General features: G+C 65.4%; 89 protein-coding genes and 2 pseudogenes (1 of these 91 only partly in view). 41 read left to right on the forward strand and 50 right to left on the reverse strand.

Features of this window, described 5'->3' with window-relative positions; translation table 11 throughout:
* Positions 1-19, forward strand: partial view of a hypothetical protein gene (locus tag EPK82_RS15630; RefSeq protein WP_134677146.1) — the 3' end only. Its footprint begins 308 nt before the window's first position; the window shows 19 of its 327 coding nt (coding positions 309-327); its start codon lies beyond the left edge, outside the window; its stop codon occupies positions 17-19.
* 4 nt (positions 20-23) lie between these two features.
* On the opposite strand, the gene EPK82_RS15635 is transcribed toward EPK82_RS15630, so the two are convergent.
* Positions 24-1,070 carry a GGDEF domain-containing protein gene (locus tag EPK82_RS15635; protein ID WP_134677148.1) on the reverse strand — a complete coding sequence of 349 codons (1,047 nt, stop codon included), beginning with the start codon at positions 1,068-1,070 and terminating at the stop codon, positions 24-26.
* Positions 1,071-1,178: 108 nt separating this feature from the next.
* Positions 1,179-1,589 (reverse strand): GNAT family N-acetyltransferase, encoded by a 411-nt coding sequence (locus tag EPK82_RS15640; RefSeq protein WP_037056131.1) that lies wholly within the window; start codon positions 1,587-1,589, stop codon positions 1,179-1,181.
* A gap of 143 nt (positions 1,590-1,732) precedes the next feature.
* Between EPK82_RS15640 and EPK82_RS15645 the strand changes: the two genes are divergently transcribed.
* Genes EPK82_RS15645 through EPK82_RS15655 form a run of 3 tightly spaced genes read left to right on the forward strand, consistent with a single transcriptional unit; the run spans position 1,733 to position 4,922 of the window.
* Positions 1,733-2,521 carry a PP2C family protein-serine/threonine phosphatase gene (locus EPK82_RS15645; protein WP_134677149.1) on the forward strand — a complete coding sequence of 263 codons (789 nt, stop codon included), beginning with the start codon at positions 1,733-1,735 and terminating at the stop codon, positions 2,519-2,521.
* Between the two features lie 16 nt (positions 2,522-2,537).
* The gene (locus EPK82_RS15650) at positions 2,538-4,019 is read left to right on the forward strand and encodes a serine/threonine-protein kinase (RefSeq protein ID WP_037056135.1); all 1,482 of its coding nucleotides are present in this window, start codon (positions 2,538-2,540) and stop codon (positions 4,017-4,019) included.
* A gap of 15 nt (positions 4,020-4,034) precedes the next feature.
* Entirely contained in the window at positions 4,035-4,922 is an 888-nt protein-coding gene (locus EPK82_RS15655) for an FHA domain-containing protein (protein ID WP_134677151.1), read from the forward strand.
* 18 nt (positions 4,923-4,940) lie between these two features.
* Here EPK82_RS15655 and EPK82_RS15660 read toward each other — a convergent pair whose 3' ends face one another.
* The 3 genes from EPK82_RS15660 to EPK82_RS15670 form a co-directional block, all read right to left on the reverse strand.
* On the reverse strand, positions 4,941-5,270 hold the full coding sequence (locus tag EPK82_RS15660; protein ID WP_037056138.1) for a DUF2025 family protein: 330 nt from the start codon (positions 5,268-5,270) through the stop codon (positions 4,941-4,943).
* A 127-nt stretch (positions 5,271-5,397) separates the two neighbouring features.
* On the reverse strand, positions 5,398-5,817 hold the full coding sequence (locus EPK82_RS15665; protein ID WP_134677153.1) for an NUDIX hydrolase: 420 nt from the start codon (positions 5,815-5,817) through the stop codon (positions 5,398-5,400).
* Between the two features lie 38 nt (positions 5,818-5,855).
* Entirely contained in the window at positions 5,856-6,557 is a 702-nt protein-coding gene (locus tag EPK82_RS15670) for a YebC/PmpR family DNA-binding transcriptional regulator (RefSeq protein WP_037056142.1), read from the reverse strand.
* A 217-nt stretch (positions 6,558-6,774) separates the two neighbouring features.
* Here EPK82_RS15670 and EPK82_RS15675 point away from each other — a divergent pair, with 217 nt between their 5' ends.
* Positions 6,775-7,815 (forward strand): DUF1176 domain-containing protein, encoded by a 1,041-nt coding sequence (locus tag EPK82_RS15675; protein WP_244229986.1) that lies wholly within the window; start codon positions 6,775-6,777, stop codon positions 7,813-7,815.
* On the opposite strand, the gene EPK82_RS15680 is transcribed toward EPK82_RS15675, so the two are convergent.
* On the reverse strand, positions 7,812-8,546 hold the full coding sequence (locus tag EPK82_RS15680) for a sulfite exporter TauE/SafE family protein (RefSeq protein ID WP_037056145.1): 735 nt from the start codon (positions 8,544-8,546) through the stop codon (positions 7,812-7,814). The two genes, EPK82_RS15675 and EPK82_RS15680, sit on opposite strands and share 4 nt — an antisense overlap.
* 185 nt (positions 8,547-8,731) lie before the next feature.
* Here EPK82_RS15680 and EPK82_RS15685 point away from each other — a divergent pair, with 185 nt between their 5' ends.
* Positions 8,732-9,625 carry an EamA family transporter gene (locus tag EPK82_RS15685; RefSeq protein ID WP_134677157.1) on the forward strand — a complete coding sequence of 298 codons (894 nt, stop codon included), beginning with the start codon at positions 8,732-8,734 and terminating at the stop codon, positions 9,623-9,625.
* Positions 9,626-9,644: 19 nt separating this feature from the next.
* Here the strand turns inward: EPK82_RS15685 and EPK82_RS15690 are convergent, their stop codons facing one another.
* The 4 genes from EPK82_RS15690 to EPK82_RS15705 form a co-directional block, all read right to left on the reverse strand.
* Positions 9,645-10,178, reverse strand: coding sequence for a DUF1003 domain-containing protein (locus EPK82_RS15690; RefSeq protein ID WP_134677158.1), 534 nt, complete (start codon positions 10,176-10,178; stop codon positions 9,645-9,647).
* A 119-nt stretch (positions 10,179-10,297) separates the two neighbouring features.
* Positions 10,298-10,579: a peptidylprolyl isomerase gene (locus tag EPK82_RS15695; protein WP_037056152.1), complete on the reverse strand. Its 282-nt coding sequence runs from the start codon at positions 10,577-10,579 to the stop codon at positions 10,298-10,300.
* Between the two features lie 90 nt (positions 10,580-10,669).
* Entirely contained in the window at positions 10,670-11,248 is a 579-nt protein-coding gene (locus EPK82_RS15700) for a hypothetical protein (protein WP_037056153.1), read from the reverse strand.
* A 13-nt stretch (positions 11,249-11,261) separates the two neighbouring features.
* Positions 11,262-11,864 carry a hypothetical protein gene (locus EPK82_RS15705; protein WP_134677160.1) on the reverse strand — a complete coding sequence of 201 codons (603 nt, stop codon included), beginning with the start codon at positions 11,862-11,864 and terminating at the stop codon, positions 11,262-11,264.
* Between the two features lie 289 nt (positions 11,865-12,153).
* Between EPK82_RS15705 and EPK82_RS15710 the strand changes: the two genes are divergently transcribed.
* Positions 12,154-12,603 carry a hypothetical protein gene (locus EPK82_RS15710; RefSeq protein ID WP_134677162.1) on the forward strand — a complete coding sequence of 150 codons (450 nt, stop codon included), beginning with the start codon at positions 12,154-12,156 and terminating at the stop codon, positions 12,601-12,603.
* 10 nt (positions 12,604-12,613) lie between these two features.
* On the opposite strand, the gene EPK82_RS15715 is transcribed toward EPK82_RS15710, so the two are convergent.
* Positions 12,614-13,666: a GGDEF domain-containing protein gene (locus EPK82_RS15715; protein ID WP_134677164.1), complete on the reverse strand. Its 1,053-nt coding sequence runs from the start codon at positions 13,664-13,666 to the stop codon at positions 12,614-12,616.
* Between the two features lie 241 nt (positions 13,667-13,907).
* Here EPK82_RS15715 and EPK82_RS15720 point away from each other — a divergent pair, with 241 nt between their 5' ends.
* The gene (locus tag EPK82_RS15720) at positions 13,908-14,714 is read left to right on the forward strand and encodes a CAP domain-containing protein (protein ID WP_037056161.1); all 807 of its coding nucleotides are present in this window, start codon (positions 13,908-13,910) and stop codon (positions 14,712-14,714) included.
* 9 nt (positions 14,715-14,723) lie between these two features.
* Here the strand turns inward: EPK82_RS15720 and EPK82_RS15725 are convergent, their stop codons facing one another.
* The gene (locus EPK82_RS15725; RefSeq protein WP_134677166.1) at positions 14,724-15,311 is read right to left on the reverse strand and encodes an NAD(P)H-dependent oxidoreductase; all 588 of its coding nucleotides are present in this window, start codon (positions 15,309-15,311) and stop codon (positions 14,724-14,726) included.
* 151 nt (positions 15,312-15,462) lie between these two features.
* Here EPK82_RS15725 and EPK82_RS15730 point away from each other — a divergent pair, with 151 nt between their 5' ends.
* Complete coding sequence (locus EPK82_RS15730; RefSeq protein ID WP_134677168.1) at positions 15,463-15,771, forward strand: putative quinol monooxygenase; 309 nt, start codon at positions 15,463-15,465, stop codon at positions 15,769-15,771.
* On the opposite strand, the gene EPK82_RS15735 is transcribed toward EPK82_RS15730, so the two are convergent.
* The gene (locus EPK82_RS15735; RefSeq protein WP_037056167.1) at positions 15,758-16,177 is read right to left on the reverse strand and encodes a helix-turn-helix domain-containing protein; all 420 of its coding nucleotides are present in this window, start codon (positions 16,175-16,177) and stop codon (positions 15,758-15,760) included. The genes EPK82_RS15730 and EPK82_RS15735 overlap by 14 nt on opposite strands.
* A gap of 73 nt (positions 16,178-16,250) precedes the next feature.
* On the opposite strand from EPK82_RS15735, the gene EPK82_RS15740 reads away from it, so the two are divergent.
* Positions 16,251-16,730 (forward strand): DUF2938 domain-containing protein, encoded by a 480-nt coding sequence (locus EPK82_RS15740; protein ID WP_244229988.1) that lies wholly within the window; start codon positions 16,251-16,253, stop codon positions 16,728-16,730.
* A gap of 8 nt (positions 16,731-16,738) precedes the next feature.
* Here the strand turns inward: EPK82_RS15740 and EPK82_RS15745 are convergent, their stop codons facing one another.
* The 3 genes from EPK82_RS15745 to EPK82_RS15755 all read right to left on the reverse strand — a co-directional run bounded on the left by EPK82_RS15745 (position 16,739) and on the right by EPK82_RS15755 (position 20,585).
* Positions 16,739-17,947 carry a hypothetical protein gene (locus EPK82_RS15745; RefSeq protein ID WP_197035125.1) on the reverse strand — a complete coding sequence of 403 codons (1,209 nt, stop codon included), beginning with the start codon at positions 17,945-17,947 and terminating at the stop codon, positions 16,739-16,741.
* 88 nt (positions 17,948-18,035) lie between these two features.
* Positions 18,036-20,045, reverse strand: a complete 2,010-nt coding sequence (locus EPK82_RS15750) for a peptidase U32 family protein (RefSeq protein WP_047585131.1) — start codon at positions 20,043-20,045, stop codon at positions 18,036-18,038.
* A gap of 81 nt (positions 20,046-20,126) precedes the next feature.
* Positions 20,127-20,585: a BRO-N domain-containing protein gene (locus tag EPK82_RS15755; RefSeq protein WP_134677171.1), complete on the reverse strand. Its 459-nt coding sequence runs from the start codon at positions 20,583-20,585 to the stop codon at positions 20,127-20,129.
* Between the two features lie 117 nt (positions 20,586-20,702).
* On the opposite strand from EPK82_RS15755, the gene EPK82_RS15760 reads away from it, so the two are divergent.
* Positions 20,703-21,113, forward strand: a complete 411-nt coding sequence (locus EPK82_RS15760; RefSeq protein WP_037056173.1) for a transcriptional regulator — start codon at positions 20,703-20,705, stop codon at positions 21,111-21,113.
* Positions 21,114-21,126: 13 nt separating this feature from the next.
* Here the strand turns inward: EPK82_RS15760 and EPK82_RS15765 are convergent, their stop codons facing one another.
* Positions 21,127-21,891 carry an AraC family transcriptional regulator gene (locus EPK82_RS15765; RefSeq protein ID WP_134677173.1) on the reverse strand — a complete coding sequence of 255 codons (765 nt, stop codon included), beginning with the start codon at positions 21,889-21,891 and terminating at the stop codon, positions 21,127-21,129.
* A gap of 306 nt (positions 21,892-22,197) precedes the next feature.
* Between EPK82_RS15765 and EPK82_RS15770 the strand changes: the two genes are divergently transcribed.
* Positions 22,198-23,883, forward strand: a complete 1,686-nt coding sequence (locus EPK82_RS15770) for a 2-isopropylmalate synthase (RefSeq protein WP_134677175.1) — start codon at positions 22,198-22,200, stop codon at positions 23,881-23,883.
* A gap of 52 nt (positions 23,884-23,935) precedes the next feature.
* On the opposite strand, the gene EPK82_RS15775 is transcribed toward EPK82_RS15770, so the two are convergent.
* The 6 genes from EPK82_RS15775 to EPK82_RS15800 form a co-directional block, all read right to left on the reverse strand.
* Positions 23,936-24,757, reverse strand: coding sequence for an HDOD domain-containing protein (locus EPK82_RS15775; RefSeq protein WP_037056180.1), 822 nt, complete (start codon positions 24,755-24,757; stop codon positions 23,936-23,938).
* A gap of 186 nt (positions 24,758-24,943) precedes the next feature.
* Positions 24,944-25,420, reverse strand: coding sequence for a serine protease inhibitor ecotin (gene eco, locus EPK82_RS15780; protein ID WP_037056183.1), 477 nt, complete (start codon positions 25,418-25,420; stop codon positions 24,944-24,946).
* Positions 25,421-25,584: 164 nt separating this feature from the next.
* Positions 25,585-25,932: a cupin domain-containing protein gene (locus tag EPK82_RS15785; RefSeq protein WP_037056186.1), complete on the reverse strand. Its 348-nt coding sequence runs from the start codon at positions 25,930-25,932 to the stop codon at positions 25,585-25,587.
* 210 nt (positions 25,933-26,142) lie between these two features.
* The gene (locus tag EPK82_RS15790) at positions 26,143-26,583 is read right to left on the reverse strand and encodes a phage infection protein (RefSeq protein WP_134677177.1); all 441 of its coding nucleotides are present in this window, start codon (positions 26,581-26,583) and stop codon (positions 26,143-26,145) included.
* 211 nt (positions 26,584-26,794) lie between these two features.
* Positions 26,795-27,886: an SMP-30/gluconolactonase/LRE family protein gene (locus EPK82_RS15795; protein WP_037057317.1), complete on the reverse strand. Its 1,092-nt coding sequence runs from the start codon at positions 27,884-27,886 to the stop codon at positions 26,795-26,797.
* A 224-nt stretch (positions 27,887-28,110) separates the two neighbouring features.
* The gene (locus tag EPK82_RS15800) at positions 28,111-29,421 is read right to left on the reverse strand and encodes a methyl-accepting chemotaxis protein (RefSeq protein ID WP_134677179.1); all 1,311 of its coding nucleotides are present in this window, start codon (positions 29,419-29,421) and stop codon (positions 28,111-28,113) included.
* Positions 29,422-29,673: 252 nt separating this feature from the next.
* On the opposite strand from EPK82_RS15800, the gene EPK82_RS15805 reads away from it, so the two are divergent.
* A complete protein-coding gene (locus EPK82_RS15805) occupies positions 29,674-30,417 on the forward strand; it encodes a class I SAM-dependent DNA methyltransferase (protein ID WP_134677180.1) in 744 nt (247 codons plus the stop codon).
* A 23-nt stretch (positions 30,418-30,440) separates the two neighbouring features.
* Here EPK82_RS15805 and EPK82_RS15810 read toward each other — a convergent pair whose 3' ends face one another.
* Positions 30,441-31,142, reverse strand: a complete 702-nt coding sequence (locus EPK82_RS15810; protein WP_134677182.1) for an FMN-dependent NADH-azoreductase — start codon at positions 31,140-31,142, stop codon at positions 30,441-30,443.
* A 119-nt stretch (positions 31,143-31,261) separates the two neighbouring features.
* On the opposite strand from EPK82_RS15810, the gene EPK82_RS15815 reads away from it, so the two are divergent.
* Positions 31,262-32,161, forward strand: a complete 900-nt coding sequence (locus tag EPK82_RS15815) for a LysR substrate-binding domain-containing protein (protein WP_037057331.1) — start codon at positions 31,262-31,264, stop codon at positions 32,159-32,161.
* 10 nt (positions 32,162-32,171) lie between these two features.
* Here the strand turns inward: EPK82_RS15815 and EPK82_RS15820 are convergent, their stop codons facing one another.
* Together EPK82_RS15820 and EPK82_RS15825 are read right to left on the reverse strand one after the other, a co-directional pair.
* Complete coding sequence (locus EPK82_RS15820) at positions 32,172-33,029, reverse strand: DMT family transporter (protein ID WP_134677184.1); 858 nt, start codon at positions 33,027-33,029, stop codon at positions 32,172-32,174.
* A 194-nt stretch (positions 33,030-33,223) separates the two neighbouring features.
* Positions 33,224-33,931: a helix-turn-helix transcriptional regulator gene (locus EPK82_RS15825; RefSeq protein ID WP_134677185.1), complete on the reverse strand. Its 708-nt coding sequence runs from the start codon at positions 33,929-33,931 to the stop codon at positions 33,224-33,226.
* 69 nt (positions 33,932-34,000) lie between these two features.
* On the opposite strand from EPK82_RS15825, the gene EPK82_RS15830 reads away from it, so the two are divergent.
* On the forward strand, positions 34,001-34,372 hold the full coding sequence (locus EPK82_RS15830) for a VOC family protein (protein ID WP_037057337.1): 372 nt from the start codon (positions 34,001-34,003) through the stop codon (positions 34,370-34,372).
* A 61-nt stretch (positions 34,373-34,433) separates the two neighbouring features.
* Here EPK82_RS15830 and EPK82_RS15835 read toward each other — a convergent pair whose 3' ends face one another.
* Both EPK82_RS15835 and EPK82_RS15840 read right to left on the reverse strand, forming a co-directional pair.
* Complete coding sequence (locus tag EPK82_RS15835) at positions 34,434-35,129, reverse strand: GNAT family N-acetyltransferase (protein WP_037057339.1); 696 nt, start codon at positions 35,127-35,129, stop codon at positions 34,434-34,436.
* 64 nt (positions 35,130-35,193) lie between these two features.
* Entirely contained in the window at positions 35,194-35,547 is a 354-nt protein-coding gene (locus EPK82_RS15840; RefSeq protein ID WP_134677187.1) for a MerR family transcriptional regulator, read from the reverse strand.
* Positions 35,548-35,630: 83 nt separating this feature from the next.
* Here EPK82_RS15840 and EPK82_RS15845 point away from each other — a divergent pair, with 83 nt between their 5' ends.
* Complete coding sequence (locus EPK82_RS15845) at positions 35,631-36,446, forward strand: aminotransferase class IV family protein (protein WP_134677189.1); 816 nt, start codon at positions 35,631-35,633, stop codon at positions 36,444-36,446.
* 87 nt (positions 36,447-36,533) lie between these two features.
* Here EPK82_RS15845 and EPK82_RS15850 read toward each other — a convergent pair whose 3' ends face one another.
* Positions 36,534-36,929, reverse strand: a complete 396-nt coding sequence (locus EPK82_RS15850) for an Ig domain-containing protein (RefSeq protein ID WP_134677191.1) — start codon at positions 36,927-36,929, stop codon at positions 36,534-36,536.
* Positions 36,930-37,209: 280 nt separating this feature from the next.
* Here EPK82_RS15850 and EPK82_RS15855 point away from each other — a divergent pair, with 280 nt between their 5' ends.
* Positions 37,210-37,545 carry a hypothetical protein gene (locus EPK82_RS15855; RefSeq protein ID WP_134677235.1) on the forward strand — a complete coding sequence of 112 codons (336 nt, stop codon included), beginning with the start codon at positions 37,210-37,212 and terminating at the stop codon, positions 37,543-37,545.
* Entirely contained in the window at positions 37,529-37,720 is a 192-nt protein-coding gene (locus EPK82_RS15860; RefSeq protein WP_134677192.1) for a DUF1289 domain-containing protein, read from the forward strand. Before EPK82_RS15855 ends, EPK82_RS15860 begins: the two co-directional genes overlap by 17 nt.
* 35 nt (positions 37,721-37,755) lie before the next feature.
* On the opposite strand, the gene EPK82_RS15865 is transcribed toward EPK82_RS15860, so the two are convergent.
* Positions 37,756-38,286, reverse strand: a complete 531-nt coding sequence (locus EPK82_RS15865) for an REP-associated tyrosine transposase (RefSeq protein WP_134677194.1) — start codon at positions 38,284-38,286, stop codon at positions 37,756-37,758.
* A 243-nt stretch (positions 38,287-38,529) separates the two neighbouring features.
* On the opposite strand from EPK82_RS15865, the gene EPK82_RS15870 reads away from it, so the two are divergent.
* Positions 38,530-38,910 carry a hypothetical protein gene (locus tag EPK82_RS15870; RefSeq protein WP_134677196.1) on the forward strand — a complete coding sequence of 127 codons (381 nt, stop codon included), beginning with the start codon at positions 38,530-38,532 and terminating at the stop codon, positions 38,908-38,910.
* Positions 38,911-39,009: 99 nt separating this feature from the next.
* Here the strand turns inward: EPK82_RS15870 and EPK82_RS15875 are convergent, their stop codons facing one another.
* Positions 39,010-39,342: a hypothetical protein gene (locus EPK82_RS15875; protein ID WP_134677198.1), complete on the reverse strand. Its 333-nt coding sequence runs from the start codon at positions 39,340-39,342 to the stop codon at positions 39,010-39,012.
* Positions 39,343-40,456: 1,114 nt separating this feature from the next.
* Positions 40,457-40,739: pseudogene (locus EPK82_RS25030) on the reverse strand (PAAR domain-containing protein); the annotation flags it as partial.
* A 432-nt stretch (positions 40,740-41,171) separates the two neighbouring features.
* Here EPK82_RS25030 and EPK82_RS15890 point away from each other — a divergent pair.
* Complete coding sequence (locus tag EPK82_RS15890) at positions 41,172-41,552, forward strand: hypothetical protein (protein ID WP_244229993.1); 381 nt, start codon at positions 41,172-41,174, stop codon at positions 41,550-41,552.
* Positions 41,553-41,655: 103 nt separating this feature from the next.
* A complete protein-coding gene (locus EPK82_RS25250) occupies positions 41,656-41,928 on the forward strand; it encodes a DUF7336 domain-containing protein (protein WP_134677200.1) in 273 nt (90 codons plus the stop codon).
* Between the two features lie 120 nt (positions 41,929-42,048).
* On the opposite strand, the gene EPK82_RS15900 is transcribed toward EPK82_RS25250, so the two are convergent.
* Both EPK82_RS15900 and EPK82_RS15905 read right to left on the reverse strand, forming a co-directional pair.
* Positions 42,049-42,579, reverse strand: coding sequence for an REP-associated tyrosine transposase (locus EPK82_RS15900; protein ID WP_134677201.1), 531 nt, complete (start codon positions 42,577-42,579; stop codon positions 42,049-42,051).
* A gap of 153 nt (positions 42,580-42,732) precedes the next feature.
* Positions 42,733-43,299, reverse strand: a complete 567-nt coding sequence (locus EPK82_RS15905) for an isochorismatase family protein (RefSeq protein WP_134677203.1) — start codon at positions 43,297-43,299, stop codon at positions 42,733-42,735.
* A gap of 589 nt (positions 43,300-43,888) precedes the next feature.
* Here EPK82_RS15905 and EPK82_RS15910 point away from each other — a divergent pair.
* Positions 43,889-44,173, forward strand: coding sequence for a hypothetical protein (locus tag EPK82_RS15910; RefSeq protein ID WP_134677205.1), 285 nt, complete (start codon positions 43,889-43,891; stop codon positions 44,171-44,173).
* A gap of 249 nt (positions 44,174-44,422) precedes the next feature.
* Here EPK82_RS15910 and EPK82_RS15915 read toward each other — a convergent pair whose 3' ends face one another.
* Positions 44,423-45,673 carry a ribonucleotide-diphosphate reductase subunit beta gene (locus EPK82_RS15915; RefSeq protein WP_037056419.1) on the reverse strand — a complete coding sequence of 417 codons (1,251 nt, stop codon included), beginning with the start codon at positions 45,671-45,673 and terminating at the stop codon, positions 44,423-44,425.
* Positions 45,674-46,129: 456 nt separating this feature from the next.
* A complete protein-coding gene (locus EPK82_RS15920) occupies positions 46,130-49,039 on the reverse strand; it encodes a ribonucleoside-diphosphate reductase subunit alpha (RefSeq protein WP_047590851.1) in 2,910 nt (969 codons plus the stop codon).
* A gap of 767 nt (positions 49,040-49,806) precedes the next feature.
* Here EPK82_RS15920 and EPK82_RS15925 point away from each other — a divergent pair.
* Entirely contained in the window at positions 49,807-50,562 is a 756-nt protein-coding gene (locus tag EPK82_RS15925) for a response regulator (RefSeq protein ID WP_047590854.1), read from the forward strand.
* 10 nt (positions 50,563-50,572) lie between these two features.
* The gene (locus EPK82_RS15930) at positions 50,573-52,180 is read left to right on the forward strand and encodes an ATP-binding protein (RefSeq protein ID WP_134677206.1); all 1,608 of its coding nucleotides are present in this window, start codon (positions 50,573-50,575) and stop codon (positions 52,178-52,180) included.
* A 5-nt stretch (positions 52,181-52,185) separates the two neighbouring features.
* Here EPK82_RS15930 and EPK82_RS15935 read toward each other — a convergent pair whose 3' ends face one another.
* Positions 52,186-52,890, reverse strand: a complete 705-nt coding sequence (locus EPK82_RS15935; RefSeq protein ID WP_134677208.1) for a 4'-phosphopantetheinyl transferase family protein — start codon at positions 52,888-52,890, stop codon at positions 52,186-52,188.
* A gap of 441 nt (positions 52,891-53,331) precedes the next feature.
* Between EPK82_RS15935 and EPK82_RS15940 the strand changes: the two genes are divergently transcribed.
* Positions 53,332-55,206, forward strand: coding sequence for an MFS transporter (locus EPK82_RS15940; protein WP_134677210.1), 1,875 nt, complete (start codon positions 53,332-53,334; stop codon positions 55,204-55,206).
* 85 nt (positions 55,207-55,291) lie between these two features.
* Here the strand turns inward: EPK82_RS15940 and sugE are convergent, their stop codons facing one another.
* The 3 genes from sugE to EPK82_RS15955 form a co-directional block, all read right to left on the reverse strand.
* Positions 55,292-55,606 carry a quaternary ammonium compound efflux SMR transporter SugE gene (sugE, locus tag EPK82_RS15945; RefSeq protein ID WP_037056406.1) on the reverse strand — a complete coding sequence of 105 codons (315 nt, stop codon included), beginning with the start codon at positions 55,604-55,606 and terminating at the stop codon, positions 55,292-55,294.
* A gap of 143 nt (positions 55,607-55,749) precedes the next feature.
* Positions 55,750-56,697, reverse strand: a complete 948-nt coding sequence (locus EPK82_RS15950) for a bile acid:sodium symporter family protein (RefSeq protein ID WP_037056404.1) — start codon at positions 56,695-56,697, stop codon at positions 55,750-55,752.
* Between the two features lie 179 nt (positions 56,698-56,876).
* A complete protein-coding gene (locus tag EPK82_RS15955; RefSeq protein WP_037056402.1) occupies positions 56,877-57,746 on the reverse strand; it encodes a MurR/RpiR family transcriptional regulator in 870 nt (289 codons plus the stop codon).
* Positions 57,747-57,949: 203 nt separating this feature from the next.
* Between EPK82_RS15955 and zwf the strand changes: the two genes are divergently transcribed.
* The 6 genes from zwf (at position 57,950) to EPK82_RS15985 (ending at position 64,081) form a co-directional block, all read left to right on the forward strand.
* Positions 57,950-59,419 (forward strand): glucose-6-phosphate dehydrogenase, encoded by a 1,470-nt coding sequence (gene zwf, locus EPK82_RS15960; RefSeq protein WP_134677211.1) that lies wholly within the window; start codon positions 57,950-57,952, stop codon positions 59,417-59,419.
* Complete coding sequence (pgl, locus tag EPK82_RS15965; protein ID WP_037056397.1) at positions 59,406-60,119, forward strand: 6-phosphogluconolactonase; 714 nt, start codon at positions 59,406-59,408, stop codon at positions 60,117-60,119. The genes zwf and pgl overlap by 14 nt, the downstream gene beginning before the upstream one ends.
* 1 nt (position 60,120) lies before the next feature.
* Complete coding sequence (locus EPK82_RS15970; RefSeq protein WP_037056395.1) at positions 60,121-60,792, forward strand: bifunctional 4-hydroxy-2-oxoglutarate aldolase/2-dehydro-3-deoxy-phosphogluconate aldolase; 672 nt, start codon at positions 60,121-60,123, stop codon at positions 60,790-60,792.
* Positions 60,793-60,978: 186 nt separating this feature from the next.
* Entirely contained in the window at positions 60,979-62,901 is a 1,923-nt protein-coding gene (locus EPK82_RS15975; protein WP_134677213.1) for a methyl-accepting chemotaxis protein, read from the forward strand.
* A gap of 323 nt (positions 62,902-63,224) precedes the next feature.
* On the forward strand, positions 63,225-63,650 hold the full coding sequence (locus tag EPK82_RS15980; RefSeq protein WP_037056390.1) for a YciI family protein: 426 nt from the start codon (positions 63,225-63,227) through the stop codon (positions 63,648-63,650).
* 11 nt (positions 63,651-63,661) lie between these two features.
* Positions 63,662-64,081, forward strand: coding sequence for a VOC family protein (locus EPK82_RS15985; protein ID WP_037056387.1), 420 nt, complete (start codon positions 63,662-63,664; stop codon positions 64,079-64,081).
* Between the two features lie 195 nt (positions 64,082-64,276).
* Here EPK82_RS15985 and ggpS read toward each other — a convergent pair whose 3' ends face one another.
* From ggpS to phhA, 6 genes are all read right to left on the reverse strand, one after another.
* The gene (ggpS, locus tag EPK82_RS15990) at positions 64,277-66,535 is read right to left on the reverse strand and encodes a glucosylglycerol-phosphate synthase (RefSeq protein ID WP_047588528.1); all 2,259 of its coding nucleotides are present in this window, start codon (positions 66,533-66,535) and stop codon (positions 64,277-64,279) included.
* 114 nt (positions 66,536-66,649) lie between these two features.
* Complete coding sequence (locus EPK82_RS15995; RefSeq protein WP_037056385.1) at positions 66,650-67,912, reverse strand: MFS transporter; 1,263 nt, start codon at positions 67,910-67,912, stop codon at positions 66,650-66,652.
* Positions 67,913-68,057: 145 nt separating this feature from the next.
* Positions 68,058-69,401: a DUF2254 domain-containing protein gene (locus EPK82_RS16000; RefSeq protein WP_134677215.1), complete on the reverse strand. Its 1,344-nt coding sequence runs from the start codon at positions 69,399-69,401 to the stop codon at positions 68,058-68,060.
* Positions 69,402-69,486: 85 nt separating this feature from the next.
* Complete coding sequence (locus EPK82_RS16005) at positions 69,487-70,686, reverse strand: amino acid aminotransferase (protein WP_134677217.1); 1,200 nt, start codon at positions 70,684-70,686, stop codon at positions 69,487-69,489.
* Complete coding sequence (locus EPK82_RS16010; protein WP_037056381.1) at positions 70,683-71,036, reverse strand: 4a-hydroxytetrahydrobiopterin dehydratase; 354 nt, start codon at positions 71,034-71,036, stop codon at positions 70,683-70,685. Before EPK82_RS16010 ends, EPK82_RS16005 begins: the two co-directional genes overlap by 4 nt.
* Positions 71,037-71,156: 120 nt before the next feature.
* Complete coding sequence (phhA, locus tag EPK82_RS16015) at positions 71,157-71,942, reverse strand: phenylalanine 4-monooxygenase (RefSeq protein ID WP_037056375.1); 786 nt, start codon at positions 71,940-71,942, stop codon at positions 71,157-71,159.
* Between the two features lie 259 nt (positions 71,943-72,201).
* On the opposite strand from phhA, the gene EPK82_RS16020 reads away from it, so the two are divergent.
* Positions 72,202-73,755 carry a sigma-54-dependent phenylalanine hydroxylase transcriptional regulator PhhR gene (locus EPK82_RS16020; protein ID WP_037056373.1) on the forward strand — a complete coding sequence of 518 codons (1,554 nt, stop codon included), beginning with the start codon at positions 72,202-72,204 and terminating at the stop codon, positions 73,753-73,755.
* Positions 73,756-73,762: 7 nt separating this feature from the next.
* Here EPK82_RS16020 and EPK82_RS16025 read toward each other — a convergent pair whose 3' ends face one another.
* Together EPK82_RS16025 and EPK82_RS16030 are read right to left on the reverse strand one after the other, a co-directional pair.
* On the reverse strand, positions 73,763-74,317 hold the full coding sequence (locus EPK82_RS16025) for a nucleoside deaminase (protein WP_037056371.1): 555 nt from the start codon (positions 74,315-74,317) through the stop codon (positions 73,763-73,765).
* Between the two features lie 244 nt (positions 74,318-74,561).
* A complete protein-coding gene (locus EPK82_RS16030) occupies positions 74,562-75,449 on the reverse strand; it encodes a LysR family transcriptional regulator (RefSeq protein WP_037056369.1) in 888 nt (295 codons plus the stop codon).
* A 186-nt stretch (positions 75,450-75,635) separates the two neighbouring features.
* On the opposite strand from EPK82_RS16030, the gene EPK82_RS16035 reads away from it, so the two are divergent.
* The 6 genes from EPK82_RS16035 (at position 75,636) to EPK82_RS16060 (ending at position 82,383) form a co-directional block, all read left to right on the forward strand.
* Positions 75,636-76,463, forward strand: coding sequence for an FAS1-like dehydratase domain-containing protein (locus EPK82_RS16035; RefSeq protein ID WP_037056367.1), 828 nt, complete (start codon positions 75,636-75,638; stop codon positions 76,461-76,463).
* 74 nt (positions 76,464-76,537) lie between these two features.
* On the forward strand, positions 76,538-77,701 hold the full coding sequence (locus EPK82_RS16040) for an acyl-CoA dehydrogenase family protein (protein ID WP_037056365.1): 1,164 nt from the start codon (positions 76,538-76,540) through the stop codon (positions 77,699-77,701).
* Positions 77,702-77,711: 10 nt separating this feature from the next.
* Complete coding sequence (locus tag EPK82_RS16045) at positions 77,712-79,064, forward strand: MmgE/PrpD family protein (protein ID WP_134677219.1); 1,353 nt, start codon at positions 77,712-77,714, stop codon at positions 79,062-79,064.
* Positions 79,065-79,130: 66 nt separating this feature from the next.
* Positions 79,131-80,333 (forward strand): CaiB/BaiF CoA transferase family protein, encoded by a 1,203-nt coding sequence (locus EPK82_RS16050; protein WP_134677221.1) that lies wholly within the window; start codon positions 79,131-79,133, stop codon positions 80,331-80,333.
* A 100-nt stretch (positions 80,334-80,433) separates the two neighbouring features.
* Entirely contained in the window at positions 80,434-81,261 is an 828-nt protein-coding gene (locus EPK82_RS16055; RefSeq protein WP_134677222.1) for an HpcH/HpaI aldolase/citrate lyase family protein, read from the forward strand.
* 126 nt (positions 81,262-81,387) lie between these two features.
* The gene (locus EPK82_RS16060; protein ID WP_134677224.1) at positions 81,388-82,383 is read left to right on the forward strand and encodes a TRAP transporter substrate-binding protein; all 996 of its coding nucleotides are present in this window, start codon (positions 81,388-81,390) and stop codon (positions 82,381-82,383) included.
* 90 nt (positions 82,384-82,473) lie between these two features.
* Here EPK82_RS16060 and EPK82_RS16065 read toward each other — a convergent pair whose 3' ends face one another.
* Complete coding sequence (locus EPK82_RS16065) at positions 82,474-83,409, reverse strand: hydroxymethylglutaryl-CoA lyase (RefSeq protein ID WP_134677227.1); 936 nt, start codon at positions 83,407-83,409, stop codon at positions 82,474-82,476.
* A gap of 260 nt (positions 83,410-83,669) precedes the next feature.
* Positions 83,670-84,872 carry a CaiB/BaiF CoA transferase family protein gene (locus tag EPK82_RS16070; protein WP_134677229.1) on the reverse strand — a complete coding sequence of 401 codons (1,203 nt, stop codon included), beginning with the start codon at positions 84,870-84,872 and terminating at the stop codon, positions 83,670-83,672.
* Positions 84,873-85,052: 180 nt separating this feature from the next.
* Here EPK82_RS16070 and EPK82_RS16075 point away from each other — a divergent pair, with 180 nt between their 5' ends.
* From EPK82_RS16075 to EPK82_RS16085, 3 genes and pseudogenes are all read left to right on the forward strand, one after another.
* Positions 85,053-85,973 carry a LysR family transcriptional regulator gene (locus tag EPK82_RS16075; protein ID WP_134677231.1) on the forward strand — a complete coding sequence of 307 codons (921 nt, stop codon included), beginning with the start codon at positions 85,053-85,055 and terminating at the stop codon, positions 85,971-85,973.
* Between the two features lie 118 nt (positions 85,974-86,091).
* Positions 86,092-87,093 carry a DctP family TRAP transporter solute-binding subunit gene (locus EPK82_RS16080; protein ID WP_037057453.1) on the forward strand — a complete coding sequence of 334 codons (1,002 nt, stop codon included), beginning with the start codon at positions 86,092-86,094 and terminating at the stop codon, positions 87,091-87,093.
* A gap of 156 nt (positions 87,094-87,249) precedes the next feature.
* A pseudogene (locus tag EPK82_RS16085) lies at positions 87,250-87,374 on the forward strand (C4-dicarboxylate ABC transporter); the annotation flags it as partial.

Below are 87,374 nucleotides of genomic sequence, written 5' to 3' on the forward strand. Positions count from 1 at the left end.
GCAGCAGCGCAGCCGCTGACGCATCAGCGGTTGGCGGCGAGCTTGTCGGGGTGGCCCGGCGCGTCGGCGATCACTGCGCGGTTGCGCCCCTCGCTCTTGGCCCGGTACAGGCATTCGTCGGCGCGCTGTAGCCAGCTTTCCCAATGCTCACCGCTGTGCAGGATGGCCCCGCCGATGGACACCGTCACGCCACCGCCGGGGGTTTCCAGCTCCTGCTGCACGCTGCGCAGCAGGTTCTGCGCGGCCGTATGCAGGCCTTCGAGGCCGGTGTTGGGTAGCAGCAGGAGGAATTCCTCGCCACCGAAGCGGAACAGGCGGTCCTCCTTGCGCGAGCAGCGCTTGATCAGCTCGACGAAGGCCACCAGTACCTGATCGCCCACGTGATGGCCGAAGCGGTCGTTGATCTGCTTGAAGTGGTCCAGGTCCATCACCAGCAGGCCGTAGCTGTCGCTGTGGCGGCGATGGCTGGCCATGGCGATCTTCAGCTCTTCGTTCATGGCGCGCCGGTTGCGCGCGCCGGTCAGCGGGTCGTGGATGGCCAGCAGCTGCAGGCGGTCGCGCTGATTGCGGGTGCGGAAGGCGAAGATGAAGCTGAGCACGCTGGCCATCATGCAGGTGACCAGGAACGAGATCATCTGGTAGTGACTCTCGAACACGCTGCCAGGCACCAGCAATGCGTAACTGACCAGGCTGACCAACACCACGCTGGTCGCCAGCAGCGCCTTGCCGGGCGTGACCATGAAGAAGTTGAAGAGAATCAGCGGGTAGATCCAGAACAGGCCGTTGACCCCCAGGTTGATGGCGATCAGCGTGGCGCCGAGGGAGAACACGCCCGCCAGGTAGATGCCGGGCTTGACCGTGTCCCGCGTGGCCCAGGCGTAGAGCACGGCGAAGAGGGTGGACAGGACGATGACCGTGTCCGCGATGCCGACCAGGTAGTTGCCGTGCAGCAGGCGATAGACGGCATACGGGGAGATGCCGATGATGCCGAACAGCCCCATCAGGGTGATGATCGAAAGCTGAAAATCATTGCGCAGGCGCTTCAGCAGGCGAGCGGTCTGGGTAGCCATAGCGTTTCTTTTCATTGTTGTGGACCAAGCATGCAGAGCTTCGACCGCTCATGGCAAGGGGCATTCCTGAGCAAAGTGCCAGTATTCCTGCCCTCGGCGAAAGGTGGCTCAGTGAGCGCGCAGCGATACTAACGGCTTGTTGCGTCGATAGCGGGCCAGCCGTTCGGCTAGTTCGGCCGGCAGCGGGTCGCAGTCGACGAATCCCTGGCGCTGATAGAAGCAGCGTAGCTGCGGATGGCAGAACAGCCAGATGGCTTCGGGATGCTGCGCCAGACAGGCGCGCAGCAGTTCGCCGGCCACGCCCTGACGCCGCAGCGCGGGCGCGACGAACAGGCCGGTCAGCCACTGTCCGGCGCTGACCGGGCGCAGGCTGAGGGCCGCGACGATGTCCCCGCTGCTCTGGGCGACCCACACCTCATCGCCTGCCTGGCCGCGCATGGGCGAGCGATGGCTGCGATAGAACTTGTTGAGCAGCGGCTGCAGCTCGGAGGGCAGGCAACGGTAGTGAGGGGTGGACATCGACCGGCACGGGTGAGGACAAGGCCTGCCATTTAACCGCAGATTTTGGTTAACGACTGCGCATTTGCGCCCTGTCGGTCCGTGACAGCTCACCGGCAGCACCGCATCATGAGCGCGCTCGTCCATCGCTCAAGGATTCCCGCGTGTCCCGACCGTCGCCCCCCACCATCGTGTTCGCCGCACAGAGTTCGGCCGGGCGGGTGCGTACGCACAACGAAGATGCGCTGGCCTGTCGGCCTGAACTCGGCCTCTGGGCCGTTGCCGACGGCATGGGCGGGCACGCCAGTGGCGAGGTGGCCAGTGCCAGGGCGCTCGATGGCCTGATCGCCGCCTTGGAGCAGGGGCAGACACTGGAGGCGGCGGTGCAGGCTGCCCACCAGGCCGTGCTGGCCGCCGCCGCGTCCAGCGATGGCGCGGCGGACATGGGCAGCACCCTGGTGGCGGTGCGCATGCAGGGCGATGCCTTCGAGCTGGCCTGGATCGGCGACAGCCGCGCCTATCGCATCGCCGCTGACCGCATCGAGCAGCTCAGCCACGATCACAGCTGGGTGCAGGTGATGATCGACGCCGGCCAGCTGAGCGTCGAGGAGGCGCGCGAGCATCCACGGCGCAACCTGATCCTGCAATGCCTCGGCCAGGGTGAGCCGGTGCTCGACGTCGGCCTGCTGCATGGTCACCTGGCGGCCGATGAACTGTTGCTGCTGTGCAGCGATGGCCTGACCTGCGAGCTGGATGACCCGGCCATCCAGCACTGCTGCGCCGAGTCGGCCACCCTGGAGGCGATGGTCGAACAGTTGCTGGGGCTGGCAAATGGCCATGGCGGTAGAGACAATATCAGCTGCATCGTCCTCGGCCTCGCTGCGCCTGCCTCGCCCTGCGAGGCGCCGGCGCGCAGCCTGCTGAGCAAACTGTTCAAATTCCGTCAATCCTGAGTGCCAGTCGAGCCGTATGAACCAGCCTTCGATCAACGTACCCGGTTACAGCATTCATGGTCGCCTGGGCAAGGGAGGCATGGCGGAGGTCTACCTGGCCACCGAGGAGGCCCTGCAGCGCCAGGTGGCGTTGAAGGTCCTGCTGCATCGCGAGGATGAGGAATTCACCCAGCGTTTCATCAAGGAAGGCCACATCGTCGCCTCCTTGCAGCATCCGTCGATCATCACCATCTACCGCATCGACCAGCTGGCCGATGGCCGCCACTTCCTCGCCATGGAGTACCTGGCCGGTGGCGACCTGGCTCAGTACAAGGGGCAGCGCCTGGAGCCCGCGCGGGCCTTGCGCATCGTCCGGCAGATCGCCAGCGCCCTGGTCGTGGTGCACGACAAGGGGCTGGTGCACCGCGACATCAAGCCCGGCAACATCCTGTTCCGCGACGACGGCACGGCGGTGCTCACCGATTTCGGCGTGGCCAAGGCGCTGCAACTCGACAGCGACCTGACCCAGTCGGGGATCGCCGTCGGCAGCCCGGCCTACAGCAGCCCGGAGCAGGCGCAGTGCCAGGCGCTGGATGCACGCAGCGACATCTACAGCCTGGGCGTGATCCTGCTGGAGATGCTCACCGGGCATAACCCCTTCCGTGGCGAGAACTACACCCAGACACTGATGAACCAGCTGCAGCTGGAGCCGCCGCAACTGCCCGAGCCGTTGCGCGAGCTGCAGTGGCTGCTCGAGCGCATGCTGGCCAAGGCGCCGGACGAACGCTTCGCCGACTGCCACGTGCTGCTGGCCAGCCTGGATGAGCTGCAGGATGCCGAGCAGGAGCTGACGCGCATGACGCCGGCAGTCAAGGCGCCGCCACGCCAGGCCCGCCGGCGCTGGTTGCCCTGGGCGCTACTGGGCGTGCTGCTGCTGGCGGGGGCGGGCGCCGCTGGCTACTACTGGCAACTGCAGCAGCGCATCGCCGGCTTGCTCGTGCTGGGCGAGGCGCGTCTGGCCGGCGGGCAGCTGCTGACCCCGGCGCAGGACAACGCCGACTACTACTTCCGCCAGGCGCTGCTGCTGGATGCCGACAACGCCCAGGCCAGCGATGGCTTGCAGCGCGTGCTGCAGGCGCGCATCCAGGGCTATCTGCAACTGGCCGAGCAGCGCCTGGCCGAGGGCCTGCTGATCCTGCCCGAGGACGACAGCGCGGTGCACTACTTCCGCCAGGTACTGGGCTGGGAACCGGACAACCTGCTGGCGCTGGCCGGGATCAACCGCGTGGCGCAGCGCTTCATCGATCAGACCGAGGCGGCCTATGCGCGGCGCGAGTACAACCTGGCGCTGGAGCAGATCAAGCAGGGGCTCGAGGCCGAACCCGACAACGAGCGCCTGCTGGCGCTGTACGACGGCCATCAGGAGCGCGTGCGCCAGGCCACGCAACCGGCTGCACGGCCGGCGCAGCGTTCCTCGCAGAACCCGATCAAGCGCCTGCTGAACAACCTTTTCGACTGAACCGAGGCATTGACGATGCTCAGACTGCAGTTCCTGGATAACCGCCAAGCGCCGGTCTGGTTGAGCGACGAGCGCCTGACCATCGGCCAGGACAGCCGCAACCAGCTGGTGCTGGGCGATGCGGGCATCACCAGTTTTCATGCCGAGATTCGCCAGCACCAGGGCTACTACTACCTGAGCGATGCCAGCCAGGGGGCCACCTGGGTCAACGAGCAGCGCATCGGCAGCCGTTTTCAGCTGCGTGACGGCGACCGCCTGCGCCTGGGCAGCGTGGAGCTGCAACTGGTCGACCCCGCCAAGGCGAACGTCAGGACGGATGCCCCGGCGCCGCGCTGGTTTCTCCAGGTCATCCAGGGCGAGCACCAGGGGCGCAAGTTCCACATCCACGGCTCGATGACCTTCGGCCGTTCGAGCAAGTGCGAGTTGTGCTTCAGCGACCTGGAGCTGTCACGCCGGCACTGCGAGTTCTTCCTCAAGGACGACGTGCTGGAGATCAAGGACCTGGCCTCGGCCAACGGTGTGCTGGTCAACCAGCAGAAGGTCAGGACCGCCATGCTGCAACCGGGGGACCAGCTGAAGATGGGCTCGGTGACGCTGCTGGTGATCGGCCCCAAGGTCGACGTCAGCGAGGAGCCCGACGAGGACGCCACCCAGTTCATGCGCGTCGCCGACCTGCCCAAGGCGCTGGCGGGCAAGGGCGCTGGCGCGGCCACGCAGGCCGCGCGCCGCCAGCCGGGCGCCGCACCCGCAGCGGCCAATCCCCTGCGCGCCGCCGCCCAGGCAAAGGCCGTTGCCGAGGCCACGCCTGCTGCGCCCGGCAGCGCTCGGCTGTGGCTGGGCGGCGCGCTGATCCTGGTGCTCGGCGTGGTCCTTGGCGCGCTGTCGATGCGTCTGCTCGGCTAGAGCTCCAGGCGCGACGATTCAGGCCGAGGCCAGGCGCCGGCGTTCGGCATGGATTTCCGGCAGGTCGCTGCGGCGCAGATAGACCCGCAGCGGCTCGCTGAGATTGACCCGGTCATCGATACGCTGCTCCTGCAGCCAGGCCAGGCGCTGGCGATCCAGGCGCATCAGCTCGCCCTCGGCTTCGTGCCAGACGTATTCGCAGGTGGGGGTGATGGTCTCGGCGGGGACATCGAGGCCGAAGCTGTCTTCGGAGAAACGCAGCAGGTACTGCTCGGTCTTGGCGTTGTAGCCGACGAAACCCTGCAACTGGTCGGCGGCCTGGCAGATCTGGGTGGACGTGATACTCATGGCAAACCTCGTTTCCTGTGGGGTTTGCAGGCAAGGCGAATGGTTCTGTTTATCGGCGCAGCCTAACCGCCGGGGCTGACGCCCGCGTTGCCGTGGATCAAGAAACCGCCGGGCGTCGAGGGTGGCCTTACCGGGTGCGCGGGTTGCCAGGCAGGCGTTGCAGGGCCGGCAGCACCTGTTCGCGCAGCAGCGGCGCGAGGTCGTCGGGCAGGGGCGCATCGAGGGCCAGCCAGCGCAGTTCTTCCAGCTCGGCAGCCGGTTGCACGGGGTGGGGCAGGCTGGCGCGGTAGATGTCCGCCTGCAGCCAGGTGTCGGCTTCGTTGGCAGCCGCCGCCTGGAACTGGCCAAGCGCGTGCAGCGCATCGGCGTCCAGGCGCAGTTCCAGCTCCTCGAACAGCTCGCGGCCGAGTGCCGCCAGCGCGTCCTCACCGGCTTCGCGCTTGCCGCCGGGCAGCATGAAGAAGCGCGTGTTGCGCTTGCGTACCAGCAGCAGGTGGCCGCGTTCGTCGAACAGGCAGGCGGCGGCGATGTGCAGGGTGGTGGTCATGAGTCAGGCAGCGGGCGTCCGGGGACGCCCGCCAGGCATCAGCCGGCGAGGCCGACGTAGACGTTCTGCACGTCGTCGTGAGCGTCGATGGCCTCGAGGAAGGCTTCGACTTCTTCCATCTGCTCCGGCGTCAGGCTGGTGACCGGGTTCTTCGGACGGTAGCCGAGCTTGGCCGAGTTGACGGTGAAACCTTGCTCCGGCAGCGCCTTGCACACCGCGTCGAGGTCGGTCGGGTCGGTGATGAACAGGGTCGCGCCCTCGTCATCGGGCACGAAGTCCTGGGCGCCGGCTTCGATGGCGGCCAGCTCCGGGTCCGCGCCGTCGTCGCTGCTGGCCTCGATCAGGCCGACATGCTCGAAATCCCAGCTCACCGAACCGGAAGCGCCGAGCTGGCCCTTGCGGAACAGCACGCGGATTTCGGCGACGGTGCGGTTGACGTTGTCGGTCAGGCACTCGACGATCAGCGGCACCTGGTGCGGCGCGAAGCCTTCGTAGAGGGTGCGCTCGTAGTTGACCACCTCACCGGACAGGCCGGCGCCTTTTTTGATGGCGCGGTCCAGGGTGTCCTTGGGCATCGAGGCCTTCTTGGCCTGGTGGATGGCAAGGCGCAGCTTGGGGTTCATGTCCGGGTCGGCGCCGTTGCGCGCAGCGATCATGATTTCCTTCACCAGCTTGCCGAAGATCTTGCCTCGGGCATTGGCGGCGGCTTCTTTGGGTTTGGCTTTCCACTGGGCGCCCATCTGGGGTCTCCTGGCCGATAGGTGAAAAGGCGTCGGCACGTAAGCGCGGCCTGACGATCGGATAGGCTGCGGATTCTAGTGCCTTGCGCGCCTCAGGGCACCTGCAATTTCGCCTGGCTGTCGTGCCGGCGTTCGCGTTGCGACGCCGTGGCGCTTGCCTGGGCCGGCATGGCGGCAGAACATGGCGGCCCCGCGCAATCGTCAGAAGGAGTTGCTCATGCCGCGTTGGAGTCCGTTCATGGCCTTGTGGGTCGCCGCCACGGCGCAGGCCGCGCCCGAACAGGTGCCGCTGTACCGCGAGATCAAGGATTGGGTGGTCGCCTGCGACAACCTGCGCGGCTGCGAGGCCATCAGCGCTGCCGACGGTTTCGACTACCGGCCCCTGAGCCTGAACCTGCAGCGCGCTGCGGGGCCCCGGGCACCGTTGCAACTGTCCTTGCACTATGCCGAAGCGGGCGGTTACGCACCGCTGCAACTCGATGGCCGGCCCCTGGCGAGTGCCGGGCGCCTGCGCCTGACGGAAGAGGACGACGGGGCCGCGTTGCTGGCCGAGGGCGCCGATGCCCAGGCCGTGCTGGCCGAGCTGCGCAACGCCAGTCAGTTGCGCATGGACGAGGAGCGCGAGTACGAGGCGGTGGTCTCGCTCAGCGGCCTTTCCGCCGTCCTGCTGCTGATGGATGCCGTGCAGGGGCGGGTGGATACCCAGGGTGCCCTGTACCGCCCGGGTTCGCGCCCGGACAGCGAGGTGCCGGCTGCGCCGCCGGCACCTGAGCTGCGCGCTCATCCCGGTGTCACGCCGCTGAGCGAACGCGAAAGCCAGGCCATCGCCGCTGCGGTGATGGCGCAAACCCGTGACCAGTGGGCCGAAGAGGACATGGGCGGCGAGCCCGAGGCCGAGGCTTACGCGCTCAACGAGCGCGAAGCCCTGGTGCTGATCCAGACCTGGTGCGCGGCCTACAACTGCGATTTCGCGGTGTACCGCGTCGACCGTCAGGCGCCGCATGCGCAGCGCGATCTGCAGCTCGACCCGCTGCCACTGGGGCATGACGGGCTGTCCGGGTGGGTCAGCTACGACAGCGACAGCGGCGAGCTGGCCTACCTGTACAAGGGTCGCGGCATTGCCGACTGCGGCGAGGCCGGCAGTTGGCGCTTCGATGGCGCGCGCTTTCAGCTGGCCTCGTTCAGCTATCTGGGGCGCTGCGCCGCGCGCAATCCCGGCGAATGGCCCGTGCTGTGGCGAGTGGCCGCGCCCGACTAGAGGTAACGCCAGATCAGCTGCACGCCCGCCAGCAGGATGCCCAGCCGGGCGATGCGGTAGAACCACAGGTGGTTGATCCGCGATTGCAGCCACAGGCCGCTCCAGACCCCCAGCGGCACGATGGGGGCGAGCATCAGGCTCAGCAGCAGGTTGTCCCGGCTGAATTGGCCCAGCGCGGCGTAGGGGAACAGCTTCGCCGCGTTGGTCAGCAGGAAGAACAGGTTGACGGTGGCGACGAAGCGCACCTTGTCCAGCTGCTGCGGCATCAGGTGCATCATCACCGGCGGGCCGCCGGCATGGGCGACGAAACTGGTGAAGCCGGCCAGCGTCGACAGCAGCGTGCCGCGACCCTTGTGCAGCGGTCGTGGGGCCGGGTGGCTGGCGATCAGGCCGAGGCCGACGAACAGGATGGCGATCACCCCGATCAGCAGGCCGATGGCGCGCTCGTCGAAGAAGCCGAAGGTCAGCGAACCGATGGCGATGCCCAGCGCCGCGCCGGGCAGCATGACCCTGAGGTTGGCCGTGTCCCACTTGCGCCAATAGGCCTTGAGGCCGACCACGTCGGCCAGGCAGAGGATCGGCAGCATGACGGCCACGGCCTGCTTCGGCGACGTCGCCAGGGCCAGCAGCGGCACGGCGAGACCGCCCAGCGCACCGCCGAAACCGCCCTTGGACAGCCCGGTGAGGAAGATCGCCGGCAGGGCGAACAGCAGGAAATCGTGCAGGGTCATGGCGGGCCACGGGCAGGAGACGAGGGCGCAGGTTAGCAGGCTGGCGAGCGACTGGCTGCGTGGCCGGCGCGAGGTCGAGGACGACGCGCCACGCACTGTGTGGTGTTTTTCGCTGCGTTCTGTGTCTGCCGGCCTGTCGCCTGCGCTGCTCTAATGGCCGCTCCCTTCATTCGAGGACTGTCTCCATGTCGCCCAAGGATCTGCTACTGGCGTTGCTGGTGATCGTCGTCTGGGGTCTGAATTTCGTGGTCATCAAGGTCGGCCTGCACGGCATGCCGCCGATGCTGATGGGGTCGCTGCGCTTCATGCTCGCCGCCTTTCCGGCGATCCTCTTCGTGCGGCGCCCGCAGGTGCCCCTGCGCTGGATGCTGGCCTATGGCATGACCATCTCGCTGGGCCAGTTCGCCTTTCTGTTCTACGCCATGTACGTCGGCATGCCGGCGGGCCTGGCGTCGCTGGTGCTGCAGTCGCAGGCCTTCTTCACCCTGTTCTTCGCCGCGCTGTTTCTCGGTGAGCGCCTGCGTGGCAGCAACCTGTTCGGTTTGCTGGTGGCGGCCAGCGGCCTGGCGCTGATCGGCCTGCAGGGCGGCCAGGCGATGACCCTGGCCGGCTTCGCCCTGACCATCGCGGCAGCGTCGATGTGGGCGCTGGGCAACGTCGTCACGCGCAGGCTGGGCAAGGTCAACCTGGTCGGCCTGGTGGTATGGGGCAGCCTGATACCGCCGCTGCCGTTCCTGGCCCTGTCGTTCTGGCTGGAAGGCCCCGAGTTGATCCTGCATTCGCTGCAGAGCATCAGCCTCGACTCGATCCTGGTGCTGGCCTACCTGGCCTTTGGCGCCACCATCCTCGGCTATGGCCTGTGGAGTCGCCTGCTGTCGCGTTACCCGGCCAGCCAGGTGGCACCGTTCTCGCTGCTGGTGCCGGTGGTGGGGATCAGCTCCTCGGCGCTGCTGCTGGGCGAGCGCCTGGGCAGCCTGCAGATGGTCGGCGCGTTGCTGGTCATGGCCGGGCTGCTGATCAACGTCTGGGGCGGGCGCCTGCTCGACAGCTGGCGCCAGCGCGCACCCGGCGCCGTCTGAACCGGCGCGCTGCCGTGGATCAGGCCTCCGGGTGCTTCTCCGGCAGGCGCTCGAGGATCTGATCCAGGCGTTGCTGGATGCGCTGGTCGATCTTCTCGTGCAGACGCATGATCTCCAGCTCGGCCCGCAGGTTCACCTCGAAATCCAGGCGCGCGGCCACGCGGTCCTTCGCCGCCTGGCGGTTCTGGCTCATCATGATGATCGGCGCCTGGATCGCGGCCAGGGTCGACAGCATCAGGTTGAGAAAGATGTAGGGGTAGGGATCGAACGCCAGGCCGAAGTGCGCCAGCACATCGCTGTTGAGCAGCATCCAGCCGAGCATGGTCAGCGAGAAGCAGACGATGAAGGTCCAGGAACCGCCCACCGAGGCGACCCGGTCCGACAGGCGTTCGCCGAAGGTCGATTCGGCATCCGAGGCATCGGCCACGTCGCGGCTGATCGGGCGGCGCTGGCGAATGGTTTCCAGGACGTGGGTTTCTTCCGGCTCGAGCTCGTGCATGGCTTTGCCGAGCAGGTGTTGGGCGAGTTGTTGCAGAGGGTGCGGGGTATTCATCGGGCGCAGCTCGCGTGAGGGGATGGCGAGATGCTGAACCGGATGCGCGCCGCTGTCACCGGGGACAGCGCGGAGAAGGGCGCGAAGGGCCGTGTCGACGGCCCTCCGCTGGCGGCGGGTCAGTCCTGGCGGCTGGTGACTTCCAGCAGGTGGTAGCCGAACTGGGTCTTCACCGGGCCCTGCACTACGCCGACCGGCGCGCTGAATACCACGGTGTCGAATTCCTTGACCATCTGGCCCGGGCCGAACGAGCCCAGGTCGCCGCCGTTGCGGCCGGACGGGCAGCTGGAGTTGTCTCTGGCCAGTTGGGCAAAGTCGGCGCCACCTTCGATGGCGGTTTTCAGTTCGTTGCACTTGTCTTCGCTGGCAACCAGGATGTGGCGGGCAGTGGCGCGGGCCATGGGATACCTCCTATGAATTGAGCGGCAGAGCCTAGCGCAATCGACCCGACAAGCAAACGGTCGGCTTCACGCTTGGCTGCGCCAGGGCGATTACAGCAGGTCCTTGTCGACGGCCTGTTGCAGGGTGCTCTGCGTCAACTGCCGGAGCAGGTTGTCGCTGCGGTCCTGGAAGGGCACGGCAAAGATCAGGAACAGGTGCATCCAGGTCGTCAGCGACTCCTGCTGCTGGGCGGTGCCGAGTTTCTCTCCATTGCCGTCGCGTACGGCCATGCTCATCGTCAGCGTGTTGTCGAAGGCGCCGGGAATCAGGAAGAAGGTCGCCCCGGTCAGTACGGCCAGTCCCATGTTGCCCGTCTCGTGGTTGTGCAGGGTGACGGTCAGGTACAGGTCGGACTCCTCCTGGGCGGTGGTCACGCGCGAAAAGCGACCGCTTTCGGAGAGCGTCTGCGAGATCACTTGTTCCAGTTTGGCGACGTCGGCCGTGCTGACGCGCGGGTTGTCATTGACCTGGTATTCGCCGAAGACCTTGAGGTAGACGCTCGGTTTCTCCTGTTCGGGCGAGGCGAGCGGCCATTGGTCGACCGTCTGCAGCGAGTGATGGGAGTAGGTCATGCAACCCTGCAGGCTGGCCGAGGCGATCAGCAGGATCAGTGCAAAGAGTTTCTTCATGGGGAAATCCTTTTCAGTGGGTCAGTTGTCGGGTGCCGTCCTGCAGCAACTGCTCGACCAGCTCGGTCAGCTGCTGTCCGCCAGACGGGAACATGTAGTCGTAGTCCCAGAGGCCGGTGTTCTTGTCCACCACCAGGTTCTTCTGCGACAGCGCCAGTTGCCGGCCCTGGTCGTCGAGGATCTGCAGCTCGGCTGCCAGGTCGTACTTGTCGACGTAGATCGGTCCGTTCACCCAGATCCAGATCGTCAGCGTCAGCAGTGCGCCAGGGAAGTAACCCGGGTGTGGCGTGCGTTTGCCTTTCAGCGAGGAAAAGTCGAACTGCAGCTGGACGTCCTGTTCATTCAGCTTGGCGGGGAAGCTGATGACGCGCTTGAAGTACTCGCCCTTCTCGATGTGCTGGCTGATCTGGGCGGTCAGCTGGTTGCCGATGTTGCGACGGGTGTTTTCATCGATACGCGTGTCCGTGACCTTGACGTCCTTGATCATCGCGCTGCCCGGCAGGGAGTGTTCGATGATCTGGCTGGGAGGGTAGATCGGACCTGCCGGGGTGAACGACATGCAGCCGGTCAGGGTCATGCCGGCAAGGCCGGCCGCGAGAAAGCGTGCTTTGAACATCGATGAAGCATCCTTGGCGTATTGCTGAAAGGGCAGGTATCCGTCGGTGGTATCTGGATTTCCGCCTGAGCGCTGTCCCTCTGCCATCCTTCGGCGCGGCGGGATATTAGCGTCAAAATGCCATCATTGGAATGGCGAGCTGCAGTGTCTTTCCGCTTCGCCTGGCAACGGATTGCCTCGCGTCGGCAACGTGCTGCCGACGCGGGCCTGGAAGCCCCGTGGATACTGGCTTTCAGAGCTGGCCCGTAATCTGCTTTATCAGAGGCTGAACGCTTTTCGCGGAGGCCCCATGACCAGTATCAACAACAGCACGCCTGCCATGCTCAGCTACTACGGCAGCCAGCTCAACAACCGTTCCAGCGCTGCCAGCGGCGACAGCGACACCTCGAGCAGCCAGGACCCGCTGGCCGATCTACGCCGTTTCGCCAAGCAGGTGGTGGCGCGCAGCGAGGGTGGCTTGCTGCGCGCGATGCAGGGTGGCACGGCGCAGGCGGCCACCGGCCTGCAGGGCCTTGGCGAGAGCAAGGCGGCATCGTCTTCGGCGATCCAGTTGCCGGATGTCGAGGACCTCGACCGCGACGATGCGGCCAAGCTGCTGGAACAGGTGCAGAAGATGGTGGATGGCGGCATGGACGGCAGTGTGCTGATCGCCGGCCGCAACGGCGAGCAGCAGACCGACTCGCTGGAAACCTACCGCCAGTGGCTGCAGGAGAAGGGCGGGCTGAGCGTCTACGCCTGATGCCGCTGGCTCAGCCGGGGACCGCGTCGATCGCGCTGGCCTCGTCTTCGTCCGCGACCACCTGATTGCGCCCGGCGCGCTTGGCGGCGTAGGTGCGCCTGTCGGCGGCCCGCATCAGTTCGTCCAGCGACTGGCCGTCGCTGCCCAGGCTGGCCACGCCCGCGCTGAGCGTCATGGGCACGGCGCTGCCGGCCACCTCGAGCGGTTTGTCCGCCAGGCGCTGGCGCAGGCTTTCCGCGATCTCCCGTGCGCGCCCCGGCGGGGTGCTGGGCAGCAGCACGGCGAATTCCTCGCCACCCATCCGGCAGAACAGGTCATTGATGCGCAACCGCTGCGTCAGCACCGTGGCGAAGTGGGCCAGGGCGCGGTCGCCGACCTCGTGACCGAAACGGTCGTTGATCTGCTTGAAGTGATCGATATCGACGAACACCAGTGACAGCGCGGTGTCGTTGCGCAGGGCGTGCGCGCGTTCGCGCTCGAACACTTCGCTCAGCTTCATGCGGTTCGCCAGGCCGGTCAGTGCGTCCGTGGTGGCCTGCTCGATCAGGCGCTTCTCGTTGAGCACCCGGCTGCGTTCGTAGATATGGGCGAAAATCATCACCGCGAGGCTGGCCAGGCCGAGGTTGGCGAGTATCACGGCGTTGACCAGCTGCTGCTCCGCCGGCAGGCGCTGGTTGAAGGTGAACAGGCCGATGCCGACGAACAGGATCGAGCCGTACAGGCCCAGGCGCAGCCCGAGTAGCATGTAGCAGATGATCGGAATGGTCTGAATCCAGGCGAACACGGCGAAGGTGGTATGTGGGCGCGACAGCGCCACGATCATGATGCTGAAGAACGGCAACAGGTAAATCGTGGTCAATAGCTGCAGATTGCGCGTTCGATCGATGATCATCAGCATGTACAGCGACACGCCGGCGTAGCCGATCTCGAGCGTGGCCAGCAGCCAGTTGTCGCGCAGCAGGTTGACCACGAAGAAGAACAGGCCGCCGACCAGGGTGATCCAGAGCAGGGCTTTGAGGACCAGGCGTCGATGTTGTTCGTTCTTGGCGAAGTGATCGGGCATTGGCTGTTCTCTGGCAGGATCGGGCAATCGTCTGGGTGGTTCGAGATGACACCTGGGGCTTATGCAGGAACCCTGCCGTCTGCGCGGCAAACCCACAATCACTGAGGGTTTCGCGCAGGTCGGCGCTGATCATGATGCTGTGCTGGAGATGGCGACAGAATCACGACGTTAGTGGAGAGAGGGCGGTATGACAACGGCAGGCAAGAGGTGGGGACGCGGATCAGGGCTGCTGGCACTGCTGATGGTGGCCGCCGTCACCTCGGTACAGGCGAGCGAAGATGTGGCATTGATCGACGCGATCAACGCCTATCGGGGCGAAATACAGCGCTGCGGCGTGCAGGCCTCGGAGCCATTGCCACCGCTGGCGGACGACCCGCGCCTGGTGCTGCCGGCCAATGGCACGGCGGACCTGCAGGACGCGCTCGGCGCCGCCGGCTATCCGCTGGTCAACGTCAAGGCCATCACGCTTTCCGGGCCGCGTGATGCGCGTTCGGCCATGCAGGCGCTGAGCGAGAGTTTCTGCCGGGTGCTGCTCGACCCGCAGTTCATCGACGTCGGGGTCAGCCAGCAGGGGCGTGACTGGCGCATCGTGCTGGCGCGGCCACTGCTCAGCGGTCGCCTGCAACCCTGGCAGGCCGAGGGCGAGAAGCTGCTGATGGCGATCAACCGGGCGCGGGCCCAGGCGCGCCATTGTGGTGCCCAGGCCTTCGGCGCAGCCGATCCGCTGGCCTGGAATGCGCCGCTGGGCAGCGCGGCCGAAAGCCACAGCCGGGCCATGGCCAACGACAACTTCTTCGCCCACCAGGGGCGCGACGGACGCACTCCGGGCGATCGCGCCGAGCTGGCCGGCTATGGCGGCGGACGCGTTGGCGAGAACATCGCTGCGGCGCTGGATACGCCGGCCAAGGTCGTTGAGGGCTGGCTGGCCAGCCCCGGACATTGCGCCAACATCATGAACCCCGAGTACAGCGAACTGGGCGCCGCCTACGCCAGCGACCCGCAGAGCGATGCCGGCATCTACTGGACGGCGCTGTTCGGCGGGCAGTGAGCCGCCGCCTCAGGCGCGGGCGAACAGCGTGGCCAGGTGCTGTTCATAGCGCGCCACGTCGCGCTCGATGTCCGGCACCTTCATCACGTCGTTGCAGATGAAGGTGGGCAGGGCGCTCATGCCAAGAAACTCGTTGGCCTTGTGGAACGGGAAGTACACCGCGTCCACGCCCTTGCCCTCGAAGAAGTCGCTGGGGTCTTCGAACGCCTGCACCGGCGCGTTCCAGGTCAGCGACAGCATGTACTGCTTGCCCTGAATCAGGCCGCCGCTGCCGTACTTCTGCGAGGCATCGGAGCGGGTGCGGCCGTCGTTGGCGTAGAGGCTGCCGTGGCCGGCGGTGAACACCTCGTCGAGGTAGCGCTTCACCGTCCAGGGCGCGCCCATCCACCAGCCGGGCATCTGGTAGATGACGACATCGGCCCAGAGGATCTTCGCGACTTCCTCGTCGACGTCGTAGCCGCCGTCGATGAAGGTGGTCTTCACGTCGCAGCCGGCGCGATCGAGGAAGGCCAGCGCCGCGTCGTGCAGGGTGCTGTTGTACTGGCCGTGGGAATGGGCGAAGGCCTTGCCGCCGTTGAGCAGGAGGATCTTTTTCATCGGGTGTCTCCAGAAAATGTGGCGGCAGGTTAACCAGCCCCGCGCGTGCGAAACACCCAGGCACGCTCAAATGATTGTTGACTGAAAGTCATGAAATTGAGCGTTTGGCATGCGCTAGCCTAGGGTTTTCCTCACCTGCCCAGGAGCCCTCATGCACGCATTCATCCTTCACGCCCACACCCGGCCCGAGCAGGCCTCAGCCTTCGAACACCTGTTCCGTGCCTACGTCGAGCCCAGCCGTGCCGAGCCGGGCTGCATCGAGTACCACATGCTGCGCGACGCGCAGGACCCGACGCTGTTCATCTTCTACGAGGTATGGGCGTCGCAGGCCGCCCTGGACGCGCACATGGCGCTGCCGCACATGCAGGCGTTCCATGCACGGCGCATGGACTACCTGCGCCGCGATCTCGAGGTTCGCCGGGTCGAGGTGCTCCTGCCCGCCGCGCTCATCGCGCAGTAGCCCGGCTTCTGCTGGCCTGCCGGCTGGCCAGGGTCATCAGGCGCTGGAAGGTGGGGCAGGCCAGGTGGTTCTCGGCCGGGCATGCCGCCGCATGGCGCAGGCCGTCGCGAATGGCGCTGAGGCGGCGGATGGTCTGGTCCAGCTGTTCGGCCTTGCGCTCCAGGCGCTCGCGGTCGATGGCCGGGCCCCCTTCGCTGGCGAGCATCCCGGCGATGTCTTCCAGCGAGAAGCCGGCGGTACGCCCCAGCGCGATCAGCGACAGGCGTTGCAGCACCGACTCGGCGAACACCCGCCTCAGGCCGTTGCGGCCGATCGAGCGGATCAGCCCCTTTTCTTCGTAGTAGCGCAGGGTCGAGGCCGGCAGCCCCGACCAGCGGGCGACGGTGCCGATATCCAGCTCTTTCATGCTTGACCTCAAGTCGACTTCAACTGGCAGCCTTCTATCACAGGCATTTCAGCAAGGTTGAATGGAGGTGGTCATGGTAGTCGAAATCATGGTGCTGGGCGTCGGCGCGACGCTGTCGATGGACCTGTGGGCGTTGCTGCGGCGGCGCTGGTTCGGCGTGGCGTCGCTGGACTATGGCTGGGTCGGGCGCTGGCTGGGGCACATGCGCCACGGCCAGTTCCGCCACGCGGCGATCGCCAAGGCGGCGCCGCTGCGGGGCGAGCGTCTGCTCGGCTGGGGCTTCCATTACCTGACCGGGCTGTTGTTCGCCGCCGCTTTCCTGGCCTGGGGCGGTCAGGCCTGGCTGCAGCGTCCGGCGCTGCTGCCCGCGCTGCTCTTCGGCGTGCTCACGGTGGCCGCGCCGCTGCTGGTGATGCAGCCGGCCTTCGGCATGGGGATGGCCGCGAGGCGCACGCCCAAACCCTGGCTGGTGCGGCAGCGCGCGTTGCTGACGCACCTGGTGTTCGGTCTGGGCCTGTACCTGAGCGGGGCGGCGCTGGCCTGGCTGGGCTGACGCCTGGCTCAGCCCTCGACCGGGATGCTGAACAGCACCGCCGCCAGGCCGACCAGGCCGAGCAGGGTGAAGCCGGCGATCTGCAGGTGACGCCGCAGGCTGGCCGGCTGCTGCGCGGCGCGTACGGCGGCCAGCAGCGACTGCACGCCGTAGTACAGGGCGAAGGCCCGCGAGGCGTGGCTGATGATCTCGAAGACATCGAACAGCCAGGTCAGCAGCAGGCCGGTGAGGGTCAGCAGTACGTAGCCGTGGCGCGCGCGCAGGCGCTGGCCGCTGAGTTCGTTGATCAGCCCGCCCGAGGCGCTGGTGTCGGCCACCGCGGCGCTGAACTGGGCGCTGAGGGCGGCGGCGATCAGCAAGGGCGGCAGCACCAGGGCGACCACGCCCATCAGGTCGATGATCGCGGTCTCGTCCAGGGTCATCGTCTGCTGGTGGAAACTCAGCGTCAGCAGGGCCGCATAGACCAGGTAGATGGCGCTGGCGAGCCACTGCGCATGGCGCATCGAGCGTACGCGCGTGGCGGCGTCGTAGTGCTGGCCGAGGTAACGCGAGGTCTCGAAGCCCTGCACGGTGACGATCAGCCCCAGCAGCAGCTGCAACGCCAGCGTGCCCTGCGTGCTGGCCGGGCTGTAGGCCAGCACGCTCGCCATGTCCTGCTGCGCGGTATGCACGGCGAGGCCGGCGAGCAGGCTGGCGATGATCGCCAGCTTCAGGCTCACGGAGAACTTCTCCAGGCGTTCCATCACGCTGAAGCCGCGCAGGTAGCCGGCGGCGAGGATGAGCAGGTAGATCAGCGTGGTGATGACCTTGGGCAGCGTGCCGCCCCGCACGTCGACGATGCGCCCGGCGAACGCACCGAAGAGGTTGAGGTAGTAGGCCACGGAGATGAAGTAGGCGAAGGCCAGCACCCAGGACGACAGCCGTTCGCCAAGGTCCTGCAGCGGCGTGCCCCGGCCCTGGGGCGAGTCGCCCAGGTAGCGGATGTTGAAGCGCATGGCGCTGCCGAAGGCATAGCCCAGGGCGCACAGGACGAGCATGGCCAGCGGCGCCCAGCTGCCGAAGTTGACCAGCATCACCGGGCCGAGGATGAGGAAGCCGCTGCCGATGATCGAGGCCAGCGGGGTCACGGTGGCGCGCCACATCGGTGCCTTGGCGACGCGCGGCCAGAACAGCAGGGCGGCCACCAGCAGCAGCGTCAGCACGATCATCGCGGTCACTCGCGGACCTCCGGCAGTCAGGGATTCGAGGGCGCCTATTCAAGCGCCATGCGCCCGGCGCTTCAAGCGCGCGGGCGCAGGCTGTGACTCAGTGCGAATAGCCCTCGGGCTTGCGGATGGTCTTGAGCAGGTCATCCGGGGTGATGTGGCCGACCACCTGGGTGGCGGCACTGCCGGGTTGTGGCAGGTCGAGGATGTGCCCCTTCATCTTGCCGATCACGTGCATCTCGCACGGCTTGCAGTCGAACTTCAGGGTCAGCACTTCGTCGCCGTGCACCAGCTGCATCGGCGCGACCTTGGTGCGCACGCCGGTCACGCCCTTGGCTTGCTTCGGGCACAGGTTGAAGGAGAAGCGCAGGCAGTGCTTGGTGATCATCACCGGCACTTCGCCTTCTTCTTCGTGGGCCTCGTAGGCCGCGTCGATCAGTTGCACGCCATGGCGGTGGTAGAAGTCGCGGGCCTTCTGGTTGTAGACGTTGTAGAGGAACGACAGGTGCGACTCGGGGTAGACCGGCGCCGGATCGCTCTCGGCCTTGCGCTGGCCGCGCGGGTGGGCGGCGACGCGGGCCTCGGTCAGCGCCTCGATGGCCTCGCGCCGCAGCGCCTTGAGCTGCGAGTTGGGCACGAAGAACGCCTGCGGCGCGTCGAGGCTGACGCCCTGGGCGTGGTAGATGGTGGTGCCGAGCTGGGTGAGCAGGTCGCGCAGGCCATCCAGCGCCTGCTCGGGCTTGTTGGCGGCGCCGAACGGGCCGGGCAGGGCGACCTCGACGCTGATGCCTTCTTCGCTGGTCGCGGTGAGCTTCAGCGCGTCTTCACGCAGCTCGACCTTCCAGTTCACGCCGATGCGGCGCTCGGCGCTGGTGCGCTGCAGCGCTTGCTGCCAGTTGTGGTCGAGGTTGCGCGAGAGCGGATGGTTGGGACGCAGGCGCAGCAGGCCATCGGGCATCTCGTTGGGTTCGACGCGGTAGCGGTAGCGCTTCTCGCCGTCCTCCTCGAACTCGCCCTTGAGCTCGGCGATGTTGGCGCGAAAGCCCACCACCTCGCGCTTGACCAGCACATTGAGACCGTCGCCGTTGGACAGCGGCGCGTGGGTGACGGCGATCAGGTCGCGCTTGTTCACCTTCTCGACATGGCCGACGGCGAGCCCGGTGAAGGTCGGCGAGTCGAAGGCGCCGATGTCCACCTTGCGTTCGGTGACGAAGTAATCGGTGCTGCCACGGTGGAAGGTCTTGTCCGGATCGGGCACGAAGAAGTGCGCGGTACGCCCGCTGGAGGCGCGGGCCAGGTCCGGGCGATCCTCGAGAATCGCGTCCAGCTCGCGGCGGTAGTGGGCGGTGATGTTCTTCACATAGGCCACGTCCTTGTAGCGGCCCTCGATCTTGAACGAGCGCACGCCAGCTTCCACCAGGGCGCGCAGGTTGGCGCTCTGGTTGTTGTCCTTCATCGACAGCAGGTGTTTCTCGTAGGCGATCACGCCGCCTTTCTCATCCTTGAGGGTGTAGGGCAGGCGGCAGGCCTGCGAGCAGTCGCCACGGTTGGCGCTGCGCCCGGTCTGCGCGTGGGAGATGTTGCACTGGCCGGAGAAGGCCACGCACAGCGCGCCATGGATGAAGAACTCGATGGCGGCATCGGTGGCATCGCTGATCGCGCGGATCTCCTGCAGGTTCAGCTCGCGCGCCAGCACCAGCTGGGAGAAACCGGCCTGGTCGAGGAACCTGGCCCGTTCCAGGGTGCGGATATCTGTCTGGGTGCTGGCGTGCAGTTCGATGGGGGGGATGTCCAGGTCCATGACGCCCATGTCCTGCACGATCAGCGCATCCACGCCCGCGTCGTAGAGCTGGTGGATCAGCGCACGGGCCGGCTCCAGTTCATCGTCATGCAGGATGGTGTTGAGGGTGGTGAACACCCGGGCGTGATAGCGGCGCGCGAACTCCACCAGCTTGGCGATCTCGCTCACCTCGTTGCAGGCGTTGTGCCGCGCGCCGAAGCTCGGGCCGCCGATGTAGATGGCATCGGCGCCATGCAGGATGGCCTCGCGGGCGATCTCGACATCACGCGCAGGGCTGAGCAGTTCCAGGTGGTTCTTGGGCAGGGACATGGTGATTTCTTTTATCAGGCTGGGCACACGGGCAAGGTGCGCATTGTAGCGGCCTGATGACCCTGCGGCACCTGGGCGTGATCAACGGCGCTCCGTGCTGCCGTCCAGGCCCAGCAACTCCGGGCGTGTGCCGAAGACCTGCATGACGTCGCCCAGCGACATCCACCAGTCGTCATGCCATTTCAGCACGCGCAGGCGTTTGTCGGCGGTGTTCAGCTGCCGGTAGCTGGGCAGCCCCACGCTGCTGAACAGGTGCGGCAGCAGGGTCTGGTACAGCCAGGTGCGCAGGCGGCGTGCGCGCGGGCTGGCGTCGTTCAGGCTGAGGCGCAGCAGGTTCTCCAGGTCGATCATGGCCTGGGGCGTTTCCTCGTTGCCGAACAGGATGCCTTCCGGGCGGCACAGGCGCAGCAGCGAGGCGTTCCAGTCATCCATCTCCAGTGCCTGGCAAACGGGGCCGGCGGCGAACCAGAAGTGTCCGTCGGGCGTGCGCTGGACCGTGAAGCGGATGTCTTCGAAGCTGGGGTGGAGTGGGCTGATCATGGCGCTCTCCTTGTGCACGAAACAGCGATCGGTGAAATGCGATGAAATCATGAATTTCATATAAAATACAACAGACTGTTCAATCTAGCGTGGGGGCGGAATTTAACGTCCGCGTCCATGACCGAGAAATCCGAATTCGCCCAGCGGCTGCGCAGCGCCATGCTCGCAGCTGGATATCCAGACCGCCCAGCCGTGCTCGAACGCGAGTTCAACTCGCGCTATTGGGGACGTTCGGTGACGTTTCAGGCTGTTTCGCGCTGGCTGCGTGGCGAGTCGATCCCCTCCCAGGACAAGCTGCAGGTCCTGGCCGAGTGGCTGCGCATCGAGCCGCAGGTGCTGCGCTTCGGTGAGCGGGCCGGGGTGACGGTGCGCGAGCAGCGCGGGCGCTGGGAGGACCCCAAGTTCTACCAGGAGCGCGAAGTCATCGAGACCTTTCTCGGCCTGCCTGCGCAGCAGCGCAAGGTGGTGCGTGAGGTGGTGATGGCCCTGGCCCTGGCGGCCAAGGCCAACGGCGAAGGCGAGCGCTGACGGGGCGGCGGCGTCACCGATAGAAGGCCGAGGGCGTCACGCCGAACTGACGGCGGAACGCGGCGGCGAAGGCGCTCTGGCTGTCGTAGCCGTGCTGCAGCGCCACCTGCAGCACGGGCAGGCCCTGCGCCAGGGCTTCCAGCGAGAGCAGCAGGCGCGCCTGCTGGCGCCAGCGGCCGAAGGTGACGCCGGTGCTGCGCTGGAAATGGCGGTGGAAGGTCTTGCTGCTCATCGCCAGTTGCGCCGCCCAGTGTTCGGCCGAGTCGTTCTGCGCCGGGTCATCCGCCAGGCTCTGGCACACCCGGGCGATGCGCGGGTCACTCGGCCAGGGCAGGTGCAGCGGCAGCACCGGCAGGCTGCTCAGTTCATCCAGCAGAAAGCGCATCAGGCGGCCATCACGGCTGTCGGCGGTGTATTGCGCCGGCACCAGGGTGGCGGCCTGGATCAGCTCGCGCAGCAGCGGGTTGACGTCGATCACGCGGTTGCCAGCCGGCAGCCCCGGGGCGGCATCGGGATTGACGAACAGGCTGCGCACGCGGGTGACGCCGCGCATGTGCAGGGCATGTTCGCAGCCGGCCTGCAGCCACACGCCCCGGTTCGGTGGCGTCACCCAGCGCCCGGCCGGGGTATCGACCACCAGCACGCCTTCGATGGCGTAGATCAGCTGTGCGCGCGGGTGGTTGTGCGACGGCACCCGGTGGCCGCTGGGGTAGTCGACGGCCACGCCGGTGACCGGCATGGCCAGCGATTCATAGGGCAGTTCGGTGTGATCGACCATGGCGGGCTTTGCGGTGGGAGGGCGAGCCAGCCTAGCGCTGTGCCGTCAGGTTGTCCATTTCGCGACAGTGATAGGCCATTTGGCGTGAGATGGTCGAGGCCGTGCGCTCTACGCTGGGCACTCATCCATGCAGGCGCCGCCATGACCTTCCTCATCCCGCTGCTACCCGCCCTGAGCCTCGGCCGGGGTCCGACTCGGTGCGTGACCGCCACGCGCCGCTGATCTCCCCCTGATCCCGGCCTCAGGCAGCCTGCAGCGCAGGCAGGGGAGATCACGCTGTTCTCCGTTCTCCATCGAGGCTTTGTCATGTTGCGTAATCCGCATAGCAAGTACCGCGCGTTCCCCCCTGTCGATCTGCCTGACCGGCGCTGGCCGCAGCAGCGCCTGCACCAGGCGCCGATCTGGCTGTCCACCGACCTGCGCGACGGTAACCAGGCGCTGTTCGAACCGATGAACCGCGAGCGCAAGCTGCGCCTGTTCGGCGAGCTGGTGCGCCTGGGATTCAAGGAAATCGAAGTGGGCTTTCCCGCTGCCTCGCGCACCGACTTCGACATCATCCGCCAGCTGATCGACGAGGGTGGCATCCCGGACGATGTCACGCCGATGGTGATGAGCCAGCTGCGCGACGACCTCATCGAGCGGACCGTGCAGGCCGTGGCCGGCGCGCGGCGGGTGATCGTGCACCTGTACAACGCCATCGCCCCGGTATGGCGCGAGGTGGTGTTCAAGCTCTCGGTGGATGAGGTGGAGGCGCTGGTGGTGCGCCATGTCCAGTCGTTCAAGGCGCTGACGCAGGCCCATCCCGAGACCGAGTGGGTGTTGCAGTATTCGCCGGAAACCTTCTGCATGGCCGAGCTGGAGGTGTCGCTGCGCATCTGCAACGCCGCCATTGCGGCCTGGGACGCCGGGCCTGGGCGCCCGATCATCATCAACCTGCCGACCACCGTCGAGGTCAGCACCGCCAATGTCTTCGCCGACCAGATCGAGTGGATGCACCGGCGCCTGGCGCGGCGCGAGCATGTGCTGCTCTCGGTCCACCCGCACAACGACCGCGGCACCGGCGTGGCCTGTGCCGAGCAGGCACTGCTGGCGGGCGCGCAGCGGGTCGAGGGCTGCCTGTTCGGCAATGGCGAGCGCAGCGGCAACCTCGATCTGGTGACCCTGGCGCTGAACCTCTACACCCAGGGCATCGACCCGGGCCTGGATTTTTCCGACATCGCCGGGGTGGCGCGGGTGGCCGAGGCCTGCACCGGGCTGCCGATCCACCCGCGCCATCCCTACGTCGGTGACCTGGTGTTCACCGCGTTCTCCGGCTCGCACCAGGACGCCATCGCCAAGGGCTTCGCCGCTCGGACGCCGGATGGGCCGTGGCAGGTGCCGTACCTGCCGATCGACCCGCAGGACCTGGGGCGAACCTATGACAGCATCGTGCGGGTCAACAGCCAGTCCGGCAAAGGTGGCATCGCCTACCTGCTGCAGCGCGACCAGGGCGTGCAGATGCCGCGCCGCCAGCAGGTGGAGTTCAGCGCCATCGTGCAGAAGCAGGCCGACAGCAGCGAGACCGAACTGTCCAGCGCCGAGCTGTGGCAGCTGTACCAGCGAACCTATCTGGCCCCCGCATGGCCGGGCGGTGCACTGGTCTATGTCGGCCATCGCCTGCAGGACGACGGCGAGCGCCAGCGGATCGAACTGGATGTCGAGGTGGCCGGTCGGCCCCTGCAGCTGCGTGGTGCAGGCAATGGCCCGCTGGCGGCGGCGGTGGCCGCCCTCGACCTGCCGCTGCGTGTCGACGATTACCAGGAGCACAGCCTGGGTGGCGGTAGCGAGGCCTGTGCGCTGGCGCTGGTGGAGGTCAGCTGGCCAGGGCAGCCCGGCTCGCGTTTCGGCGCCGGCCGCGATGGCAACCTGTTGCGTGCCTCGCTGCAGGCGTTGCTGGCCGCGGTGTCGCGCTTCGCCCCGAGCACGCAGCGGCTCGCCGAGCGCTGCCGCTGAGGAGGCCGGCAGGGCGGGCAAAGGCGGCGCAGGCGCGCCGCCGGGTCAGGCCTCAGCCCAGCAGTTCGGCAAAGGCCTTGTCCGCTTCGAGCACCTCCGGCAGCGCAGCGAACAGCGTGTCCAGCGCCACTTCCTCGAACAGCGGACCTTCCAGGCTCTGCTGCGCCTGCTCGCTGACGCCATCGAGCTCGATGGTTTCGGCGACGAGCACCGACTGCGCGACCAACCGTGCGTACTGGCTGTCGCCGGGGGCCTGGGTCGGGCGGGCCTGGTAGGCGATGGCGTGCTGGATCAGCTCCGGCAGTTGCCAGCGGCGCGCCAGCTCGGCGCCGACCTCCGGGTAGCCGAAGCCCAGTTGCAGGTTTTCCTCGGCGGCATGGGCGGCGGCTTCGCGCTTCGGGTGGCGGTTCATGCGCCGGGCGAAGTCCGGTGCGCCGGTCTGGATCAGCAGTTCGCCGATGTTGTGCATCATGCCGCAGGTGAAGGCGGCATCGGTGTCCAGCTTGCGCTGCTTGGCCAGGCAGCGGGCGATGCTGGCCACGCGGAAGCTGCGAATCCAGAAGCCCTTGAGGTCGAAGCCGGTATCGGCCTGGAACGCACCCGTCATGGCCGAAGCCAGCACCAGCGTGCGCAGGGTGTTGAAGCCCAGGCGCATGGCGGCGTCCTCGACGCTGACCGCCTCGCGCGCACCACGAAAGCGCGGGGAGTTGGCCAGGCGCAGTACCTTGGCTGCGATCACCGGGTCCCGCTCGATGTTGCGGGCCACGCTCTCCAGGCTGGAGGAGGGGTTGTCGAACTGTTGGATGAGTTCCTGCGCGACTTTCGGAATGCTGGGCAGGGTGTGCAGCTGGTCGAAGAGGCTTTCTATATCCATGGTGGCTCCGATAGATACGGGCGTGGCGCTGGCGCTCGGTGAGAAAGTGCTCTTTGAGCATAGCCGCGCCTGCGCTCGCGGCCAGTCGCGCAGCCGCTGGTTAGAGCCTTTTCGTCGTGCCGCTGGCGTCGAACAGGCACGCGGAAGCACCAGCCGGGAAGGGGGCTGGTGCTTCCGCCTACAGCCTTACTGGCGCGGCGCCGTGCTGGTCTGCGCAGCGGCGGACCACACCCGGTAACGCACCTCGACATCGGCTGGCGCGTAGATCACCAGCGGCAGCTTGCTGTTGTAGCGCACCAGTTGCGGCTCGCCGCCGACACGCACGAACGCCTGCTTGCGACTGCCGTCCGGGCAGGCCATCAGGGTGCTCATGGCCGGGCCGACCTTGCTCAGTTCGTAATAGCTGTAACCCCAGCCTTCGACGTTCTTCTCCTGCCACTGGCCGCCCAGGCGCTGCTGGTTGCAGTCCACTTCCAGGGTCTTGCCGGCGATGATCTCGACCTTGTGCTCGGCTTCGTTGGCCTGGGCCGGCAGTTCGATCACGTGGCGGTTGTAGCCGTCAGCGGCGGCAGGGTAGGGCTTGAGGGCTTCTGGCGTGGCGGCGCAGGCGCTCAGGGGCAGGGCGCAGGCGAGGGCCAGCAGGGGCAGTTTGCTTCGGGTCATGATGATTCCTTGCTGAAAGGCCTTGTGGGCCGTCCGTTATGAGGGGCCGCCAGGTCGGCGGAGCAACACTGACCATCTGAAATAGGCCAGGTTCCCCTGTTTTTCAAGCAAGGTGGGGCGAGTGGGCGGGTGCCACGCCGGGGCGCCCGCCGACAGAGGCGTGATCAGGCGAAGACGAAATATTTACGTACGGTTTCGACCACTTCCCAGGTGCCCTTCATGCCGGGCTCGACCACGAAGATGTCGCCGGCCTTGAGGTGGATCGGCTGCATGCCGTCCGGGGTGATGATGCAGTAGCCTTCCTGGAAGTGGCAGTACTCCCACTTCACGTACTCCACGCGCCACTTGCCGGGCGTGCAGATCCAGGTGCCCATGATCTTGCTGCCGTCTTCGGAGGTGTAGGCGTTGAGGTTGACGGTATGCGGGTCGCCTTCGATGCGCTCCCATTTGCAGGCGTCGACGACGGGCATCGGCTGGGTATCGCGCAGAACGGTGATCGGTTGGTTGGCCATGGAGCGCTCCGGTGAAGGATCAAAGGGGCGTTCACCATAGAGGGCGCGGGCGGCGGTCAGTTGCCTGGGGTCGACATGGGGCTGTTCATTCGCGCAGTGCAGATGCCGTTGCGGCCCGGAAAAAGCGAAGGCCGGCGTTTCGGGCCGGCCTTGCGGTGTGGCGCATAGCATCGAGTCATACGAGGTTCTCGATCCGTTCGTGGAAGGGGTTCAGACGACGCGGTTCTCGATCAGACGGTCGGAGCCACCTTCGGCGACGCGGTTCTCGATCAGACGGTCGGAGCCACCTTCGGCGACGCGGTTCTCGATCAGACGGTCGGAGCCACCTTCGGCGACGCGATTCTCGATCAGACGGTCGGAGCCACCTTCGGCGACGCGATTCTCGATCAGACGGTCGGAGCCACCTTCGGCGACGCGGTTCTCGATCAGACGGTCGGAGCCACCTTCGGCGACGCGGTTCTCGATCAGGCGGTCGGAGCCACCTTCGGCGACGCGGTTCTCGATCAGGCGGTCGGAGCCACCTTCAGCGATGCGGCTTTCGATCAGGCGGTCGGAACCCCCTTCAGCGACGGTGGGTTGCACGGAAGAGGCGGCGAATACGTTGGCGGCCAGTACGGAGAGAGCGAAGCTGAGGATGAGTTGGCGTTTCATGATGTGGTGCTCCAGGGGTGTTGTGGTTGGGTATGGAGCAGATGGTACGCATTGAAATTTTTCAGAGAACTTCATTGGCATGATGGTGAACATCGATGCCACTGATGCTTGCCGCAATGCCCGTCCCAGAGCGGTTGGAGGTGTTGCTGGCGCCGTCTGGCGAGCTCGGCTGGCGGGCCAGGCCACGGCTCTGGCGGCCGTGGCCCATGCCTCATTTGCTGAAGGTGGCACCGCGAGTGTTCACGTACAGCGAGTAGATGGAATGGCTGCTGGCCATGAACAGGCGGTTGCCCTGGGCGCCGCCGAAGCACAGGTTGGCGCAGCGTTCCGGCAGGTAGACGTGGCCGATGGCCTTGCCCTCGGTATTGAACACGCGCACGCCGTCCAGCTCTTCCGGCTTGCCCTTCGGTGAGCCGTTGCTGCCCCAGCCACACCAGAGGTTGCCGGCTTCGTCGCATTTGATGCCGTCCAGTGCGCCCGTGGCCCCGCCGTCGATGTGCTTGCGGCGCGCGCCCAGGCTGCCGTCGGCGTTCACCGCATAGGCCCAGACCAGGCGATTGGGCTTGGCGCGGCCCTCGACCACGTAGAGGGTCTTCTCGTCCGGGGAGAAGCACAGGCCGTTGGGGCCGGCGAGCTCGTCGATCACCCGGGTGACCTTCAGCGTCTGCCCGTCGATGCGGTACACGCCGTGCGGCAGCTCGATCTGCACCTTGTGCCCTTCGTATTCGTTGCCGGCCTGGAAGGGCGGGTCGCTGAACCAGACGGAGCCGTCGCGCTTGACCACGATGTCGTTGGGCGAGTTGAAGCGCTTGCCCTCGAAGTTGTCGGCCAGCACGGTGATGCTGCCGTCGTGCTCGGTCCGGGTGATGCGCCGGCCCAGGCCCTCGTTGGTCGAGCCTTCGCAGGCGATCAGGCGGCCCTGGTTGTCGCGGGTCAGGCCGTTGGAGTAGTTCGAGGATGCGCGATAGATGCCCAGGGACTGGCTGATCTCGTCCCAGCGCATGATGCGGTTGTTGGGAATGTCACTGACCAGCAGGTAGCGGCCATCGCCCACCCATACCGGGCCTTCGGCCCAGCGCAGGCCGGTGGCGATCTTTTCCACGCTGGCATTGAACAGGCGCAGGTCGAGGAAGCTGTCGTCGAGGATCTCGACTGCAGGATCTGGGTAGCGCGGGTTCAGCGGTTCCCCCGCATGGGCCAGTTGCGGCAGGAGCGTGCCCACGCCGGCGGCGGCGACCGAGTAGGCGAGGGACTGCTTGAGAAAGTGGCGGCGCGAGCCGTCCGGGCGTTGTTCGTCATTCATCGTCAGGGTCCTTGTTGTTCTTGTTGATCGCGGATGCGACTCGGCAAACTTATACGATGTATGACGACGTTGAAAATGCTGTCACTCGATTTGCGCGGTCATTCCGCGCAAATCAAGCGCTGAAAGGGGATTGTCCAGTCAGGGGAATGGGGCGGTCGAATGAGGTTATGTGATGACTGGGGCGAAATGCCGGTGCCGAGCCCGTTCACCGGCGTGCCCTTGCCTCACAACTGGGTGGCGAAGCTCTCCACCGCCTTGACCACACGTTGTGCGGCATCCTGGATTTCCTCGATCACCTGTCCGGCCTGGCTGGACAGTTCGAGGCCGCGTTCGGCCTGGGCCTTGCCGCGGTCGATGATCTCCACGGCGCGTTCGGCCAGTTGCTGGTTCTGCCCGACCACCGAGGTGATCTCCACGGTGGCGGCGCTGGTGCGCGAGGCCAGTTGCCGAACTTCGTCGGCCACCACGGCGAAACCACGCCCCTGGTCGCCCGCCCGCGCCGCCTCGATGGCCGCGTTCAGGGCCAGCAGGTTGGTCTGGTCGGCAATGCTGCTGATGTTCTTGACGATGGAGCCGATCAGCTGGGATTGCTTGTCCAGCGCCTCGATGCCCTGAACGGCCTCCTGCATGCGCTCGGCCAGGTCGTTCATCGCGTCGAGCATCTGCTGCACCACTTCGGCGCCATTGCGTGCGCTGCTGTCGGTGCCCTTGGAGGTCTCGAAGGCGATGCCGGCCGCCTGGGCCACGGCTTCCTCGCGCTGTACCTGGTCGGTGATCACCGTGGCGAACTTGACCACCTTGTACAGCCGGTCGTGGGCGTCGGTAATGGGGTTGTAGGAGGCCTCCAGCCACACGTCACGCCCGTGACTGTCCAGGCGCTTGAAACGATCGACGACGAAGTCGCCACGGCGCAGCTTGTCCCAGAACTGCGCGTACGCAGGCGAATTGACCTCGCTCGGATCACAGAAGATGCGGTGATGCTTGCCCTGGATCTGCTGCAGGCTGTAGCCCATGGCGTCGAGGAAGCGCTGGTTGGCCGTCAGGACTTCGCCGTCGAGGTTGAATTCGATCACCGCCGTGGAGCGCTGCAGGGCCTTGATCAGGTTCTCGTGCTCGCGCGAACTCTCGATGGTGCGGGTCAGGTCGCTGGCGTGGATGGAAAAGAAACGGATGCGCCCGGCACTGTCGCGCACCGGCTGCAGGATGGAGCGCAGCCAGGCTTCCTCGCCACTGCCGCGCAGCAGGCGGATGACCCCGGCGAGGTGCTCGCCACGTTCCAGCACCTGGCGCACACGGTGGTGAAAGTCGAGATTGCGCACGTGTTCGGGAATCAGCTTCAGCAACTGCTCGCCGCGCAACCGATCCGCCGTGTAGCCCATTTCCTTGAGGAAGTTCTCGTTGGCACGTTCGATACGCCCCTGGGGGTCGAGGATCAGTACCAGCATCTCCTCTTCCAGGCTGGCGCGTACCTGTTCCACGGAAGAAAGGTCTTCACGCAGTGCCTGCAACTCTTGCTTCAGTCGACCGTTGAACATGAGAGCCATCCCGCTGAACGTTGACGCCATTGTTTCGGCTGCGAATCACGGGAGTTTAGCCAGAGTTGCGCGGGTGTGAAGGCGAGTACGGGAATTGCCCTGTCCGTGGGCTGCAGGCCGCCGTTGGCGGGCGCCCGGCACGTTGCTCGGCCCTGGCGCGAACGGGGCGATATTTTCGTCGCTGCGACGGCTGCGGCGGCGACGCTTGGGATATGATGCGCGCCCCCGACATCCCGCTCCCTTCAGGTCATCATGTCCGGCAATGCCCTCTACACCGACCTGTCGGGTTATTACGACCTGATGTGCGCGGATATCGATTACGCGGCGCAGAGTCATTGCGTGCAGCGCCTGCAGCAACTGTTCGGCAACGGTGGCCGGCGCCATCTCGACCTGGCCTGTGGCACCGGTCCGCACGTGCGCCATTTTCTCGATGCCGGCTACGCCAGCAGCGGCCTGGACATCAACCAGCCGATGCTCGACCGTGCGGCCCTGCGCTGCCCCGAGGCGCGCTTCGTCCAGCAGGACATGTGCACGTTCCAGGTCGACGAGCCGCAGGACCTGATCACCTGCTTTCTCTATTCCATCCACTACAGCGCCAGCCTCGCGCGTCTCGAAGCCTGCATCGCCAGCGTGCATGCGGCCCTGGCCGAGGGTGGGGTGTTCTGTTTCAACGCCGTGGACAAGCAGCGCATCGACAACGCATCGTTCGTTTCCCACAGCGTCTGCCAGGCCGATGGCCGGTTCCGCTTCAGCTCCGGCTGGCATTACCGCGGCGAAGGCGAACAGCAGCTGCTGCGCTTGCGCATCGAACGCCAGCTGGGCGAGCAGAGCGAGGTCTGGGACGACGAGCACCCCATGGTCGCGGTGAGCTTCGCCGAGCTGCAGGCCCTGCTGGCGCCGTACTTCGAGGTGCAGGTGCTGGAGCATGACTACCAGCGGCTGCTGCCCTGGGATGGCCACGCCGGCAACGCGCTGTTCGCCTGCAGCAAGCGCTGAAGGTCACTCGGCGGGCAGGGTGTTCAGGCCGGCTCTGCGGCGCGTTCGGCCTGCAGTGAATGCTGCAGCTCGCCCACCAGCGCGTCGACCTTGTCCAGCGCCTGCGCGACCGATGCGGCCAGCAGTTCACCGCCGAATTCCTGGCCCTCGATGGCGATCTGGTGCACGCGGGTGATGCCGATGAAACCCAGTGCGGTGACCAGGTTGGGCTCCAGGTGGTTCATGTGCGCCATCTCGCCGCCCGTATCGAAACCGATGCCGCCCCTGGCGGTGAGGATCACCAGATGGCGCGGCCGGTCGGCCAGCCTGGGGATGTAGGGGTCGAGCAGGTTGCTCTCGTCGATGTCCACGGTGCGGCCGGGGCGCACCACCTGGTCGATCCAGGCCTTGAGCGCTGCCGGCATGCCGAAGTTGTACAGCGGCGTGCCGATCACCAGCACGTCCGCGGCGATCAGCTCGTCGACCAGGCGATCGCTTTCGGCCAGGGTGTCGCGCATCCAGGGCTCGCGCCTGGCCTCCGGGGTGAAGGAGGAGGCGATCCAGTCGTGGCTGATGATCGACGGCGGCGTCTGGCCGATGTCACGGTAGGTGATCGGGTCCTGCGGGCGGCGTGCACGCCACTGGCTGACGAAGCGCTGGCTGAGGTTACGGCTGTGCGAACCGTGCTCGTCCTTGCCGGCAAGGCCGGGGCGGGCACTGGCGTCGAGGTGCAGGATGGATGTCATGTCGAGTCTCCTGATCGAATTTGAATTCATCTGTGATTAACCGCAGACTCAGGCTAATTTCAGCCCTGGTTGGCGACAAACGATCATTGTTTTGCGCTACGGATGAGGAAAATTCAGCCATGAGTCGACGCCGACTGCCTTCGCTCTCTGCCCTGCGAGCGTTCGAGGCCGCTGCCCGTCACGAGAGCGCCAAGCAGGCGGCCGAAGAGCTGTCCGTCACCGCGACGGCGATCAGCCACCAGATTCGGGCGCTGGAGGAGACCCTTGGCGTCGCCCTGTTCCTGCGCAAGCCGCGCCAGCTGGAGCTGACGGCCGCCGGACGGGAGCTGCAGCAGGTGCTGGAAAGCGCCTTCGACAGCATCGGCGCCGCAGTCGAGCGGCTCAGCGCCGTGCCGAGCCGCCAGGCCATCACCCTCAGCACCACGCCCGCTGTGGCGGTGCGCTGGCTGCTGTCCTGGGTGTGCATGCTGCGCGACGCCCACCCGGACATCGACCTGCGCATCCATGCATCGCATGAGCCGGTGGCGCTGGACGGCGTCACGGCGGATATCGCCATTCGCTATGGCGACGGGCGCTGGCCGGGGCTGGTGGCCGAGAAGCTGTTCGACAACACCTTCGTCCCGGCCTGCAGCCCCTTGCTCAACCTGCACGATGCCGCCGAGCTGCCGCGGCATTCGCTGATCCACTTTCGTAACCAGCTGGCGGTGTCATCGCCCGTCGACTGGGTGGTGTGGCAGAAGCAGGCGCAGGTTCCCGGCCTGGATGTCAGCGCCGGGCTGGTCTTCTCCGACGAGACTCACGCCGTCTCCGCTGCCGTCGGCGCCCAGGGCGTGGCGCTGATGAGCCGGCAACTGATCGAGGACGAGCTGCGCGAAGGGCGCCTGGTGCAGCCCTTCGGCCCGGTGCTGGAGGGCAAGCCGTTCTTTCTGGTCTACCCGGAAAGCCGCCGCCACGACCCGGCCATCCTCGCGGTGCGGGACTGGATCATGGCGGTGCCGGGCGGGTTGTGTTCGCTGTAGCGACGGCGCTTCAGGCCGGCAGTGGCGGGCGGGTGCGCAAGGTCAAGCCGGCATGCAGCAGCAGCGTGACGAGCACCAGCGCGCCGCCGTAGAGCGTCGCGCTGGCTGGCGTTTCCTGCAGGAAGTACCAGACCCACAGCGTGCCCAGCACGCTTTCCAGCAGATAGAACAGCGCCACCTCGGCGGAAGGCAGATAGCGTGTCGCGTTGTTGATCAGCAGCGTGGCCAGCGGCATCTGCAGCAGTCCCATCAGCGCCAGTGCCCAGTAGCTCGGGGCTTCCAGGTCGAAGGGCCTGGCGTTGGGCCAGGCGATCAGCGCGGCCAGCAGCCCGCCGAGGGCGATCAGCGGCATGCGCTCCAGCGCCGGGTAGCGGCGCAGCAGCGTCAGGTTGGCGCCCACGGCCGCCGATGACAGCAGGGCATAGCCATTGCCGGCCAGGTCGCTGGTGCTGAAGGCGCCGGCAAATACCAGGACGATCCCCAGTGCCGCCACGCCGATCGCCAGCCAGGTGCGCAGCGCCACCCGTTCTCCCAGAAAGCAACGGCTGAGCAGCGCCGCGAACAGGGGCGCGGTGCAGAGGATGACCACCACGTTGGCGACCTGGGTGTGGACGATCGCCAGGACGAAGAAGATCGAGGTCAACGCCAGCAGCAGGGCCGAGCCGGCGCTCGCCAGTGGTTGCGCCAGCACGCTGCTGCGCTTTCTGGCCGACAGCGAGAACACCCCCAGCGCCAGGCACATCAGCAGCCCGCGCCAGAACGCGATGCTCCAGCCATCGGCCTGGGCCAGGCGCACCAGCAGGCCATCGAAACTGAGCAGGGCGATGCCGCTGGTGACGAGCAGCAGGCCGCGTGCTGAATCCTTCATCCGTGTGTCCTCGACGTGTCGCTGGCGGGCATTCCGTTCTTGCCTGGCGCGGCCTCGATGAGGTGCACGCCAGACGCTGCGCCGATGATGGCCTCGGTGCGCCGTCAGGACCTGTCCAGAAGCGTCTCGGGTGCTGCGTTTAGCGACCTGGCGGCAGCAACAGAGACGGACATTCGTCCATGCTGCCCGCTCGGCTACTGCGTGGGCTGGACGACGATGCCGCGCTGGCGGTTGTACGCCTGCCACTGCGCCAGCAACCAGCCGCCCTGACCGCTGAAGCGCTCGCTCGAACGTGTGCAGGCGCTGATCCGCTCCAGGCGGAAGTGCCGGAAGTCGTTGCGCAGCTCGCACCAGGCGGCGAGCATCTGAAAACCGTCGAAATAGCCCAGGGCAATCGGCCGCAAGGTGCGTCGGCTCAGCGTGCCCGCTTCGTCCGTGTAGTCGATCAGCACCTTGCATTCATCGCCAATGGCCTCACGCAGGGCGCGTGCCGTGGCGCCGTCATCGCTCGTGGAAGGGGCGGGCCCGGCAAACAGCGGGGTCTTCTCCAGCTGTGCCTGTGCCTCGGCTCCAAGCACCGCACGCAGCTTGCCCTGCACGTTCTGCGCCGCCTGGCGCAGCGCCGGGTCCGTCCGGCGCTCGACCCAGCGCAGGCCGAGCAGCAACGCCGCCAGCTCTTCCTGAGTGAACATCAGCGTTGGCAGCAGATAACCCGGCTTCAGCAGGTAGCCGATGCCCGGCTCGCCGTGAATATCGGCGCCCTGGCCCTGCAGGGTGGCGATGTCCCGGTACAGCGTGCGCAGGCTAACGCCCAGCTCACCGGCGAGCGTCTGGCCGCTGACGGGCAGGCGGTGGCTGCGCAGGATCTGCAGGAGCTTCAACAATCGTTCGGTGCGTGTCATCGCGCCATGCTGACAGGAACTGTCAGTAGGGTCGACTAACGTGACCCTCCCATTGTCAGGAGGTCCACCATGAACCGTCCCAATCTGCTTGTCCTCTACGTTGCCGACCCACTGCGCAGCAGCGCCTTCTACCGGCAACTGCTGCAACAGGCGCCCAGCAGCGAGTTTCCCAGTTACGTGTCCTTCGCGCTGAACGACCAGCTGCACCTGGGGCTGTGGTCGGAGCAGGCGGACAATTTCCAGTCATCCGGCAGCGGCCATCGCAGCGAGTTCGGCTACCTGGTCGAGCGGGAGGCGGATGTCGAAATGCTCTACGCGCGCTGGCGGGCGCTGGGCGTGGAGATCGAGCAGCCATTGGCCCGTGCGGTGTTCGGGCCGACCTTCGTCGCGCTCGACCCGGACGGCCACCGGCTGCGCGTGTGCATGCGCGATGCCAGCTGAGCGCCGCTGTCGATGGCGCTCGGCGCCTGATGCAGCCCCACGCCCGGCGTGGGGCATCGCCTCAATGCAGCGCGCGTGAAGGCAGGCGCTCGTCGACCAGTCGTTGCGCTTGCAGGGCAAGGCTGTCGAGGTGCGCATCGCGTTGTTTTTCCGCCTGCTGCATGGCGCGCTGGCCGTGCTGCTTGAGCAGGTAGGCGTGAATCTGCCTGACCTCCGTGGAGGCGAACACCGGCCCCAGGTCCGCGACCGCGACCATGCCGCCGGAGCGGTAGTCGCGGCTGTTCATCAGCACCTGTGCGCCCTGGGCGGCCAGCACCTGGAGGCCCAGGGTTTCGAACAGCGGCACCTTGTCCGCCACGCAGGCCAGCTCCAGGTGCGGACGGTGCGCCAGCACACGCTGCAGCAGCGCCCGGCCGATACCCTGGCGACGGTACTCGGTCTGCACCGCCAGATAGGCGAGGGTGCAGGCGGCAGCATCATCGGGGCTGGGCAGGTACAGGGCAAAACCCAGCACGCGGGCCGGGTCTTCATCGTCCAGCGCCAGCAGCAACTGCACCGGGCCTTCGGCCTCGCCGTTCATGGTCTGCAGGTGCAGGTGCACCTCGTAGCCGATCACGTACTGGTACAGCTGATACAGCGGGTTGCTCGGCAGCAGCGGCACCGCGCTGACATCGCCGAAGCAGTCCACCACCATCTGCAGCACCTGGCTCTTCAGGGACTCGGGCGGCGGGCTGCTGAGGTGGGAGAGGGTGAACATCGGCGCGGGGCTCCACTGGGTAATGGCGTGGGTTGGGGATTGTAACCCGCAGGCAGCATCAGCTTTACGCTTGTTCAACTTCGCGCAGAAACCCCTGCAGAATCTGCCTGCTCTGCGCAAGCTCCAGCGCTTTCTGGTCGGCTATGCGCAGCTGCTCGCGCAGGACGTCGCGCAGTTCATCGCAGGGCTCGAAGGCGAGGCCTTCGCCTCGCACGCATGGCAGAAACTTCAGGATGGTCGCCAGGGTCATGCCGGCCGCACCCAGCAGCCTGATGCGCTCGACGGTGCGCAACTCCGCCATGGCGTAGTCGCGATAGCCGCTGGCCGTGCGATCCGGTTTCAGCAGCCCTTCGGCTTCGTAGTAACGGAGCATGCGGATGCTGACTCCGGAGCGCCTGGAAAGCTCACCTATTCTCATCGTTCTTGCGCCTTGACCCTGACAGTGCTGTCAGGGCTGATGATAGAAGCTCGATCAATCGAGCACCATCAGGAGCACGTTCCATGGCGACCCTGTCCACTTCCTACCCATCGTTCATCGATGGTCAGCCTGTCTCTGTCTCGCGGCTCAGCCCTCTGGCTTTCGCAGGTTTCGCGCATTTCACGGCCATGCAGGTCAGAAACGGCAGCGTCAGGGGGCTCGATCTCCATCTCAAGCGCCTGCATGACGCCTCTCTGCAGCTCTTTGGCCGGGCACCTGCCGAGGCGTTGATACGCTCGTACATTCGCACCGCGATCGAGCTGGGCGGCAGTGATCAGTCGCTGACCGTCACCGTTTTCTCGCCTAATGGAGAGTTCACCTCTGCGAGCATGGATGTCGAGCCGGCCGTCTTCGTGCGAACGGCGCCGCCATCCTCCGGGCCCGAGGGACCGTTGCGCCTGAGCGCCATCGAGCACCAGAGGCCCCTGGCTGCAGTCAAGCATGTCGGTGAGGTCGGCAAGACCTACTTTCTGCATCAGGCCATACGCGAGGGCTTTGACGATGCAGCCTTCATCGACGGGCATGGCCATCTGAGCGAGGCCACGATCTGGAATCTGGTGTTCTGGGACGGCGACGCAGTGGTCTGGCCCAGGGCCGAGATGCTGCAGGGCAGTATGATGGGCGTCGTTCAGCGTCAGCTTGATGCGCTCGGAATAGCGCAGCGCCAGGAGTTCATCAGCCTTGAGCGGTTGCAGGATTTCCGCGCGGCGGCCGTGATGAACTCATGGACACCGGGAATTGCCGTTAGCGCCATCGGCGCACATGCATTCGCAGTGGCACGGCCCTTCATGGCGTTGTTGCACGAGGCGTATGAGGCCGAACCTGGCGTGCTTCCCTGAGCAGGGAGGGAGCCATGCAGGCGGATTCGGTCGATGGGCTGCGGCAATCGTCCCCGGCTACGGCCGCTCACGTGGCGGTGAGCGGCGTTACTCGGCGATCTGCAGCCTGTAGGTGCGCTCGGCGCGTCGGCCGGCGCACTGCGTGCCATAGGTGAGGGCGACGAGATGAACCTCGTAGCTGCCCGGGCGGGTCGGCGTGCCGCTGATCCAGCCATGGTCGTCACGCTCCTGGTGCTCGATTCGCAGGCCCGGCGGCAGGGGCTGCGAATCGTTCACGTAGATGCCAAGCACCGGCGCCGGAGCGTCGCTGACCGCGAGCCTGACGCTGTAGGCCTCGCCCATTCGACCTGCCGGCAGGCTTTCAGGGTGCAACACCGGCCTGGCATTCAGCGCACAGCCCATGCTCATGGCGCCTTGCAGCAGCGTTTCGCAGCCTGTGAGCAGCAGCGGGATGGATGCAATCAGCAATGACTTTCGCAGCATGGGAGTCCTTTCAGCCAGATTCGGCGAGTCGCTACTGCGGCTCGAGCAGATGGACGGCAACACTGCCGAAGGGGGCTGCTCATTCCCTCCTGTATCGTCGGCGCGCTGGCCGGCGACCCCTGCAACTTGCCTGGGGTGTGGCTGCCTGCCGCTACGACATCGAGCCGTCGAGGCGCGAGCATAAGTCGAAAGCGCCTGGGTGAACATGAATCCGTTTCCTTTGCGGGCAGGCCGCTCGGGTAAAATCGCGGCGCACCGACCCCGTCTGCAGAAGAGCCTTATGCCATCGCCGAAACGAAAATACTCAGCTGTGGAGCGCGAGCTGATCCGCACCCTGACCGACGCCTGCGAAACGGCGAAAAGCGAGATCCTCGGCTTCCAGTGGCTGACCCATACTGTGGACTACGCGCAGTTTCCGCAGAGCCTTGTGGTGACCTGGGTGTTCGATAGCGAGGCGAGCCGGGCACGGGCGCTGGCCAGTGCGGACAAGGCGAGAATGCAGGCGCTGACGCTGGCGGCTTTCGACGAGGTGGGCATCAGCGTATCCCGCATCGACGATCACCTAGCGTTCTCGGTCGAGCGACTGGCAAGGGGCAAGCGTGGCCAAGGACATTGAAAACCCCTGCGTGTCGCTGTGCCAGCTCAACAGCGAGTTGTGCGTCAGCTGCGGGCGCACGCGCGAAGAAATCCGCAAGTGGCGGGGCATGAAACGCCCCGAGAAGATGGCCACCGTGCAGAAGGCTGCGGCGCGGATGAAGGTGATTGCCAGGAAGAAGGGCAAAAGTCAGTAGGGTGGATGAGGTCTTCTAATCCACCAGCGGATAGCTCATTCACCATAGTTCCCCTCGACCTGCTCCGGCACAGCGCACCAATCTGCAGGGTAAATACCTTCCGCCACTGCCCGATGGAAACTCGAATAGGGCCAGTCCACCAGCCGTTGCACATGGCCGTGTTTGAGCGGGTTGTAGTGGATGTAATCGAAGTGGTGCTGGTAGTCGCGCTCGTCCCGAATCAGATGCTCCCAGTAACGTCGTTGCCAGATGCCCCGTTCGCGACGATTTTGCTGGCTGGCGTTGAGTGTTTCAGTGCTGGGCAAGCGCCTGCTGAAGGCGAACTTGATCACCTTCCAGCGCCGGGCGAAGTCGGCATCGCCTGGCGGGAGTGTCCACAGGCAATGCATGTGCTCGGGTAGCACCACCCAGGCATCGATATGAAAGGGATGGCGCGCTTTGGTGGCGCGTACCGTTTCGCGCAGCAGGTCGATTTCGCGGATCAGCAGATCGCTGCCACGATCGTGCAGGTTGACGGTGAAAAAGTAAGTGGCACCGGGAACGCGGGCGCGTCGGTAATTGGGCATGGCGGCTCATCCTTGAGCGCGGGTGATGCAAGAACCATGGTGGACAAGCTGCGCGTTGTCCACCCTACAGGTCGAACCCCGCGTTCAGACCGTAGGGTGGATGACGCTCTTTTCATCCACCATTTGCGGGGGGATCTGCTAGCTACTGGCTTGGCGACCAGCGGCAGCCGCAGAGGAAGCACTCAAGCGGCGGCTTGGGATAGGTTACGGGTACCCATCGCAAGAACCACAGGAGTGATCGACATGATTGGTAAGCTCGTTTCCACCGGGTTTCGTGTGGCCACCTTACCCGCGCGGCTGACCTTTCGCAGCGTTCGCGCTCTGGCCATGACACCGGCTGAAGCCAGCCACCTGGTGGAGAGCATGCGCGATGCCTCGGAGCAGGCGGTGCGGGAAATTCAGCAGATGCTGGCCAGTGTCGATGCCGAGATGGGCTTCAAGGCCGCGCATCTGAGCCGGGAGGAGAAGCGCGCGGCCGCCGAACTGGCTCTGTATGCCGCCGAACAGCACCTGAGCATGGCGGCGATCAATATCCTGCGCGCTGTCTGGCTGACGCTGAGTGCTGCCGAACCGCTGCTACCTGCCGAGCCTGCTGAGCGGATCGAACACCAGCCCAGGGACTGAGCCGCTCCGCCAAACCCGAGGTGTAGGCCGGCCGAGAGCATTGCTTCTCGACGTCCGTGACGGGCGATTGGGAGGGATCAGGCGTCCCTGTCGCGGTTTCTACTCGATGACATGCAACGTGTAGATTCGACGAGCGCGCAGCCCGGCGCACTGGGTGCCATAGGTACCCGCGGACAGGTGAACCTCATAGACGCCGGCCCAGGTTGGTGTTCCGACGATGAGGCCGTGGTTGTCTCTATCTTGATGTTCGATTCGCAGGCCTTCCGGCAGTGGCTGCGCGTCGCTCACGTAGATGCCATGAACCGGTGCCGGCGCATCGATGACTTCAAGGGCGACGCGGTACGGCTTACCCACCTGGCCTGTCGGCAGCGTCTCCGGCAGCAATGTCGGCGCTGTTCTCAGCGCGCAGTTTGCGGCCACGCTGCCGAGCATGGCCGTCTCGCAGCCCGCAAGGGACAGAGTAAGAAATGCGACCAGCAATGATCTTCGCAGCATATGAGTCCTTTCAATTTGGCTCAGGGGATTCGGCTAAATACCAAACCCCCGAAGATATCGGTCAGCAATTGAGAAAGCGTATAGCCGCGGCGCACCTGGTGTCCGACGTAACCCCAGGAAAACAGACTCGAGTTGCTGATTAGCTCGCTTGGGTTCGTTCCGCTGGTGATAGTTCCGCTGTGTGTCTGGGGCGCCTGCTCCCATGCGATCCAATGATTTTTGCCCACGCCCATACCGCCTTCGACCATCGTGGCACACACGAGCGAGGTGACATGACTATGCGGCCCCAAGTGATTCAGGAGCTCCATGAACTGTGCTTGGTTGATGTGCCAGCGAAATTGGATATTGTCGAAAAGGACCGTCGCACCGGCCTGGACGAACCAAGATTTGAGTTTGCTCGGAAGAGTGATACCTGCGACCTGGTCGCTCGGAGAGTCGTAATCCATAAAGGCATTTTCACTATCCCGCAGGCTGGCTAGAGATATCCAGTCAATCGCGGATATTCGGTCGCCTTCGGTGCTATCGCTGAAATTGGAAGGATTACGACAGTCATAGCTGGGCTTGATATGCAGCTGCCCAATTGTGGTTTCCCCCGTTTCCCACAGCTCGGTAATCGTTTGGGCGTAGAGGTCGGGCCTGTCCATCAATAAGGCATAGAAAAAAGCAGCGGGGCCACACAGGCTCGTGTCTTGCTGATTGGGATAGGCGGCAATTCTGCTTTGGGATGTCGGCTGCTGACCATGCGCCTTGGCTACCCGTGTTCGCAGTTGATCGGTGATTTTGCTTTTCTCGAACGGGTCGGCGGCAGTCCCTATTGGATTGGCTGGGTCGTTGAAGACGCGGGCCGTAGTTTGCTGATTTTGGAAGCTATCGAGGATGGCCGTCGCAGCGCTCAGTGGATCAGCGGGAGCTGTCGCAGGCGGTGGCGTCTGAGCGGGTGCGACAAAATGGCTGGCTAATGCGGCAGCCGGGGCAGGGGCGCTTCGACTGTTCGCCAGAAGTGCCTGCGTCGCAGCGAAGGCGAGATTGGCTGGTGTGGCAAATGCGGATTGAACCACTGCATCTCCGATGATTACCGTCCCGGAGCCGCCGACGATAACGCCGCCATGATTGGTGGTGCTCCCTATTGTCGTGGCCGGCATACCATTGATGAATACCGTGTTGGAAACAGCGCCTACAATTGAGCCACCACATGCTGTGGTGTCAGCCATTCTGGCTGCTGGAAGGCCATCGAAGATTACGTTGGGAGAGCCAGTTGCGACAGGGTTGTTGCCGTGACCTGGCAGAGGGCAAGAGGTTGGGTCAGATTGGCGAGCCGCCGGTTTTCCGCTCATGAATGTAGCTCCCTGTTGAACGGCATGATCCTAACCCGCCACCTATGTGCAATGTCTTGCACACCTCTGTCCTCACCAGCAGCAATGCGTACTGATTCACGATTATTCCGACGAGGACGGCTGAGCGCACTGGCGAACACTGGGAGTGCGCTTAGTGTCGGTCATTTGCTGCTACACGGGACGATAGTCTGTAGGGTGGATGACGCTCTTTTCATCCACCAACAGCGAGTGTTCGGCTACTCGCCAAAGCCGTACCCTTAACCAAACGTTAGGCCATTCATGTATCGACTCGGACACTTGGTAAATGGAGAATGGGTTGCCCATTCTTACGCTCCCGTCTTTAGCGCTGGTGATCGCATCGTTGCGGGAGTCCCAGGTAGCGACCCAACTATTTTTGAGCGCATGGTCGAGTGTATGGAGCCCCCGTATTACTTGCTCTATGTGCTTCATACACCGCGAGGGGAAGCGGAGGCTGGGCGCTATCAAAGCGAGGCGCTTTCTCTCGCGGAAGTTAAAGGGTTCTTGGCTCAATTCAGTGAGTTTCTCTCAGGGGATGCCCGTTTTGACATTTGGGCGCACTCCCCGAGTGACAAAGGCACTATCGTCTGGGATCGTCACGATCAACTGTTCGCCTATGGCCCGATTGAGCAGTTCTCAGCTGCGCTGCAATCACTTGGCTTCAGTAAGGGCACCACATCAGTTCCCGTTCCACATGAGCATCACTACCGAGCGGAGCTTGATCACTTTGCCCTGGACATAATTTCGTCATTCAACTGGTCATACTCGCCACTTCGACCAGAGGATGAGCAGTGAGCCTGTGGTCCGACATGGCGGTCAAGTGGACCACTACAAAAGCTGCGTTTGGGTTCCCTCCGCACTACGCGCCCCGGCCCCTTTACCTCTACGTTAGGCGTTTATGAAGAGCGTACACGTTGTACAGCACATGCACATTCTCCCCTCTGGTGAGGAAAGTGTTTTATTCATTGGTGTCTACAGTTCATACGACGCGGCAGAGACTGCGATCAAGCGCTTATCTATGCAGCCTGGTTTCTGCAAATACCCGGAAATAATCGATCCAGACATCACCGACCAAGAACAAGGCTTTTACATTGATCTATATGAACTCGACAAAGATCACTGGTCTAGCGGGTACGTAACCATGGTTGGCGACAGTGAATATAAAGCGTAGGCACGCCTAGAAATGCGCTCAACGGTCACCACTGCGTTCGCTGGACGTCCAAAATCTTCGCTTTTGGCCGCCCGTTAGTCAGTAGGGTGGATGAGGTCTTCTTATCCACCAGCGGGTAGCTCATTCACCATAGTTCTCCTCGACCTGCTCCGGCACAGCGCACCAATCTGCAGGGTAAATACCTTCCGCCACTGCCCGATGGAAACTCGAATAGGGCCAGTCCACCAGCCGTTGCACATGGCCGTGTTTGAGCGGGTTGTAGTGGATGTAATCGAAGTGGTGCTGGTAGTCGCGCTCGTCCCGAATCAGATGCTCCCAGCAACGTCGTTGCCAGATGCCCCGTTCGCGACGATTTTGCTGGCTGGCGTTGAGTGTTTCAGTGCTGGGCAAGCGCCTGCTGAAGGCGAACTTGATCACCTTCCAGCGCCGGGCGAAGTCGGCATCGCCTGGCGGGAGTGTCCACAGGCAATGCATGTGCTCGGGTAGCACCACCCAGGCATCGATATGAAAGGGATGGCGCGCTTTGGTGGCGCGTACCGTTTCGCGCAGCAGGTCGATTTCGCGGATCAGCAGATCGCTGCCACGATCGTGCAGGTTGACGGTGAAAAAGTAAGTGGCACCGGGAACGCGGGCGCGTCGGTAATTGGGCATGGCGGCTCATCCTTGAGCGCGGGTGATGCCAGAACCATGGTGGACAAGCTGCGCGTTGTCCACCCTACAGGTCGAACCCCGCGTTCAGACCGTAGGGTGGATGACGCTCTTTTCATCCACCAGCAGCGGTTGTCCGGGCTACTCCCTGCCACGTCATTGGCTGAGTTGTGTGATCAACGTGTCTGATGACATGACCTCGGCATATTCGGCGCCCAGTATGGCCAGCGTCAGCGCATGAACGGTCGAGGCATCCCAGCCGGTCCCATCTGGTCCAATGACAGGTACCGCGGTCGTGGCATCCGAAGGGAGGATGATGGTGTACCCGAGTGCTTTTCCGGCGCGGACCGTGGCATCCATGCTGTTATGGATCACAACGCCAGTTAGAACGATACGTTTTGCTTGCATTCCTTTTAAAACAGCATCCAGCCGGGTGCCTATGAATGCGCAGTTTTCATTCTTGATGATGACGGCTTCGCCCTCTGTCGGCGCGACTTCCTTTTTGATGCCATTCCAGGGGCCATGAAGGTAATAGCTGGAGGTGGGCGTCTTTTCATCGTGCTTTACGTGAAGAACTGGCCAGCCGTTCGAGCGCCAGAATTGCAGGAGGCGTTGGATGACGGACAGGTAATCGGGGTGACTTTTGTCATTCCAGACGGGCTGATCGATGGCGTCCTGAACGTCGAGGATGATCAAGGGGATTTGGCCGGGCGTGTCCTGCACTTTCGTCGTCTCCTTACGATGAGTGTTTAGTGTGCTGCAGTGTTTCTCCATCAACAACCATGGCCGCCCGATAGCTTTCAGGGCTGCGGTGTGGTGGCCCGGCTGTGACGCTCTGCGTAGTCTGCTGGCGTAGGGTGGATGACGCTCTTTTCATCCACCATCAGCGATGGTTCGGGCTACTCGCTTTGACGATGGCATGAACCTTGGTGGACAAGCTTCGCGTTGTCCACCCTACAAATTACGCGAGCAGGTATTCCTGCGTCGGGTGGATGAAGCTCTTTTCATCCGCAGTTAGGAATTGTCCGGCTACTCGCTGATATCCTATTCGAGTCCATCATTAGTTATATAGACGGTGGCTGTCTTGTCTAAATGTCTTTGGCTGGTTGTTGCGCTGCTCTTTCTAGGGTGTGCAAGAAATTACGATTCACCTCCTGCGGAGCTTGGTTATTTTAAGGGTAGTCGTGAGGGGAATACATCATTGTATGAAGTGAGCTTTTCATCGACTGTCAATTTTTTGAATGTCTTTGAACAAAACAAACGCCCTATAAGCAGCATGCTTCGCTGTTCGCTCGAGGGTGGTGAAGTTTCCATGGACCATGAAGCCGATCAATATTCAGCCAGCGGTTTGGTTCCGGTCACTCAAGCGGTGCGGCATGGCGATACCTGGGTATACAGGTCGGCATTAAGTTTCTATGAAAGCCTCAATGGCGGGCGAAGTATGCGTGCGCTGAAGGGTGATGAGTTGCGGCGTGTTCTACAGGGCAAGCAGTTCGTTCCCTGCGTGTATACAGCTACGGCTTATGGCTTCAAATCGTACCGTTCAGGCGTCCTGCAGATTCCCACTGCAGACATTCTGTATGGGCTGAATGAGTAGCTTGAACAGGGCGTGTTTCAGCGGTCTTTCGTACCTGAGGCATGGCCCCTTTCAATCATCGGTTTGATCTGCCACCTGTTGTGCACTGCATGCCTTTTGATACTCGTCATATCGAAATATCGTTGATTGGCTGGATCGTGGAATAGAAAAGCCCCGCACGAGGCGGGGCTTTCATTTTCTCTCGCTAGGCTGAACATCCATATCCAGGCAAAGCGCTTTTGAGTGTTCCTAACGGTCCAGACCCAGGAATCAATCCCAGCTCAACGCCCCACCAGTCTGATACTCGATCACTCGGGTCTCGAAGAAGTTCTTCTCCTTCTTCAGGTCCATGATCTCGCTCATCCACGGGAAGGGGTTGGTGGTGCCCGGGTACTCTTCCTTCAGGCCGATCTGGGTCAGGCGGCGGTTGGCGATGAATTTGAGGTAGTCCTCCATCATCGCCGCGTTCATGCCCAGCACGCCGCGCGGCATGGTGTCACGCGCGTATTCGATCTCCAGCTGGGTGCCCTGCAGGATCATCTGGGTCGCTTCGTCCTTCATCTGGGCATCCCACAGGTGCGGGTTCTCGATCTTGATCTGGTTGATCACGTCGATGCCGAAGTTCAGGTGCATGGATTCGTCGCGCAGGATGTACTGGAACTGCTCGGCGGTGCCGGTCATCTTGTTGCGGCGGCCCATGGACAGGATCTGGGTGAAGCCGCAGTAGAAGAAGATGCCTTCCAGTACGCAGTAGTAAGCGATCAGGTTGCGCAGGAATTGGCGGTCGGTTTCCGGGGTGCCGGTCTGGAACTTGGGATCGGAGATCGAGCGGGTGTACTTGAGGCCCCAGGAGGCTTTCTTCGCGACGCTCGGGATCTCGTGGTACATGTTGAAGATTTCGCCTTCATCCATGCCCAGCGACTCGATGCAGTACTGGTAGGCGTGGGTGTGGATCGCTTCCTCGAAGGCCTGGCGCAGGATGTACTGGCGGCACTCGGGGTTGGTGATCAGGCGGTACACGGCCAGGACCAGGTTGTTGGCAACCAGGCTGTCGGCGGTGGAGAAGAAGCCGAGGTTGCGCATGACGATGCGGCGCTCGTCTTCGCTGAGACCGTCCGTGGATTTCCACAGCGCGATGTCGGCGTTCATGTTCACTTCCTGCGGCATCCAGTGGTTGGCGCAACCATCCAGATACTTCTGCCAGGCCCAGTCGTACTTGAAGGGTACGAGCTGGTTGAGGTCGGCGCGGGCGTTGATCATCTGCTTGTCGCCGACCTGTACGCGCGCGGCGGCGCCTTCGAGGTCGTCCAGGCCTTCCTGGATGTCGAGGTCGTTCAGGGCTTTCTTGGCGCGGGCGACGGCGTCGGAGTCGTTGGCGTCAACGGCGCGTGCTTCTTCGACCGAGCCGGCAGCTTCGCTGTCGAGCTTGTCGAAGTTGGTGCTGGCGCTCTGTGCGGTGGCTTTGCTTGCGGCGACTGCTTCGGCGCCGTCTTCCTTGTCGAATTCATCCCAGCTCAGCATGGCTTGACTCCTGCGTGAGGGCCGGTGAATGTACCGGCCTGTATGGATATACAGATAATTTGAATTATGTTCCGTTGCGTGGTGCGCGCAAGGGTGATCGGGTACCGCTGGTCAGCAGGCGGTGGATTGCTGGCTGACCGTTGCCGCTCGACCCGGAGGAGGAGGGCGGGAATTGGTGGGGAGGGTTGGTTCTGCAGGAGCGGCTCCAATCGCGAGCTTCGCGGCTGAAACCGCTCCTACGGAAGAGCCTTGCCCTCTCCCTGACCCTCTCCCGCAAGCGGGAGAGGGGACTTAATGATGCTTTGCTCTAGAACTGCATCAGACCTTCGAGCGTGCAGCTGAGCGAGTAGTCGCAAGGCACCTGCTGGAGTGGAGCCCCTGAGCGTACGCATGTACGTGATGGGGGCCGCTCTAGCAGGTAACGCCGCGAATGCCGCTCAGATCCACGCGTCAGCCTTACTGACAAGCTTCGCAGTCGGGTTCGTCGATGGCGCAGGCCTTGGGTACTGGCGCCGGAGCCGGGGCGGCCTGCTGGGCAGGGGCCTGGGCCTTGGCCGAGAAGCCGTCGTCACCACCGGCGGATACCGCGTTGAGCTTGCCGGTGTTGATGGTGGACTTCTCGGTGCTGGTGGCGGCCAGGGCACGGAGGTAGTAGGTGGTTTTCAGACCACGGTACCAGGCCATGCGATAGGTCACGTCCAGCTTCTTGCCCGAAGCGCCGGCGATGTACAGGTTCAGCGACTGCGCCTGGTCGATCCACTTCTGGCGGCGGCTGGCGGCGTCGACGATCCACTTGGTTTCCACTTCGAACGCGGTGGCGTACAGGTCCTTGAGGTCCTGCGGGATGCGCTCGATCTGCTGCACGGAGCCGTCGTAGTACTTCAGGTCATTGACCATGACCGGGTCCCACAGGCCGCGGTTCTTCAGGTCGCGTACCAGGTAGGGGTTGATCACGGTGAATTCGCCGGAGAGGTTCGATTTCACGTACAGGTTCTGGTAGGTCGGCTCGATGGACTGCGACACGCCAATGATGTTGGAGATGGTCGCGGTCGGCGCGATGGCCATGATGTTCGAGTTGCGGATGCCTTTCTTCACGCGCTCGCGCACCGGCGCCCAGTCCAGCGACTCGGAGAGGTCGACGTCGATGTACTTCTGGCCACGGGCTTCGATCAGCAGTTGCTGGGAGTCCAGCGGCAGGATGCCCTTGCTCCACAGCGAACCTTCGAAGCTGCTGTAGCTGCCGCGCTCGTCGGCCAGGTCACAGGAAGCCTGGATGGCGTAGTAGCTGATGGCTTCCATCGACTTGTCGGCGAAGTCGATGGCGGCATCGGAACCGTAGGCGATGTGCTGCAGGTACAGGGCGTCCTGGAAGCCCATCAGGCCGAGGCCGACCGGACGGTGCTTGAAGTTGGAGTTACGTGCCTGGTCGACGCTGTAGTAGTTGATGTCGATGACGTTATCGAGCATGCGTACAGCGGTCTTGACGGTGCGGCCGAGTTTCTCGATGTCCAGCTTGCCGTCGACGATGTGGTTGACCAGGTTGACCGAACCCAGGTTGCAGACGGCGATCTCGTCCTTGTTGGTGTTCAGGGTGATCTCGGTGCACAGGTTGGAGCTGTGTACCACGCCGACGTGCTGCTGCGGGCTGCGCAGGTTGCACGGGTCCTTGAAGGTCAGCCACGGGTGGCCGGTCTCGAACAGCATCGAGAGCATCTTGCGCCACAGGTCCTTGGCCTGGATGGTCTTGTACAGCTTGATCTTGCCGTACTCGATCAGGGCTTCGTAGTACTCGTAGCGCTCTTCGAAGGCCTTGCCGGTCAGGTCGTGCAGGTCCGGCACTTCGCTCGGGGAGAACAGGGTCCACTTGCCGTCTTCGAAGACGCGCTTCATGAACAGGTCCGGAATCCAGTTGGCGGTGTTCATGTCGTGGGTACGACGACGGTCGTCACCGGTGTTCTTGCGCAGCTCGAGGAATTCCTCGATGTCCATGTGCCAGGTTTCCAGGTAGGCGCAGACCGCGCCCTTGCGCTTGCCACCCTGGTTGACGGCGACGGCGGTGTCGTTGACCACCTTGAGGAAGGGCACGACGCCCTGGGACTTGCCGTTGGTGCCCTTGATGTAGGAGCCCAGCGCGCGCACCGGGGTCCAGTCATTGCCCAGGCCGCCGGCGAATTTGGACAGCATGGCGTTGTCGTGGATGGCGCCGTAGATGCCCGACAGGTCGTCCGGCACGGTGGTCAGGTAGCACGAGGACAGCTGCGGACGCAGGGTGCCGGCGTTGAACAGGGTCGGGGTCGACGCCATGTAGTCGAACGAGGACAGCAGGTTGTAGAACTCGATGGCGCGCTCTTCGCGGTTCTTCGGCTCTTCGATGGCCAGGCCCATGGCCACGCGCATGAAGAACACCTGCGGCAGTTCGAAGCGGATGCCGTCCTTGTGGATGAAGTAGCGGTCGTACAGGGTCTGCAGGCCGAGGTAGGTGAACTGCTGGTCACGCTCGTGGTTCAGCGCGCGGCCCAGTTTCTCCAGGTCGTACTCTTTCAGTTTCGGGTCGAGCAGTTCGAACTCGGCGCCTTTGTCGACGTAGGCCGGCAGGGCCTTGGCGTACAGGTCGGCCATCTCGTGGTGAGTGGCGCTGGTGGTGATGTCGAGGAAGCTCAGGGCCTCGGCGCGGATGTTGTCCATCAGCAGGCGGGCGGTGACGTAGCTGTAGTTCGGCTCACGCTCGACCAGGGTACGGGCGGTCATCACCAGGGCGGTGTTGACGTCCTTCTCGGCCACGCCGTCGTACAGGTTCTTCAGGGTTTCGCGCTCGATCAGCGAACCGTCGACCTCGGCCAGGCCTTCGCAGGCTTCGCGGATGATGGTCTGCAGGCGGCCCATGTCCAGCGGCTGCAGTTCACCGCTGGCGGTGGTGATGCGGATGCTCGGGTGCGGCTGTGCGATGTCGCTGCCGGCGTTGGCGCTCTTGCGCTTGTTGGCCTGGGCTTCGCGGTAGATCACGTAGTCGCGGGCGACCTTCTGCTCGCCGGCGCGCATCAGGGCCAGTTCGACCTGGTCCTGGATCTCTTCGATGTGGATGGTGCCGCCGGACGGCATGCGGCGCTTGAAGGTGGCGGTGACCTGCTCGGTCAGGCGCGCGACGGTGTCATGGATACGCGACGAGGCGGCGGCGGTGCCACCTTCCACAGCGAGGAACGCCTTGGTGATGGCAACGGTGATCTTGTCATCGGTGTAGGGGACGACGGTGCCGTTGCGCTTGATCACGCGCAGTTGGCCGGGCGCGGTGGCTGCCAGATCCTGGGAGGAATCGGCGGCCTGCGGCGCCACGGCCTGCGGGTTCTCGCGAGTGGTGTCGGTATGCATGGAGATCTCCGTGTTCTGTAATTTTCTGGTTGGACGTCACGACAGTAGATGCCGCGCCTTGTCCGCCGTTCATTCCATTAACAACTGTTCCGCACGCGGCAGGCGAGGCCGGGCACGGGGTGTCGCAAGAGCTGGCAGGGTGGGCACGACTTGAAGTGCCGTCCTGGCGCATAAGTCTGGCGAGGCATTACGGCACCTCACCTACTACATATAGTGGTCGACAGCTGAATCTGTTCACTGTCTGACCTGCTCACGCGTATCGTCGAGCGATGCGGCGTGGCCATGACCCGGGTCAGGCCCGGGTCGTGCAAAACGTTTGAACGAAATACCTGGAAAACCCTGTGAAAAGGGCTTGCGCGATGCGTTCTTGTAGTGTCCAGTTTTTCGTTGTGACCCAACATCTGGTGGGTGTCGCGCGATGGGGATACAAGATAGTGCGCTGTTTGAGGCATTGCAAGGCGCCGGGAAAAGAACAACCTGTGGATAAGATGTGAGTGCCTTGTGGGTGTGCCGGGCCAAGCGCCCGTGTTCTCTGGCTCTGGCTGCCGATGACCGTTCGTCGCCCCTGACGGAAGGATCTGCACGCGTTGGCGAAGCTGCCCGGTGCCGCACAGACTAACACTATATGTAGTGATCTTGGCATGTGCTGTGCTAGCGCCTGGCGTGCGGCGCAGGAGCCTGGTTTGCCGCTCGCACCGAGGTGCTGACAACCCCTAGAATGGCCGCTGTGGTTGCGGCACTGGCCGGCATGCGAAAGGGGATAGGGTGTGGAACAAGAAGCGTGGCAGATTCTGATCGTCGAGGATGACCAACGCCTGGCGCAGTTGACCCGCGAGTATCTGGAAGGCAACGGCTTGCGCGTGGCCATCGAGGCCGACGGCGCCCGTGCCGCCGCGCGCATTCTCGCCGAGCAGCCGGACCTGGTGATCCTCGACCTGATGCTGCCGGGCGAAGACGGCCTGAGCATCTGCCGCAAGGTGCGTGCGGGCTACAAGGGGCCGATCCTGATGCTCACCGCCCGCACCGACGACATGGACCAGGTGCTGGGCCTGGAGATGGGCGCCGACGACTATGTGTGCAAGCCGGTGCGCCCGCGTGTGTTGCTGGCGCGCATCCGGGCGCTGCTGCGAAGGCGCGAAGGCGCGGAGGGCGAGCGCGACGAAGGCCAGCCACGACGCCTGCAGTTCGGCCCGCTGGCCATCGACAGCGCCATGCGCGAGGCCTGGCTCGGCGAGCAGGGCATCGAGCTGACCAGCGCCGAGTTCGACCTGCTCTGGCTGCTGGCGGTCAACGCCGGGCGCATCCTCTCGCGCGAGGAGATCTTCAACGCCCTGCGCGGCATCGAGTACGACGGCCAGGACCGTTCCATCGACGTGCGCATCTCGCGCATCCGCCCGAAGATCGGCGACGACCCCATGCACCCGCGTCTGATCAAGACGGTGCGCAGCAAGGGCTACCTGTTCGTCGCCGAAGCCGCCGAGGCGCTGCCGCACGGCGACGCGGCGCCCGTCGTGCGCAACTGACCGGGCGCCCATGAATTCGATCTTCCTGCGTATCTACGGCGGCATGCTCGCCGCGCTGGTGCTGGTGGCGCTGCTTGGCGTCGGCGCGCTGCACCTGGTCAACGAGGTGCGCGCCGACCAGTACCGTGAAAGCCTGGCGCGCGGCACCTTTCGCCTGATGGCGGACAACCTGCTGCCGATGAACGAGGTGGAGCGCCGGCGCGCCCTGGTCGTGTGGTCGCGGCTGCTCGGTATTCCCCTGGAGCTGCAGGCGATGAGCGACGTGGCGCTGGAGAGCCGCGAGCGCAATCGCCTGCAGCGCGGCCACGTGCTGGTGCAGCAGACCGGGCCGCACTCGGCCAGGGTCTATGGCCTGCTCGACGGCAAGCAGCCGTTGCTGCTGACCGGCGAGATCCAGCAGGTCAGCGAGCAGCTGGCGCGGGCCACCAACTACCTGCTGATCGACGAACTGGTGCGTTATCCGGTGGACGAACAGCCGCGCCGCCTGGCCGAGCTGAAGGAGGACAAGCAGTTCGGCTTCGACCTGCAACTGGTGCAGCTGGAGGATGCCAGCATCGATCTCGACCAGCGTCGGCGGATCGACGAGGGCGACACGGTGATGGCGCTGGGCAAGGGTGGTGACTCGATCTATGTCTTCTCCGGCATCGTCGACACGCCCTGGGTGCTGGAGATCGGTCCGCTGTACCAGATGAATCCCTATCCGCCGCAGCTGCTGGTGCTGATCGGCGCGCTGGGGCTGAGCCTGATCGGCCTGATCGTCTACCTGCTGGTGCGCTCCCTGGAGCAGCGCCTGCGCGGGCTCGAGGGCGCCGCCACGCGGATTGCCAGTGGCCGCCTGGATGCCCGCGTGCCGGCGCGTGGCGCCGACTCGGTGGGGCGCCTGGCGAGCAGCTTCAACGCCATGGCCGAGCACCTGCAGACTTCGCTGAGTACCCAGCGCGAGCTGGTGCGGGCGGTGTCCCACGAGCTGCGCACGCCGGTGGCGCGCCTGCGCTTCGGCCTGGAGATGATCGCCGATGCGCCGAACGAGGCGGCGCGCAGCACGTACATGGAGGGCATGGACAGCGACATCCAGGACCTCGACAAGCTGGTCGACGAGATGCTCACCTACGCGCGCCTGGAGCAGGGCTCGCCGGCGCTGAACTTCCAGCAGGTGGAGCTCAAGGCGCTGATCGACCAGGTGATTGACGAGCTGGCGCCGCTGAGCAATCGGGTGCGCGTGGAGTGCGGCGCGGTGCTCAGCGTGCAGGCGGGCGGGGTGTGCTGGGTCGAAGCCGAACCGCGCTACCTGCACCGTGCCCTGCAGAACCTGGTGAGCAACGCCATGCGTCATGCCGAGGGGCGTGTGCTGATCAGTTGCCAGGTGGGCTACAAACGCTGCCGGATCGATGTCGAGGACGATGGTCCGGGCGTGCCGGAAGAGGCCTGGGAGCGCCTGTTCAGCCCCTTCCTGCGTCTCGACGACAGTCGCACGCGGGCCTCCGGCGGGCACGGCCTCGGCCTGTCCATCGTGCGGCGGATCATCTACTGGCATGGCGGTCGGGCGCAGATCGGTTGCAGCGACAGCCTCGGCGGTGCGCGCTTCAGCCTGGTGTGGCCACGGCGTCAGGGGGAGTAGGGCGCTCAGGCTGCCACGGCGACCAGGCTGAGCAGCCTGTCGTCGAACCGGGCGAACTGGCCCTCCAGCTCGGCGCCCGTGCGCCAGTCCGGGTGCAGGTCGATCAGCAGGCGCAGGCGGGCGCTGTCGTGATCGGCTTCGAGCAGCTCGGCGTCGTGGAAATAGAAGCGCGTCAGGGTCAGCGGGTAGAGCGCCTTGAACAGGCTTTCCTTCAGCGAGAAGGTCAGGCTGATGCGCAGGGCGCGGGCCGCGTCGTCCAGAGGCTGCAGGCGCTGCAGCTCGGCCTCGGTGAGAATCTCTCCCTGCAGGCGCAGGGCGCGCTCCGTCGGCAGCAGGCGCTCCACGTCCAGGCCCAGGGCGCGCCAGCGATTGCGCGGGGCGACCAGCGCGGCGGCCCAGTTGTCACCGTGGGTGATCGAGCCGGCGACGCCTGAAGGCCACTGCGGCGCACGATCGTCACCGACGGCCGGCACCTGGGCGTTGCCGGTCACGCGGCGCAGGGCTTCGCGGGCGCAGAGGCGACCGGCCAGGTATTCGGCCTGGCGCTTGGCCACGCCGCGCACTGGCGCGATGGCGCAGCGGGGGAAGTCGTCGGCGGCCAGCTGCGTGGGGTCGAAGCGCGTGCTGATCAGCTGCGCACCGGCCAGCGGGCGGGGCAGTGGGTCGTGGTCGTCGAGCGGGCTGCAGCAGGCGGGGTGGTAGGCATTCATGGCCGCGATTGTGCCGCGCGGCGGACTGTCCAGTCATCCATCGTTTACATTTCTTTGCAGGCAGTTAACAAAGCTAAACGGACGTTGCCCCGGGCTTTTGTCAGACTGCGCCTGCATTCCTCAGGGAATGCAGGTGAGGTTGTAGTCAGTGCGAGGCGCTGACGTTTTCTCCGAGTTCGAGAACGGTAGCCCGATTGGGCTGCCGTTTTTTTTGCTCGTTTTTCGGGCCGTGCACGGATGGGGCACGCTTCAGCGATCCACCGCTCTGGTGGATGTAAAGGGCGACATCCACCCTACGGTGCTGGTGGATGTGAGAGGCGACATTCGCCCTGCGGCTCCGCGTGATCGCCAAGGCGTTCGCATTTGCGCTGTGGCTTTCTGGAGGGTATTTGCAGTCAAATGCCTGTGCGGGCAAACCAACCCCCGCGAGGACCATGGACGATGACCCAACAATCGCAATTCGCCCTGCTCGGCAAGAAGCGCTTCCTGCCGTTCTTCATGACGCAATTGCTCGGCGCCTTCAACGACAACATCTTCAAGCAGTCGCTGATTCTCGCCATCCTCTTCAAGCTCAACACAGGCGTCGACCGCGATCTGCTGGTCAATCTCTGCGCGCTGCTGTTCATCCTGCCGTTCTTTCTGTTTTCCGCGCTGGGCGGCCAGTTCGGCGAGAAGTTCGCCAAGGACGCGCTGATCCGCAAGATCAAGCTCGCCGAGATCTTCATCATGCTCGCCGGGGCTGCCGGGGTGCTGCTCGACAGCCTGCCGCTGATGCTCGGCGTGCTGTTCGCCATGGGCACGCAGTCGGCGCTGTTCGGTCCGGTGAAGTATTCGATCCTGCCGCAGCACCTGCAGGAGCAGGAGCTGGTGGGGGGCAACGCGCTGGTGGAAATGGGCACCTTCCTGGCGATCCTCGCGGGCACCATCGGTGCCGGGGTGATGATGGCCAGCAGCAGCTACGCGCCCATCGTCGCCGCTTCGGTGGTGGGGGTGGCGGTGCTCGGCTACCTGGCCAGCCAGGGCATTCCGAAGGCCTCGGCGGCCATGCCGGAGTTGCAGCTGGACTGGAATATCTTCCGCCAGTCCTGGGTGATCATGAAACTCGGCCTGGGCCAGCGCCCGGCGGTGTCGCGCTCGCTGGTGGGCAACTCCTGGTTCTGGTTTCTCGGCGCGATCTACCTGACGCAGATTCCGGCCTACTCCAAGGCGTGGCTGTACGGCGACGAGAGCGTGGTGACGCTGATCCTCACCGTGTTCTCGCTGGGCATCGGCCTGGGGTCGATGCTGTGCGAGCGCATGAGCGGGCACAAGGTGGAGATCGGCCTGGTGCCGTTCGGCTCCATCGGCCTGACCCTGTTCGGCATCCTGCTCTGGTGGTTCTCCGGCGGCTTTCCGCAGGGCGCCGCGCCGCACGACTGGCTGGCGCTGCTGGGGCATGGCCAGGCCTGGTGGATCCTCGGCTGCATCCTCGGCATCGGTCTGTTCGGCGGCTTCTACATCGTGCCGCTGTATGCGCTGATTCAGTCGCGCACGGCGGAGCACGAGCGGGCGCGGGTGATCGCCGCCAACAACATCCTCAATGCGCTGTTCATGGTGGTCTCGGCCGTCGTCGCGATTCTCTTCCTCAGCGTCGCCGGGCTGTCGATTCCGCAGCTGTTCCTGGTGGTGTCGCTGATGAACATCGCGGTCAACAGCTACATCTTCAAGATCGTCCCCGAGTTCAGCATGCGCTTTCTCATCTGGCTGCTCGGGCATTCGATGTACCGGGTCGAGCACAAGGGGCTCGAGGCGATTCCTGACGAAGGCGCTGCGGTGCTGGTGTGCAACCACGTGTCCTTCGTCGATGCGCTGCTGATCGGTGGCGCGGTGCGGCGGCCGATTCGGTTCGTCATGTACTACCGGATCTACGACCTGCCGGTGCTCAACTTCGTCTTCCGCACGGCCGGTACGGTGCCGATCGCCGGGCGCAACGAGGACCTACTGATCTACGACGCGGCGTTCAAGAAGATCGCCGAGTACCTGCGCAATGGCGAGCTGGTGTGCATCTTCCCCGAGGGCAAGCTGACCACCGATGGCGAGATCGACGAGTTCAAGGCCGGGGTCGAGCGCATTCTCGACGAGAACCCGGTGCCGGTGATCCCCATGGCCCTGCAGGGGCTGTGGGGCAGCTTCTTCAGCCGTGACCCGCACAAGGGCTTGTTCAAGCGCCTGTGGTCGCGGGTGTGCCTGGTGGCGGGCCAGCCCGTCGCCGCGCAGGACGCCAGGCGTGAGGTGCTGCAGGCGCAGGTGGCGGAGCTGCGCGGGGACTGGCGTTGATCTGAATTCAGGGGGGGAGGGGCTGCAGTCATGCAGGCGGCGCCGCGCTGCTGAAGCACCTCCCGCCGGGCTGGCCTCGGCTTGTTCAATGGCTCAGCTTGAGCCCGATCAGGCCGCAGACGATCAGCGCCACGCTGGCCAGGCGCAGCAGGGCCATCGACTCACCGAACAGAATGATGCCAGCGATCACCGTGCCCACGGCGCCGACACCGGTCCAGATGGCGTAGGCCGTGCCCAGCGGCAGTTCCTTCATGGCCAGGCCGAGCAGGCCGAGGCTGATCAGCATCGCGCAGACGGTCAGGGCGGTGGGCAGGGGGCGGGTGAAGCCGTCGGTGTATTTCAGGCCGATGGCCCAGCCGACTTCGAACAGGCCGGCGAGCAGCAGGATGATCCAGGACATGTAGCCTCCAGGGGTGACTGAAGGGGCCGTCCCCGGATGAGCCACCCTGGGCTCAGGGTGTGGAGGTCGTCCTCGCGTGCGCCATTATTGTGCATATCGGCGCGTCCGGGGCAAGGTGCCCCGGATTGGTGCGAGTGCTCGGCTCAGTCGCTGTGCGTGCCTGTGCCCTGGCCCATGCGCCGGTAGAGGGTTGCCAGCAGTGGCCCGGAGAGGTTGTGCCAGACGCTGAACAGGGCGCTGGGCACGGCGGCCAGCGGGCTGAAGTGAGCGCTGGCCAGGGCGGCGCCGAGGCCGGAGTTCTGCATGCCGACCTCGATGGACAGGGTCTTGCGTTGTGCCAGCGACATGCCGAACAGGCGCCCGGCCAGGTAGCCCAGGCCCAGGCCGATGCCGTTGTGCAGGATCACCACGGCCATGATCAGCAGGCCGGACTCGGCGATCTTGCCCTGGCTGGCGGCCACCACTGCCGCGACGATGGCGACGATGCTCACCACCGATATCAGCGGCAGCACCTCGACGGCGGTCTTCACCCGCTCACCCAGCAGGCGCTGGGCGACCAGGCCGAGCACGATGGGCAGCAGCACCATCTTGAGGATGGAAATGAACATGGCGCTGAAGGACACCGGCAGCCATTCCGAGGCCAGCAGCCAGATCAGCGCGGGCGTCACCAGCGGGGCGAGCAGGGTGGTCACGGCGGTGATCGACACCGACAGCGCCAGGTCGCCACGGGCGAACCAGGTGATGACGTTGGAGGCCGTGCCGCCCGGGCAGCAGCCCACCAGTATCACGCCGACGGCGATTTCCGCCGGCAGCGCGAAGGCCTGGCACAGCGCCCAGGCCAGCAGCGGCATGATGCTGAATTGCGCCACCACGCCAAGCAGCACCGCCAGTGGCCGGCGCGCGACTTCCTGGAAGTCGGCAGCCTTGAGGGTCAGGCCCATGCCGAACATGATCAGCCCGAGCAGCGGGACGATCCAGGCGGTCAGCGGCAGGAACCAGCTGGGCTGGAAGAAGGCCGCGATGGCGAACAGCAGCACCCAGACGGCGAAGGTGTTGCCGATGAAGCGGCTGAGGGTGATCAGGGCTTGCATGGTGTGTTTCCTGGCAGGTTCGGAAAAGTCGGCCAGCCTAGCAGAAGCGCTGCTGGCCGGGTCAGGTGCGCAGCCGCTGCGCGTAGCGCCACATACCCGGGTCGTAGGGGCCGGCTTGCCGGCGATGCTTTTTCCAGGGGGGGGCACGGATCGCGTGCCGGCACGCTCCTGCAAACGCCTTACAGCGGTTCCTCGTCCGCCGGGTAGCGGCTGGCGCTGAGGCTCTCCTTGATCTTGCGCAGGTGTGGCTGGAAGTCCACGCCACGGCGCAGGGTGACGCCGGTGGCGAGCACGTCGAGCACGGTGAGCTGGATGATGCGCGAGGTCATCGGCATGTAGATGTCGGTGTCTTCCGGCAGCGGAATGTCCAGGCTCAGGGTGCTGGCCTTGGCCAGCGGCGAGCCGGCGGCGGTGAGGCCGAGCACCGAGGCGCCGTTCTCGCGCGCCAGGCGGGCGACCTCCACCAGCTCGCGGGTGCGCCCGGTGTAGGAAATGATCACGAACAGGTCGCCGGTGTGCGCCACCGAGGCGATCATGCGTTGCATCAGCACGTCGGAGTGGGCCGACACCGCCAGGTTGAAGCGGAAGAACTTGTGCTGTGCGTCCAGCGCCACCGAGGACGAGGCGCCGAGGCCGAAGAAGTGGATCTGCCGCGCCTGGATCAGCAGGTCGACGGCGCGGCTGACGTGCTGTGCGTCGAGGCTCTGGCAGGCGGCGTCGAGCGAGGCGATGGTGCTGCCGAAGATCTTCCGGGTGTAGGCCTCGGGGCCGTCGTCGGCGGACACCGCACGGCTGACGTAGGCGGCGCCACTGGCCAGGCTCTGCGCCAGCTGCATCTTCAGTTCCGGGTAGCCGTTGGCGCCGAAGGAGCGGCAGAAGCGGTTGACCGTCGGCTCGCTGACCCCGGCAGCCTGGGCGAGAGCGGCAATGCTGAAGCGGGTGGCCTGCTGGGGGTCGTAGAGGATCACCTCGGCGACCTTGCGTTCAGCCTTGTTCAGGTCGTCCAGGCGGCTCTGGATCTTTTCCAGCAGGTTGCGCACGCGGTCCATAGGGGCTCCTAACAGGCGGTTGAACGGGGGTGGCGGCATCGCGACGGGCGGTAAGACAGCCGGCCTATCCTACTGATGACGCTCGATGGTCTCCACCGACTTCTCTGTTCTAGAAAATAATGTTGTTGCTATAACAATATTTCCCCTTGATAAAACCCTTATCAACCGGTATTTCTAACGCATCTTGATAAAAGAACAATCTCATGGCCGCAATCAAGCTTGAATCCTGTACCTTCGCCCTGTTCGGTGCCCTGGGTGATCTCGCCTTGCGCAAGCTGTTTCCCGCGCTTTATCAACTCGATCGTGCCGGTTTGCTGCACGATGGCACGCGCATCCTGGCGCTGGCCCGCGAGGCCGGGACCCCGGACAGCCACCTGGGCGCCATCGAGCAGGCGCTGCGCCTGCACGTGCCGGCCAAGGAACTGACGGACGTCGATCTCTCGCGTTTCCTGGCGCGGCTGAACTACCTGAGCATGGATTTTCTCAAGGCCGAGGACTACGCGGCGCTGCTCGAGCACGTCAGCCCGCAGGATCAGCTGATCGCCTACTTCGCCACGCCGGCCTCCGTCTATGGCGGCATCTGCAGCAACCTGGCGGCCGTCGGCCTGGCCGAGGGCACGCGGGTGGTGCTGGAGAAGCCCATCGGTCACGACCTGGCGTCCTCGCGCGCGGTCAACGATGCTGTGGCCCGGGTGTTCCCCGAGAACCGCGTCTATCGCATCGACCATTACCTGGGCAAGGAGACGGTGCAGAACCTGATCGCCCTGCGCTTCGCCAACAGCCTGTTCGAGACCCAGTGGAACCAGAACCATATCTCCCACGTGGAAATCACCGTGGCCGAGAAGGTGGGGATCGAAGGGCGCTGGGGCTACTTTGACCAGGCCGGGCAGTTGCGCGACATGATCCAGAATCACCTGCTGCAGCTGCTCTGCCTGATCGCCATGGACCCGCCCAGCGACCTCTCCGCCGACAGCATCCGTGACGAGAAGGTCAAGGTGCTCAAGGCGCTGGAGCCGATCAGCGTCGAGCAGCTCGGCCAGCGTGTGGTGCGCGGCCAGTACGTCGCCGGCAGCAGCGACGGGCGGCCGGTGCCCGGCTACCTGGAGGAAGAGAACTCCAACACGCAGAGCGACACCGAGACCTTCGTCGCCCTGCGTGCGGACATCCGCAACTGGCGCTGGGCCGGCGTGCCGTTCTACCTGCGCACCGGCAAGCGCATGCCGCAGAAGCTGTCGCAGATCGTCATCCACTTCAAGGCGCCGCCGCACTACATCTTCGCCCCGGAACAGCGCCAGCTGATCGGCAACAAGCTGATCATCCGCCTGCAGCCGGACGAGGGCATCGCCTTGCAGGTGCTGACCAAGGACCAGGGCCTGGACAAGGGCATGCAGCTGCGCAGCGGGCCGCTGCAGCTGAGCTTCTCCGATACCTATCGCAGCGCCCGCATCCCCGACGCCTACGAGCGGTTGCTGCTGGAGGTGATGCGCGGCAACCAGAACCTGTTCGTGCGCAAGGACGAGATCGAGTATGCCTGGCAGTGGTGCGATCAGCTGATCGACGGCTGGCAGCGTCTGGGCGAAGCGCCGAAACCCTACACGGCAGGCAGCTGGGGGCCGATGGCCGCGGTGGCGCTGATCACTCGCGACGGGAGGAGCTGGTATGGCGATCTCTGAGCTGCCGTTGCCGCCGGGGGTCAACGGCTGCGCGCACGGCGATGCCGGGCAACTGGCCGAGGCACTGGCGCAGCGCGTTGCCGCTGCACTGCGCCAGGCGCTTGCCGAGCGTGGCCAGGCGACCCTGGTGGTGTCCGGCGGGCGCAGCCCGGTGGCGTTCTTCGAGGCGCTGGCGCAGCAGGTGCTGCCCTGGGCGCAGGTGCTGGTGAGCCTGGCCGACGAGCGCTGGGTGCCGGTCAATCATGCGGCCAGCAACGAAGCCCTGGTGCGCCGTCATCTGTTGCGCGGGGCGGCTGCCGAGGCGCGCTTTCTCAGCCTCTATCAGGTCGCTGGCAGCCATGAGCAGGCCGCCGAGCTGGCCGATGCCGCCGTCGCCGAGATGGCAGACATCGATGTGCTGGTGCTGGGCATGGGCGACGATGGCCATACCGCCTCGCTGTTCCCCGGCAGCGCCCACCTGCGGCAGGCGCTGCAGGCGGATTGCCCGCGTCGCGTCCTGGCGATGCTCGCGCCGAGCGAGCCGACGCAACGCCTGACCCTGACCCTGCCGGTACTGGCCCGTGCGCGCCTGCCGCTGCTGGCGATCCAGGGCCAGGCGAAACTGAACACACTGAGCGCGGCGCTGCTGCCGGGTGAGATCGCCGAGCTGCCGATCCGCGCTTTCCTGCATTCCCCTCTCGAAATTCATTGGTGCCCCTGACATGACCAGCCTCGACCAAGACCAGCGCGCGCGCATGGCCGAAAAGATCGCCGAGATCGACCGCATCTGTGCCCAGGCGCGGATCATGCCGGTGATCACCATCGCCCGCGAGGCGGACATCCTGCCGCTGGCCGATGCCCTGGCGGCAGGTGGTCTGCGCGTGCTGGAAGTGACCCTGCGCTCGGAGCACGGCCTGGAGGCGATCCGTCGTCTGCGCGCCGAACGGCCCGAGCTCTGCGTCGGTGCCGGCACCGTGCTGGATGAGCAGATGCTGGAGGCGGCTACCGCCGCTGGCGCGCAGTTCATCGTCACGCCGGGGAGCACGCGCGAGCTGCTGCTGGCGGCGCTGGACAATCCCTTGCCCTTGCTGCCGGGGGTGAGCAGCGCCTCGGAGCTGATGGTCGGCTACGCCCTCGGCTACCGCCGCTTCAAGCTGTTCCCGGCGGAGCTGTGCGGCGGCGTCGCGGCGCTCAAGGCGCTGTCCGGGCCTTTCGGTGGCGTGCGCTTCTGTCCTACCGGCGGCGTCAATCCGGACAACCTGCAGCGCTACATGGAGCAGCCCAACGTCATGTGCGTGGGCGGTACCTGGATGTTCCAGCGCGAGTGGGTGGAGAACGGCGACTGGGCGCGGATCCAGCAGTGCAGCGCCGAGGCCCTGCAGCTGTTGGGCTGAAGCAGGGCGCTCGATCAATTTCCGTCCAAGGCTACTTATATGGTCATCTAGTTGAATGATGACTTAATAGTGGCGCCATGATATCGTCGACCGATCAGTCACTTCCGAGTGCCGTGGTTAGCGTGCTGGCAACAAGAACAATTCTCCAGCGGATATCCAATCCCCATTCCTTGGACGGAGAATTTCATGAGCAAATGGCTCGGCAATGTCAGTGTCACCCTCAAGCTCGCTATCAGTTTCGGCCTCGTGCTTCTGCTTACCCTGCTTCTGGCGATCACCGGCTGGGACGGTATCGGCCGCCTCATCGAGCGCGGCCAGCGGGTCATCGAGATCAATGAGGTCAACAACCTGCTCGATGACCTGAGAGTCAACCGCGTGCGTTACGTGATGAGCAACGGCGACAAGGCGCTGGGAGACGAGATGCAGCGTGCGCTCGACCTCTACCGCGCATCGCACGAGCGCATCATGGGCAACTTCAGGTCGGCCGATAACATCCGCCTGCTCAAGCAGCAGAACGGCCAGATCGCCCATTATCAGGAGGCCCTGACGACCATGCGCAGCGCCTTCGCCGACGCCGCCGCGACGCGTCAGGAGATGGGCCGCCTGGCCCGTGAAGTCTTCGCCGAGATCGAGGCCCTCGACGCGGTGATCGCGCGCATGCCGGAGTACGACCCGCAGCGGCAGGTGCGCTACCGGGCCATGCGTGATGCCAAGGAAGGCATCCAGCTGATGCGCTACGAGGTGCGTGGCTACACCGCCAAGGTCAATGCCGACAGCGAAGCCGCGGTGGTTCGCCAGGTGCAGCGAACCGCCGACAGCCTGGCTCAGCTCGAGGTGTCGATGGGCAGCGAGAGTGCGGCGCAGGTCGAGGCCATTCAGCGTGGCTTCGACAGCTACCGGGCGGTGGTGACGGCCTTCCAGCAGGCCAACACGGCGGCGATCGCGGCGCGTGACGAACTGGACCGGACCGGCAACGAAATCGTCAAACTGAGCGATCAGCTCATCCACAACCAGGTGCTGCAGCGTGACAGCGACACGGCCGCCGCCAAGTCCATGCAGCTGATCACCACGCTGGTGGCACTGGCCATCGGCATCGGTTCGGCGATCCTGATCACCCGGCAGATCACCCGACCGCTGGGCGACACGCTGGCGGTGGTGGAGCGCATCGCCTCCGGCGACCTCACCGATCTGCCGCCGAGCACCCGCCGCGACGAGATCGGCGTGCTGCAGCAAGGCGTCCAGCGCATGGGCCAGTCCCTGCGCGAGCTCATTGGTGGCATTCGTGACAGCGTGAGCCAGATCGCCAGTGCCGCCGAAGAACTGTCGGCGGTGACCGAGCAGACCAGCGCCGGGGTCAACAGCCAGAAGCAGGAGACCGATCAGGTCGCGACCGCCATGCAGGAGATGTCCGCGACGGTGAACGAGGTGGCGCGCAATGCCGAGCAGGCGTCGCTCGCGGCCGCCGATGCCGACGCCGAGGCGCACCAGGGCGACCAGGTGGTGAACGAGGCGATCGAACAGATCGAGGTGCTGGCCGGCGAGATGGTGCGCTCTACCGATGCGATGAACCTGCTGCAGAAGGAAAGCGAGAAGATCGGCAGCGTGATGGACGTGATCAAGGCCGTTGCCGACCAGACCAACCTGCTGGCGCTCAACGCCGCCATCGAAGCCGCCCGCGCCGGCGAGGCCGGGCGCGGTTTCGCCGTGGTGGCCGACGAGGTGCGCGGCCTGGCGCGGCGCACGCAGCAGTCCACCGAGGAGATCGAGGCGCTGATCGGGGCCTTGCAGCGTGGTACCCAGCAGGTGGCGGGCGTGCTGGCGGAAAGCCGTGGCCTGACCGAAGGTAGCGTCGAGCTGGCGCGCAAGGCCGGCTCGGCGCTGGGGGTGATCAACCAGAAGGTCTCCAACATCCAGTCGATGAACCAGCAGATCGCTGCGGCTGCCGAGCAGCAGGGCGCGGTTGCCGAGGAGATCGGCCGCAGCGTGCTCAACGTGCGCGACGTCGCCGAACAGACCGCCGCTGCCAGCGAGGAAACGGCGGCCAGCTCGGTGGAACTGGCGCGACTGGGCAACCATCTGCAGGTGCTGGTCAGCCGCTTCCGCGTCTGAGCCGAGCCGGTGTCGGTGCGCCGGGCGCACCCTCGTTCATCGATCCCTCCCGTACGGCGCCCGGCAATTGGGCGCCCAATCGCTCGACCCTGTACTAGAGTGGCCTGGGTCCGGTGTGCAGCGCGTGCTGTCGCCGGGCGTTCATTCAGTGGGGTGGGCGGCGACGCCGGTTCGCAGCGTCGAACGTGCGCTGAAATTTTTTTCCGGCGCCTGTCGATTCTTCCGTTGCCCGTTCGACTACTGCATAGAACCCCGCCCAGGGTTCACTGTCAGCCGTAGGGAGACGCCCTGCGCGCGATTCGACTCGAACAAGGAGAAAGGCGATGCGTTTCATGGTGATTGTCAAAGCAACCGCAGATTCCGAGGCCGGCATGATGCCCAGCGAGGAGCTGCTGACGGCCATGGGTCAGTACAACGAGGAACTGGCGGCGGCCGGTGTGATCCAGGCCGCCGAAGGCCTGCACCCCAGCTCGAAGGGCGCGCGGGTGCGGTTTTCCGGCGCGCAGCGCACGGTGATCGATGGCCCGTTCATGGAAACCAAGGAGCTGGTGGCCGGTTTCTGGATCTTCCAGGTCGAGTCGCTGCAGGCCTGCATCGACTGGGTCAAGCGTTGCCCCAATCCCATGCCTGGCGAGTCCGACATCGAGATTCGGCAGATCTTCGATGCCGAGGATTTCGGCGCCGAGTTCACCCCCGAATTGCGTGAGCAGGAAGAACGCATTCGCGCACGCATGTGCGCTGAAGACTGAGGAGAGAATCGATGAAAATCCATGCCTATCTGATCTTCGACGGCCAGTGCGAAGCGGCCTTCAACTTCTACGCCGAGCTGCTGGGCGGCAAGCTGGAGCTGATGCGCTTCGCTGACAGCCCGGAGGCCGGCGAGGTGCCGGCACAGTTCCATGACCGGGTGATGCACGTGTGCCTGACGGCGGGCGACCAGGTGCTGATGGCATCCGACACCATTCCGCAGTACCCGCACGAGGGCATCAAGGGCTGCTCGATTTCCCTGCAGGTGGACAACGTGCCCGAGGCCGAGCGCCTGTACGCGGCACTCTCGGAGGGTGGCGAGGTGCAGATGGCGCTGCAGGCCACCTTCTGGGCGACCCGCTTCGCCATGCTCACCGACCGTTTCGGTGTGCCGTGGATGATCAACTGCGTGGTCGATAGCCAGCAGGGCTGACGGCGACAGGGTGCAATCCGGGAACGCGGGATTGCATCCTGCGCGGCATTGCGCTTCAGCCGCGAAAGACTGAAGCGGTTCCTGCACGAGCAGCTATCCGACGGTGCTCGGTGGGAGGGGCTTCAGCCGCGATCAGTCGAGAGGCTCGCCGCTGAAGCGCCTGCCACAAGGCGCGGCCTCCACCCGTTGGTGCTGCTAGCTCACCAGCGTCAGCGGCTCGGGCTCCTGCTGGAGCTGCACGCCGGCGAGGAATTCCTCGCCCCAGCGGCGGATGTCGTTGTAGCAGACGATATCGAACAGCTCGCGCAGGCGCGCCTGCGCCTCGCTCTTCGGCAGGTTGAGGGCCAGGTAGCAGGTCTGCGCCAGGTCGGCCGGGTCATGCGGGTTGGTCAGCAGCGCCCCCTTGAGTTCGGCTGCCGCACCGGCGAACTCCGACAGCACCAGCACGCCACGTCCGTCGAGCAGGCCCTGGGCGGCGACGAACTCCTTGGCCACCAGGTTGAGGCCGTCTCGCAGCGGGGTGATCCACATCACGTCGGCCATGGCGTACCAGGCGCTGACTTCCTCGAACGGCAGGCTGCGGAAGAAGAACTGCAGCGGCGTCCAGCCGATCCGTGCGAAGCGGCCGTTGATGCGCCCCACGGCCTGTTCGATCTGCGTCTGCAGCTCGTCGTAGATGGTCATTTCCTTGGCTGCCGGTACGCACACGGTGACCAGGGTGACCTTGCCGATCAGTTCGGGATTGTCCGCAAGCAGACGCTCGTAGGCATTGAGCTTTTCCAGGATGCCCTTGGTGTAGTCGAGGCGTTCCACCGAGAGGATCAGCTTGACGCCTTTCATCTCCTCACGCAGCTGGCCCATCAGCTCCTTGATCTTCGGCGCCTCCAGGGCGCTGCGCACGCGGTCGATGTCCAGCCCGACCGGATGGGCGCCGAGCTTGACCTGGCGGGTGCCGGTGTCGAGGGCGGTGGTCATGCGCTCCAGGCCCACGGCGCAACCGTAGGTGATGAAGCGCGGCGCGCAGTTCTGCCGTTCCAGGGTCTTGAGCGGGAACACGCCACGGGCGACGTCGACGAAGTTCTCCACCTGGCGCGGAATGTGGAAGCCGATGTAGTCGCACTGCAGCAGGCTGCCGACGATCTGCCGGCGCCAGGGCAGCACGTTGAACACGTCCGCCGAGGGGAAGTAGGTATGGTGGAAGAAGGCGATGCGCAGGTCCGGGCGCAGCTCGCGCAGGTAGGCCGGGACCATCCACAGGTTGTAGTCGTGCAGCCAGACGATGGCGCCTTCGGCGGCTTCCAGCGCGGTGCGCTCGGCGAAGGCGCGGTTGACCTTGAGGAAGATCTGCCAGTCGTCCTCGTTGAAGGTGGCGCGCTCCCAGAAGGTGTGCAGGGTCGGCCAGAAGGCCTCCTTGGAGAAGCGCTTGTAGAAGATGTCGACCTCTTCCTTGCTCAGCTTGACCCGCGCTGCGGTGAGCTTGGGATAGCGCTCGGCATCCACCGTGGTGTGGCTGTCGAACGGCTCGTCGTCGTCCTCGTGCACGGCCCAGGCGACCCAGGAGCCGGGGCGGCCGTCGCCGAAGAAGCTCAGCAGGGTCGGGATGATGCCGTTGGGCGAGGTGGGACGGCGACGCTGCAGCTTGCCGGCGGCGTTGCGGTATTCCTCGTAGGGCAGGCGGTGATAGACCATCACCAGCTCGGACTTGCCAGGTTGTGCTGCCTGGCGACGTTCGGCGGCGATGCCGTGCTCGCCGAGGAAGCCGAAGTGGGCGAAGGCCTCGAGGATGCCGCCACAGCCGGGGCGGTTGGCGTGCAGGGTCCGCGAATGATGACGGGTGGCTTCCAGCAGCGCGCCCTCGGACTGGCCGACGCACACGCCATGGAAGCTGGCGCTGAGCATGGACAGGTCGTTGAGCGTGTCGCCCGCCGCCAGCACCTGGTCATGGTTCAGCTCCAGCCAGTCGGCCAGGGCCTTGAGGCTGCTGCCCTTGTTCACGCCCCGGGGCAGGAAGTCCAGGTACAGCTCGGCGGAGTACAGCAGGTCGCAGCCCAGCTGCTCCGCTGCTTCGCGCAGCGCCGGGTTGGCCGCCTGCTCGGGCGTGCAGAAGTAGGAACAGCGGCGCGCCTGCGGCACGTCCTGGCGTTCCAGGCCGAAGGATTCGATGGCGCTGGCGACCTGGCTCTCACCGGGCCAGTGGGCATCGACCAGGCTCTGCAACGGCTGGATCGGCTGCAGGCTGTCGCCGTGCACCAGGGTCGCCCCGACGTCGGCGATGATGTAGTCCGGCTGCGGCAGCGTCGGGTCGGCCAGCAGCGGCAGCACCGCCTCCAGGCTGCGCCCGGTGACGTAGGCGAGCTTGATCTCGGGGTGAGCGGCGATGGTCTGATAGAGGCTCAGACGATCCTCGGGATCGCCGGCGAGAAAGGTTCCATCTAGGTCGGTGGCTAATAGCATCGTTGTTTCTCCAGAAGTGGCCAGTGCGGCGCGGCTCGTGCGAGCGGCCGGCAGGCCGGGTTCTGGCTGCTTGGGATAGGCTCGGGGCCTTGCCGAAACAGCCGGTTGACGTCTTCAGGACACGGGGTTCGGGGTGTCCTCCATGGGTTCGTGTTCATGTGGCGGCGCATCGGGCATCAGCTCCAGCACCGTGGGGCTGGTGCGCAGCATGGGCACGAAGTGGGCGGCGTCGCCGCTGACCAGATCGCTGACATGGCGCAGCCGGTAGAGGGTGTAGGCGGCCAGCAGGCCGAGGGTGCTGGCGAAGTACAGCGGCAGTGCCGTGGCGCCCAGCTGCTCCATCAACACGCCGGCCAAAAGCGGCCCGCAGACCGAGCCGATGCCATTGACCATCAGCAGGCTGGCGGAGCCGGAAAGGATCTCGTCGCTGTGCAACTGGTCGATCAGCTGCGCCACGGCGATGGGGTAGATGGCGAAGGCCAGGCCACCCCAGATGAAGATGGCGCCGAGCAGCAGCGGTCCGGCGGGCAGCAGGCTCATGACCAGCGCCAGGCCGACGGCCAGCAGCACGACCCAGAGCAGCACCTGGCGGCGGTCGTGACGGTCCGAGTAGATGCCGATCGGCCATTGCAGCAGGGCGCCGCCGAGAATGGTCGCGGTCATCAGCAGGCCGACGCCGGGGGTATCGAAGCCGGCCAGGCTGGCGTATACCGGCGCCATGCCCCAGAAGGCACCGAGGGCCAGGCCGGACAGGCCGGCGGCGACGATGGCCAGCGGCGCGATGCTCCACAGCTGGCGCAGGTTGCTCGGTGGCGTTTCCGGCAGGCTCGGTTGCGCCTGGCGGGTCAGGGTGATGGGCATCAGCGCGGCGCTGATCAGAATCGCGGCGATGGCGAACAGGGTGAACTGCACCGGGTCGGCCAGGTGCAGCAGTTGCTGGGCCAGGGCCAGGGCACCGAGGTTGACCGCCATATACACGGCGAACACCTGGCCGCGTTTCTCGTTCGCCGCCTGGGCGTTGAGCCAGCTTTCGATGACCATGTACAGCGTCACCAGGGCCAGGCCGTAGAGCACGCGCAGGCCCAGCCAGATCCACGGGTCGATCAGCAGCAGGTGGAGCAGGGCGGCGATGGCGGCCAGCGCCGCGCAACAGGCGAATGCACGGATATGCCCGATGCGCCGGACCAGCGGAGTCGCCAGCCAGGTGCCGAGGAGGAACCCGACGAAGTACCCGGACATGATCAGTCCGAGCATCGTCGTGGAGTAGCCTTCGGCGACGCCACGCAGGGTCAGTAGGGTGTTGAGCAGGCCATTGCCGAGCAGGAGTAACGCGACCCCGCTCAGCAACGAACTGATGGGGGCAATCAGGGACCACATGCGAACTACCCTAGGGAACTGTGCCCTCGATGGCAAGCATGAAGCACGCCATGGTTTTCCTGATGTGTTTCCAACCTATTGATATATATGAAGTATTTTTACTGATAAACGGTCGATCAATTTTTCGATGGTGCCTGGTGCCCCGTCATGGGGCGTCGCTGGCATCCGGCAGGGGCAGCAGCGGGCGCTGTTCCGCAGGCAGCGTGCGGTTCAGGCGCGCGATGAACGCGTTGATTTCCTCGCGCTCGCGACGCTCGAGCAGGTGGCGCTCGGCGGTGTCCCGCACGCTGCGCGCATGGCACAGCAGCACCTCACGCTGCGCCGGGCTGCAGGGGCGGTGCAGCAGGTTCTTGAACGCCTGCAGCAGGCTGCTCAGCACGCTGACGTCCGCCGCGCCGTAGGCCCGAATCGGCCCCAGCAGTTGCAGCAGCAACTGGTCCAGCGAGAGTTCGTGGTAGGACAGTCGTGGCGGTTCGTCGGGCAGCGGCACGAAGTCGCGGTCGCCGAGTGCCAGGCGTCTGCTCAGCAGCACGCTGAGCAGGTCGACGGTCTTGATCGCGGTACCCGGATCGTTGATGCCGGGGCTGAGCGCCTTCACGGCGATCTCCGCCATCTGCCGGCAGCCGAAGAAGTAGTGGGTGCTGGCGTACTCCTCGATGAAGAAGTCGAAGCAGTCGAGCAGTTGCTGGCAGACGTCTTCGTCCAGCGGGCGCTCCAGGCGCAGCAGTGGATGGCCTTCGGTGACGAAGAAACCGCGGTGGGCGAGGACCGTCATGCGCACCTGGTGGCGGCGCAGCAGGGCGTTGGCTTCGCTGACGTTGAGGGCCTTGAAGTAGCCGTTGCGCTGCGCATTGATCGTCACCCAGGCGCTGTCGTCCGGCCACTCGGGTTGCTGCTCCCGGTCGGCCAGGTTCGCCTGGCAGGCGTCGAGCTTTTCCAGGCTGGCGCCGTAGAGATTGCTGAGAATGTGCTCGACCTGGATGGACTGCGAGATGGAGCGGATGAAGTGCACGAACAGGCCCAGGCAGGTGATGCCCAGGGCCAGGGTGATCAGCACGCCGAGGCTCGGCACCCGCTCGCTGTCGCCCTGTTCGATGGTGGTGATCAGCAGCAGCGCATAGAGGATGCTGCCCAGGTAGATGCCGAGGGTCTTCTGGTGCCCCTTGCTGCTGATCAGGCCCGGAATCACCCGTGGCGAGAGCGAGGCCGCAGCGTTGTTGAGCACCACCATGACCATCGAGAAGCTGAACACCATCAGCGAGAGGATGCCGGCCACCAGGGTGCCGAGGATCAGCCTGGCGTTGTCCGCGTTGCGCACCAGGCCGATGTCGAAATTCTCCTTGAGCGCCATCATCCAGGGGCGATATTCGATGGCCATGGTCAGCACGCACAGCAGGAAGAAGCCGATGGCGATCAGCGTCGGGTAGAAGGCCAGGCTGTGGATGATGCGCTGGTAGGCGCGAAAGAGGATGTTGCTGGGTACGGCCATTGGCGAATCCGTCGTGGATGGCGTTGACCGCACTATAGCCGTGAAGCGGGCAGGCGGCAGGCCATAGTGACCGCCGCCCGCCGACTCAGTTCACGCAGACCCGGGCGATGGCGCTGGCCAGCTGCTCCAGGCGCGTGGCATCCAGTCCGGCGACGTTGGCACGGCCGCTGCCGACCATGTACACGCTGAACTCCTCGCGCAGGCGTTGCACCTGCACCGCTGTCAGGCCGGTGTAGGAGAACATGCCGCGCTGCTTGGCGATGTGCGCGAAGCGCTCGCTCAGACCGTGCGGTGCCAGGGCTTCGACCAGGCCGCGGCGCAGGCTGGCGACGCGCTGACGCATACCTTCCAGTTCGTCCAGCCACAGGCGCTTGAGCGCCTCGTCGCCCAGCACCTGCGCGACCACGGCGGCGCCATGGGCGGGTGGTGTCGACCACAGGTTGCGTGCGATGGACGCCAGCTGGCTGCGGATGTCGAGCAGCTTCTCGGCATCGGCGGCGCAGACGATCAGGGCACCGGTGCGCTCGCGATAGAGGCCGAAGTTCTTCGAGCAGGAGCTGGTGATCAGCAGTTCGGGCAGCTCGGCGGCGAACAGGCGCACTGCCCAGGCATCGTCCTCCAGGCCATCGCCGAAGCCCTGGTAGGCGAAGTCGATCAGCGGCAGCAGTTCGCGAGCCTTGACCACTTCCAGCACGCGCTTCCAGTCACGCGGAGCGAGGTCGAAGCCGGTGGGGTTGTGGCAGCAGGCATGCAGCAGGACCACATCGCCCTTGGGCAGGTGGGTGAGTGCCGCGATCATGGCCTCCACGTCGAGGCGATTGTCGGCGCCGACGTAAGGGTAGTGGCCGACCTTGAGACCGGCCTCGGCGAACAGCGTCTCGTGGATCGGCCAGGTCGGGTCGCTCAGCCAGATGCCGCGTCCCGGCAGGCAGTGGCGGATGAAGTCGCCGGCCAGGCGCAGGGCGCCGGTGCCGCCGGGGGTCTGCGTCGCCCCGGCACGCTGCTCGGCGAGCAGGGCGGAACCCGCGCCCAGGACCAGCTCGCTGAGCAGGGCGCCGAACGCCGCATCACCGTGGCCACCGACGTAGGTCTTGGTGCGCTCGCTGTCGATCAGCTGCTGCTCGGCCAGCTTCACCGCACGCGGGATCGGCGTCAGGCCCTGGGCATCCTTGTACACGCCGACCCCCAGGTCCAGGCGCGCCGGGTTGCTGTCCAGGCGATACGCCTCCATCAGGCTGAGGATCGGGTCGCCGGGCACGCGGGCGACAGCGGCGAAATGGCTCACTTGCGGCCCTCGGCACTGGCGGCGAGTACATCGGTGCGGGCCGCCATGATGAAGTCGTTGCGGTGCAGGCCGCGCATCTCGTGGCTCCACCAGGTGACGGTGACCTTGCCCCATTCGGTGAGCAGGGCAGGGTGGTGACCGACTTCCTCGGCGATGGCACCGACGGCGTTGGTGAAGGCCAGGGCGTGGCGGAAGTTCCTGAACAGGTAGACGCGCTCCAGCTCCATGTGGTCGCCGCGCACCTCGATGTTCCAGTCGGGAATCTCGCGGATCAGCTCGGCCAGCTCCTCATCGGACACTTTCGGCGCATCGGCGCGGCAGGCTTCGCACTGGGCTTGGGCAAGACTCATTGGGGTTCTCCTGATTGTTCGTAGCCCGGATGAAATCCGGGGCGATGTCTGAGGGCCATCCCGGATTTCATCCGGGCTACTGCTATAGCGATGGTGGACAAGCCTGGCGGCATGTCCACCCTACGCGGCTTTCGGCGGAAACTTCGGGGCATGCAGGCCCAGGCTCATGGCCTGTTGCACCAGCGCCATGATGTCCTGCTGGGCCAGCTCGAACAGGCGCTTGAGCTCCGGCAGGACGAAGTACACCGGTTGCAGGATATCGATGCGATACGGCGTGCGCATCGCTTCCAGCGGATCGAAGGCCTGGTGCTCGGGTACGTCGGACAGGGCGTAGAGGGTTTCCTTCGGCGAGGACAGGATGCCGCCGCCGTAGATGCGTCGGCCTGCCGGGGTGTCGAGCAGGCCGAACTCGATGGTCAGCCAGTACAGGCGCGCCAGGTAGACGCGTTGCTCTTTCGTGGCCTGCAGGCCGAGCTTGCCGTAGGTGTGGGTGAATTCGGCGAACCAGGGGTTGGTCAGCAGCGGGCAGTGGCCGAAGATCTCGTGGAAGATGTCCGGCTCCTGCAGGTAGTCCAGTTCTTCGGGCGTGCGGATGAAGGTGGCGACGGGAAACTGCTTGCTGGCCAGCAGCTCGAAGAAGGTCTGGAACGGAATCAGCGCCGGCACCCGTGCCACGCGCCAGCCGGTGCTGGCTTCGAGCACCCGGTTGATCTCGCCCAGCTGCGGGATGCGCTCCAGCGGCAGGCCGAGCTGTTCGATGCCGTCCAGGTATTCCTGGCAGGCACGGTTCTCGATCACCTTCAGTTGGCGGGTGATCAGGGTGTTCCACACCTGATGCTCGGCCTCGGGGTAGTGGATAAAGCCACTGTCGTCCGGTTCTCGGGCCAGGTACTGCGTGCTCTTCATCGCTGCCTCCTTCAGGGGGCTGTTGTTCTTGTCTTGACCAGAGCATGCCTGCGATCGCTCCGCCGAACAGGGGGCAGGCCAGACGGGATACGCGCGGATGGGGGGTTAAATCGTAAAGTTTTGATTACGACTTTGGTGGGGTGGCCGGCTTTCAGCTTGCTGTCACGCGAAACTGTCACATATTCTTGACGGAAAATATGCCGTCGCGGCGAATTTCCAGGCGTGACGGCCCATAACAAGACCCACAAGAGCCTGCGCCATGCGTATCAAGGTCCATTGCCAGAACCGTGTCGGCATCCTGCGTGACATCCTCAACCTGCTGGTCGACTACGGCATCAACGTTGCCCGTGGTGAAGTCGGCGGCGAGCAGGGCAACGCCATCTACCTGCACTGCCCGAACCTGATCAACCTGCAATTCCAGTCGCTGCGCCCCAAGTTCGAGGCGATTCCCGGCGTGTTCGGCGTCAAGCGCGTCGGCCTGATGCCCAGCGAGCGGCGCCATCTGGAACTCAACGCACTGCTCGGCGCTCTGGATTTTCCGGTGCTGTCGATCGACATGGGCGGCAGCATCGTCGCCGCCAACCGCAGTGCCGCGCAGTTGCTCGGCGTGCGGGTGGACGAGGTGCCCGGCATGGCGCTGTCGCGTTACGCCGAGGACTTCGACCTGCCCGAGCTGGTGCGCGCCAACAAGACGCGGATCAACGGCCTGCGCGTGAAGATCAGGGGGGACGTGTTCCTCGCCGACATCGCGCCGCTGCAGAACGAGCATGACGACAGTGAGGCGCTGGCCGGCGCCGTGCTGACCCTGCACCGCGCCGATCGCGTCGGCGAGCGCATCTACCATGTGCGCAAGCAGGAGCTGCGCGGGTTCGACTCGATCTTCCAGAGCTCGAAGGTGATGGCGGCGGTGGTCAAGGAGGCGCGGCGCATGGCGCCACTGGATGCGCCGCTGCTGATCGAGGGCGAGACCGGCACCGGCAAGGAACTGCTGGCACGCGCCTGCCACCTGGCCAGCCCGCGCGGCCAGTCGCCGTTCATGGCCCTCAACTGCGCCGGCCTGCCCGAATCCATGGCCGAGACCGAGCTGTTCGGTTATGGCCCCGGCGCCTTCGAGGGCGCGCGGCCGGAAGGCAAGCTCGGTCTGCTGGAACTGACGGCCGGCGGTACGCTGTTTCTCGATGGTGTCGGCGAGATGAGCCCGCGCTTGCAGGCCAAGTTGCTGCGCTTTCTCCAGGATGGCTGTTTCCGCCGGGTCGGCAGCGACGAGGAGGTGTACCTGGATGTGCGGGTGATCTGCGCCACCCAGGTCGATCTCTCCGAGCTGTGCGCGCGTGGCGAGTTTCGCCAGGACCTCTACCACCGCCTCAACGTGCTCAGCCTGCACATCCCGCCGCTGCGCGAATGCCTCGATGGCCTGGCGCCGCTGGTGGAGCACTTCCTCGATTCGGCCAGCCGGCAGATCGGTTGCGCGCTGCCCAGGCTGGCGCCGCCGGCCCTCGAACGCATGGCGCACTACCACTGGCCGGGCAACGTGCGGCAGCTGGAGAACGTGCTGTTCCAGGCGGTATCGCTGTGCGACGGTGGCACGGTGAAGGCCGAGCACATCCGCCTGCCGGACTATGGCGCGCCGCAGCCGCTGGGCGAGTTCTCGGTGGACGGCAGCCTCGAGGACATTCTCGGTCGCTTCGAGAAGGCGGTGCTGGAGCGTCTGTTCCGCGATCACCCGAGCAGTCGGCAACTGGGCAAGCGCCTCGGGGTGTCCCACACCACCATCGCCAACAAGCTGCGCCAGCATGGCCTGGGCAAGGACTAGGCAGTGCTCATGGCTGGCCGCGCCAGGCCCGGGCCACCCGTTGGCGCAGCGCCTGGCGGTTCTGCAGGCGATGAATCGCCAGTTCGGACAGCTCGGTCCAGTAGGGCGCGACCTCGGCCTGGGCCACTGACAGGCGTGAGGCCAGGCTTTCCCAGACAGGCGGCAGCTGGCCGTGGCCCACGGCGAAGCCACCGTCCTGGTCACGCGCCAGGTAGCGCACGCGCGGTATGCCGGCGAGCAGGATGCGGCCGTAGCACATCAGGCAGGGTTCCAGGCTGACGTAGAGCGTCAGGCCGTCGCGGTCGACCTCGGGGTGCAGGCGTTCGAGCTGGTCGATGACCTTCATCTCGGCATGGGCGGCGCTGTCGAAGCCGTTGGCGAACACCTGGTTGCGGCCGCTGCACAGCAGCTCCTGGCGCTCGTTGACCAGCACCGCGCCGACGGCGTAGCAACCCTCCTCCAGCGCCAGCAGGGCCTGCTCGCAACACATCCGGCCCCAGATGTCCTCGGTGTTGTTGCTGGCCGGTGCCTGTTGCAGGAGGGCGAGATGCTCGGGGCTCATGAAGGTGTCCTCATCCACCACTACGGATTGCCAACAGTATGGCTCGCGCCTACGAGTTCGCCTGCATACGACCATGGTGCAATAGGCAGGCGGGTGGGTGAGGGCGACACTGGGCCCGTACCGATCATCCTGCGTGATTTGGGTGCAAGCGTTTCCGCATTCCTTTTCAGGAATGCCTTGAATGGGCGGGCGACCTGATGGTCGCCCTTTTTTTGCCTGCCGTTCCTGCCGGCGCCGCCCGGCGTCAGACGCCCTGGGTCAGCCTGTCGATCAATGCACGGACGCTGCCCGGCAGCGCATCCAGCTCGCGTACCAGCATGCTGCGCTCGCGTACCGCCCAGTCCTCGTCCAGCTGCAGGACGGCCAGTTGCATGGTGCGGCTGTGCCGGCGTGCGGCGGACTCGGGAATGATGCCGATGCCCACGCCGCCCTCGATCATCCGGCAGATGGCCTCGAAGCTCGACACCTGGATGCGCAGGGCGAGCGTGCCGCCGAGCTTCTCCACCTGTTCGCGCAGAAAGCTCAGCAGGGTGCTGCCCTCGTGCAGGCCGATGTGCTGATAGGCGAGGGTGTCGCTGAAACTGACCGACTGCCGTTGCGCCAGGGCATGGCCCAGGGGCACCGCCAGCACTAGGCGGTCGGTGCTGAAGTGCAGCACCTGCAAGCCCGTTGCCTGCACCGGGCCGGCGATGATGCCGAGGTCGGCGGCACCATCCAGCACCCCGCGCACGATGTCGCGGCTCAGGCGCTCCTGCAGATCGACGGTGACCCCGGGGCGCTCGGCGAGGAAGCCGGCCAGCACCTCGGGGAGGAATTCGGTGACCGCCGTGGTGTTGGCGAAGATGCGGATGTGCCCGGCGGCGTCGGTGCCGTATTCGGTGAACTCGCTTTTCAGGTAGTCCACCTGGCGCATGATCAGCCGCGCGTGCTGCAGCAGGCGCTGGCCCGCCGGGGTCAGCTCGACGCCACGGCTGTCGCGGTACAGCAGGCGGCTGCCCAGCTGGCCCTCCAGAGCCTTGATCCGTGCGCTGGCTGCCGCCGGCGAGAGAAAGGCCCGGCGCGCGCCCTGGGTCAGGCTGGGCGACTCGGCGATATGGATGAACAGGCGCAGGTCGGCTAGGTCGAAATGCATGGTGGCCTCGGTGACGGCGCAAAGGTCCGCTGGGAGCGATCGGCCGGGGATCGCGGCTAGAAGTCGCCCCTGCGTGGTGAAGGCGTTAAGCATATCCGAACGCTGGATTAAATAAATGGAGATTCTCTGAACGCAGGCCGGGTTGCATGCTCTGCTCCACACAAGAACGAGCCGGAACCCTGCACCATGAGCGACTCTGCTTTCTCTGCCTGGATTGGTCGTAGCGAAGAAGTCCACGACCAGATCAGCCGTAACCTGGTCAAGCGCATCGCCGCCACCCTGGGCGACGCCACGCCTGCCCACGGCGAGGCACTTCCCCCTCTCTGGCACTGGGCGTTCTTCCAGGAGCCCGTGGCCGAGAACGGCCTGGGTACGGATGGCCATCCGGCGCGCGGTGGCTTCCTGCCGCCGGCTGACGACCGCAACCGCATGTGGGCCGGTGGCCGCATCGAGTTCTTCCAGGCGCTGCGTGTCGGCGGCGAGGCCAGTCGTGTGTCGACCATCACGCACATCGAGGAAAAGCACGGCCGCACCGGCGCGCTGCTGTTCGTCACCGTGCAGCACGACTACCTGCAGGACGGCCAGCTGGCCATCCGCGAAGAACAGGACATCGTCTACCGCGAGCCCAGTCCACCCAAGGCCAGCAGTGGCGAGCCACTGGTCGCCGGGGACTGGCGCGAGGCGGTGACGCCGAGCAGCACGCTGCTGTTTCGCTACAGCGCGGTGACCTTCAACGGCCATCGCATCCACTACGACTGGCCCTATGTCACCGAAACCGAAGGCTACAGCGGCCTGGTCGTGCACGGCCCGCTGATCGCCACGCTGAGCCTGCGCGCCTTCTGCCGCGCCAACCCGCAGGCGCGTCTGCGCCGCATCGCCTACCGCGGCCTGCGTCCGCTGATCGCACCGCAGCCCTTCGAAGTCGGCGGGCGTATCAGCGAGGTCGGCCATGCCGAACTGTGGGCGGGCAACGAGGCCGGCCTGGCGCAGCGCGCCGAGGTGCAATTCGACTGATTGTTCGTAGCCCGGATGCAATCCGGGAAATCGCCCCGGATTGCATCCGGGCTACGGCTCACTGAGGAACTGTGATGAACGCCAGCAACAACGAAGAACTCAATGCCATCCGCGAAGGCGTGCGCGCCCTGTGTGCGGAGTTTCCCGCCGAATACTGGCGCAAGATCGACGAGGAGAAGGGCTTCCCGGAAGCCTTCGTCAGCGCCATGACCGAGGCCGGCTGGCTGTCGGCGATGATCCCGGAAGAGTACGGCGGCTCGGGCCTGGGCCTGGCCGAGGCGTCGGTGATCCTCGAGGAGGTCAACCGCTGCGGCGGCAACTCCGGGACCATCCACGGGCAGATGTACAACATGTTCACCCTGCTGCGTAACGGCAGTGACGAGCAGAAGCGCTACTACCTGCCGAAACTGGCCAGTGGCGAGCTGCGCCTGCAGTCGATGGGCGTGACCGAGCCGACCACCGGCACCGACACCACCAAGATCAAGACCACCGCCGTGCGCAAGGGCGACACGTACGTGATCAACGGGCAGAAGGTGTGGATCTCGCGCATCCAGCACTCCGACCTGATGATCCTGCTGGCGCGCACCACGCCGCTGGCCGAGGTGCAGCGCAAGTCCGAAGGCATGTCGATCTTCCTGGTCGACCTGCGCGAAGCCATCGGCAATGGCCTGACCGTGCAGCCGATCGCCAACATGGTCAACCACGAGACCAACGAGCTGTTCTTCGACAACCTGGAGATTCCCGCCAGCAGTCTGATCGGCGAGGAGGGCAAGGGTTTTCGCTACATCCTCGACGGCCTCAATGCCGAGCGTACGCTGATCGCCGCCGAGTGCATCGGCGATGGCCGCTGGTTCATCGAGAAGGCCAGCCAGTATGCACGCGACCGCGTGGTGTTCGGTCGCCCCATTGGCCAGAACCAGGGCGTGCAGTTCCCCATCGCCAAGGCGCATATCGAAGTGGAGGCGGCCGACCTGATGCGCTGGCGCGCCTGCGAGCAGTACGACCGTGGCGAGAACGCCGGGGCCAGCGCCAACATGGCCAAGTACCTGGCGGCGGAAGCGTCCTGGGCGGCGGCCAACGCCTGCCTGCAGACCCACGGCGGTTTCGGCTTCGCCAACGAATACGACGTCGAGCGCAAGTTCCGCGAGACCCGTCTGTACCAGGTGGCGCCGATCTCCACCAACCTGATCATGTCCTATGTGGCCGAGCACCTGCTCGAGCTGCCACGCAGTTTCTGAGGAACCGACCATGAGCACGGACACCCAGAAGCTCGCCGCCTTCCTCGCCGAGCTGCGTTACGACGACCTGCCCGAGCATGTGCTGGAGCGCACCGAGGACCTGCTGCTCGACTGGCTGGGCTCGGCCCTGGCCAGCGAAGGTGCGCGACCGATTCCGCTGTTCGAGGCCTACGCGCAGAAGATGGGTCCGGCCGAGGGCCCGGCGCGCATCCTGGTCAACGGCCGGGGCACCTCGGCGTACTTCGCCGCCCTGGTCAATGCCGCGTCCTCGCACCTGGTGGAGCAGGACGACCTGCACAACAGCTCGGTGCTGCATCCGGCTACTGTGGTCTTCCCGGCTGCGCTGGCAGCGGCGCAGGACCTCGGCAAGTCCGGCCGCGAACTGCTGCTGGCCTCGGTGGCCGGCTACGAGGCGGGCATCCGCATTGGCGAGTTCCTCGGCCGTTCGCACTACCGCATCTTCCATACCACGGCCACCGTCGGCACCCTGGCGGCCGCCGTGGCCGTGGGCAAGCTGCTGGATTTCGACCAGCGGCAGTTCATCCATCTGCTGGGCAACGCCGGCACCCAGGCCGCCGGTCTCTGGGAGTTCCTGCGCGACGCTGCCGATTCCAAGCAGCTGCACACGGCCAAGGCAGCGGCCGATGGCCTGCTCGCCGCCTACCTCACCGAGCAGGGCTTGACCGGCGCGCAGAACATCCTCGAAGGCGAGCAGGGCATGGCGGCGGGAATGTCCCGTGATGCCGACCCGCGCAAGCTGTCCGATCGCCTCGGGCGGCGCTGGGCGCTGGTGGAGACCTCGTTCAAGTTCCACGCCTCCTGCCGGCATACCCATCCGGCTGCCGATGCCCTGCTGGCGCTGATGCAGCGCGAACGCCTGCGTCACGAGGACATCCAGCGGGTGACGGCCCGCGTGCACCAGGGCGCGATCGACGTGCTCGGCCGCGTGAAGGTGCCGCAGAGCGTACACCAGGCCAAGTTCTCCATGGGCACCGTGCTGGGCCTGATCGCCGTGCATGGCAAGGCGCAGCTCACCGAGTTCGCCGAGCTGGCGCTGCAGGACCCGGCCGTGGCGGCGTTTCGCGACAAGGTGCAGATGCGCCTGGACCCCGAGGTGGACATCGCCTATCCGCAGCGCTGGCTGGGTCGCGTCGAAGTGCTCACCCGCGATGGCCGCACGCTGTTCAGCGCCATCGACGAGCCCAAGGGCGACCCCGGCAACACCCTCAGCCGCGCCGAGCTGGAAGACAAGTTCCGCCGCCTGCTGGCCTTCGCCGGCAAGCGCAGTGGCGATGAGGCCGGCGTGCTGATCGAGCGGGTCTGGGGCCTGCGCGACAGCGCTGACCTGAGCAACCTGGCCTGACGGCTCACTTCGAATTTCCGGTGGATCGGTGAAGCGCGATCCACCCTACGGATCAGGGAACCGCACATGAACAACGCACAACAACCCCGGCCACTGGATGGCATCACCGTGGTCAGCCTGGAACATGCCATCGCCGCGCCGTTCTGCACCCGCCAGCTCGCCGACCTCGGCGCGCGGGTGATCAAGGTGGAGCGTCCGGGCAGTGGCGATTTCGCCCGTGGCTACGACGAGCGCGTCAGCGGCCTGGCCTCGCACTTCGTCTGGACCAACCGCTCCAAGGAAAGCCTGACCCTCGACCTCAAGCAGGACGATGCCTCTCAGGTGCTCGACAGCCTGCTGGCCAAGGCCGACGTGCTGGTACAGAACCTCGCGCCCGGCGCCGCCGCGCGCATGGGCCTGTCGTTCGAGGCCCTGCACGAACGCTTCCCCAGGCTGATCGTCTGCGACATTTCCGGTTACGGCGAGGGCGGCCCCTATGAGCAGAAGAAGGCCTACGACCTGCTGATCCAGAGCGAGGGCGGCTTTCTCTCCGTCACCGGCGGGCCGGGCGAGGAGGAGATGGCCAAGGCCGGTTGCTCCATCGCCGACATCGCGGCCGGCATGTATGCCTACACCGGCGTGCTCTCGGCGCTGATGCTGCGTGGCCGCACCGGCGTCGGCAGCCGCGTCGACGTGTCGATGCTGGAGAGCCTGGTGGAGTGGATGGGGTACCCGCTGTACTACGCCTACGAGGGGGCCACGCCGCCGCCACGCGCGGGCGCAGCGCACTCGACCATCTACCCCTATGGCCCGTTCCCGGCCGGCGATGGCGGCACGGTGATGCTCGGCCTGCAGAACGAGCGCGAATGGGCGGCGTTCTGCGACAAGGTGCTGGAGCAGCCCGCGCTGGCCGGCGACGAGCGCTTCAGCGCCAACTCGCGGCGCTCGGCCAACCGCAGCGAGCTGCGCGCGATCATCCTCGAGGCCTTTGCACGCATGACTGCGGCGCAGGTGATCGAGCGCCTGGAGCAGGCGCAGATCGCCAACGCCCAGGTCAACGACATGGCCGGCGTCTGGGCCCATCCGCAACTGCAGGCGCGGCAGCGCTGGCGTCAGGTCGACAGCCCCAGCGGCAGCCTGCCGGCCCTGCTGCCGCCGGGGCGCAACAGCGCCTTCGAGCCACGCATGGACGCCATCCCCGCGCTGGGCCAGCACACCGACGCGCTGCTCGCCGAGCTGGGCTATGCCGCCGGCGATATCCAGCGCCTGCACCAGCAGGGGGCCGTATGACCGACAAGCGCCTCCCGGCCGAGTGCCGCCATTCATTGCGCAGGATGGCCGACGCACGTTGCGTCCAGCACACGCCTGCCAACCGCACAGAGGTGCGAGCATGAACACGCCAATCATCCGCAGCGCCCTGTTCGTGCCGGCCAGCCGTCCCGAGCGTATCCCCAAGGCACTCGCCGTCGGCGCCGATGCCGTGATCGTCGATCTGGAAGACGCCGTGCAGGAGAGCCTGAAGGTCGAGGCCCGGGCCAATCTCGATGCCTTCCTCAGCGCCAGCCCCGAGGCGCGCCTGCTGGTGCGCATCAATGCCCCCGAGCATGCCGGGCATGCGGCCGACATCGCCCTGTGCGCCCGGCATGCCGGGGTGGTCGGCGTGTTGCTGCCCAAGGTGGAGTCTGCCGCCCATGTCTCACGTGTCGCGGCCTGCGCCAAGCCGGTCTGGCCGATCATCGAGAGCGCGGCGGGGCTGCTGGCGCTGGCGGACATCGCCCATGCCGACGGTGTCGAGCGCCTGTCCTTCGGCGCGCTCGACCTGGGCCTGGACCTGGGCCTGAGCAGCGGTTCTGCCGCCGCCGAACGCATCCTCGACCAGGCCCGCTATGCCTTGCTCCTGCAGTCGCGCGTGGCCGGTCTGGGGGCGCCGCTGGACAGCGTCTTCCCGGCCATCGAAGACCGTGAAGGGCTCGCCCGCACGGCGCGTGATGCACGCGACATGGGCTTCGACGGACTGCTGTGCATCCACCCCACCCAGGTCGAGATCGTGCACCGCGCGCTGTGCCCGGCCGACGAGGAACTGGCCTGGGCGCGGCGGGTGATGGCCGCTGCCAGCAGTGGTGCAGGGGTGTTCGTGGTCGACGGGCAGATGGTCGACGCCCCCGTGCTCGGCCGCGCCCGGCGCCTGCTGCAACGGGCAGGGGAGGCCTGCGACTGACAGGCCTGCCGTGTTGCTCTGCCCCTGAGAGGAACCTGAGGTTTTCCAGTGATGTAACCGCACGGTTGCCCCGAGGCAGCCGGCTCTTTCCACGTACCAAGCAAACAACAACAACGAGGTAACGTCATGTTCAGATTCACCGCCAAGGCACTCGCCTGTGCCGCGATCCTTTCCTGTGCCGGCCTGGTCCAGGCTGCCGAGGAGCCCATCATCATCAAGTTCGCCCACGTGGTGGCGGACAACACGCCCAAGGGACAGGGTGCGCTGCTGTTCAAGAAGCTGGCCGAGGAGCGTCTGCCCGGGCGGGTGAAGGTAGAGGTCTATCCCAACTCCTCGCTGTTCGGCGATGGTAAGGAAATGGAGGCGCTGCTGCTCGGCGACGTGCAGATGCTGGCGCCGTCGCTGGCCAAGTTCGAGCAGTACGCCAAGCCGGTGCAGCTGTTCGACCTGCCGTTCCTGTTCGATGACATGGCGGCGGTGGACCGCTTCCAGGCCAGCCCGCAGGGGCGTGCGCTGCTGACCTCCATGGAGAGCAAGAACATCACCGGCCTGGCCTACTGGCACAACGGCCTGAAGGTGATGTCCGCCAACAAGCCGCTACGTGACCCGGCCGACGCCCGTGGCCTGAAGTTCCGCGTGCAGGCTTCCGCCGTACTGGAAGAGCAGTTCAAGGCCGTGCGCGCCAACCCGCGCAAGATGAGCTTCGCCGAGGTCTACCAGGGCCTGCAGACCGGCGTGGTCAACGGCACCGAGAACACCTGGTCGAACTACTACAGCCAGAAGGTGCACGAGGTGCAGAAGTACATGACCGAGTCCGATCACGGCCTGATCGACTACATGGTGATCACCAACACCCAGTTCTGGAAAGGGCTGCCGGCCGATGTGCGCAGCGAGCTGGAGAAGGTCATGGCCGAAGTGTCCGTCGAGGTGAACAAGCAGGCCGATGCGCTCAACCAGAGTGCCAAGCAGGACATCGCCAAGGCCGGCACCACCGAGATCATCGAGCTGACCCCGCAGCAGCGCGCCGAATGGCGTGAAGCGATGCGCCCGGTGTGGAAGAAGTTCGAGAAGGAGATCGGTGCCGAGCTGATCGAGGCGGCGGAGAAATCCAACCAGGGTTGATGCTGCGCTGCACATGAAAACGCCCGGTGCTTGCACCGGGCGTTTTCGTGTTGGAGCAGAAGGTCGCGGCTAAAGCCCCAGGCACATTGTTCAGAGCCCGGCTTCCTGCATCCACTTCGGCTTGGGATAGCGGCGGTCCGACTTGCCTGCCTTGAGGATGGCGCCGGGTACGTCGTGGCCGATCAGGTCGGGCAGGGTGGCGGCGGCTTCGAGCAGTACGTCGAGATTCACGCCGGTGTCCAGGCCCATGCGCTGGAACATGTGCACCAGGTCCTCGGTGCAGATGTTGCCGCTGGCGCCCGGTGCGTAAGGGCAGCCGCCGAGGCCGCCGAGCGAGGCGTCGAAGCGGTCGATGCCGGCGTTCAGCGCTGCCAGTGCGTTGGCCAGGCCCATGCCTCGGGTGTTGTGGAAGTGCGCGGTGAACACGGCCTCGGGCCAGCGTTGCAGTGCCGCGCGGCAGATGCGCTCGACCTGCGCCGGGTCGGCCATGCCGGTGGTGTCGCACAGGGTCACGCCCTGCACGCCGATGTCCAGCAGGCGCTGGATCAGCGTCTGCACGCGGCTCTCCGCCACCTCGCCTTCGAACGGGCAACCGAAGGTGGTCGACAGCGAGGCGTTGATGAACACGCCGCTGCCACGGGTGACTTCGATGATTTCGGCGAACTGTTGCAGCGATTGTTCCGGCGTCATGCGCAGGTTGGCCAGGCCGTGGGTGTCGCTGGCCGACATGACCAGGTTGATCTCGTCCACCGCGCACGACAGCGCGCGTTCGCAGCCCTTCACGTTGGGCACCAGCACGGTGTATTCGACACCGGCCACGCGCTGGATGCCGCGCATCACTTCTTCGGCGTCGCGCAGGTTGGGAATGGCCTTGGGCGAGGTGAAGGAGGTGACTTCGACCTTGGCCAGGCCGGTGTGGGAGAGGCGGTCGATCAGGGCGATCTTGTCTTCGGTCGGGACGAAGGAGGCTTCGATCTGGAAGCCGTCACGGGTGGCGACGTCCTGGATGTAGAGGCGTTTGCTCATGGGTAGATCCTTGCGGTATTGGCTGGCTGGGAGGCGCGCTTTCCATCCATTGCGGCGCTGACCGGCGGTGTCGTGGTTCTGGCGGACAAGCTTCGCGTTGTCCACCCTACGGGGCTTCGTCATTGCAATGAGCCGCGCCTGCGTAGGGTGGATGGCGCTTCTTCCATCCACCACTGCGGTGTCCGGTGTTGGCGTGGGTTTGTGTGGACAAGCTTCGCGTTGTCCACCCTACGGGTGCCGTGATCGCGGCTTTTGGGTGCTCAGATGATTCCGCGTTCGCGCAGGCCGGCGACCTGGGCCTCGCTGAGGCCGAGGCCGGCGAGGACGTCATCGGTGTGCTCGCCCAGCTGTGGGCCACCGTTGCCGATGCGCCCTGGCGTGCGGCTGAGCTTGGGCAGCACCCCCGGCACCCGCAGCGGGCCGGCGCTGGTCTGCACCTGCTCGATCATCTGCCGCGCCAGGTAGTGCGGGTCCTGCACGATGTCGGCGGCGGTGTAGGGGTAGCCGGCCGGTACGCGGGCCCCCTTGAGCGCTTCGATCACTTCGTCACGGCCACGCCGGGCGGTCCATTCGGCGATGGCGTTGTCGATCAGTTCGGCGTGCTGGCTGCGCCCATCGTTCTGCGCCAGGCGCGGGTCGTTGCCCAGGTCGTCGCGGCCGATCAGGCTCATCAGGCGCTTGTAGATGCTGTCGCCGTTGCCGGCGATCAGCACGTAGCTGCCGTCGTTGCACGGGTAGGAGTTGGACGGCGTGATGCCGGGCAGGGCGCTGCCGGCCGGCTCGCGGATGTAGCCGAAGGCGTCGTATTCGGGGATCAGGCTTTCCATCATGGCGAACACCGATTCGTACAGCGCCACGTCGATCTCCTGGCCCTGGCCGCTGCGCGCACGCTCCTGCAGGGCCAGCAGCACGCCGATCACGCCGTACAGCGAGGACAGCGAATCGCCGATGCTGATGCCGACGCGCACGGGCGCCTGGCCGGGATAGCCGGAAAGGTGGCGCAGGCCGCCCATGGCCTCGCCGATCACGCCGAAGCCGGGCAGGTCGCGGTAGGGCCCGGTCTGCCCGTAGCCGGAAATGCGCAGCATGATCAGTTTCGGGTTGATGGCCTTCAGTGCGTCGTAGCCCAGGCCCCAGCCTTCCAGCGTGCCGGGGCGGAAGTTCTCCACCAGCACATCGGCTTCACTCACCAGTTGGCGGACGATGTCCTGTGCTTCGGCTTCCTTCAGGTTCAGCGTCAGCGAGCGCTTGTTGCGCGACTGCACGTGCCACCAGAGCGAGGTGCCATCCTTGATCTTGCGCCACTTGCGCAGCGGGTCACCGATGCCTGGCGGCTCGATCTTGATCACGTCGGCGCCGAATTCGCCGAGCAGCTTGCTGGCGAAGGGACCGGCGATGAGCTGGCCCATCTCGATCACCTTGAGCCCCTGCAGGGCCATGTTGCCGTTGTTGCTTTGAGTCATGGCTGCACCTGATTTGCCTGTGCGTTTCTTGTGGTGCGCAGAATGGCGCAGTGAGGCGACTCGGACAATTGCTCAATGGCCAAGCTAGGCTTCGCGGCTGACGAAGTGTCATGCTGTAAACCGGCTTTGCCATGGCGATATGGCCTGGCTGCTTCGCCAGGCACGAAACGGAGAATCCTCATGCGGCGTATCGATTTCGTCACCCTCAAGCTGTTCGTGGCCATCGCCGACGAACGCAGCCTGACCCGTGCCGCCGAGCGCGAGCACCTGGCGCTGGCGGCGGTGAGCAAGCGCGTCAGCGACCTGGAGAGCCAGCTCGGCATCGCGCTGCTCTATCGCCAGCCCAAGGGCGTCGAGCTGACGCCGGCCGGCCACGCCCTGCTGCACCACGCACGCAACATGATGGACAACCTCGAGCAGCTCAACGCCGACCTCAGCGAGTTCAGCGAGGGGGTGAAGGGCCACGTGCGCATCCACGCCAATACCTCGGCGGTGATCGAGTTCCTGCCCGAGGACCTGGCCAGCTTCAGTCGTCGCCACCCGCAGGTGAAGATCGACCTGGAGGAGCGGGTCAGCAGCGAGACCCTGCGTGCGGTGCGCGAGGGCCTCACCGATATCGGCATCTTCGCCGGGCATGTACCGGCCGATGACCTGCAGGTGTTCACCTATCGCCACGACCAGCTGGTGCTGGTCACCCCGCGCGATCATCCGCTGGCCGGGCGTGACGGCATCCATCTGCGCGAAGCGGTGGGCTACGATTTCATCGGCCTGCAGCAGGACGCCTCGCTGCACAGCCTGCTGCAGCACTCGGCGCACAACCAGGGCATGGCATTGCGCCTGCGCATCCAGGTTCGCAGCTTCGAGGCCATCTGCCGGATGATCCACACCGGCATGGGCGTTGGCGTCCTGCCGGACCTGGCGGTACGCACCTATCTGCCGGCGCTCGATGTGCGGGTGATCCCGCTGCACGATCCCTGGGCCAGGCGTGAGCTGAAGGTGGCCGTACGCAATCAGGACAACCTTTCGCTGACCGCGAAGCAGATGCTCGACCACCTGCGCAACAGTGGATCGGCAGGGGATGATCTCGCGTTGCCTTCGTGAATGCCGAAGGCTCGGTTGTTCAAATGTGAATTTCAGCGCGGAGGAGGGCGGGGTAGAGTCCGGGCCAATCGAAGGGTTTTCGCCCTCGACGCTCAGACAAAAACAACAGGAGCTTTCCATGAAGTTTTCATTCGTTCGTCGTGGCCTGGCTGGCGTACTCGCCGGCTGTGCCCTGCTTGGCGCACTGTCGGCCCAGGCTGCCGATCCGATCTTGATCAAGTTCTCCCACATCACTGCCGACAGCACGCCGAAGGGGCAGGGCGCGCTGCTGTTCAAGAAGCTGGTGGACGAGCGCCTGGCCGGCAAGGTCAAGGTCGAGGTCTACGCCAACTCCTCGCTCTATGGCGACGGCAAGGAGATGGAAGCCCTGTTGCTCAACGAAGTGCAGATGCTGGCGCCGGCACCGTCCAAGCTGGAGCAGTACACCAAGCAACTGCAGCTGTTCGATCTGATGTTCCTGTTCGACGACGTGGCAGCGGCGCAGCGCTTCCAGGCTTCGGACAAGGGCAAGGCGCTGCTCAAGTCGATGGAAGACAAGGGCATCACCGGCCTCGCCTACTGGCTCAACGGCATGCGCCAGCTGACCGCCAACAAGCCGCTGGTCGAGCCTGCTGACGCCCGTGGGCAGAAGTTCCGCGTGCAGCCGTCCGACCTGCAGGCGGCGCAGTACAGCGCCCTGCGCGCAGTGCCGCGCAAGATGGCCTTCGCCGAGATCTACCAGGGCCTGCAGACCGGCGTGGTCAATGCCCAGGACAACCCCTGGTCGAACATCTACTCGCAGAAGTACTTCGAGGTGCAGAAGTACATGACCGAGTCCAACCATGCGATCGGCAACTACGTACTGATCACCAACACCAAGTTCTGGAACGGTCTGCCGGCGGATATCCGCGGCGAGCTGGAGGCGATCGTCGACGAGGTCACCGTCGAGGTGAACAAGCAGGCCGAGGCGCTCAATGCCAAGGCGCGCCAGGGCATCCTGGACACCGGCAAGAGCGAGATCATCACCCTGACCCCCGAGCAGCGTGCCCAATGGCGTGACGCCGTGCGCCCGGCGTGGAAGAAGTTCGAAGCCGACATCGGTGTGGACGTGATCGAGGCCGCGCAGGCCGCCAACCAGTAATTTCCCCCCAGAGCCACCCCGGGCCCACGCACCCGGGGTGGTTCGCCATTCAGCACCGCCTAAGGCGGTGTTTGCCAATGACGAATATCCCGCGGGCGCCCGGCTCGGTTAGATTCGTCCGACTCCTGACAATCACAACAACCTCGCGGAGATGCCATGAACGCCTTGCGGCGCGCCTGGGAGCACTTCGAGGAAGGCTTCATCGCCTTTCTTCTCGCTGCCATGACCCTGATCACCTTCGTCTACGTGATCCTCAACAACTTCTACACCCTGTTCTACTG

This window comes from Ectopseudomonas khazarica, from assembly GCF_004521985.1.
Lineage (GTDB): Bacteria > Pseudomonadota > Gammaproteobacteria > Pseudomonadales > Pseudomonadaceae > Aquipseudomonas > Aquipseudomonas khazarica.

Excerpts from the sequence above, each read along its gene's own strand:
- EPK82_RS15635 (WP_134677148.1), bottom strand. The coding sequence starts at position 1,070 with ATGGCTACCCAGACCGCTCGCCTGCTGAAGCGCCTGCGCAATGATTTT.
- EPK82_RS15640 (WP_037056131.1), bottom strand. The coding sequence starts at position 1,589 with ATGTCCACCCCTCACTACCGTTGCCTGCCCTCCGAGCTGCAGCCGCTG.
- EPK82_RS15650 (WP_037056135.1), top strand. The coding sequence starts at position 2,538 with ATGAACCAGCCTTCGATCAACGTACCCGGTTACAGCATTCATGGTCGC.
- EPK82_RS15655 (WP_134677151.1), top strand. The coding sequence starts at position 4,035 with ATGCTCAGACTGCAGTTCCTGGATAACCGCCAAGCGCCGGTCTGGTTG.
- EPK82_RS15660 (WP_037056138.1), bottom strand. The coding sequence starts at position 5,270 with ATGAGTATCACGTCCACCCAGATCTGCCAGGCCGCCGACCAGTTGCAG.
- EPK82_RS15665 (WP_134677153.1), bottom strand. The coding sequence starts at position 5,817 with ATGACCACCACCCTGCACATCGCCGCCGCCTGCCTGTTCGACGAACGC.
- EPK82_RS15670 (WP_037056142.1), bottom strand. The coding sequence starts at position 6,557 with ATGGGCGCCCAGTGGAAAGCCAAACCCAAAGAAGCCGCCGCCAATGCC.
- EPK82_RS15675 (WP_244229986.1), top strand. The coding sequence starts at position 6,775 with ATGCCGCGTTGGAGTCCGTTCATGGCCTTGTGGGTCGCCGCCACGGCG.
- EPK82_RS15680 (WP_037056145.1), bottom strand. The coding sequence starts at position 8,546 with ATGACCCTGCACGATTTCCTGCTGTTCGCCCTGCCGGCGATCTTCCTC.
- EPK82_RS15685 (WP_134677157.1), top strand. The coding sequence starts at position 8,732 with ATGTCGCCCAAGGATCTGCTACTGGCGTTGCTGGTGATCGTCGTCTGG.
- EPK82_RS15690 (WP_134677158.1), bottom strand. The coding sequence starts at position 10,178 with ATGAATACCCCGCACCCTCTGCAACAACTCGCCCAACACCTGCTCGGC.
- EPK82_RS15695 (WP_037056152.1), bottom strand. The coding sequence starts at position 10,579 with ATGGCCCGCGCCACTGCCCGCCACATCCTGGTTGCCAGCGAAGACAAG.
- EPK82_RS15700 (WP_037056153.1), bottom strand. The coding sequence starts at position 11,248 with ATGAAGAAACTCTTTGCACTGATCCTGCTGATCGCCTCGGCCAGCCTG.
- EPK82_RS15705 (WP_134677160.1), bottom strand. The coding sequence starts at position 11,864 with ATGTTCAAAGCACGCTTTCTCGCGGCCGGCCTTGCCGGCATGACCCTG.
- EPK82_RS15710 (WP_134677162.1), top strand. The coding sequence starts at position 12,154 with ATGACCAGTATCAACAACAGCACGCCTGCCATGCTCAGCTACTACGGC.
- EPK82_RS15715 (WP_134677164.1), bottom strand. The coding sequence starts at position 13,666 with ATGCCCGATCACTTCGCCAAGAACGAACAACATCGACGCCTGGTCCTC.
- EPK82_RS15720 (WP_037056161.1), top strand. The coding sequence starts at position 13,908 with ATGGTGGCCGCCGTCACCTCGGTACAGGCGAGCGAAGATGTGGCATTG.
- EPK82_RS15725 (WP_134677166.1), bottom strand. The coding sequence starts at position 15,311 with ATGAAAAAGATCCTCCTGCTCAACGGCGGCAAGGCCTTCGCCCATTCC.
- EPK82_RS15730 (WP_134677168.1), top strand. The coding sequence starts at position 15,463 with ATGCACGCATTCATCCTTCACGCCCACACCCGGCCCGAGCAGGCCTCA.
- EPK82_RS15735 (WP_037056167.1), bottom strand. The coding sequence starts at position 16,177 with ATGAAAGAGCTGGATATCGGCACCGTCGCCCGCTGGTCGGGGCTGCCG.
- EPK82_RS15740 (WP_244229988.1), top strand. The coding sequence starts at position 16,251 with ATGGTAGTCGAAATCATGGTGCTGGGCGTCGGCGCGACGCTGTCGATG.
- EPK82_RS15750 (WP_047585131.1), bottom strand. The coding sequence starts at position 20,045 with ATGTCCCTGCCCAAGAACCACCTGGAACTGCTCAGCCCTGCGCGTGAT.
- EPK82_RS15755 (WP_134677171.1), bottom strand. The coding sequence starts at position 20,585 with ATGATCAGCCCACTCCACCCCAGCTTCGAAGACATCCGCTTCACGGTC.
- EPK82_RS15760 (WP_037056173.1), top strand. The coding sequence starts at position 20,703 with ATGACCGAGAAATCCGAATTCGCCCAGCGGCTGCGCAGCGCCATGCTC.
- EPK82_RS15765 (WP_134677173.1), bottom strand. The coding sequence starts at position 21,891 with ATGGTCGATCACACCGAACTGCCCTATGAATCGCTGGCCATGCCGGTC.
- EPK82_RS15770 (WP_134677175.1), top strand. The coding sequence starts at position 22,198 with ATGTTGCGTAATCCGCATAGCAAGTACCGCGCGTTCCCCCCTGTCGAT.
- EPK82_RS15775 (WP_037056180.1), bottom strand. The coding sequence starts at position 24,757 with ATGGATATAGAAAGCCTCTTCGACCAGCTGCACACCCTGCCCAGCATT.
- eco (WP_037056183.1), bottom strand. The coding sequence starts at position 25,420 with ATGACCCGAAGCAAACTGCCCCTGCTGGCCCTCGCCTGCGCCCTGCCC.
- EPK82_RS15785 (WP_037056186.1), bottom strand. The coding sequence starts at position 25,932 with ATGGCCAACCAACCGATCACCGTTCTGCGCGATACCCAGCCGATGCCC.
- EPK82_RS15790 (WP_134677177.1), bottom strand. The coding sequence starts at position 26,583 with ATGAAACGCCAACTCATCCTCAGCTTCGCTCTCTCCGTACTGGCCGCC.
- EPK82_RS15795 (WP_037057317.1), bottom strand. The coding sequence starts at position 27,886 with ATGAATGACGAACAACGCCCGGACGGCTCGCGCCGCCACTTTCTCAAG.
- EPK82_RS15800 (WP_134677179.1), bottom strand. The coding sequence starts at position 29,421 with ATGTTCAACGGTCGACTGAAGCAAGAGTTGCAGGCACTGCGTGAAGAC.
- EPK82_RS15805 (WP_134677180.1), top strand. The coding sequence starts at position 29,674 with ATGTCCGGCAATGCCCTCTACACCGACCTGTCGGGTTATTACGACCTG.
- EPK82_RS15810 (WP_134677182.1), bottom strand. The coding sequence starts at position 31,142 with ATGACATCCATCCTGCACCTCGACGCCAGTGCCCGCCCCGGCCTTGCC.
- EPK82_RS15815 (WP_037057331.1), top strand. The coding sequence starts at position 31,262 with ATGAGTCGACGCCGACTGCCTTCGCTCTCTGCCCTGCGAGCGTTCGAG.
- EPK82_RS15820 (WP_134677184.1), bottom strand. The coding sequence starts at position 33,029 with ATGAAGGATTCAGCACGCGGCCTGCTGCTCGTCACCAGCGGCATCGCC.
- EPK82_RS15825 (WP_134677185.1), bottom strand. The coding sequence starts at position 33,931 with ATGACACGCACCGAACGATTGTTGAAGCTCCTGCAGATCCTGCGCAGC.
- EPK82_RS15830 (WP_037057337.1), top strand. The coding sequence starts at position 34,001 with ATGAACCGTCCCAATCTGCTTGTCCTCTACGTTGCCGACCCACTGCGC.
- EPK82_RS15835 (WP_037057339.1), bottom strand. The coding sequence starts at position 35,129 with ATGTTCACCCTCTCCCACCTCAGCAGCCCGCCGCCCGAGTCCCTGAAG.
- EPK82_RS15840 (WP_134677187.1), bottom strand. The coding sequence starts at position 35,547 with ATGAGAATAGGTGAGCTTTCCAGGCGCTCCGGAGTCAGCATCCGCATG.
- EPK82_RS15845 (WP_134677189.1), top strand. The coding sequence starts at position 35,631 with ATGGCGACCCTGTCCACTTCCTACCCATCGTTCATCGATGGTCAGCCT.
- EPK82_RS15850 (WP_134677191.1), bottom strand. The coding sequence starts at position 36,929 with ATGCTGCGAAAGTCATTGCTGATTGCATCCATCCCGCTGCTGCTCACA.
- EPK82_RS15855 (WP_134677235.1), top strand. The coding sequence starts at position 37,210 with ATGCCATCGCCGAAACGAAAATACTCAGCTGTGGAGCGCGAGCTGATC.
- EPK82_RS15865 (WP_134677194.1), bottom strand. The coding sequence starts at position 38,286 with ATGCCCAATTACCGACGCGCCCGCGTTCCCGGTGCCACTTACTTTTTC.
- EPK82_RS15870 (WP_134677196.1), top strand. The coding sequence starts at position 38,530 with ATGATTGGTAAGCTCGTTTCCACCGGGTTTCGTGTGGCCACCTTACCC.
- EPK82_RS15875 (WP_134677198.1), bottom strand. The coding sequence starts at position 39,342 with ATGCTCGGCAGCGTGGCCGCAAACTGCGCGCTGAGAACAGCGCCGACA.
- EPK82_RS25250 (WP_134677200.1), top strand. The coding sequence starts at position 41,656 with ATGAAGAGCGTACACGTTGTACAGCACATGCACATTCTCCCCTCTGGT.
- EPK82_RS15900 (WP_134677201.1), bottom strand. The coding sequence starts at position 42,579 with ATGCCCAATTACCGACGCGCCCGCGTTCCCGGTGCCACTTACTTTTTC.
- EPK82_RS15910 (WP_134677205.1), top strand. The coding sequence starts at position 43,889 with ATGGACCATGAAGCCGATCAATATTCAGCCAGCGGTTTGGTTCCGGTC.
- EPK82_RS15915 (WP_037056419.1), bottom strand. The coding sequence starts at position 45,673 with ATGCTGAGCTGGGATGAATTCGACAAGGAAGACGGCGCCGAAGCAGTC.
- EPK82_RS15920 (WP_047590851.1), bottom strand. The coding sequence starts at position 49,039 with ATGCATACCGACACCACTCGCGAGAACCCGCAGGCCGTGGCGCCGCAG.
- EPK82_RS15930 (WP_134677206.1), top strand. The coding sequence starts at position 50,573 with ATGAATTCGATCTTCCTGCGTATCTACGGCGGCATGCTCGCCGCGCTG.
- EPK82_RS15935 (WP_134677208.1), bottom strand. The coding sequence starts at position 52,890 with ATGAATGCCTACCACCCCGCCTGCTGCAGCCCGCTCGACGACCACGAC.
- EPK82_RS15940 (WP_134677210.1), top strand. The coding sequence starts at position 53,332 with ATGACCCAACAATCGCAATTCGCCCTGCTCGGCAAGAAGCGCTTCCTG.
- sugE (WP_037056406.1), bottom strand. The coding sequence starts at position 55,606 with ATGTCCTGGATCATCCTGCTGCTCGCCGGCCTGTTCGAAGTCGGCTGG.
- EPK82_RS15950 (WP_037056404.1), bottom strand. The coding sequence starts at position 56,697 with ATGCAAGCCCTGATCACCCTCAGCCGCTTCATCGGCAACACCTTCGCC.
- EPK82_RS15955 (WP_037056402.1), bottom strand. The coding sequence starts at position 57,746 with ATGGACCGCGTGCGCAACCTGCTGGAAAAGATCCAGAGCCGCCTGGAC.
- zwf (WP_134677211.1), top strand. The coding sequence starts at position 57,950 with ATGGCCGCAATCAAGCTTGAATCCTGTACCTTCGCCCTGTTCGGTGCC.
- pgl (WP_037056397.1), top strand. The coding sequence starts at position 59,406 with ATGGCGATCTCTGAGCTGCCGTTGCCGCCGGGGGTCAACGGCTGCGCG.
- EPK82_RS15970 (WP_037056395.1), top strand. The coding sequence starts at position 60,121 with ATGACCAGCCTCGACCAAGACCAGCGCGCGCGCATGGCCGAAAAGATC.
- EPK82_RS15975 (WP_134677213.1), top strand. The coding sequence starts at position 60,979 with ATGAGCAAATGGCTCGGCAATGTCAGTGTCACCCTCAAGCTCGCTATC.
- EPK82_RS15980 (WP_037056390.1), top strand. The coding sequence starts at position 63,225 with ATGCGTTTCATGGTGATTGTCAAAGCAACCGCAGATTCCGAGGCCGGC.
- EPK82_RS15985 (WP_037056387.1), top strand. The coding sequence starts at position 63,662 with ATGAAAATCCATGCCTATCTGATCTTCGACGGCCAGTGCGAAGCGGCC.
- ggpS (WP_047588528.1), bottom strand. The coding sequence starts at position 66,535 with ATGCTATTAGCCACCGACCTAGATGGAACCTTTCTCGCCGGCGATCCC.
- EPK82_RS15995 (WP_037056385.1), bottom strand. The coding sequence starts at position 67,912 with ATGTGGTCCCTGATTGCCCCCATCAGTTCGTTGCTGAGCGGGGTCGCG.
- EPK82_RS16000 (WP_134677215.1), bottom strand. The coding sequence starts at position 69,401 with ATGGCCGTACCCAGCAACATCCTCTTTCGCGCCTACCAGCGCATCATC.
- EPK82_RS16010 (WP_037056381.1), bottom strand. The coding sequence starts at position 71,036 with ATGAGTCTTGCCCAAGCCCAGTGCGAAGCCTGCCGCGCCGATGCGCCG.
- phhA (WP_037056375.1), bottom strand. The coding sequence starts at position 71,942 with ATGAAGAGCACGCAGTACCTGGCCCGAGAACCGGACGACAGTGGCTTT.
- EPK82_RS16020 (WP_037056373.1), top strand. The coding sequence starts at position 72,202 with ATGCGTATCAAGGTCCATTGCCAGAACCGTGTCGGCATCCTGCGTGAC.
- EPK82_RS16025 (WP_037056371.1), bottom strand. The coding sequence starts at position 74,317 with ATGAGCCCCGAGCATCTCGCCCTCCTGCAACAGGCACCGGCCAGCAAC.
- EPK82_RS16030 (WP_037056369.1), bottom strand. The coding sequence starts at position 75,449 with ATGCATTTCGACCTAGCCGACCTGCGCCTGTTCATCCATATCGCCGAG.
- EPK82_RS16035 (WP_037056367.1), top strand. The coding sequence starts at position 75,636 with ATGAGCGACTCTGCTTTCTCTGCCTGGATTGGTCGTAGCGAAGAAGTC.
- EPK82_RS16040 (WP_037056365.1), top strand. The coding sequence starts at position 76,538 with ATGAACGCCAGCAACAACGAAGAACTCAATGCCATCCGCGAAGGCGTG.
- EPK82_RS16045 (WP_134677219.1), top strand. The coding sequence starts at position 77,712 with ATGAGCACGGACACCCAGAAGCTCGCCGCCTTCCTCGCCGAGCTGCGT.
- EPK82_RS16050 (WP_134677221.1), top strand. The coding sequence starts at position 79,131 with ATGAACAACGCACAACAACCCCGGCCACTGGATGGCATCACCGTGGTC.
- EPK82_RS16055 (WP_134677222.1), top strand. The coding sequence starts at position 80,434 with ATGAACACGCCAATCATCCGCAGCGCCCTGTTCGTGCCGGCCAGCCGT.
- EPK82_RS16060 (WP_134677224.1), top strand. The coding sequence starts at position 81,388 with ATGTTCAGATTCACCGCCAAGGCACTCGCCTGTGCCGCGATCCTTTCC.
- EPK82_RS16065 (WP_134677227.1), bottom strand. The coding sequence starts at position 83,409 with ATGAGCAAACGCCTCTACATCCAGGACGTCGCCACCCGTGACGGCTTC.
- EPK82_RS16070 (WP_134677229.1), bottom strand. The coding sequence starts at position 84,872 with ATGACTCAAAGCAACAACGGCAACATGGCCCTGCAGGGGCTCAAGGTG.
- EPK82_RS16075 (WP_134677231.1), top strand. The coding sequence starts at position 85,053 with ATGCGGCGTATCGATTTCGTCACCCTCAAGCTGTTCGTGGCCATCGCC.
- EPK82_RS16080 (WP_037057453.1), top strand. The coding sequence starts at position 86,092 with ATGAAGTTTTCATTCGTTCGTCGTGGCCTGGCTGGCGTACTCGCCGGC.